Raw genomic sequence first — 115,343 nt, 5'->3', positions numbered from 1 at the left:
GCTTCATTCTTAATTAAAGGAAATAACAGTAAGAAAACACTTTTTATATTTGATGAACCAACAACAGGTCTCCATTTTCATGATATTAAGAAGCTCTTGAAATCGTTTGAGGCACTGATCAATTTAGGGAATAGTATTTTGGTTATCGAACATAATATGGATATGATCAAATCGGCAGATTGGGTGATAGATATCGGTCCTGAAGGGGGAGATAAAGGAGGGAAATTAGTTTTTGCAGGACTTCCTGAAGATTTGGTCAAATGTAAAGATTCTTATACAGGGCAATATTTACAGACTCATTTAATGAATTAATTTTACATTTATAGCCTAAACAAAATAAAAGACATGATTAAAAAAATGTTAATAATGATGTGCGTAGGGTTGAGTAGTTTGACAACCTTTGCACAGTCGCCAGAACGTCCGAAATTAGTCGTGGGTCTTATGGTTGACCAGATGCGCTGGGATTACCTGTACCGATTCGCTGAACGCTACGGGGAAGGTGGTTTCAAAAGATTGTTGAATGAGGGATTTTCATGCGAAAATACGCTGATCAATTACATTCCAACCTATACTGCTATCGGCCATAGCTCTGTTTACACAGGATCAGTACCTGCTATACATGGTATTTCAGGCAATGATTGGATTATGGAGCAAACTGGTAAACCAATGTATTGTACTCAGGATGACAATGTTGTTGGGGTAGGTACAACAGAGGCTGAAGGAAAGCAGTCTCCACGCAATTTACTTGCTTCTACGATTACAGATCAATTGAAATTGGCGACCAATTTTCAATCAAAGGTTATCGGTATTGCAATTAAAGATCGTGGCGGGATTCTACCTGCTGGTCATTTTGCTGATGCAGCCTACTGGTTTGAATCTAAGTCAGGTAATTGGATTACGAGCAATTTCTACATGGATAAATTACCAAACTGGGTAACAGATTTTAATAAGAAAAAACTTGCTGAAAAATATTTAAAACAAGATTGGAAACCATCTTATCCGTTATCGACCTATACTTCAAGTATTGCTGATGATAATATTTATGAAGGAAAATTTGCTGGAGAGGCAAGTCCAACTTTACCAAGAGCAACTTCCAAATTGATGGCTACTGAAGGGTACGAGTTGATCAAGACGACGCCTATGGGAAACACCTTGACATTAGATTTAGCTAAAGCGGCTATAGAAAATGAAAAACTTGGAAATAACCCAACGAAAAGTACCGACTTTCTTTGTGTAAGCTTATCTGCTACTGACTATGTGGGCCATCGTTATTCCCTTTCTTCTGTAGAAATTGAAGATATCTATTTAAAGCTGGATCATGAACTTGCAGATCTCTTCAACTATTTGGATAAATCAGTTGGTAAAGGTAATTACACATTCTTTTTAACAGCAGATCATGCCGCATCTTATAATTCACGTTATTTCATGGACATGAAAGGGAACGGGGGATATTTTCCAGGCAGACAGATCTTAACAGCATTGAATGATAATTTGAAAGCTAAGTTTGGTCAAGAAAAATTGGTTAAGAGTCTAATGAACTATCAAGTACATTTAGACAATGAGAAGATTGAAACTTTAAAACTAGATGAAGAAGCCATCAAAACGGATATCATCAAGTATTTGAAAAAACAGGATGGTGTTGCATTTGTTTTTGATATGTCCAAAGGTGATGTTCTTCAAGCTCCACTAGCGATCCGCGAAAAAGCAATTAACGGATATCATATGAAGCGAAGTGGTGTTATTCAGATTGTTGTTGAACCACAATGGTATGAGGGATCTCCTCGTTCTACAGGTACAACGCACGGTACATGGTCAAGCTTTGATTCACATATACCATTAGTATTTATGGGATGGGGTATCAAACATGGCGTTTCTAATAAAGCTGTAAACGTTACTGATATTGCTCCAACTTTAGCCGCGTTGTTGCATGTTATGGAGCCAAATGGCAGTATCGGTACTCCTATAGTAGAAGTGTTAGGACAGTAGTATCGCTTTTAAATGCTATATTACAGGTAAAATTTGTTAGATTTCTGCTATATAAATTTACTGATTGAAGAGAAGAGGGTGGTAAAATTGTTTTATAAGCAATGCAATAAGATTGTAAATAAAACAATTTTATCTAAGTTTGTAGATAAAATTGAATAAATAATATGCTTTCTAAAAAGACAAAATATGCCATTAAAGCCTTAATGGTTTTAGGTAGGAACTACGGTAAAGATCCCATGCAGATTGTAAAAATTGCAGAGGAAGAAAACATTCCGAAGAAATTTTTAGAACAGATATTGTTGGAAATGCGTAATGCAGGGATTTTGTATAGCAAGAAAGGTGCAGGAGGGGGTTACAGTCTAAATAAAGCACCAGAAGATGTTTATTTATCTCAGGTGATGCGATTGATCGACGGACCTATTGCCTTATTGCCATGTGTCAGTCTCAATTTCTATCGTTCATGTGATGAATGTACCACAGAGCATGCCTGTGGTATACGCGATACTTTTGTTGAGGTTCGTAATGCAATGTTACAAATACTAAACGACACGAGTGTTGCGAGTCTAATAAACAAGGAAAAACAATTAAACCTAGACACTACAGAAGATAGCTAGATAAATTAAACTTTTTACTGAAAGGGCCGAATTATTTGATTAATTCGGCCTTTTTTATTTTTAACGAAAATTTAACAAAAAGCATACGACTTTATCGTATTAAAACTATATCTTTAGTTTTTAGTATCATTATAAACCGAACCTAATGGCCAAATTCTATTGGAGCATATTATTACTATGCTCATTTATGCTGACCAATGCAACACATGCACAAACAAAAGTATCGGGAGAGATTGTAGATTCGAAGGATGGGGGGAAACTTGGTAAAGCGGCTGTTGTATTATTAAATGCGAAAGATTCCGTTCTTGTCAAGTTCGTGAGAACAAATGAAAATGGATCCTTTTCTTTTCCTAAAATTGATACAGGAACTTATCGGTTCATTGTATCCTTTCCTCAATATGTGGATGTTGTCAAGGATGTTACTGTAGGTCAAGAGCCCATTGCTTTTGGAACTATTAAATTATCAAAAGCCGCATTGCTTTTGGAAGAGGCACAAGTAACAGGAAGAATCCCTGTCGTCATGAAAGGGGATACCATTGAATATGATGCAGGAAGCTTTAAAGTCGAAAAAGATGCTAAAGTGGAAGATCTCTTAAAAGTATTGCCAGGAATGACCATGGATGCAAATGGTAAGATTACGGCAAATGGAAAAGAAGTGAAGAAAGTATTATTAGACGGAGAAGAGTTCTTTGGCGATGATCCAACACTTATTACCAAGAATATCCGTTCGGACATGGTTAGTAAGGTACAGGTGTATGAAAAAAAATCAGACTTAGCAGACCGTACAGGTGTTGATGACGGAGAACGCACGCAGACCATTGATATCAAGTTAAAAGCCGATAGTAAGAAAGGAATGTTTGGGCAAGCTACCGTGGGTGGAGGTACCGATAACTACTATGGGGGCAAAGTGATGGTCAATAAATTCAAAGGAAGCCAGAAAATAGCTGTTTACGGTATTGCGGCCAATGATGGTATGGTGGGACTTGGATTTGAAGATGGACAGAAGTATGGTGTAGGTGGATCGGGTAGCATGGAAGTTATGGATGGTGGCGGTATTATGATCTCTTCTGGTGGTGACGGCTCCGACGGTGGATTTGACGGAAGGTTTTATGGAGGTGGAGTACCCAAAGCTTTAAATTTTGGGGCCAGCTACTCAGATAAGACTGCAAATGATAAGCACAAAATTAACGTTAACTATAGAAGGAATCAACTAAACGTAAATAATACCAGTACTTATTCTGCCCAAAATAACATTCCAGAACAAGCACGTATTGATAATTCGGTAACGAGCTCGGACAACGAGACTAAGACAAATGCAGCCAACCTGAGGTATGATTATAAATTGGATTCCTTAACAGATATGACTGTGAAAATGGGGTTCAATAAGTCGCAAAGGGATAATTTTTCAGAAACATTTGCTGATCAAAAAACTTTGGAAGGGCAGGGAATTACGGAAACATATTCTAAAAATAATTCGAGAACTGATCAGGAGCAATACAATCTGGACGTTTTACTCACGAGACGTTTTAAGAAAGTAAGAAGATCATTGACTTTGGCGGTCAATACGAATTCGGATAAAAATGATGGTAATATAAATTATTTCTCAAGTACCCATTTCTTTAAAAACAATCTTACCGATACCATAGATCAGTATAAGAAAAATATGAATAGGAATACGAATTTAGGAGCTTCGATGACCTTTACAGAACCTATTTCTAAAAGGTTGACCGCTGCTCTGGGATATTCATTCCTAAATAATAAGTCGGAAACATTAAATCAATCTTTCGATAGAGATTCGTTGACAGGCGAGTATACCGTATTAGATCAGGCGATCCTGAATGATTTTGATTTTACGAGTATGAAAAATGGATTGAGTACTTCACTCAATTATAAAGATAACAAGTTAACGGTTAATCTAAGTAACCAACTGGATTTTGAAAATGTGAAGCGTGATTACAATAATTTGGAAACTGTGCTTCAGCGTGATCAAACGTCAATTCGTCCAAGCTTATCGACTAATTATCAGATTACGAAAAGTAAAAGTATTAATTTCAGGTACTCGGGAAGAACATTGCAACCGTCACTGACGCAAATCGAACCATTAAAGCAAAACTCACAACAATTGGTAACCTATCTTGACAATTTTGATTTAAAAGCTGGTTTTAGTAATAATTACAGTTTAAGTTTCAATTCCTATAAACAGCTGAAAGATCAAAGTGTTTATGCATATGTAAGTGCAACCCAGGGAATCAATAATATATCCAGCAGGGTGAGGTATTATGAAGAAGGTCGTCAAGATATTCAATATGTCAACATCGACAAGACGAACTGGCGGATATATGGGCAATCTGGATATCGATTTGTTGTACAGAAAAAATGGGGACTAAACCTAAATTTAGGAGCTAATGTGGAATACAGTAGTCAATATAGTTACTTATCATTAGGAATAGAGGAACCGCGTTTAAATCAGAATGAAACTTGGAGTTTAGCCCCTAGTATCGGATTAAGTCGTTATAAGGCAAATAAGTTGGATTTCTACTTAAATATTACTCCGGGTGTTGAAAAACTAAATTCCTCTTTACAGCCTCAATTGAGTAGAACAACTTTTACAATGAATTCTTATGGCAATGTAACTTATTACCTGCCGAAAGATTTTAAAGTAGGGCTTAACGTTAATCAAAGCTATCAGAGTTCGACTCAAACCCTGCAGTCTATTAATATCGTTAATATGAATGGTTATATTTCAAAGAAATTCTTTAAAGATAAATCGTTAGAAGCACAGATTTATGTTAACGATATCTTGAATAAGAATAGTGGTATAAACCGCTATCAGAATGGATCCTCTTTTATTCAGTCCAGTAATGAAGTGTTGCACCGTTATGGCATGTTGAAAGTGATTTATAATTTTACAACTATGAAAGGAGGAAAATAAGATGAAAAAGTATATTGTAGTAATGTTTTTATTTGTGGGTTTTATGATGCATGCGTCTGCCCAGTACGCTTTTTTTCCGAGTAGTGGAACCGTTACGTTTGAACGGAAATTTCATTTACATAATTATTTGAAACGCAATTTCTTGAATAAACCCGATCTGGATGGTTGGGATAAGATTAGTGTAGAGGCTGCCATAAAATCCGGGCCAGTAGAAATCATCACGCATCATAGTTTAAAATTCTTTGATGATGAAACCGTTTTTGAGACCGTACAGGAGGATTATCCGCCGAATTACCGTAATTACTCTTGGTACAGCCCCTTTATTACTGATTCCAAAACCTATATCAATGTTAAACAGAGCAGCTTTCTAAAGTTATTGCCTTTCGGAGATGAAGAATTATTAATGAAAGATTCATTGCCCAATGTGAAGTGGAAGTATACGGATGAGTACCGAAATATTGCAGGGTACGATTGTCGTAGGGCGAATGGTATTATTCAGGATTCAATTTATGTGGTGGCATTTTTTGCAGGGCAGATTCCCATTCCAACAGGTCCAGAACTTATTCATGGTTTACCGGGGATGATTTTGGGTGTATCCATTCCGAGCATGAACATTAATATTTTTGCAACAAAGGTTGAATTAACCAATACGCCAGTTTCCAATGTGCTGACAAAGAAAAAGAAAGTGGTAGCGGAGCCCAAGACTGCGATTGTCGCAAAACTAAAATCTTCTGTCTACGATTGGATGGACGAAAAGGAATTCAATAAAAAGCTGAAAGCGATATTATTTTAAATAAGAAAGGGAACGATAAGTTCCCTTTCTTATTTAAATATAGTTCTTTATCGAATGGTACTACCCGGTTTGATTGCCGAGGTTGGATTTACAAAGTCCAAACGGCCATCAGCATCCTCAGCCATTAAGATCATCCCTTGAGAGGTGATTCCTTTGATATCGCGAGGCTCAAGATTTACTAAAATAGATACCTGTTTGCCGATGATTTCTTCTGGAGAGAAGAATTCTGCAATTCCAGATACAACCGTACGTTGGTCAATACCAGTATCAATTTTGATTTTTAATAATTTCTTTGTTTTAGCAACTTTCTCTGCTTCTAAGATCGTACCCACACGAATATCAAGTTTCGTAAAATCTTCGAAAGCAATATTTGCTTTAGCCAGTTCAGTTTTTACATTTGCCGCTGCATTTGCAATTTTTGCCTGAGTCAATTTGTTCAATTGAAATTCAACCTGCTCGTCTGTGATTTTTTCGAATAATAGTTGTACTTCACTCAATTGGTGGCCATCATCAATTAAATCCGCTTTACCTGCATTTGTCCAATTTGTACTTGGGAAATCGAGCATTTCGAAAAGTTTTGTAGCAGTTTTCGGAAGGAAAGGCTGTGCCAATACCGCTAAGTTTGCGACTATTTGTGTGGCCACATTCAGAACAGTTTTTACACGTTCCTCATCCGTTTTGATCACTTTCCAAGGTTCTTCATCTGCTAAGTACTTATTTCCTAAACGAGCAACATTCATAAACTGTGCTAATGCCTCGCGGAAACGATATTGCTGTATAGAGCCGGTGATCGCGTCAGGGAATTTTGCTAATTCAGCAAAAACATTTTGATCTACTTCATTTAACGGAGAACCGCTAACTACTTTACCATCAAAATATTTGTGAGAAAGTACCATGACACGGTTGACAAAGTTACCAAAGATGGCAACCAGTTCATTGTTAACTCTAGCTTGGAAATCCTTCCATGTAAATTCACTATCAGATGTTTCAGGAAGAATAGAAGTCAATACATAACGTAATTCATCTTGTTTTCCTGGAAACTCTTCTAAATATTCATGTAACCAAACAGCATGATTACGAGAGGTCGATAATTTGTCTCCCTCAAGATTTAAGAATTCGTTAGCAGGTACGTTATCTGGTAAAATATATTCACCATGTGCATGTAAGATCGCGGGGAAGATGATACAGTGGAATACGATATTATCTTTTCCGATGAAATGGATTAAGCAAGAGTCATCTTCAGGATTTTCTTGTTTTTTCCAATAATCTTCCCAGTTTTTACCATGATCAATAGCCCATTGCTTGGTAGCAGAAATGTAGCCAATCGGAGCATCTAACCAAACATACAGTTTTTTACCAGCAGCCTCTTTAAGAGGAACATCTACACCCCAGTCCAAATCGCGGGTCATAGAACGAGGTTGTAAACCCGATTTCAACCAAGATTGGCACTGACCAAAAACATTTGATTTCAACACGTCTTTTTTACCTTCGATCAACCATTTCTCTAACCAAGGTTGGTATTTATCTAGTGGTAAGTACCAGTGTTTTGTTTTTCTTAATACCGGTGTTTTTCCGCTCAATGTCGATATTGGATTGATTAAGTCTGTTGGACTTAACGAAGTACCACATTTCTCACATTGATCACCATAAGCACCTTCCGACTTACAGTTAGGGCAAGTACCAACAATATAACGATCAGCTAAGAATTGATGAAAATCTTCATCATAGTATTGTTCTGAGAATTTCTCAACGAATTCACCTTTATCGTATAAATTCGTAAAGAATTCTTGAGATAATGCATGGTGGATAGGCTCGGAAGTACGGTGATAGATATCAAATGCAATACCGAACTCTTCAAAGCTCTCTTTAATTTGTGAATTGTACTTATCAATAATTTGCTGCGGTGTGATACCTTCTTTTTTTGCTCGGATGGTAATCGCCGCTCCATGTTCATCAGAACCACAGACATAGACAACGTCTTTATCATTAAGACGTAAATAGCGCACGAAAATGTCGCCAGGAATATATGCGCCGGCCAAGTGACCAATATGCAAAGGACCATTAGCATAAGGCAATGCAGATGTAATGGTGTAACGTTTTTTGGATAAATTACTCAATGCTATACAGTAAATTAGTAGTTAGCGAAATAAAAAAACACTATAAATGTTTGTTTCTTTGACAAAGATAATTCAATTTGCGGTATTAAAATAAAGATTATGACGAAAATACCTGAATTTCTTAAAGCAGGCGATAAAGTCGCAATTGTCTGTCCTGCAAGTTTTATTCGTGGAAATATAGATGCCGCCGTTAAAATTTTGGAATCATGGGGCCTGGAGGTCCTTTTGGGAAAGACTGTCACAGCCGCTTACCATCAATTTGCGGGCGATGATCATGAAAGAGCTGCCGATTTGCAATGGGCTTTGGATGATGATTCGATCAAAGCTGTTTTTGCGGCACGAGGTGGATACGGCTGCGTGAGGATTATTGATCAACTTGATTTTTCGCTTTTTCAAAAACAGCCTAAATGGCTTGTTGGGTTTAGTGATATTACTGTTTTACATAGTCATATTCAACAGCAATTTGCCATTCCTACCATACATGGGCAAATGCCAAAATCTTTTGAAGCAGGTACCAAAGCATCTTTAGATACATTGAAGGCCGCTCTCTTCGGGCAGTCGGTAGATTACAGCTATGAACAGAAAGAATTTCCAAATAGAGTAGGAGAAGCAACAGGAATACTTGTTGGAGGAAATTTAGCTATTCTACTATCCGTACTGGCATCTGAGTCAGATGTCAATTACGATGGTAAAATCTTGTTTATCGAAGATGTAGGAGAGACTTTCTACAGTGTCGACCGTATGTTATGGGCATTGAAGCGTGCCGGGAAATTTAAAAAATTGAAAGGCCTGATTGTCGGCGGTTTTTCCGGAATGAAAGATGCTGATCCTTCATTTGGACAGTCTGTCTCTGAAATTGTGATGGACAAAGTAAGGGATGCAGATTTTCCAGTAGCATTCGTTTATCCTGCCGGCCATATTGATGATAATCATGCATTAATTTTTGGGAAGAAGGTGAAATTAAAGACCACAAAAAATAAGGTTTTATTAACATATATCGATTAAATATTATGGCACTATTTCAAAATTTAGGAAAATATAAAGATTTCGGTTTATTGATCATGCGTGTTGGTTTAGGCGTGATGATGATTGTGCATGGTTTCCCTAAAATGATGGGCGGAGTAGAGACATGGGCTAAGCTTGGGGGGTCTATGGGAGTATTAGGCATTCATTTCTTACCCATTTTTTGGGGATTTATGGCAGCCGTTACCGAAGGAGTAGGAGGTTTGTTTTTATTGATCGGCCTTTGGACTAGACCTACTTTACTTTTTTTAGCGTTCACGATGATTGTTGCGGCTCTTGTTCATTTCGGAAAAGGAGATGGCATTAAAGGAGCCTCTCATGCCATTGAATTATGCTGTGTTTTTATTGGTCTATTATTTATCGGTCCGGGAAAGTATTCTGTTGATAAGAAATAAGACAGTTGAACTTATTGTAACAAGAGAAGAGGCTTAACACATCATGCGTTAAGCCTCTTCTTTTGTTCTGTGAACGTTCTATTTTAGTATGTCGAAACAATCCCCAAGTCTCCGATCGGAGTGATTACTCTAAACTTGTAGGTCGACTTGCTATTAAACGGAATAGCTCCTTTATATTCTTTTGATTTTAAAGTAGGTTCCGTGTTATCTTCACTGTAGTAAATTTTAAAACCAGGGTAGTCGGTGTTGGCTGTTAACTTTCCATCGATCAATTTTACTCCGACAGCAGGTACACGATAATGATACCCTTTATTTAATTTATCTAATTTCTTCAATTCATCATTACCTAACTTCTGCATAAATCCAGCATAGCTTTTTTGGTAAGTCTGATGATCAAAATTTTCGCCATTTTCCCAGCTTTGTTCCGGAGCCCATCCACGATCGGCAACTGCCAATAAGCGTGGAAAAATCATTTCTTCAAGACGCGTATCGTTATTTATTTTTTCAGACCAAAGTCCAGCTTTAACACCCAAGAAGTTTGCTTTGCCTTTTTCCGTTAAATGAACCTTATTTTTTGCGAAATCTTTCGGTAACTCGTTTCCTGAATTGTCTTTGAACAGGTTAATAAAATAGTTTTCCGGAGCAAACGAGTATGTTTTGTTAATATCAACCAATCCTACCCAGCTATGTCCCGGCTCAGCAAAGTTATGGTCCCAGGTCATGTCCAGATAGTTGTTATAAGCAGAAGTAAAGACAACTTTGTAACCTGCATTCGCTAGGCGGTACGCTAAATCTTCCTGTCCACCACCGATCAGGTTATTCCAGACGTTTAAGTTGATGTTATGATCGGCCAGTGCTGGATTTATATCCATTCCCTTTCCGAAATTTTTCATCCCCATTTCTTCCCAACCTGACATGATCAATCCTTTAGAGTGGCATAATTCATTAATACGGTTAATGTAATATGGCCACACATCATGCACGGATGTGATGTTCTTTTCTTTCATGAAAGCTTCGATCTTTGGAGATTTTTCCCAGACGCCGGCAGGCGTTTCATCACCACCTAGATCGATGATCTTTAAAGGTACTCCGGCTTGTTCATGCATTTTTTTCACTTCATCGATTACCTTACTTAAGAAATGGTACGAAGAAGGTAAGGCAGGATTTAAAACGTTGTCGTTCCAGTTCTGTGCAGAGTTGTATACCGATAGGTCTTCCGGATCATGTAATAAATATTCTTCCGCACCTTTAAGGTCTCCTGCTTTTTTAAGTTTATTGTAACGCGCTTCCATTGATTTTATTGCAGCACGTGCATGTCCCGGAGTTTCAATTTCTGGAATGACATCAATATGTCTTGCCGCGGCATAACGTAAAATCTCGATATAGTCCTGCGTGCTTAGATATTGTTTTTCTTTTGCTACCGCTCCAGATCCATAGGCCGGTTGTATGGCTTTTCCATCTTTAAAATTGGCAGAACGTACACTACCGACGTCAGTCAATTCAGGTAGTCCTGGAATTTCTAAACGCCAGCCCTCATCATCGATGAAGTGGAAGTGAAATTTATTCAGTTTGTACTGCGCCATTGCATCCAAAATACGAAGTACCTCAGCTTTGCTATGGAAATTACGTGCCACATCCAGCATGAGACCACGATACGGGAAACGGGGCTGATCTTTTACCTGAGCATATGGGAAATTCAATGATTTATTCGTCGTGCTCCATACTGCGGCAGGAATTAAAGATTTTAATGACTGTAAGCCGTAGAATGCACCCGTTGCGGTACTTGCTTTAATTTCGATTCCTTTGCTATCAATATTCAATGCATAAGCCTCATCTTCAAAGCCTGCAGTTTTAACGATCTTGATTTGAGCGTCTTTACTCGTGCTTTTCTGTGCCTGTATTCCTGTTTGTTCTTTTAAGAACTGTATGAATAAACCCGCTTCATTATTAAAATCATTATCGCTATTGATTGAAACGGTATTTGTCAATTTAAATGACTTTGTTTTATCAAAGCTTGCTTGCGCCGGTAGCGGAAGAATATCTTGCTGCGAACCTTTAGAAAGAAGCTCATTGCTCGCAAACTTCTGCTCTAAATAGGCTTTACGCTGTTCTGCCGTAAAGGTATTGCGCTGCGCTTCATAGTTTTTGATGTCCGCATAAGTGTCTTTACCATCATAGCTTACGTAAAGCCCGATTGGTCCATCTGTATAATTTATCAGGCCACCGAGTGTTGTAAAATTGATTTCAATGGTATCTTTGGGCTGTAGCGTTAGATTGTTTTTTGCAAATTCAATCTGGAATAAATCTCCATTACGATGTGACAATTTAAAACGTGAATCAACAGATTTTGCATCTATTCCACGGATGAAATTAAACCATAGTGACCAATCTTTAAGTGCAATTTGCTGACTGTCTGTGTTTTTAATGATTAATTTCGACGTCGGGTTTTTCTTTAAACTTATTCCTGTTGGAACTTCCCAGCGTACTGAAATCTTATTTTCAATGTTTGCAGGAGTCTGGGCAAAGAGATTTGCTGTCAACAATGCCATTGTAGTAGACAGCCAAATGGACTTTTTATACGGTTGATAACTCATGAATCTATAAGTTGTTTAGTTTGTTGTGTGATCTAAAGATACAATTTTTAGAGAAATAAATAATTTTTCATTTTTATTTTGAAATATTCAATAACCTTTCTATATTTGCACACCGAAACACAAAAAGGCCCGTTCGTCTAGGGGTTAGGACGTTAGATTTTCATTCTAGAAACAGGGGTTCGATTCCCCTACGGGCTACAAAAAAGCGACTTCAAAAGAGTCGCTTTTTTTATGCGTTTAAAGTTTTCAATTTTTATCGTTTAAGCGTTCTAAACCAATGTAATGTTTTTTTGTACCTATTTTTATTCTCTTACTTCTCTTCCTGATATAATCAACAATTAGTTTATAGTATACGATCAATTCTTCTGTAGCTTTAAATTCTTCACAACTATCTACATGAATAAATTTACTATATATATCTATTTCTGAACACTTATATTTAACAGTTGCATCTTCCGAAAATCCCCGATAAAAAAATAAATCTATATAAGGTCCTCCTTTACGTTGATTAATACCGTATTTATTGCCTTCTTTTATATATCTATTTTCAGTAACTAGCAATCTCTCAATTTGAAATGAATCACTAATTAGAAAAAAATGAATTGTTTGATATTTTAAAATTGAATCAAAATCTTCATATTTTTCAACGATTTGATAATTAGAATCTTCAAATAGTAAATCAGGAATTATTTTACCATTGATTGAAATAATAAATTCAATCAGTTTTTGAATTTCATGGTCATTAAAATAAAATTTTATATTCATTTGCCGCCAACGTTATATGTCCTATTCCAAGACGTTTATAGTCAATTTCTACATTTTTATTTCTTGCTTTTAGGTCTTCTCTCAGCCTTATATACTTTTGTTGTATTTTCTGTAATACCCTGCTTGTCAATGTGTTTACTTTTGTCTTTGTAGGCTAAGTGCTGTACTTTCTCTTAATGATCAGGTTTCCTTTATCACTATTAGGATTTGGTACCTTTTCTTCTGCGGTTCCTTGGCCAATATCAACAGTACTTGGTTTTGTGGCTTTGCTTTCTGTGAAATTCTCATAAACTGTGACTAAGCCTTCCACAAGTAGTCCGCCCCCTACAACTGCTCCGCAAATAACCTAACCTACAGGGGCACCTATGACGGTTACTGTTCCTCCTCTGGCTATTGCACCACCTAGTGCCAGGAGCCCCGCCTACTATAGTAGAAACAACTGATCGTCCGAGTACCCCTCTTAGCATCACGCCGGCAGCCCCTCTTTACTGTTTTTTAGTTGGTGGATCAATTGGCCCCTTTCCGTCTGGATCAATAAATCTGATCGGATTGTTACTCACATAATTGTAGAATGAATGACTCTTAAATTCCTTCGCCAATGGATCCACCACCTTCCTATCTCAGCATCATAGAACCTTGCACCGTAATCCTATTGAAATAAAAGTATCACATTTCTAATTTCCATTTTTCAAATTTAAAAGTCTCTTCTTCATCCCTATATATAAGGAATTTGACAACAATTTCATTTTTGGATATCCAGAACATTTCTACAGGAAATAAATCCTCATAATTAAAACTTACAACTTCCTTAATTTTATTAGAATTATCTATCGAAAATATATTGACTTTATTCTCTAAATAATCTACTTGTGAATTATTACTGTATGTAAAAAAGTAAGTGCCTTCTTGATTCAAAAACGGAAAAGATAGAAGCTCTGTTTGAATACCGTTTTTAATATTAAAGATAAACAGTTCATTTGTCTCGTATCCATCAGCTGAAAAATATAATAAAGAATTATTTAAACTTCCTAAATAACTATAGTTTCTATAATCCAAATCATCCTCTTTACCTTTGTCCTGAAATACAACATTTTTTTTATTTTCCAGAACGAATTTATATCTATCATTTATTTTCACTATAGCTGCGGACGAATCTAAAGAAAAAAGAAACTTGTGGGTTATCAAGTTTTGATAATCTTTATCACTAATTATCTCCTTATTTACCTTAATTTGTATCATCTTTTCTTTATCCAGTTTATTTATTATCTGTCCTTGACAAGAAACCTGACTGCCAAAACAAATATTCAATAATGATAGTAATACAATGTTTTTCATTGGTGATTATTTAATACTAAAATTTCGTCTATTTAACTGTTGAATATGCATATGATGCTTATGATGAAAATTTTTACCAGGCGGAGGCGCGACAAATTTTGTATTTGGCAGAGCAGGGCCATTCCCCTTTGAATTTTCTGTAAGAATTGAATTAGAATTTTTAAACCCTAAAGTATAAAGAGATGTCACAATCTTTTTGCTAAAATGTTCACTATAGTTTTTATCACCAACCCAAATTGCCTGACTTGTTCCAGGATAAATACTTCCATATCTAATATCTGCATATTCACCTAATTTCCCTCCATGTCCACTATGCTTTCCATTTTTATCTGTTAACTGAGTAGCCTGTAATCCATAATCTCCATAAGCCCTAGCCATTCCATGTAATTCAAACGCAGTAAAATGACCAGCTGCTCCTAAGACAGCAGCTGCGAAATCTTCTTGCAAATAAGTACTCTGATCTTTTTTAGCATTATCTGTTATTAGTAATAAGCTAGGGTCTACTGACGAAAGGTCAACTAACTCTACAGTATTTCCTTTTGAATCTTTGATGTCTCTTTTATTATATGTACCAAGATCTCTTGTTTTTCCATCAGCTTCATGGTAGGTATAAGTATTTGTTTTATCTTTTGTTCTTGTCACTTCGATCCTTCCATCATCATAAATTTCATAATTATCCTCCAACATCCCTGTCGGATCAGTAAACTTAATAGGATTATTGTATCCATAACGGTACGGCGACCAATCGTATGCAGCATCCGCCAGCGGATCGACCACATTCCACCTTCCTATCTCAGCATCATAGAACCTTGCACCGTAATCTTATTGGCCTTAATGATTTTTTCACAGTCTGCCGATTCTGTAGCAGCTGCAAATCGCCTTTTTCAAAGAACTTTACCTTCCCAAAGATATTAGTTTGTACAAATTGTGCAAACGGTATTTTATGGTTATTTTTTTATTGGTAATAGCAAATATAGCCTCACTAGTTTAATTTCGTAAAATTATGATGATAATGGTTAGTCTAATGATTTTCGCAGAAACTTTAAGAAATAGATGTTACACAATTGGAAAGTATAGAGAGAGCTGAAACAAATTCACGATATCTGACGTTATCCTAAAATTGGGAGAACGTTATATCCATCTTAAAAAAAACTGCATATAAATCTAATATACCAGTGACTAAGCTTATGGATTTTTAAAACTGAAACTCTAACAAGCTTTAAAGTATGCGGGTACTAAAGCGAGCGATCAAATAAATCTTGATCCCTCGCTTTATTTATCAATTTTCTATTTTTGGTTGTTCCAGTTTATTGGGAGGAGGTCAAAATGATACTAAGATTTATGATTTAATCTTTACTTATTATTATCAAGTATATTTTGAATAAATGCATCTGAAGCCAAGGCTTTTACTGTATTTTTATTTAAAATTCCCTCATGCATTTTTAATATATATTCAGAAGCTTTAAACCATTGAATAGGTATTCCATCTATTTCTTTATCTGGTAAATAAGAATATGATAAATTCAATTTTTCAATGCTGATAACAAGTTTTTTTACTTCAACGGCGTAATTTTTGAGTTGAGAAACGCTTAGACTCTCTTCGATCTTTTTTGTTAATTCAGTATTTTCAAATAATCTACTTTCGGTGAGTTTGATGACTTCAATAAAATTAGCAATTGATGAATCATCAAAACCATCCCACCAATAATCGCATAAATTTTCATTTTCAATGTGAAAGTAAGTTTTCCGTTCTTCTGTTGACATTATGAAGCCTGGACGTTCATAACTTTCTTTTGGGATGTCGCCCCAAACAGAGGACCATCTGGTTGTTTTAGAATAATAAAAATCTCCAGTAAAATCACTTTCTCTATATCTATCAATTGTTAAGCCAAGTGTCAAATAAAAGCCGTTTTCTAATTTTTTCGAGAAGAATCCCTGTGCGGCAGAAATTGATTCTTTAAAGTAGGTATAACCTAATATTTCTAAAGGAGCTTTAACTTTTGACGTCAATTTTGCTTTTGTTAATTTCATGTATTGAACTATTTCGTGATGTTATTTCATGAATTATTCTTGTTTTTCTTTTTAGGCCCGATATATTTATCGGACCCTTCTTTATAATCCGGATTAGCAGGATCATATAATATTGTTCTATGTTTGGTTTTATTGTTTTTATCAAGTAGTTCTTCGCGCTTTTTTGCAGAAGGCCTGCCCGATTCATTGTGTCATACTTATGGCAATACCGTTTTCTTGCAATATACTGATATAATTTGTGTTGCAATAGTGGATGCCTCGATCCGAATGGTGGGTCAGACTGTTCTATGGGTACATCCTATGCGCTATCGCCATCAGGAGTGCTTATATACAGGGCTTAGCTGTTGGTCGGCGGGCAAGTTTGTAGCCCAGGATCTTTCTGGAATAGGCATCTGTAATCAGGCACAGGTAGATACATTTGTTCCGGATGCGTATGTAGGTGATGTCACTCATCCCTATCTGTTCGGGATGGAGGGCCTGCCTACGTTACACAAGATCGGGCGACTTTTTGAAACGGTGGTCTTATTGGATTGTGATGGCATACCTGCGTTTGCACTTTACCAAAACGTCATTCTCATGCAACAGCCTGAAGAAAGCGTCCCTTCCCAGCACAATCATCGCGCTGCGCATTTTTTTGTCAGTATGTTGCGAAGCTTAAGGCCACCCATGCGATGGGAGTCCTTCTGTATTTCTCGTACCTGGACCAATACAAGTTCAATGCGAACGGAATATTCCTGCTCTCTGCCCATATATTTATAATAGGATTACCTTGTTCTGCCAAATAGTCCACAAAGTCTGGATACCGAAATATTCTGATAACACGATTTCATTCTCTATCTATGACATCGTTGTCATACTAATCAATTTAAATTTAAGATGCGCGTACGGGGAGTTTGATTATGTAATAAATCACATACATGGAAGTTATATGGGTGAATTATATTATTTTTGAAATTTATGCTATTAATTAGCATAGAAATTAAACTTAATTTAATGATGAATAAAAAAATTATATATGGTTTATTAGGGGCAGTTATTTTAAGCGGAAGTTTAAAATTTGGGTATGCTCAGCAAAAGAATTTTGAAACTGCTACGGTATCAACCCTTCCCTCTATATTTCCCTCACCTGTGTTTATGGAGCTTCAAGGCGAGAGCTTTCCTCTTGGACAGACCATTACTTTAGTTGCATTATCAGAGGTTAGTGAGTATACTAAGACCACAGTAGTGAAGATGCTGAACAAGGCAGGAGTGAAGAATGTGAATACAACCCAAAAGATTCCAAAGTCAATTCGAGGTACAGTAGTGGTTTTAGGGGTGAGCAAAAATGGGGACGGAACAGCACTTCTTAGCAACAACCAGGCAATTTTAGATTCTCATAAAGAAGGTTATGTAATTTCTAGTGGAAAAAAAGATCAAGGTTTTTTAATATCACTAATGGGGCATGATGCGCATGGTCTATTTCATGCCACACAAAGCTTCGCACAGTTAATCACGAGCGCTTTCTTTCCATCACTATTGATTCAAGATTACCCAGCTCAGCCTATCCGCGGTTCGGTGGAAGGGTTCTACGGGAAACCCTGGACTATGCTAGAGCGCGAGCAACATTTATTATTTTTATCCTCTGTTAAAGCCAATACCTACGTATATACGCCGAAAGATGATCCTTACGCTAGAGATAGATGGAGAGAACCTTATCCAGCGGACACATTATCAGAACTTGGCCGTATAGCAAAGATTGCAACCGATAATCATATCAACTTTGTTTATGCAATATCGCCTGGTCCAACGATTTGTTTTTCATGTAAAACAGATTTTGATCTATTAAAAGACAAAGTAAATGCGTTAAGAAGCGTGGGTGTGCGTAGTTTTTATTTGGCATTAGATGATATTGAGTATCAAAAATGGAACTGTAATCAAGACTCGATCACTTTTGGGAAATCAGGCCCCGAAGCTGCTGCAGTAGCACAATCATCATTATTAAATAAATTGCAGGACTATATCAAGGGAGTAGATCCTGAGGCGCCAAATTTAATTATGGTTCCCACCGAGTATTATGATGCTAAAGAAACCCCGTATAAAGCTGCATTACGTAAAAATTTAAATCAAGATATCGTTGTTCAATGGACAGGAACTGATGTCGTTCCGCCATCAATTTCAATAAATGATGCAAAAGCGGCTACTAAGGTGTTTGGAAAACCAACATTGCTCTGGGATAATTATCCTGTAAATGACTATGCAGAATCTAAAGGAAGGCTTCTTTTAGCACCATATGATAGAAGGGAAGCAGGGTTATCAAAACAGCTTGCCGGGATTTTGTCCAATCCAATGAATCAGGAAGCTGCTAGTAGAGTAGCAATATCGGGAGTGGCTGCTTTTGCCTGGAATGATCAGGATTACGATGCTTCTCGTACTTGGACATTTGCTGCACGTCAATTAGCTGGAAATAATCCAAAAACCACTCAGGCACTATTGCTGTTTTTCGATACCCAGCACTTAGCCCCAACATTTGGAACACACCCTTGGCAAGTGCAAGCACCTGCATTAAAATCAATTTTAGATAAGTTTAGAGATGCTTTTTCTTATGGTAATAAAGATGATCGTGCGCAGGCTATTAAAAGTCTAATAAATCATGCTCATGAATTTAGAAATGCTCCAAATATTATTCGTTCAGGAACAATTGATAAGGGTTTTGTCCGTGAAGCTGGACCGTGGTTAGATGCGATGGCAATATGGGGAGAGGCTTTAGAATCAGTTGTCTTAGGTTTGCAGGAGGTAGAAATGGGTAAAAGTAATAGTATCGGTTATTTTGATAAAGCTCAAGAACTCGCTAAAAAGGCGGCGGTTATTCCATCAACACCAGGTGCGACTCGCTTTGAAGGGCCAGTTAAAATTGCAGACGGAGTATTGGATGTATTTATTAAAGATGCACCCAAATTACTTTATATAGCAAAAGGTAGTAAGTAGATCATACTTTTTGGTCAGATTAATCTAATGAGAAGATATCTAATCTATCATTGAAAGAACAGCTAAAGGTAATTCCTTTAGCTGTTCTTTTTTGTTGTAACTTGATTTCAGACTCGATATTAAATGGGTTTTAAGATAGAAATAAGAAAGGAGCGGAAGGTCGATATTTGTAAAATCTGTAATACTTTAGTGAAGCCTTATGTTGATTAATAATCAGCAAATTAGATAGTTTGTTACTTATTTTTTGTTCACTATTTCACACATGTTCACGTTCCATGAACATGTGTGAAATAGTGAACATGTGTTTGTTTTATCTTTCTCATGGGGCATTTACCGGCCAATGGAATAACTCTTAAAAATCTTATCAGAAGCCAATTTGTGGAACATGAGGCAGCTCTACCAAGTATTCCCTGAATTTGCCACATTCTCTACGTAGCGAATCTTAGCTGGACAAATATCCGTTTGATTATGCATATCGATGAACCCAGCGAATAGGACTATTATATCAAGGATGCAACAGGTGAACAATAAGCTAATGATGACTTGACAACGAGATATGCAGTAAGTAAACTGCGATAAGAAGTAGTAGGACGAAGTGTCAAATAATGAAGAATTGACGCATTCTAGGCAAGCTGGGAAATCGTCAGTTTTATGGGGAGTGTGCAACGGAGCATGTCTTCGCGCTATGGCGTAGCGGTTTCGACGATGGAGAAAAGCATTTATACCTAGGTCGATGTGATTTAGAGCGGAGAGGAAATGTTTTGATCACCCGGGGAAATGCAACACACCGTTGACAGTGTGGTCTCGCAATATGTCAAAGAGCTTTTGGGCTTCATGAAGAGGGGAGGAGGAAGGACTAAGTGATTCACCGAGATGACGGATTAATATGGATACTCGGGAAAATGCATCGGAATGGTGGCTGTATGATTTCGCCACGTGGTGAAATGGTCAAGTGAGTCCGGAGATTCCTTTCGCCATATCGCGAAATTGACCATGTTCAATTTGATTAAAGAGTGATTTTTAGCTAAAATCTGTTGATATCACCAAATGGAATACAGCTAATTTTAATATTTATAAAAACGAAAGTTGAATCTTGGGAGATAAAAGATATTCATGGAAGTTGGAATTATTTAATTGAATAGTTTTGTATGGCGGACGCTCTATAATAAATAAACAAGTGTAAAATGGATGATTTTGCGAACTGCTTTTCAAAAGATTTTAATAGATAAGTATGTGCTATGTGATTGTATGAAAAAGCCGTTCGACGATATCGCGAACGGCTTTTGTTTTTTCTATACAGGAAGAACGTTTTATTACGTCATTATCTTTAGAATTGGAAACCAACTCCGACAGAAAATACACGATTCTTAGCGGAAGCACCTTGCAAATCTTCTACGATATTAGTCAATCCCAGATCATATCCACCGTTGATCAAGAATCCATTAGCGAATTTGAATCCTGTTAAAAAGTTAAGACCCGCTGCAAAGCTTTTTAAGCCCGCATCGCTAAAGCTGCTTGATTCACTATAGTTTCCTTGCGAAGTCTTTGCGTGGACTCCAAAACCCGCATAAGGGCCAGCTCCTAAAAATATGTTACCTGTATTTCCTGTAGGAATTGAATAAACAAAATTTACAGGTACTTCAATATACATTAGATTATCTTTCGCTTTTCCATCTGTGTATGCTTCCGAAATGGCGCCACCTTTACCTTGTAGAGAGATTCCTGGCTGTACACTCAGGTTACTTGAAACAGGTAGATCAGCATAACCCGTTACATAAAATGAGGTTGCAGCATCAGTTGTAAATGAAGTATTACCTCCAGTTGTCTTAACTTTTGCGAAATTAAGACCGGCTTTTAGCCCATAAGAGGTTTGTGCTTTTGCGCTTGCAACGAGATATAATGTTGCCGCTAATGCTAGTAATGTTCTTTTCATAAAAATATTTAAAAAAATGCAAGTCGCAAAGCTAGCTATATTTTTTAAAATTCTTGTGATTAGGAAAAAAAAGGAAAAACTTAAATTTCGAAAATTAAATCCTAAATATTTTTATACTAATTTAATTATCCCAAAAACGGATGCTTCCAAGGTGCCCGATAAGGTCTTCTTAATAATTTGGTTGCTTCAGGATCATCAATGCATATTTTTTTAATAGGATCGTAGACCAATGGTCTGTTTAATAACATGGATAGATTGGCGAGAATACAACTTGCCGTTGAGATATGTCCTTCTTCAATATCAGCAATAGGGAGATGGTCATTTTCAATCGCAGATAAAAGATTCAGCATATGTTGGCGGGTAGCAGGAGCGGTGTGCAGTTCGATTCTGGGTTCATTGAGATCTGCAGGAAATTTTTCTTTCTCATAAACAACATCCATCGCAATACGCTCTCCCTTACCAACAGGAATAAACTCATATTTCATGACACTGCCTTTTAAAGTACCTTTTTCTCCATAGATAACAAATGCCCAAGGGTATTCTGGATCTGCAGGAGTTCCCCAGGACCGCATCTGCCAAACGCAATTTAAGTCAGGATATTCAAATATAGCAGTCTGCGTATCCACAATATTGGATTTTCCGCCTTTTTGCACAAATATACCGCCTGTTGAAGTAATCTTTTCTGGCCATTTAAGTCCTAAAAGCCAACGAACAGTGTCGAACATATGCATACCCATATCGCCGGTAATACCATTACCATACTCCATGAAAGTGCGCCACCAGCCACCATGTGGTAAACCATCATAAGGACGCAATGGAGCCGGGCCTGTCCACATTTCATAATCCAGAAAGTCAGGAACAGGTTCTACTGCAGGATTTCCATTTTTACGCATATGATAATAACAGCACATCTCGACATGTGATATTTTACCAAGCAGTCCTTGATCTATGATGCTTTTTTTAGCATCTATAAGGTGGGCTGTACTTCTTCTCTGTGTACCTACCTGTACTTTTTTATTGTGTTTTCTTGCTGTGCTCAGTATAGCTTCGCCTTCAAGAACATCAATGCTAATGGGTTTTTGGAGATAAAGATGTGCCCCTGAACGTATGGTGTCGATTGCTTGTTGCGCATGCCAGTGATCGGGTGTTCCGATGAGTACCAGATCCAGTTTATGTGCGTCGAGCATTGCTCTGTAATCTTTGTAAAGTTTTGGTACTTTTCTGGATATTTGGCGTTCACTGATCAATTTTCCAGCTTCTTCCAGATGTTTGCTGTCCACATCACAGATTGCTACAACATCAATATCGCGTACCTGCATGAGTCTAAATAGATCGTTTTTACCGTACCAACCTGCTCCAATCAATCCGACCCGCATATTTTTAAGTGTACTTGCAGAGGAAACCCCTTTTGCTTGTAGAGCAGATAAAGTTAAAACAGCAGTAGCACCTTGAATAAATTTTCTACGGTTCAGGTTGAAATTAGGCATAATTTGTTGGTTTATGGTTTATTAAGAGAAAACAAAGAACTGGTCAAAATGTTTATTTTATTATTAATTTGCAATAAATTACAACATTCTCCGATCCCTAATCCGTCCATTATATGTCCGTGTAAAACCAAATATAATCTTAGTCTATATTTTAATAGATCAGTCTCTTTGTTCCCTGTGTAACATGATAAGAAGGTATAAAATTGATTACGTTTTTTAACGATCAAGAGTTTATTAATAAAAAAGGTTGAACGGGATAGAAATCACCTGTTCAACCTTTTGTTCAATCACTTTTTTACAAATAGATCCTTTAAGGCGATAGTATCGTCAATCCGGATTCAAATTATCTAGTGAGATGCACTTTTTGAAGGTATTAAAATATTAACACCAGCCTGTACAGCCATACCTCCGAATCGGCTTTCTGTTGCAAAGTTCTGGGTTATACGTGCCATTGCTCCAATTTTTTTAGGTACAATCCAGTAGGAAACAAAGCCACCAACTCCTGCTGTCTGATCTGACAAGAAACTACCTTCAGTTCCTTTATCATCTGAAACCTGTTTGGTGTAGTGACCGAATACCCCCACTTCATCGCCACGGCTGTTGAGCACATAAGAACCTCCCATATCGACAGTTAGATGGCTTCCCTCTTTGAAGTCAGTATCTTTTTGCCATTGATTGATCTCGAAGGTTGGCGCAATACTCAGATTGATTTTGGGTTGCGGTTTGTATTGTAATGCCCCTCGAATATTGTGAGACCAGTAACCATGACCACCGTTGTCTAAACTATTGTGTTCATATTTTCCGGTGGGAGCCCACACGCCGTAATTTAACGCATATTTGAATTTTCCATCTTTCCATGAGAGCCAGATCGGCTGGATATACATATCACCAAAACCGAGACTTTTATTTGTGAAATTATAACGGCCAGCCCCTGTCTGTTGCGAATAATAATCTAAAGCAATACTTGCCGTGGGGCTATTAAGGGTTGGAATGATCATCATTCCCCAGTCTGCATTTAAGATTTTACCTTTGCCGCCATAAATAGCCATTAAGATAAATGAATGGGTCTTGACATTTTGCTCGATATTAAGAGTCGTCGGATTGTTCGGTGTCGGATTGATCAGTTGATCCGATTTATTCCCCTGCTTATTATAATAGTTCATATTGGCATAGCCATACCATACCGGAATGATAAAGCCAGCATGTGGGGCAAAATAATCATTTGGATTAAAGGATGAACCATTGTAATGTCCTTGAGCAAAGCTACTGGTACTCACAAATAGCAACAGTAATAAATTGATTATTCTTTTCATTGGTATAAGTTTTCTTAATATGCGTAGCTATCGTTTAAATACTGTCTTACCTTCCTTGATTGTTTCTAAGACCTGAACAGAGCGTAATTCTTTCGGATCAATGGTCAAAGGATCTTTATTTAAAATAACAAGGTCTGCAAGTTTTCCTGCTTTTAATGAACCCTTTATATCCTCTTCTTGGTATTGATAAGCGGCATTGATGGTGATCGCTTTTAACGCATCGATAACCGGAATACGTTGATCTGCACCCAGGACCATACCTGAACGTGTTATTCTATTAACAGCAGAATACACACCTGTTATCAGATCCGGTGGCGTGACAGGAGCATCGTGGTGTATGGTAAATGTAATCCCGGCATTTTTTGCAGCATTTGCAGGACTTATAAAAGCAGCTCTTTGCGGACCGAAGACACTGTTGTAGTGCCAATCACCCCATAAATAAACATGTCCAGAGAAGTATGAAGGTATGACACCCACTTCTTTAATTTTCGCAATATGGTCAGGTCTACTATTTTGCACATGAATGAGTGTGGCACGGATTTCCGGTTTATAAATCCCTTCTTCTTTTAATTTTCCTATTACACGCAGTGCCTGATCAATAGCAGCATCTCCGTTCACATGTAGCTGGGCGGTGATGTTTTTTGAGAAAATCGTTTTTAAATCTTCATAAAGAACTTCATCCGTAAAAATTGGGAAGCCTTTATAATCTTTGTTTTGTCCTTCAGGAGGAACTAAGTAGGGTTGTGTCAACCAAGCTGTTTTACCTTGTGGAGAGCCGTCATCCGAAAATTTGAAACCTCCAAATTTGAGGTTATTTTCATATTTCATGTAATGTGGTAAAAATGATTCCCACTCCTTTTTGTTGGCTTCAAAATCAGGAAAATAAACGATATCTGCCTTTATTAGCTTCTTGGCCGCTGCTTCTCGAAGTAAGGTAAGTCCTATACCCATAGTTCGACCATCACATATCGTGGTTTGTCCATAACTAAACCATTCATCCTGCGCCGCTAAAAAATCTTTAAGGGACTGTGATAAACCATCTGTTTCGGTGGGTTTTGGTAAAAGTGAGGTTAACTTTATTAGTGCCGTGAAACTGGCATTTTCTTCCAATTTTCCATTTAGACGATGGGTTTTCGGATCGCGGCCATAATGTCCTCCCTGCGGATCTTTAGCATCTTCAGGAATCTGTAGTAACTTGAACATAGCCGTATTGATAACGCTGGCATGCCCTGAAGTGTGAATCACGATTATGGGATTTGTTGTACTTACAGCATCCAGTTCAGCACGTGTCGGATGTCTATGCTCACTAATAATCGCGTCGTCATATCCATTCCCCATCACTGGAGTAGTTGGATCCAGCTGATGTTTTTTGATATAATCTTTAAGTGTGGTCTGCAGTTCTGCAATACTGTTTACAGTACCGTAAGGAGTTGGAGAAAGGTCAACAGCCTGAGACATGCCTGCTCGCGAAGTAACATGACTATGTGCATCAATAAATCCGGGCATTAACGTTTTGTTTTCTAAGTCTACTTCAGCGGTTTTAGAACCAGCATAATTCATGGCTTCTTTCTTCGTACCTGCAAAAAGAATTTTCCCATCCTTAATAGCAAGTGCTTCCACTTGAGGATTACCGTCTTCCATCGTTAAGATGGGACCTCCGTAATAGAGGATGTCCGCATCATTCTTAGTGCTTTTACAACTTGTAATGATCAAAGCAAAAAAGATGATGTTTATATTGTATTTCTTCCACATAGCGTTAGTATTAGTAAATTAACTTTTTCTAAACCTTTATTGAATTTAATCAATAGTTTCTACTATAAACTGTTTTTTGCTTTTAAAGTTTTAAAAATTATGGCTGAAGCACAATAAAACAGCGTCGTAGTTGGAGAAGAGAAGTGGCTCTTAATTTCATGATAAAAAACTATAAAGCAAAAGGGCCTACAGATTAACTGTAAGCCCCTTAATGTCTGCTTTTTTACCTTAAGTATTCTTCTTATTTCCAACCCCCGCCAAGGTCACGATAGGTATTTGCGACAGTATTCAACTGATCTTTTTTTGTTTTAATCAGCTCTAACTTTGCTTCTAATGCATCTCTCTGGGTCATCAGTACTTCGAAATAATCAACCCGGGCAGACTTAAACAAATCATTAGAGATATCGTTTGATTTTGTTAAAGCGTCTACCTGCTGTGATTTAAGATCATAGCTTTTTTGCAGATTGCTGATCTTGGAAAGATGGTTTGAAACCTCGGCATAAGCACTTAATATCGTCTGCTGATAGTTATACATCGCTTGTAGCTGCAGTGCACTAGCCTTGCTAAATTCAGCTTTAATACCATTTTTATTGATCAAAGGCATGGCAAGTTCTCCAGCAAGCGAATATAACATAGACTCCGGCATTTTTACAAAATAAGAGGGTTTGAAGGCCTCTAAACCTAAAGTTGCAGAAATGTTAAAAGAGGGATAGAATTCTGCACGGGCAACTTTAACATCCAATTTTGCGGCCGCTAGATCCAATTCTGCTTTTCTGATATCCGCTCTATTGGCTAATAACTGGGAAGGAATACCACTATGAACCGCGGGTGATATCATCGTTAGAAAGCTGTTCTTATCCCGTGGGATTTTTTGCGCAAAGCGTCCCAATAAAAGATTAACCCTATTTTCAGTTTCCTGAATATCCTGCTTAATCTCGTACGCTAAGCTTTGCGAATTGAGCATTTCAGCTTTGAATTTCTGAACCGCAAGTTCGGTTGATCTTGCGGCCTCTTTTTGTGCTTGGATAACCTCTAATGCATTTTTTTGGAGCTTGATAGTTTCTTGTACGACGTCGAGTTGGTTATCTAAAGCAAGTAACTCGTAATAGCTGTTGGCCACTTCAGCAACTAAATTTGTCAAAACAAAGTTTTTCCCTTCCATCGTGGAGAGATAGCGGGCTATTGCGGCCTTTTTTTGATCATGCAATTTACCCCAGATGTCTATTTCCCAGTTTCCGGTAAGAGCAGCTTCATAATTCATGAGCGGATCAGGGAATTTCTTTCCGGGTGCGATATCAGTACTCGCATCCCCTGCACCCTGACTTGTATAGCGTCCAACTTTTTCGACACCGCTTCCGATTCTCGCTTCAACAGTAGGAAGTAATTGTCCCTGTTTAAACCGAACTTCGCTCTTCGCAATTTCTATCTCTTGCAAAGTGATCATAAGCTCCTGATTGTTTTTCAAAGCTGTATCAATCAGACTGCTCAGGTAATGATCTGAAAAGAAGTCACGCCATGGCGTAACAATCATGTTTGAACTGTCTTGAGATGAAGCTGTCGAGTCATTAAACGCTACAGGAAGTACCTTGTTCTCTTTTACAATTGGAATAGCGGGTACTTTACAGCTTGCGACTATAAAGCACAAAACGGCTATTCCGATCCACTTTCTTATCTTAATATTATACATTGTGATCGATTTCTTCTGATAATGGATTCTCGTCTTCGTAAGACGTTAATTTACTTTTCGACGCAATTTTTCCGAAAATATAGTATAGTCCAGGTATGATGAGTAGACCAAATACGGTTCCTATGAGCATACCGCCGGCGGCAGCACTTCCTATGGTTTTATTTCCAATAGCTCCAGGTCCTGTAGCAAATACCAGCGGAATAAGACCCGCAATAAATGCAAAGGATGTCATCAAGATCGGACGGAATCGCACCCCAGCTCCCTCGATTGCCGCAGCAAGAACCGAACTGCCGGCATTGTGCTTTTGTACCGCAAATTCAATGATCAGTACCGCATTCTTACCGAGCAAACCAATGAGCATAACCATGGCTACCTGCGCATAAATGTTGTTTTCAAGACCTAATACTTTCAGTAAAAAGTATGCGCCAAAAATACCTGCAGGTAAAGAAAGTACAACTGCAAGTGGTAAGACAAAGCTTTCGTACTGCGCTGCTAAGATCATGTAAACGAAAGTAAGACAGATCAGAAAGATATAGACCGCTTCGTTTCCGCGGGAAACTTCATCTTTTGAAATTCCTGCCCATTCGATACCGTATCCTCTTGGAAGGGATGCTTTGGCTACTTCAGTAACAGCCTTAATCGCCTCACCACTGCTATATCCAGGGGCCGCAGAACCGCTGATCTCTGAAGAGTTGTACATGTTGTGTCTTGTAATTTCGGAAAGACCATATACTTTTTCCAATGTCATAAATGCCGCATATGGAACCATCTCATCCCGATTATTTTTCACATACAGTTTCAGGATATCATCCGGCTGTGCGCGATATTGCGGCAATGCCTGTACCATGACCTTATACTGCCGATCATATTTGATAAAACTGGTTTCGTAATTACTTCCTACCAATGTGGATAGTGTACTCATCGCATTGTCGATCGTAACTCCTTTTTGTTCGGCTTTTTCGTTGTCGATATGCAACATAAACTGAGGGAAACTAGCGCTGTAAAAGGTAAATACAGATGCCAGTTCGGGGCGTTTACTCAATTCTTTTACTAGATCTTTACTTACGGTTTCCATTTTTTTGAAGTCACCAGAACCTGCTTTATCCAAAAGGCGCAATTCAAATCCACCTGCGGCACCGTATCCGGGTACTGCCGGAGGTCCAAAAAATTCAATCGTAGCTCCGGTAATATCTTTTGACTTTTCTTCGAGTTCGTGCATCACGTCCTGAACAGAGTTTTTACGGTCTTCCCAACTCTTTAAGTTGATCAGACAGGTTCCAGTATTAGCTCCGGTACCTTCAGTTAGAATTTCATAACCCGCCAGAGAAGAAATCGATTTTACACCTTCAATCCCCATACCTATTGCCTGAAGTTTTTCGGCAATTTGATTGGTACGTTCTAGAGTAGACCCCGGAGGAGTTTGAATAATGGCATAAAACATGCCTTGATCTTCATTTGGAATGAAGCCAGAAGGTAGGCTATTGTTTAAAAAGAAGATCGCAGAACAAAATGCTGCCAAGAGTACGAATGTGACCAGTCTTTTATTAACGATCTTACGAAGTAGATCTTGGTAACGATTAGCTCCTTTTGTGAAAAGATTATTGAAGCTTGTCAAGAACCTATTTAATGGCGTTTTTTTCTTTGGATGTCCATGTTCATTTTTTAGGATGATGGCGCAAAGCGCAGGTGTAAGTGTTAGCGCAACCACACCAGATAAAATAATGGCTGTGGCCATGGTAATGGAGAACTGCTTGTAAAAGATACCAACAGGTCCTGACATGAATGCTACTGGAATAAATACTGCCGCCATAACAAGTGTGATCGCTACGATAGCCCCGCTTATCTCATGCATCGCTTCTTCCGTCGCTTTGAGAGGTGACAGATTTTTTTCCTCCATCTTGGCGTGTACAGCCTCAATGACGACAATGGCATCATCGACCACAACCCCAATAGCCATGACCAGTGCAAATAGGGTAATGAGATTGAGGGTAATTCCAAACATGGACATAAAGGCAAATGTGCCGATCAAAGAAACTGGAACTGCCATGGCAGGAATAAGAGTAGACCTCCAATCTCCTAAAAAGAGAAATACCACAATACCAACGAGGACGAAGGCCTCAAGAAGGGTATGGATGACCTTTTCAATTGATGCATCCAGAAATTTGGAAACATCATAACTGATCTCGTAATCCATGCCTTTTGGAAAGCTCGTTTCTTTAATTTCTGCTAATTTGCTTTTTATGTTTTTAATAACATCACTCGCATTACTTCCATAAGACTGTTTAATAACAATAGCTGCGGAAGGTCTACCATTTAGCGTAGAATAGATATCATACATCGAGCTTCCAAATTCGACATCAGCAACATCTTTTACACGCAGTACTTCACCGCTAGGATTTGATTTCAGAATGATGTTTTCATAACCCTCTTTGGTATTGAATCGACCTGGATATTTGAGTACATATTCAAATGCTTGTGATCTCTTTCCAGAGCTTTCGCCCGTTTTACCAGGAGAAGCTTCCAAACTTTGTTCATCAAGTGCTTTTAATACTTCATCAGCAGATATTTTGTAAGCGAGCATGCGATCTGGTTTTAACCAGATACGCATGGCATATTCTCTGTTACCTAGAATGTCGGCAACTCCAACACCATCAATCCGTTTCAGCTCGGATAGGATATTGATATCACCGTAGTTGAAGAGGAAGTTTTGATCGGCTTTGGGGTCCTTACTGAATAAATTGACGTAGACGAGCATGTTAGACTCTTCACGGGTTATTTTTACACCTTCGCGAACGACTAAAGGCGGTAATTTATTGATAACAGAGGAAACCCTATTTTGTACATTGACTGCAGCGAGATTGGGATCTGTTCCCAGGTTGAAAATAACCTGAATAGAAGCCTCTCCGTCATTACCTGCATCTGAGGTAATGTATTTCATGCCGGGTACACCATTGATCGCACGCTCTAGGGGGATCAATACCGATTTTACCATCAGCTCGCCATTTGCTCCGGGATACTCCGCCGTTATGTTTACTTTAGGTGGAGAGATGGACGGAAATTGCGTGATGGGCAGTTTGAGCATCGACAATATTCCAAGAAACACAATAATCAAGGAAATGACGATGGAAAGAACTGGTCTATGAATGAATTTATTAAACATCGTTAATTTTTTAGAGGTGAATTATTGAGCGTGTATTTGCAAATGGGACATAACCTCCTGCGGCGCTACAAATTCGAATTTTATCTTATCGTCATCTTTAACCTTTTGAACGCCATCGATCAATATTTTATCTGTGGGCGCTAGTCCCGAAGAGATAACATAAAGATCAGGAAGGTCATTGCTAATGGTGATGTTTCTAGATTTAACAACTCCATTTTTGTCAATGACAAAGACATAGGTTTTATCCTGAATCTCGTAAGTAGCTTTTTGTGGGATTATCAAAGCATGTTTCAGCGGTACAAGCATTTGTACCCGCCCTGTCTCGCCGTTTCTAAGAAGTTTATCTGGATTTGGAAAGCGTGCCCTAAAAGCAATACTTCCTGTTTCATTATTAAATTCGCTCTCTATGGTTTCTACTTTTCCTTTGTATTTCAGTAACTGATTGTTTGCAAGAAGTAAATTCACTTCATTGTTGGCTCTATTTTCCGTATTCGTCTGGTAGTCGAGGTATTCAGATTCCGATACATTAAAATAAGCATACACCTGACTGTTGTCGGATAAACTGGTAAGAAGTTCACCTTCGTCGACCAAACTACCAAGCTTCAAGGGAATCCGGTTGATGGTTCCTGCGAAAGGAGCCCGAATCTCGGTTGCCGTTACATGAAGTTTTGCCAATGACATTTCTGCTTTGGCCTGATCAACTTTCGCTTGTGCCAACGCCAATTCATTTTTAGAAACGATGTTCTTATCTGCTAATGCTTTCGTATTTTCAAGTTCTATTTCTTCCGCTTTAACTTGTGCCTGCGTTTTCAGATACTCAGCTTCGTAAAATTTAGGCATTATTTTAAATAAAAGCTGACCCGCTTGTACAGTCTGGCCTTCATCGACATAAATCTGTTGTAAATATCCCTTTTCAAGACCTCGGATCTCGATATTACGGATCGATTGAATCTGGGAGACATAGTTTTTAGAGAGGGTGGTATCAATTAATATTGGATTGGTTACTTGATACTGGACGTTCTCAATCTTTTCTTCTTTTTTTTTGGAACAGCTTGTTAGGACCAATAAGGCATACAGACCTATAAGCATGCCTGTGCTAATTCTTTTCATGGATGAAATAGTTATTAATATATTGTAATAAATTGGGTAATATTCCAGGACGGAAGAGGCTCTTCAGAACACAATGCTAAACAACAGTAAAGATAGCGATTGGAAAATATACCATGCTATGATGCCTATTTAAGCTATTTTTTTAATGCTGAAGAGTGGGAGATATCACAGGCGAAGGACGCGCTGTAAAATGTATTTGTTTGTAGAAGTAAAATGCTGTGTTTTAAAAACCGATAGGAGATTCTTTAAATTTTTAAGAACAAAAATCAGTGCCAGTGCATAACTGAGCAAAGCAATGTTTTTGAAAACAGTAATCGTATGCGATTCAAAAACAAGTTCATCTTCGACATCATCTTCTGTCATTTCATATGTGCGTTCATTTAACGCTTTACTGAAGATAGAATGGATATGTGAACTTTTTATTTTTGTTTCAGGAGACTTACCTAGGAAGGAAGAAACAGACCCTGTGCTGCTATGAAAATGACTGTTGGTCAAAACAATTCCATCTCCCTGTAATAGGAATAAATTGAAGATCAGGACCAGTAAATACAGCGCTCTCATATTTGCGGTAAAAGTAGTATCAAGAACGACATGTTACACCATATTAACACTTTTTAACTGTCAGCTTTTTGTAAAAATATAATCATATGATTTCGAGATAAAGTATAATGTTGGGTTATCCGTTTAATATGCTGTGGGATTTTATTCATGATATCAAGTCAAAGATTGAATTTCAGATTCTATATTTCCGCTTTATCATCATTCTAGATCGTGGTAGCTGGATTTATAAGTGGATCACGATCATGGCTTCAAATAAGGAAGTTTCCAGTAAATGAATTTGTATCGTGTCATTCAATAATAACAGTAAATAATACAAATTTATCTAAGTTTGGTTGAAATGAAGATCGGTAAACGTTTAAAGATAGTTCTTGCTAGTGTAATTATATTAATTGTAATGGGTAATGTTTATTTAATGAGGCCTCTTTTTGGAGGAAAAATCACCGGAACACGTCTGGAACGTGTTATAAAGTCTCCGAATTTTAGGGATTCGCAGTTTCAAAATTTGGAACATACTCCATCATTGAAAGAGGGCGAGAGCTTTGTCGGAGCGATGTATGCTTTTTTATTTAAAGATCGTGCTATTCGAAGCCCTAAGATGCCACTTCCGGTTATGAAGCAGGATCTTAAAAATTTACCCGATGCTGATTTGCTTATCTGGTTTGGGCACTCTTCTTATCTCCTGAAGATTGACGGAAAGATCATTGTTGTAGATCCCGTCTTTTCGGATAATGCTTCTCCTGTTCCAGGGAGCAATAAGCCTTTCAATTTATCTTATGTTTATCAGGCTGATGATTTTCCGCCGATTGATCTTTTGTTAATTAGCCATGATCATTATGATCATCTGGACTATAAAACCATGATACAGTTACGTTCAAAAATTAAAAATGTGATCTGTGGTCTTGGTGTTGGCGCCCATTTCGAGCGATGGGGATTTGCTGAAAATAAGGTTACGGAATTGGACTGGTATGATGAGACATCTTTTGAAAAGGAGTTTAAGATAGTTGCCACACCTGCACGTCATTTTTCAGGAAGAAAGTTTAAGCGTAATACAACACTTTGGACATCATTTGTTTTACAGACAGAAAAGTATAAGCTGTTTTTAGGTGGAGACAGCGGCTATGGGAAACATTTTAAGACTATCGGCGATAAATATGGTCCTTTTGATTTAGCGATCCTGGAAAATGGTCAGTATAATGAAACATGGCGTTATATCCATTCCATGCCCGACGAACTTTTAAAGGAGGTTGTTGATCTTCAGGCTAAACATTTTCTACCAGTACATTCTGGCAAGTTTGCATTGGCACTGCACGACTGGAAGGAACCGCTTTCTCTGGTCAGTAAGTATGCGGAAGAGGCAGAAATTCCTGTGTTAACACCCAAAATGGGAGAGATTGTTTATTTGCAACAGCTAGATAAACGATATGATAAATGGTGGGAAGGGCTTAAATAAGCTTATTTCTTATTCTTTTCAGCTATCCACAAGGATAAGTATTTCGTGCTTAATAAAGAATGGTGGAGCAGCAGCTGTCCCATAAAATTCTGTTGTCGATGGGCCTGAAGCTGTGCTTTGATGAAACGGATGGTCATTAGAAAATCGTCTTCAAACCTCGTGCGTGAATAGCGATGATTAATGATGTTGATACCGTTTTGCTGTGCTTCTAACCAGATCGTTTTATTGTTATAAAGTTCGATTGCTTTTTCAACAAATAGTTGCGGTTCATTTGCGATAAACCCGTTCCATGGCAGGTCTCCCGACATTGCTTCAGCTCCAATAGTTGTTGTAACGGAGGGGGTTCCTGTTTGCATAGCATCTATAAATTTACCTTTAACACCAGCACCAAATTGAATAGGAGCTAATAGGACACGGTGTCTGGACATGGTATCTTGGGCATGGTCTGCTCTTCCATGAACAAAGAATCGTTCCTTAGGGTTGTTAAGTTGAAGTACCTTTTGACTTGGATAGGCACCGTAGATATTCAGACTTACTTTAGGAAGCTGCTTCCTGAGCAAGGGCCAAATTTCGGTTTTTAAATACTGTACGGTGTTCCAATTCGGCTCATGTATAAAGTTGCCGATAAACATAAAGTCAGCACGGTTTTCATAAGTCTTCCAGCTCGCTATACATGCTTCATCAATTTCTTCTTCCAAAAAGGGGAGGTAATAGAGGATGGATGGATTGATCGCAAACTGATTCGTCAATAATTGCATCTCAAGTTCGGAGATAATGAGCGAGATATCCGAGCGTAAGATTGCGGCAACTTCCCTTTTCGCAATATCGGAATACAATAAGGTTTGATCAAACTGTTCGCCATTTTTAGCATTGGACTGGCGGGCGTGTCTTAAGAAGTGTAAATCTTCGGTATCGAGTATTCTGACAGTATCTGGACACTCTTGTGCTACTCGCCAGCTGTATTGCTCCTCGGTCATAAAGCGATCAAAAACAACAATATGAGGTTTAAGATCTCGAACGAAATCATTGAAGCTAGCATCATTGAGTTTGATCTCCACTTCATTAATACCCATAGCGACTAGATCGGTACTATATGGAGATTTAGATGCGGCACTTGCAAAGGTGATGGTGTTATCATTTTTTTGAAAACTTTTTAGTAGCTGTACCATACGAAATCCAGCCGCAGAAGAACTTGGTTCCGGCCAGACTAAACCTATAAAAAGAATTTCTTGTTTTTCCATCGATGGAAATTTACGCAAAAAGCACAATACTCTATTCATTATATTTTCAATTGATTGTTTTTCATTTTGTAATATTATTTACAAAAAGAAACTTAGCTCAAAAGGATAATAAAAGGATGGTGTTGAATATATTTTTTCTACAATTTGATTCTTGCCGTTATCAGGCTATCTGTTGTCATATGGAGATAAATTTATCTACGTTTAAAACAATGGTCACAATTTATTTATTTAAAGAGGGTAAATACTCGTTATATTTATCATAGATAAAATAGCATACTCATATGAAGAAATCATTGCTAAGTGGTATCCAAAAGCTGTCTCCAAAAACGTACTGGAAGGAGCTATTGGCTATTTTTATTGTATTGTTGGCCTTTGTTTTTTTTAGAAGCGAACGTAAAGAAATAGCCTCCATAGGTCCCCAGCTGGCTTCAGCAGATTTTAATTGGTTAATAGTTGGGTTTGGAATCACTTTATTATATATTTTGTTACAAGGAGTGATGTATATTTTTAGTTTCCGATCTATCGGATTGAAACTGAATCTATGGGATGCGGTTGAACTCTTTTTAAAAAGGAATCTACTGAGTGTATTCCTTCCGGCCGGAGGGGTCAGTTCATTGGCCTATACCACTTCGCAGTTACGAAAGAAACAACTTAACTCGACCAAAATTCATCAATCAGGCGCCATATATGGGTATGTCGGGTTACTGACTGTTTTTATTATTGGTGTCCCTATTATTCTGTATACTGTTTTTGATCATAAAAACTTTGATAATGCCTGGATATCTTTGGTCGTACTTGGTTTGTTACTCGGTTTATCCTTTCTGTTTTTCTGGTCGATTAGAGTAAAAAATGGATTGTATAGATGGCTGGAGATTAAATTTCCGAAGCTGATCGGTAATATTCATGAGCTGTTTTCGGCACATATTCACAAAGGATATCTATGGATGACCATTCTGGTTTCTGTCGCTATTGAGTTCTGTGGTATTGCCCATGCATTTATTAGCATGTATGCGCTGCAGACACATGTTTCGTTTGAAGCTGCAGCTGTGGCCTATACCATTACAGTCGTTCTGATGATGGTTTCTCCCTTTTTGAGAGGTTTAGGTGCTGTAGAATTTACGATGTTATATATCTTTACTTCTTATGGTTATAGTAAAGAAGAAGGCTTAGGGCTGACAATTATCTATCGGTCATTTGAATTTTGGTTGCCCTTAATTTTTGGAGTTTTTTCTTTTATCTGGCGTGGAAGGCAGATCATTGCACGAATTTTACCCGCCATTGCTATTTTCTTTTTAGGGATCATCAACCTCATCTCGGTAGCAACCCCGCCATTGGTGGAACGGATGCGGCTTGAAAAATATTACCTTCCTATCGAAGCGATGCATGCATCTAAGTTGATGGTATTGGTTTTAGGACTTGGGTTGATGGTGAGTGCCGCTTATCTGATTAAGGGCTACAGATCGGCTTTTTGGATTGCTCTCATATTTTCTTTTCTATCCTTACTAGGACATATTGGTAAGGCACTAGATTATGAAGAAGCATTGGTGTCCTTGTTTATTATTGTTTTACTGGTTACGAACCAAAAGCAGTACCGGATTAAAACCAATAAAAATTGGATGCGTATCGGTTTTGCGACCTTTTTCATTGCCTTGACAGGGGTGTGTTTGTTTGGGTTTGTCTGTTTTTATGTGATTGACAAAAAGCATTTTGGCGTTGATTTTACCTGGCAGCAGTCTATATATCATACCATGCAGAGTTTTTTGTTATTTAATGACGAACTCAACCCGTTAACAACTTTTGGTCAGGAGTTTTTGAATATTACACACTTTCTGGGTCTATTTTCATGGATGTTGTTGATCTATACTTTCTTGTGTCCTAGGATTATTCATGAAGAAGATCATGAGCAGAACGTACTGGATAAGGCGAAGCGTTTACTCAAATTGTATGGAGGGTCGCCGATGGATTATTTCAAAATTGCTCCAGATAAACAATTGTATTTTTCTGAGCGGACAGATGGTTTTGTCTCTTACCGTATCAGTCAGGCTTTCGCGATTGTTTTAGATGAACCTGTATGTGCATTTGACGATAAAGATGAAGTAATTGCAGAGTTCGAACTTTATTGTACCTCTTTGGGGTTAAAGTCCGTGTATTACCGCGTTGATGAAAACAGCTTGCCTTATTTTCTGGAGCTTCGAAAACGGAAGATCATTATAGGGCAGGAGGCCTTGATGGATGTTGCATCATTTTCTTTAGAAGGTAAGAATAGAAAATCGCTTCGAAACTCTTTAAATAGCTTAGAAAAAAAAGGGTATGCGACTGTTTTGCTAACCGCCCCGCATTCGGATGCGATTGTAGCTGAACTGAAGGCTGTTTCTGATGAATGGCTTACAGTGTTCGATAAGAAAGAAATGATCTTTTCGCAAGGACAGTTTGAGGCAGCAGCAATTGCTGAACAAGATGTTATAGCGGTAAAAGATGATCAAAATAAGATTGTCGCCTTTTTGAATATTATACCAGATTTTACTGAAGGGGAGTGTACGTATGATCTTATCCGTAAAGTGGAGCATGCTCCCGGAGGATGTATGGATGCTCTAATTATAAATCTGGTTGATTATGCCCGGAAAAAAGGTGCTAAATATATTAATCTGGGAATGGTACCGATGAGTGGTATTGAATCTCCAGATAACCCTGCAGAGCAGATTATGAAATTTGCAGCCGACAAAGTGGGCTCTTTTAAACACTATCAGAGTTTGAGAGATTTTAAAGAAAAGTATGCGACGATCTGGGAAAATAAGTATTTAATTTTTGGCAATGATTTTGACCTATTACAGTTGCCTCAAGCTTTGTCTAAAGTAATGAAGCCAGATAATGAATAGGATACAGATGGTACGCAATAAATTAGGGTTATTTATCCTCTTGTTTTTGTTAAAATTAACAGTAATGGGGCAGCAGAAAGATATCCCGCTTAAGATTTGGAACAATAATGCGAATAGCCCTATTGTCCTTTATCTAAGTGGTGATGGTGGTCTTAATAGTTTTTCAACGAGTTACTGCGATCTCTTGGGGAAACAGGGATATACAGTTGGAGCTGTAAACTCGAAGAGCTTTTTTTGGGATAAGAAATCCGCAGATCAGATTGCGAAGGAACTAAGCAGCACGCTTGAAAAATTATTGGTAGGTAAAAAGAATCACCTCGTTTATTTTGTCGGATATTCCTTTGGTGCGGATGTTATTCCTTTTTTGGTTAATAAATTAACCGCAGAATGGAAGGAGCGATTGCAGGCTGTGGCACTTCTGGAACCATCAACTTCTACAGATTTGGAGATTCATGTTTCAGACCTGTTTGGGAGGAGCGAGGTTAAAAGAAGTATGGATGTTGTTGCCGAGATCAATAAAATGGTCAATGTTAGAACGGCTATTTTGCTTGGTGAAGATGGAGTGAGTTTCCCGATTAAGAATATTCGGTTAAAAAATTTAGAAACTATTTATATGAAAGGGAATCATCATTTTGATGGTCATGTGGCAGATGTCGTAAAAGCAACAGTAAAGCATTTTGCATTAAAGTAATCTGTCTAAAAAATGACTTATAAAATGGTTATGCTTATTCACTTTTTTATGTGTTGTCGCTGAAATGGATCCACAAAGATTGTTCTGCCATCTTCTTTAAAGGCATAGTAGTATTATTCAGTTAGCTTCTGAATTCATTTGTAGTAGATTGTTGAACATGTACGCTCATTTTCTTTTAGTTTGATGGCTGTACTGTCATCATGTTTTCAAAAAAGTATTTTCTAGTTTTTTCTTGTTGTAGATCAATTTTTAAGAGATAGAAAATTGATAAGTTTGTTTAATCTTAAAAAAGAATAATATGGAATTAGGAATAGGAATGTTTGGCGATTTGCATATTGATCCCAAAACAGGGCAAATACAATCTTCACAGGAAAAGTTACATCAGATTATTGAACAAATAAAATTGATGGATGAAGTTGGGCTGGATTTTTTTGGAATGGGTGAGCATCACCGTCCGGACTATGCTGTTTCAGCTCCAGAAATTATATTAGCGGCAGCCGCTTCTGTTACTAAAAATATAAAATTAGGGAGTGCAGTTTCCGTGTTAAGTTCTGCAGATCCGGTTAAACTTTTTCAAGACTTTGCGACAGTTGATGTTTTATCAAATGGACGTGCGGAGATTATGGCAGGTAGAGGATCATTTATTGAATCATTCCCTTTGTTTGGTTATAATTTAAATGATTATGGAGCATTATTTGAAGAAAAATTGGACCTATTGGTCAAATTAAATAATCAGGATACGATTAATTGGACGGGTAAATTTCGTCCTACATTAGTAAATCAACAGATCTTTCCAAGACCTGTTCAACCTAAATTACCAATTTGGGTTGCGGTAGGAGGTACAACTTCATCTGTTATTCGCGCTGGGAAATTAGGTTTACCCGTTATGTTTGCTATTATTGGAGGAACGTACGAAGCTTTTAAGCCACTGGTAGAAATGTACCAACAAGCTTATGCCGATAACGGTCATGATATGGATAATTTTCAGGTAGGTGTACATATGCATGCTCTTTTTGGGGATCATTCACAACAAGTTGCAGATGCGTACTATCCTATTTATGCAGCACAAATGAATCGCATAGGCGGCGATCGTGGATGGCCACCATACCAACGGACTCAATATGACTTTGGACGTTCATCACATGGTCATTTAATTATTGGAGATGCGGACTATGCTGTAGATAAAATCTTAAAAATACAGGAATCTTTAGGTTTGACGCGCTTTTCTGCACATATGGATGTTGGTGCACCAAATCATATTGATATGATGAAAGCAATTGAGGTTTTTGGAACAAAGATCGCTCCTCAGGTTAGAGCTGCCCTTAATAAGGGATAATAAGACCTTGGTTAAAGTAGTATTCAACATTTTTATATCGGAGAGATATGCTTAACTTTGTGTTTTAAAAATAGAGAGGACAAAATGTTAGGATTGAAATTGTTAACGGATCCGAGGTGGGCAAATATTGCAGAAGGAAATTTAGAAGAGATTCTGACTGATCATGCTTGGTGCGAGCAAAAGGCAGCTTCAAATGCTATTTCATTAATTATGTACAATTCGGAACATGAAGAATTGGTGCATGAATTGACAGCGATTGCTATTGAAGAAATGCAACATTTCCAAATGGTCATTGATATTATTAAAGAAAGAGGCTATACGTTGGGTAAAGAACGTAAAGATGATTACGTGGGGCAACTGATGAAATTCAATAAAAAGGACGGTTCCCGTAACATGGCTTTTATAGATCGTTTGTTATTTGCGGCCATGATTGAAGCTCGAAGCTGTGAACGCTTTAGAGTATTGTCTCAAAATATAAAGGATGAGGAATTAGCGAAGTTTTATCATGATCTAATGGTTTCTGAGGCGAATCACTATACAACGTTTCTTAATTTCGCACGTCAATTCTCAACGGATGTCGATGTCGATAAGCGTTGGAAAGAGTGGTTAGAATTTGAAGGAAATTTGATCCAATCGTATGGAACGAAAGAAGCCATACATGGATAATAAATAGTAATCTATTGTGCAAGAGCCCCATTTTTATTAGAAAAATGGGGCTCTACGTTTATATTAGTGCTGACCGCCGCTCTAAAATGCAGTTGTCCATCCAAATTCCGTTTAGCTGGGCAGCTTTTTGCTGCGTGCCTAATAATTTAAATCCGAATTTTTTGTGCAACAAGATACTTTTATCATTTTCAGGAAAAATAAAGGACATGATCGTCCAAATGCCCGCGTTTTCAGAAGTGTCAATAATATGTTGCATCAATACTTTGCCAATTCCTTTGCCTTGATGATCCTGATCGATATAAATACTTAATTCGGTTACACCATGATAGCCTGTTCGCTGTAGTACAGGAGATAATGCTACCCAACCGATTATAGTATTGTTCTCAATGGCAACAAAGCGCATATTTTCGAGATGATCTTTATCCCAATCTTTCCAAGAACTAGTTTTTGTCGCTAAAGTGATGTTTCCTGCAACGATTGCCTGCTGGTAAATGCGGGCAACATCGGGATAATGCTTCTGTTCTAGTTTCTGTATTTCCATCTGTAGCGTGAGCTTAAGGTATTATATTCTGATACTTCTTTTGAAGTTGATCAAAACTGATGATTCAAAACTAGGAAAAGTTTTGCATCCATTCGAGCGGGAATGTATATTTTATCTGTGATCTAAATCTCGTATGAACGCATTATAAACTTGTTTTTCATTTAGTTAAGAAGAATTTTTTTAAAAATTGGTCAAGAACGATGTTGGCTCCGTTAACATTTGTATCCCTTTGATCGCAAGTAATAATTTATAATTCAGCGAGTTCTGATTTTTATGACATTATAAAAATAAGTTTTTTATAGAAATAACCTTACCTTTGCGCTGTGACTGAGAAAAGTAAAATAATTGATATTCGTAGTCTGTCGATAGATCAGATTAAAGAGAAGCTTACTGAAATGGGTGAGCAAGGGTTCCGTGCAAAGCAAATTTACGAATGGATTTGGGCAAAATCCTGTGTGGATTTTGATTTGATGAGCAACCTAAGTAAACCTTTACGGGAAAAGCTAAAAGAGAATTTTGTTATTCGTGCTGTTAAAGTCAAACAATCACAGGTCAGTTCTGATAGAACTATCAAAAGTAGTTTTACTTTGTATGATGGAAATGTGATTGAGGGTGTATTAATCCCTGCTCCAGAACGTATGACTGCTTGTGTGAGCTCTCAAGTTGGATGTAGTTTGACCTGTAAATTTTGTGCCACGGGTTATATGGATCGTAAACGTAATCTGAATGCAGATGAAATTTATGATCAAGTTGTTTTGATCGCAAAACAAGCAGAAGAGAAATATCAGCAACCATTGACCAACATTGTTTATATGGGGATGGGTGAACCACTCTTGAACTATGCGAATATGATGAAGTCGGTAGAGCGTATTACCTCGCCAGATGGATTGAATATGGCGGCAAAACGGATCACAGTTTCTACCGCTGGTATTGCTAAAATGATTAAAAAATTAGGGGATGACGAAGTCCGATTTAATTTAGCATTGTCTTTACATGCCGCAAATGATAAGAAGCGTAATGAGATCATGCCCATCAATGAGCAAAATACATTAGAAGCATTAGCAGATGCATTGAAGTATTTTTATGCGAAGACAAAAAGCCCAATAACCTTTGAATACATCGTTTTTGATAATTTTAATGATGAGCTCGAGGATGCTAAAGAGTTGGCAAGATTTTGTAAAAATGTTCCTTGTAAGGTTAATATTATTGAATACAATCCTATTTCTTTAGCAAGTTTTGTCAATGCCGATGCCGATAAGATTGAGGTATTTGCTAATTATCTGAAAAATCAAGGTATTATAACAAATGTTCGTAGAAGCCGTGGTAAAGATATTGACGCCGCTTGTGGTCAGTTAGCAATTAAAGATAAAGAAGCTCAAGAAGCTTAATAATAAGGGATTAGACTATACCTCTTCTCAATATACTAATTGATGATAGAGACTGTGATAAATTTGTTTTATTTATAATTTTAATTGTAAATAGAACAAATTTACTTAAGTTAGTATAGGCATAATCAAAAATGAGAAACCAATTATTTCTTTATTTATCAGACTTTGTAGCCTTATTTTTCCCAAAAATTTGTGCAGGCTGTGGCCATGTTTTAGTTAGTCAAGAAAGGTATATCTGTACTTCTTGTCTATTTCATTTACCTATCACAGATTTTCATTTAGATCTTAATAATCAAGTTGCGCGCCAATTGTGGGGAAAATTTCATTTTGAACATGCCTCGGCTCTATTTCTGTTGCGGCAGGACTCGCGGGTAGAGCGGATACTTTATCAAATCAAATATGCCAATCAACCTCAACTTGCATATTTCCTTGGAAGGAAATATGGTGAGACGCTGTCTAACAGTCACACTTTTCAGGATGTTGATGTCATTGTGCCCGTTCCTTTGCATAAAAAGAAGTTGAAGAAAAGGGGGTATAATCAATCCTTTTATTTAGCAAAAGGTCTTGGTATTGCATTGTCAAAACCCGTTTTGGAACATGGATTAACGCGAGTTGGCGAAGGGACAAGTCAAACTAAAAAATCAAGATTGGAACGATACGACAACGTTCAAGATGTGTTTTTTTGCCCAGATGAAACTATTTTAGCAGATAAACATGTGCTCTTGGTAGATGATGTACTGACCACAGGAGCTACATTAACCGCCGCCGCTGAAAAACTTCTTGCGGCGGGTTGCCGGATTTCTGTTCTGACCTTAGCGAGGGCTTAGCATACTTCAGATAACTACTTCACAGTTAATTTCTAAGCAGTATCTGATCTAGAATGTTAAATATTTGATCTGTTACTTTTTACGTCTCACGTAAAAAAGCAAGTAAGCAAAACCCGACATACCAATGCCTACGCTATCTGCAAAGAGATCCCACCAATCACCAGATCTATAGGTGAATATATACAATTGCAATGCTTCAGTCAGTAAGGCGAAAAGGATACCTAAAATACTTACGACAATAACGGGAAGCCATTTTGTAGGGCGACCTTTGAACTGAACCAATACACCATTATAAATTAACGTACAAAATACGAAAAACATACCTGCGTGAACGAGCTTGTCCATCCCCGGATAGGAAGGAACTTTCTCAAAACTTTGTCCTGGCATACAACACAGTGCTATAACCACTACAGCCCAAAGCATTACCCACTTATAATCTAATAATAATCTTATCATGCACTCCTTATAATCAATTTTCGTGCTAAAATAGTGATAAATATAAGAAAAGTGAAATAATGTATTTAGACGTATATAAAAATTATTTAGCTGATTTACAGCGTTTTAATTTTATTTTTGAAATTTATATAGTACTATGTATTGCATAGTACATAATAAAACATATATCTTTGTATTGTTATGATAGCTGAAAATACACAAATACAGATGCGGAAAGGAATACTGGAATATTGTATTCTTTCTATTATTTCCCGAGGGGAAATATATGCATCGGATATCATCAGCGAACTGAAAAAAGCACAGCTCTTGGTTGTAGAGGGAACTTTATATCCTTTGTTGACTAGGCTTAAAAATAACGGTTTGCTGAGTTATATATGGAAGGAATCAACTTCTGGACCTCCACGTAAATATTATGAAATCACAGCAGAAGGAATACAGGTTCTTGAGCGATTGGATGTTACATGGAAAGAACTTGTTTTTGCAGTGGAGACATCTCTAGCGGACAGAATTAATACAATTGACAAATCAATATAACCTATAAATACCATGAACAAGACTATAATTATCAATATAAATAGTATCGTTTTTCATATAGAAGAGGACGCATATGATGTGTTGCGCAATTATATGATTGATATTAAAAAGCATTTCGGAAGTTCGGAAGACAGCAAAGAGATTTTGGAAGATATCGAAAATCGTATTGCAGAGATGTTTACAGAGAAGATTCAACTCGGAATCAAAGAAGTACTGAATATGGATGATGTCAATGCCGTCATCGCACAGATGGGAAGTGTGAGTGATTTTGAGATCAACGATACGGATCAACAGTATTCAGATCAAAAAACAAATCAGGCATACAGCACTTTTCGTACGGGTAAAAAGTTGATGCGTGATCCAGAAGATAAGGTAATCAGTGGTGTGTGTAGTGGTCTGGGACATTATTTTGGCATAGAGGCTCGATGGATTAGACTTTTATTTGTGTTATTCGTTGTAATCTTCGGTTCAGGATTTCTGGTGTATATTATCTTGTGGATTGTAATGCCAATCGCAATTACCAGAGCAGATCGTATGGAAATGCGCGGAGAGTCGCCTAATATCCAGAATTTTAAACGAAGTTTTGAAGAGGAATTGAGCGGTCTAAAAGAGAATTTTTCTGGTGCCGGCAACACATTCAATAGAGGTGTAGAAAATGCTGGAACAGCATTTGGAGAGATCATTAAAATCTTTGCAAAAGTGATCGGTCTGATCGTTGCTTTTTCAATAGGCTTAAGTTTAATATCGCTGTTAATTGCCTTGATCTTTTTTAGCTTGGGTATAGCAGGCGTAACGGACCGCGGGATTATTGAACCATTAAATTTAATCGATCCTCTGCAGGCTCCATGGGCATTAACGGCAGCATTCTTGGCTATTGCAATTCCATTTGCAGGTTTATTTTACCTCATTATTCGCTTGTTGTTTGACCGCAAGCCGATGAATAATTACTTAACGACTTCTTTATTTCTAGTATGGTTAATTTCTTTAGGTAGCATTATCTATTATGCAGGTTCGGTGGCTAAAGATTTTAGAGAAGAAAGTATGATCGTAGAAGAAAAACCTTTGGCTCCAAGATCTATCTATCGTATCAATGCCCGTGATGTGCGTGTCATCAAAATAAATGGAGATCACGGCCGTTCAAATCTAAAAATCAGAGGTACTAACTTATCCGAATATCTTCAGGATGATATCCGAATTCGATTTGAAAGGGTAGATTCAACGCAAATGCCTTATATCAAATATGAGTATTCGGCAAAAGGAGCTAATTATAATTTGGCAACTAAACGTGCGTCTGCAATCAATTATAAAGCCGTTCAGGATAGCGCAAACATTATTTTTGATAGCCACTTTAAATTAGGTGAGAAAGAATTGTATAGAGATCAAAAAGTGAATGTTACGATCTACCTTCCAGTTGGTGCAAAAGTAATGCTGAACAGGGATTTAGAGCGCAATTATGCAGATATATCTTACTGGGAATGCTATGAGCGTTATGAAAATGATGATATTAAAGAAACGGAATGGGTAATGACAAATCTGGGTTTGAAATGTGCTCTACCTGAAAAATCTGAATTTGCACCTGAAGCGGAAGATGAGACGGATGAAAATGTGGTAACTGTAGATACTGCAGTTAGCAGAAAAGATACCATTATCAGTATTTCTCCTACTGGTGTGGTGGTTGAAACAAAAGGAAAGAAAAAATAAATAATAGGTGCTTAGCACCTATTATTTTAATAAAACTCGCAAACTGTAACATTATACGATAACCGCATACTAATTATTCATTACACCTATTTTGAATATAACAACCTAAACAATACAATGAAAATGAAACTATTATTAACAATCTTATTTGCAATCAGTAGCCAACTGCTTTGGGCTGCTATTGGAATATCGGGTAAGATCGTAAATGAAAAAAATGAACCCATGGGCGCAGTTACAGCCTATCTGATCAATAGTACTAATGATATTATCTTAAAAACAGCAATTACGAAAGAAGATGGGCAATATGCTTTTGAAAATGTTGCTGCAGGATCTTATTATGTGGAAGCAAGAATGATCGGGTACAGTGTATCCCGATCTGCAGTTATTGCTTTTAATAAAACACAGCAACAGATTGCAGATTTGAAATTGAGTCCCAGTACAAATGCCTTAGCTGAGGTGACGATCGAAGGCAAGAGGCCATTAGTCGAAAATAAACAGGGGAAATTGATTTTAAATGTAGAGAATTCGCCTTTAGCTGCGGGTAATAATGGACTCGATATCGTACAGCGCGCTCCTGGAGTTAGTTTGGACAACGACAATAATCTGCAGTTAATGGGGCAGTCTGGAGTAAAGGTTACTATCGACGGCCGACAAACTTATATGACTGGAGAACAATTGACCACGCTTTTGAAAAGTACTGATGGAAATCAGATCAAATCTGTTGAAGTAATCAAATCACGTAGTGCGAGGGACGATGCAGAAGGTGCTGTGGGAACGATCAATATCGTGATGAAAAAAAATAAGATGGAGGGATTTAATGGTAATTTCTCTGCCACAGCAGGATTAGGACAGAAGTTTAGAGGTAATTCGGCCTTATCTTTAAATTACAAAAAGAATAATACAACCTATTTTGGATCTTATTCTTATAGTGATGATAAATATGTCAACAGACTAAATATAGAGCGTATCATTTCTAATGACGGCATCGAGACTTTATTTGATCAAAAATCAAATCTGCATATTAAAGATCGTACGCATACATACAAATTTGGCATAGAGCAGAAAACTTCCGATCGGAATGTGATGTCTTTACAATTTAACGGAAGCAATAATGTGGAGCTTAATGATAACGATAGTAAATCTCTCATTGGACCTTTAACGACAATTGATTCGACGTTGATCTCTATGACACAGTTCAAAGAGGGTTTTAATCGTTATTCACTTAATTTCAATAATGAGTTTAAGATCGACTCGACAGGTAAAAAATTGGTACTGGATTTAGATTGGAGTAAATTCAAAAATAGTAAAAAGGCTGATTATGATAATAGATTGTTTAATCAAAACGATCAATTGATACGTGATCCAGAACTATTGCGAAGTGAGATGCCAATAGGAATTGATATATACGTCGCAAAACTGGATTATAATCAACCGCTGAATAAAACCTCGAATATAGAAACCGGCGTGAAGTATTCAAATGTGAAATCTGATAATAATCTTCTGTTTGAAGAGCAACTGGATAATGTCTGGACAAATATCGTCAATAGATCAAATCATTTTGTTTATAAAGAGCAAATTGCCGCAGGTTACTTTGATTATGATAACCAGATTGGTAAATGGGGTATTAAGGCCGGTTTAAGAGGGGAATATACACTGTCTGATGGACACTCCATTACAGAAAATAAACAGGTTAAACGTAATTACTTTGATCTATTCCCATCAGCTAATTTGAGTTACGATGCGCATGAAAACCATATTTTCTCTTTGGGATATTCACGTAAGATCACAAGACCTAATTATCGACAACTCAATCCTTTTGATTACTTTATCGATAAGTACACTTCTGAGCGTGGTAATCCTTACTTAAATCCACAGTATGCAAATGAGTTGAATTTGAATTATACTTTATATAAGAAATATACGGTTACATTGGGTTACAATGCGCAGACCGATGCTATCGTGGAAAGTATGGGCCAAGATTCAATTAAGAAAACAACTTGGGTAACGCGTGAAAATCTAGGAAAAAATAATTCGGCATTTTTGAATTTAAGTATGCCAGTTCAGATTGCAAAGTTCTGGTCTTCCTACAACAATATCACGGCTGTATATATGAATTTTGACGGAGCTATTGCAGGAGCGGTGGTAAACAATTCAAGTTTCCTTTTTCAGGTGAATTCAATGAGTACATTTAAGCTGTCACCTTCATTGTCTGCAGAGATGAATCTACGCTACTTTTCACCTTTTACTTATAACATTTATAAATTGGAAAGTCGTTGGGATGGACAAATTGGCTTTACTAAAAACTTTAAAGACAAGAGAAGTTCGCTTAAACTCGCAGTCTCCGATGTCTTTAATACCAGTAATCAAAACCTATCAACGAATTTCTCATCTTTCAATACAAAGATCCGACAGAATCAGGACCGAAGAGTGGCACGTTTAACCTACTCTTATAAGTTTGGAAATTTGAAAAATGTGACTAAGAAAAAGAGCACGGATAATGAAGAAAAACAGCGTGCCCAATAATAGATAGTTTCAATGTTTATGTAATATGTTGACCGTAAGTATGAAAATACTTGCGGTTTTTTTTGCAATATCATCACTCAGATCATACCTGTTTACAACAGTATTCGGATAATCTCACTATTTTATCTCGCTATTAAATATAAGATGGCTTGCTGCTATTTTGAGAGAAAATTAATGAGCAGCTGTGTGCTTGATACATGGTCAATTTAAGATCTGTATGGAGTTCGTGTTCGTAGACTTATTCCAGACCGAAAAAAATACAGGAGGGATAGAATATCCCTCCTGTAAATAATATTCTAACGTTGAAGTTACGGAGTTTCCTTCGATGTTGATTCCACTGTTTGTGTTATTTATTATAATTCTACAATTTTCATTTTAGGAACTAATGCTTTCATTCCTGCCCACGCAATAAGATAAGCGACCGCACAAAATGAGAAGATAATGAAATATCCAGCTGGTTCACCTTCAAATCCCATGAATTTCAGTTGAGTTTCTTTAGCATAGTCAAAAAGAACACCTGATATTTTATTAATAATAAAGGCTCCTAAGCCTCCTGCTAATCCTCCGATACCGGTAATAGTGGCAATAGCTTTTTTCGGAAACATGTCTCCAACAGTAGAAAAGATATTTGCAGACCAGGATTGGTGTGCAGCACCAGCAATTCCAATAAAAATGACAGGAACCCAATAGGAGATATAACCTAAGGGCTGTGCAAATAAAACGATCAAAGGAATAAATGCGAAAATTAACATCGCTTTCATTCGACCTTCATACGGATTCATACCCTTTTTTTCGACAAATAGGGTCGGAAGATAACCTCCGTAGATTGAGAATAAAGTAATGATGTATAAAACAAAAATTGCTAATTGTCCTTCTGTATCAGATGATTTTATATTATAAACAGCACTTAAATAGGCGGGCATCCAAAATAGGAAAAACCACCAGACACCGTCTGTCATAAATTTTCCAAAGGCAAAAGCCCAAGTTTGTCTATGTTTAAAACACTCCAAAAAAGATACTTTTAATTTCTCATTAGATTTTTGTTCTTCGGTATGATGAGCTGAATCTTGCAGAATATAGCGTAGCTCACTTTCATTAACCTTAGGGTGCTCTTCTGGTTTTTTGTACATGAATACCCAAAATCCCATCCATACAAAACCCAAAGCACCAATAATAATAAAAGACATTTCCCATCCATAATACTTTGCAATGGTTGGAATGGTGATGGGGGCCACTAGTGCACCAATAGTCGCACCGGCATTAAATATACTGGTCGCTAATGCCCGGTCCTTTTTTGGAAAGTACTCTGCAGTTGCCTTTATGGCCGCAGGAAAGTTTCCAGCTTCACCTATTGCTAATACAAAGCGGGCAAAAATAAATAGGGTAACACTCGTACTGATTACTAAACCGACATCATTAATTGTTCCAATTACTGCTTTCGACTCCTCAAAATTTAGAAACCAGTTACCTGTTAACTGTCCCGCAGTAGCGATACCACAAAAAGCATGAATAATAGCACCAACTGACCAAATGCCGATCGCCCAAAGAAAGCCTTTTTTTGTATCCATCCAATCGACAAACCGACCTGCAAAGAGCATACTTACGGCATAAAAGATTGAGAAAAGTGCTGTTATATTACCGTAGTCATTGTTTGTCCAATGAAATTCAGGGCTTATAAAATCTTTCCATGTTAAGGATAAGACTTGTCTATCTAAATAATTTATAGTGGTGGCAAAAAATAGGAGAGCACAAACACTCCAGCGGTACTTTGTTGGTTTATTATTGTTCATATTTGGTTTACTCTATTCTTTCTATTTTGATAATAGAAATATAAGTTTGTTGTTACTGTAACTTTATGAATCTATATGATCATCTTTATGCAACTGGATCAGTGCAGTATGTGTCGAAGAATTATAATAGATATATTTTAAAGTTAATGCTTATAATATTAGGTAGAGCAAAATCAGCATCTTATTTTTACGCAAACGTTTTCAAAGATTGATTAGATTTATACCAGCATGATGTGCCTAATGTTAAAAACAGAAAGCATGATCAGCTGTTGTCTTACGGTTGCATACTATAATTGTGTCAATCCATCTGGATCATTTCGACATCCTCATTTTCACTGTTATATCTGCATGAATTATAAGGAATCAGTTGATATTCCCTTATATTTACAAAGTAGTCCCACATGTAATTATTTGTATCTCCATACTTTTGAGCATACGCATATTTATGTTGCGATAAACTGAATAGCCTACGTTGATTGGGATTAAGGATTATTTGAAATTTTTGTGCTGATTTATAGAACTCTAAATTATTATATTTGTTTGATGATTGCTACTATTGAGGTAATCAAGTAAAAGTTTTTAAGAATGGAACTGCAAGCACTGTATAACTTATTCAAACAACACCCCAGTATATCCACGGATACACGAAATATTCTACCAGATTCGATTTTTTTTGCTTTAAAGGGATCAAATTTCAATGGAAATGAATTTGCGGAGCAAGCCTTGATTTCGGGCGCCGCTTATGTCGTCATTGACGAAGAGAAATATAAAAAAAATGATCGATTTATACTTGTAGAAGATGCTTTAGAAACTCTCCAAGCGTTAGCACACGTTCATCGTAAACAATTGAATATTCCTTTTATTGGTGTAACGGGCACTAATGGTAAGACAACGACGAAAGAGTTGCTGCATGCCGTTCTGTCCAAAAAATATAAAACTTATGCTACAAAAGGAAATTTAAATAATCATATTGGTGTTCCATTGACTTTATTAGCGATAGACCATAGTATTGAAATGGCAATCATCGAAATGGGAGCTAATCATATTGGTGAAATTGATTTTTTATGCAGGATTGCCGAACCCACTCATGGTCTGATTTCAAATGTAGGTAAAGCACACTTAGAGGGATTTGGTTCCTTTGAAGGGGTAAAGAAAACAAAAGGTGAACTCTATGACTGGTTGGAAGCTAATCAAGGAACGTTATTTTTACAGGGAGATAATCCTTTTCTTAAAGAAATGGCTGAGCAACGGCATATTGATAAAGTAGTTAAATATGGTTTTTCCGAGTCAAATGCTATTATTGGAAGGCTGATTAAAGCAGATCCATTATTACAGATTGAATGGCATCTTCAACAATCTGAAGAGATATTTCATGCCGATACGCAGTTAGCAGGTTCTTATAATACGGAGAATTTTTTGGCAGCGATAGCTCTTGGACATTATTTTCATGTGCCTCTTACCCTTATCAATAACGCTATTTCAGAATATAAACCAACAAATAACCGTTCTCAGATAACAAAGACAGATCGTAATACAGTGATCTGTGATTATTATAATGCTAATGCAACGAGTATGGAAGCGGCATTAACAAATATGCGTATCATTGAGGCAACTCATAAAGTTGTTATACTGGGAGATATGTTTGAATTAGGTGAAGAATCTTCTTATGAGCATAAAAAAGTGGTGGAACTGGCGAAAACCATTTCTGGAGCGAGTTTGATCTTTGTCGGTAAAGCATTTTATGAGCATCAAGATGTAGGTGGAGAATTTTTCGAAACAACAAGTGATGCGAAAGCCGCTTTATTGAGCAATCCGATTTCGCATGCAACAATATTACTGAAAGCATCCCGTGGAATGGCTTTTGAAAAGCTGATGGATGTTTTATAGATTTTTGAAAAGATATTAGAAAATAAAAAGGAGCTGATCGGCTCCTTTTTATTTTCTAATCAATTTACTATTGAAATAATAGATCGACAATCTGTTTGGCTTCTTTTACATCATGCACACGAAGTAACTGTACACCCTTAGTCAGGAGAAGTGTATTGAGAACTGTTGTTCCGTTTAGTGCTTCTTGTGGAGTTAGACCAAGTTTTTTATAGATCATTGACTTTCGGGATATACCACCAAGTATAGGAAGCCCATAATAGTGAAGTTCATCTACCCGATATAGCAACTCGTAGTTTTGTTCAATTGTTTTTGCAAAACCATAACCTGGATCCAGTATAATATCTTTGACGCCCAATTTTCTTAATGTAGCAATCTTCTCACCAAAATATGTAGCGACATCTGTGACGATATCCTGATAGGCAGTTAATTGTTGCATATTTTCGGGAATGCCACGCATGTGCATCAAGATATAAGGCACTTGCAATTTTGCAACTGTCGGGAACATTTTTGGATCAATTGTACCTCCCGAGACGTCATTGATCATATGTACGCCGGCATGTACGCAGGCCGCAGCAACATCGGCACGGAATGTATCTATTGAAAGTATCGCGTCAGGAAATGTGTTTGAAATAGCGTGGACAGCAGGTAGTGCTCGATCTAGTTCCTCCTGTGAAGTAATTAATGTGGCTCCAGGTCGAGAGGAATATGCACCGATATCAATGATGTCGGCTCCAGCATCTAAAAGGGCCTGAGTCTTGATCAGTATTTGTTCAATATTCTTATTATTTTGCCCACCATCAAAAAAGGAGTCCGGAGTAACATTTAAAATTCCCATGATGACGGGACGGTCAAATGTCATGATGCGACCTTTTAAATTGATGGATTGCGCAGGGGTAGTTTTGATCATTTTCATCTTGTACAAATGTATCAAGCTTATTTAATAAATGCTAAAATTAAAAAGAGGTCAATTTTCGTTAATGAAAATGACCTCCTTTAATTTATTAAACGATCTATTTAACAACTAATACGCCATCAGCAACAAAAGTGATTTCGTTTGTCGTATCTTTTACTTTGGCATAACCATCTACAATCACATTTTTACCAACTAAATCAGCAGGTACAAAATAACTGTAATCAGTAAAGCGTACTGTAATAGGCTCTTTGTCACCCGTTCTTTGAAGTGTCAAGAAGCACCCTTTTTTGGTGCAGACCTGAATAACTTTTCCAGTGACTTTACCGGTGAATTTAGGTGATTTTTCTAATGATTTTTCAAGTTTGTCAACTGTAATAGCATTAGACTTATCCACTTTTTTACCATATTGTACACCAATTTCTGCAGGAGTAATTTCTTTTTGTTGAGCTTGGCCGTTCCAAGAAATACCAAAGGCTAAAGCAACAAGTAATAGTAATTTTTTCATACTGATCTTATTTTCGTAGAAATTCAAACTTCCCGCTAGGATCTAACTTCATCACACTTGATGACTTCCCGTCACTTTTAGTATGTTGTCCAAACTGAACAACATAATCCACTTGATTTTTAATCTCTTCAGAGATATCATCAAAACATTTTGGCGAATCTTCGCCACTAATATTCGCAGAGGTAGATACCAACGGTTTTCTAAAACGTTGTAAAAGCTGTTGACAAAAGTCGTGATTAACAATACGAATTCCGATTGAACCATCTTCTGCTATAACATTTGGAGCTAAGTTTTTAGCTCCAGAGTACACGATAGTTAATGGTTTCTCTGTGTATTCAATCAATTGGTAAGCTACTTCTGGAATTTCAGTAACGTAACTTGCCAATTGATTGTCATTATGTAGTAGAATAATAAGGCTTTTTTCCTTTGCTCTTCCTTTTAACTGAAAAACCTTCTCCACAGCCTCAGGATTTGTGGCATCGCAACCAATACCCCAGATCGTATCTGTTGGGTATAAAATCAAACCGCCATTTTTGAGAACTTCTAAAGCTTGATTAATATCGTTTCTATCTACAAATTGACTCATTTTTTATTTTAATTAGGAAATTATACAGCTACGTTGTGATCACGTAAAGCATCATTTAAAGATGTTTTCTTGTCTGTAGACTCTTTACGTTTACCAATGATAAGTGCACAAGGAACTTGATATTCACCAGCAGGGAATTTTTTGGTGTAAGAACCAGGGATAACAACCGAACGAGCAGGTACATAACCTTTGTATTCCACTGGCTCAGGGCCCGATACATCAATAATTTTAGTGGATGCCGTTAATACCACATTAGCACCTAAAACAGCCTCAGTTTCAACACGGATACCTTCTACAACGATTGCTCTAGAACCAACAAAAACATTGTCTTCGATAATAACCGGAGCAGCTTGTACCGGCTCTAATACACCACCAATACCTACACCGCCACTTAAGTGAACATTTTTGCCAATCTGTGCACAAGAACCCACAGTAGCCCAAGTATCGACCATAGTGCCTTCACCAACATATGCTCCGATATTGACATACGAAGGCATCAAAATTACACCTTTAGCTAGATATGCACCTAAACGAGCAGATGCTCCAGGTACAACACGAACACCAATTTCTTTGTAGTTCGTCTTTAATTTCATTTTATCGTAGTAAACGAATGGACCTGCAGAAGACTCACTCATTTCACGGATCGGGAAGTATAAGATTACAGCTTTTTTAATCCAGTCATTAACATGCCATCTCGTACCGATTGGCTCAGCGACTCTCAATTCACCAGCATCAAGTTTTAAGATCACAGTACGAATTGCTTCCGCATATTCTTTATATTCTAGAAGTTGTCTATCCTCCCAGGCATCTTCGATAAGTTTTTTTAATTGTTCAGGCATCTTTTATAATTCAAAAATTATCAGTTCTTTTTATTGAAGACAAATATGTTAAAATTTGTTCAATTTATAATGGATAATGAGCAGATTTTAAGTCAATATGACTATTTTTGTACAAATGGCAACAGAAACTGAAAAACTTCGAATCGATAAATATTTGTGGTCAATACGTCTTTTTAAAACACGTAGTCTGGCTACTGAGGCCTGTAAGGCTGGGCGGGTAAAATTGAACGGGCAGAATATTAAGCCTTCCTACGTTGTTAAAGTAGGGGATATCTATCAGGTTCAAAAAGGAATCGAACGTAAGATCGTAAAAGTTCTAGGACTTCTTGAAAGAAGAGTTGATGCGAAGACGGCCGTACAGTTTTATGAAGATCAAACTCCGGAAGAGGAGACAACCGCTTATAAATCGGCATTCCATGCTCCAATTTTAACTCGAGATCGGGGAGCTGGCAGACCCACTAAAAGAGACCGTCGTGAGATTGATGATTTGAAAGAAGATTGGTGGGAAGATGATGGACAAAGTAAATAAATACATATAAAATAGAAAAAGCTACTTAGTAGCTTTTTCTATTTTATATAAGTGACAAGATCATCGAAATCAATATCTCCGTGCGATGCATTGAAAAGACATGCTTTGCCTTTTATAATCAAGAGCTGCGGCGACTGATGTTCGATATGCCAAATGGAAGCAATCTGATTCGAAATTTCTCGGAAAGCTAATAAATCTAAATAATAAACATCGTAAGACTTATCTGTTAAATTAGCAAAGCGTTCAAAGTTTTTCTTCGCCATACCGCTAATGCCACAGGTAGTACTGTGTTTAAAAATTGCAGTGACCTGCTCACTACCCAATATTTCCTGTAGTTGGTCTAAACTATCAAGAGGAATCCAGTTAATCATATTATAATTCAGTAAATTTTGAAGCTTCTACGTGTTCGAATGTAGAAACAGTTGTAAATGTACAGCTTTTCTTTTTATTGTTTAGTGCGATAAACGAAGTTGGAAGCTTTAGGCCAGAACCTGCATCTTTATATTGATCAACCTGATAATTGACCATACTTATGGTGTTTTCAAAAGCTTTTATCTCACCCGTATTTTCATTGATGAGTAAATTTCCTTTTATAGGACCGTCATAGAAACTCCCATCATAGCTAACAAACGTGCTCAACAATTTCTCATTATTCAAAAGTTTTACTTTTATATCAGTGAAGTTTATACCTTTTAATTCTGTTATTAGCGGCAATAACAAGAGCTTTAGGTCTTCATTGACCTGTTGCTGAATGTCGCGTTGCAGAGCCGTCTCTATGGTTTTAATCTCAACAGCATTAACAAAGAGTTTAAGGGGCTGTTTGCGTTTGAAATTGAATAAATAAACCAGCTTCTCATTTTTTGTTGATTGTCCTTCAAAGCGGCATTCTCCAGTTTCTCTATTCCATAATAATGATCTGTCGGAAGAGCTGTTAAGCAGATTCGCATTATCATTCCCTGTGCAGGAGAATAAGAGAAATTTAGTATTCTGCCAGTTTTCAATTCCTCCTATGGAGGATTCCAGCTTCATTTGTATATTACTTTCTTGTGCTATTCCCAAGACAGCATTCATTTGCATGATGATGTATAAGAAAGCAATTTTTAGTATAGTCTTCATTATATAAAATATAGATCTTTATAAAAGATAAAATCGACTTCAATATCTTATACAAGACACTGAAGTCGATCAAATACTATAGTGATAACAATATTATCTTATTCTTGTTTGCATTTCGCTAGCCAAGTTTTGATCTGAATAGCTTTTGTCTGGCTCTCGTGTTTAGAGCTCTTATTTTTTTAAATTAAAAAAAAGACATATTAATACTGCGCACTAATATGTGCCATCTGAATAGCAGTGATTGCTGCTTCTTCACCTTTATTCCCATGCTTGCCACCCGCTCTGTCCAATGCTTGCTGTTGATTGTCAGTTGTCAATACCCCAAAAATAACAGGCTTGTTGTATTTTAATGCGACGTTACTGATGCCATTGGCAACCGCGTCACAGATGAAATCAAAATGACGTGTTTCTCCTTGAATCACACAGCCTAAGCAAATGATTGCATCAAATGAATCATCACGTAACAAAATATCTGCACCCGTTATTAATTCAAAACTACCCGGTACTTCGATGATTTTTATATTTTCTTCTTGTGCTCCATGCTTTTCTAGACCAGAAATTGCACCATTTAAAAGAGCCCCAGTTATTTCCGCATTCCATTGTGCAACAACAATTCCAAATTTAAAAGGATTTGCGTTTGCAACTGTAATGTGTGAAAAGTCCGATAAATTTTTAATACTACTTGCCATATGTAGAACAAACTTAGATAAATTTGCTTAGAAACACAATATAATTGCGCTCATATCAACGTAAATTTATGCATTGGTAATTGTTTCCAGGAAATGCTTTGTAGTTATTTCAATTATAATTGGAGTGACGTTATTGCAACGTATTTTAGCTGTCATAATAGCTCATATGAGAAATATATAGCATAAAAAAAGGCTGCCTTTTTGGGCAACCTTTTTTTATGTGTATTTGAGTCAATTCTACAAATGCGCTTGAACACGACCGATAAGACCATCGATCATAGCTGCTTCTTGACTTTCAGGGAAATCAGTCTTTATTTTTTTATACGTTTCTTCAGCTTGCTTGAACTCATTCTGCGCTTCGTAAACTAAACCTAATTTTTTCAAAAATAATGGAGTAGTATAAGAGTTAGCCGATTTATCAGCTGCTTCTTTGTAAAATCCAGCTGCTTTCTTATAATCTTTCAATTCTGAATGTACGTCACCTTTCAATCCAGTAACCAATGGGTCTAGAATTGGACTTCCGGTTGCCGAATAATTTTCTAAAGCTTCGATCGCTTCATTATACTTTCCTTGACGTAAATACAAGCCACCTAGGTATGCATTTGCAATGTTTGCAGATTTTGTATTTGAATATTCATCTGCAATTTCTTTAAATCCTGCAAAAGAACCGTCTCCTTCAATAGCACGATTTTGTAATGAATCTATTGCAGCATATTCTTCAGCTTTAAATATTTCGTTCGCTGCTTTCTCAGCTCTCGGTTGTAGATAAAGTTTTTGATATCCAAAATACAATATAATTAACACAAAAATACCACCGACGATAAAAGTGATGCTTTTTTGATTGTCCTGAAAAGATGAACCTTGTGAAGGTTTATTCGCTTGTCCAGCGTTATTTTGGTTTTGATTTTTAGACATTATGATTCAATGAAAAAATATAGATTGCAAAAATACAATTTTACGGTAAATATGCAAGCTTTTGTAATTATAATAAACGTTAAACTCTATTAATTAAGTCTTTCTCTGCCTCAATTTCTTTATCTATCTGTTCGTAGATTGAATTTTGGCTTTTAAATTCTGGCACAATCCTTTTCATTTCTAAAACAACATTATGCTTATTTTGCTGTTTAATACCGGTTACTAAGTTCTCAAGGTGATGATTAACCTGTTGAAAATCGTTTTCCCGAACTTTTGCAATCATAATTTTTTTATGATGCGTTGGCATTGTGTTCTCTAAATCATTCAGTAGCTCCTCGTAAAGTTTTTCTCCGGGACGTAAGCCTGTGAACTTAATTTCGATATCTTGATTTGGAATAAAACCAGAAAGTTTGATCATTTTATTCGCTAATTCGATGATTTTAACAGATTTGCCCATGTCAAAAACGAAAATCTCACCACCTTCTCCCATCGATCCAGCCTCTAATACCAATTGGCAGGCCTCTGGAATTGTCATAAAATACCTCGTTATTTCGGGATGAGTAACGGTTACGGGACCTCCTTTTTCAATTTGATCTCGAAAACGTGGTATAACAGATCCATTTGAGCCTAATACATTGCCAAAGCGCGTCGTAATAAACTTGGTTTTAGCATTGACATGCTCATTACTTTGTAAAAAGTGGTTGAAGGATTGGACATATATCTCAGCAATCCTTTTCGTTGCACCCATAATATTTGTCGGGTTTACCGCTTTGTCTGTTGACACAAACACGAATTTTTCCGCACCATATTCAACCGCAAGATTTGCGATATTTTTAGTGCCAACAACATTTGTGTGTACTGCCTCTAAAGGATGGTTCTCCATCATCGGAACATGCTTGTAAGCTGCAGCATGATAAACATAATGCGGTTTGAAAGTTTCAAACATGAGTTTCATACGGTCAATACTACGTACGTCACCAATAAATGAATGATAAACCTGTAATGGAAACTCGTCCTGTAAATCCAGCTGTAAGTTATGCAAAGGTGATTCTGCTTGATCGCACAAAATAATCATCTGTGGTTCAAATTTGCCCAACTGCCTCGCGATTTCACTTCCAATAGAACCAGCAGCACCGGTTACCAGAACACGCTTGCCTTTTAACTGATTTAAAATGTTGTCATTGCTTATCTTTATTGGAGCTCGTTCAAGGAGGTCTTCAATTTTTATTTTTTGAATCTGATTTGGATTTAACTCCCCATTCATGATTTTCTTGACAGAAGGTAAAGTCAATATGGTCACCTTCTTCTCAAGGCAGATGTCAATGATATCATTTTTAGATTCTAAGGGGATATTGTGAGAAGCAATGATGACCTCTTCAATGTTCAGATTGATAATAACCTGTCCTAATTTCTTCGGGTCAAAAATTTTAATTCCATCAATTACTTTTCCGATTTTTTGTTCATTGTCATCTAGATAACCGACAATGGCATTTTTGGAACGTGTATCGTGATCTAACGTTCTTTTAACGGCAATACCAAGGTCGCCAGCGCCGTAGATCAACGTATTGCGTCTGTCACTTCTTATATTTTTTGTATAAACAAAGAATATTTTAATAAATGTTCGGTATGTCGTGAGCAATAAGAAACAAAATAAGGCATATAAAATAATGAGTGAGCCAGGTAGAGTGTGTTGATCTCCAGTTGCGAGTAATACCGTTTTGATAACGAAGAAAACAAGTACTGCGAATACAATTGCTGTAAGAATTCGAATGGAATCAACAGCACTGGTATAGCGTATAATGCCCGTGTGCATCTTAAATAAATAAAAGGAAGTTGCTGTGACACCCATTGCATAAATCAGTCTGATCGCAAATTCAGATGTATTTATGAAAGCAAAATCAAAACTGTAATAGATGATATTTGCCAAGGTAAAGGCAAATATTGCCGTAAAGATATCTAATACAAAAATAATCCAACGTGGAACAATATTAAGTTTATTAAACATAGTTTTGTTTTAGTGCTTAGTTGGACAAATGTAACTTTTTTTCTAAACAGCTAGGCATATAAGTGCTTAATTTCTTTTGCTTAGCTTAAATAAAAGTAGTAAATTTAAAAAGTAATGCATGAAAATAAATGAGTGACTTAAGTAAATTGGCAAGTCAAGCAATGATACAGCCACAAGAGACTTTATCAGCGACTGCTTCTAGGGAAAAAAGATTGTTTATTGGTATACCCAAGGAAATTGCATTTCAGGAGAGAAGGATTTGTTTGACACCACTGTCAGTCGGTCTTTTGGTAGAAAATGGCCATGAAGTTATTATGGAAACCGGTGCCGGTTTAGGATCTAATTTTTTGGATCATCATTACAGTGAACAAGGTGCTCGTATTGTCTCATCTGCCGAGGAAGTTTATCAAGCGGATTGTATTGTGAAAATATGCGCACCCACTTTTGAGGAAGTTGGAATGATGAAGCAAAATCAGATATTGATGTCTTCACTACAGCCTTCATTATTAGAGCTACCTGTTCTGAGAGCGCTTATTCAAAAAAAAATTACTGCTTTATCTTTCGAATATCTGCGCGATGAGGGGGGCTGTTTGGCAGTAGTCCGAGCAATGGGAGAAATTGTTGGGGCTACTTCAACTTTAATCGCTTCTGAATATTTAAGTAATAGTTTTGGTGGTAAAGGCTTAATGTTGGGAGGTATTACAGGTGTTCCGCCGACAGAAATGGTCATTATAGGTGCCGGAACAGTTGGAGAATATGCGGCAAGGACTGCTATTGCACTGGGTGCACAAGTGAAAGTTTTTGATAATTCCATTTATAAATTAAGACGTCTCCAAAATAATCTAGGAAGTCGGGTATACACATCTATTATCCAACCTACAATTTTGAACAAAGCTGTGAAAACCTGCGACGTGGTCATCGGTGCTTTACGCTCAAAAAATGGGAGAACTCCTTGTGTCATTTCTGAAGAAACAGTTTCAGAAATGAAACCTAATTCTGTTATTATAGATGTAAGCATTGATCAAGGGGGATGTTTTGAAACTTCAAATATCACATCACATGATACACCGACCTTTAGAAAATATGATGTCATTCATTATTGTGTCCCTAATATTGCTTCTCGGGTGGCGAGATCTGCAACCTATGCATTAACAAATATTTTTACACCAATACTACTTGATATTGCTGAGCAGGGAGGTGTCAAAAATGTCATTTGGAAAAGTGCAGGAATTAGAAGTGCAACCTACTTATACCAGGGAATATTGACCAATAAGGATATTGCTTCAAAATTTGAAATGACAGCCAAAGATCTGGATTTAATTATAGTGACCAATTTGTAATTCATGAAACTTACTTTAATGATTATTCTTTTTTCAGTTGTTTTTCAAGCAACAGCGCAAGAAAAGTTTGCCTTATATAATGACAAGATCCCAAATTCTATCAATACAGATACGGCCAGATACAATCGAAATATTCCAGAAATATTTGTTTACAAGCCAAGTGCAGCTTTAGATAAGGGTATGGGTGTGTTGATTATTCCAGGTGGTGGCTATGCACATATTGCTATGGATCATGAAGGACACGATGTTGCAAAAGAGTTGAACAAAGCTGGTTTTACGGCTTTTGTTCTTAAATATCGATTACCTTCGCCCAATATCATGGTCGATAAGAGCATTGGACCAATACAAGATGCGCAGCGTGCCATGCAGTACATCCGCAGTGGTTTTCCTTTATTGCATAAAGTCGGAGTTATCGGTTTTTCAGCAGGAGGGCACCTTGCATCTACTTTGCTTATCAGTTCAAAACGTGGTTTCATTGCTAATCCGTCACAGTTATCTTTAGCGCCCGATTTTGCCGGATTGATTTATCCCGTTATCTCCATGACTGACGCTATTACGCACAATGGTTCTAGAATCAACCTTCTCGGAGAGAATCCATCTCCAGAGCAGATTGCCAAATTTTCATCTGAACAGCATGTGACCTCAGATCTTTGTCCTGTATTTTTTGTTCACGCAAAGGATGATAAAGCGGTTCCGATTGAAAATAGTTATGTGATGATCAAAGCACTGGATAAAGCTCATGTTAAAAATAAGCTATTGACTTATGAGGAGGGGGGACACGGTTTTGGTTTGATTAATAAGACAAGTTCAGTAGCTTGGTTAGATAGTTTTGTAGACTGGGTAAATCATTTATAACATATTATTGAAATGAAACATATTTTAGGACTTATTTTTAGTTTTTTGTTTTTAATAACCGAAGCACAAACCTCTGATGGAGGATGGAAAGTGCCTCTTAATGCAGCAAGTCCTGCATTTGCAGTTCCCAAGAAAGATGGAACTTCTATTGCCAGTTCCGATCTGAAAGGAAAAGTAGTGTTGCTTAATTTCTTCGCAACCTGGTGCCCTCCATGTCGAGAGGAATTGCCTCGCTTGCAGAAGGAAATATGGGAAAAATATAAAGATAACCCCAAATTTGAATTAATGGTACTGGCGCGTGAGCAAGATTGGAATAAAATTGATCCCTTTGTTGCCGAACACAAATATTCCCTACCATTTTATCCAGACTTGAAAAGAAATGTATTTGGTTTATTTGCAGACCAAGGTATTCCACGCAATGTCGTACTCGATGCCCAGGGCAATGTTATTTACCAGTCCCTTGGGTATGAGAAAAAAGAGTTTGATCAATTGATTGCTCTTATTGATCGTCTTTTACTTAAAGACTGATATATTGCGCGATCTTGACGGTTACAGGTTGTCCTATTTGGATTGAAACAGGAGTCGTACTGATGGCATGTAGTTGTAAGGCATGATTTGTAATTACTAATTCATAATAAAAACCTCTAAAGCGGATATCGGTTAATGTGAAATCATGCGTTGTCTCCGATGCCGTTATAGATACCCATTCTTGATGAATGATGACGGTTGTATCACTTTGTATTTGAAGCAATTTCGCATCTGTGCTACTCAGAATATTGCTTTTAGCTAATAAAAGTGCTGTGTATGGATTAGTTGGTCTTTCGTAAAGTTCCCGTGGATGGCCTTGATCCAATATCTTACCATCTTTCATTACAATAAGATCGTCGGCCAGTGCCAATACTTCTGTCGGATCATGGGAAACAAGTATGATCGTAAGGCCTGTCTCGACCACAATTTGTTTGATGTCTTGTTGCAATGTGTCTCGGAAAGAGGCATCAACCTGATTGAAGGGTTCATCCATCAATAGTACTTGTGGATCATTTACCAATGCTCTGCAGATCGCAACACGTTGTTTTTCTCCACCGCTGATGTCAGCAATTCTTTTCTTTGCAAGATGATCAATTCGCAGTCTTTTTAGGATTGCAGCAGTTTTTGTTTGTTTGGCTTCGATATTTGTATTTGGCAATTGGGAAGCGACATTATCCCAAACATTGGCAAATGTGTTTAAGTCATCAAAACCCTGGGAAACCAGCTTCATGTCTTGATGCCCTGGGATTAGTTTATCTTTTCTTGTTGGAACTAACCAGCCTTTGTAACGAACTTCACCGGTTAATGGCTCTAATAGACCATAGATGAGACGAAGTAATGTGCTTTTCCCACTGCCGGATTCTCCGATAATAGCCGTGATTTTACCTTCTTGGATTCCTATATTTGCTTGCTGTACGGCTAAACTTTCCGAATTTTCTGAAAATGAAAAACTAAGATTTTCAAGATGGATGTAAGGAAGTCCAAGGACCTCTTTATCAAAGGGAACATACTGACAAGAAGATTGTGACATATTTTGCGAAATAAAAAAAGCCGAATGTTATAATTCGGCTTAAAATTAAGCATTTTAATATTATTCTACCCTAAAAACCTAGCGTCAGGCCAAAAGTAAAATTATTTAAACCCTGTTGATCAGGACTATTTTCGAACATATCATTGAAATAATATTTGACAAAAACGCCCATTGAATCATATCCAAGCCGGGCAAAGGCACCATACTGGAAGCTGGCCAAATTGTAATTATCTTTAAATTTTTGGCTGCCTTGTTCATTACTTTTTAAACGTTGACTACCTTTTATTAAAATTCCGGTCATTGCGCCGACAGCAAGTTTCGCACGCTCACCATTTTTAAACCTTTTACTTCTGAACTCAAATGTTAACGGAACACGTAGGTAGGTTGATGTAAATACATTCTTCTTGTAAGTGATGTCATCCGGGTAGGAATAGTCCAAAGGTGTAGCGTCCTGATCCAGCAAAACATTATGTTTCAACCTCAGATAGTTCCATTCAAAACCTGTCGATATATACGTTTTGAATCGATCATTGAACCTAAGACCAAATTGAGCAATATCGAAACCAAAGTTTGAAGCTTTTTTATATTCTAAAAATTCGTTATTCTCATTTAATGTAAAGCTACCATCATTAATTAACCTTGAAAATCCCCAATCTATGCGAGAAAAAGTGATGCCACCAAATATTTTTGGATATTTTGAAACAGCAGGTGTGTTTTTGTCATCAATTTTATCACTGTCTTCTTTGCCTAAAATGCTTGTTGAAATATTAATTTTTTTAGTGCTGTCCTGTTGTGCATATGCTTTTACTAGAAGGCAGGATGTTAGGATACCGATGATTGCGAACGATAGAAAATATTTTTTCATATGGAAAGAGTTTATTTAGGTTTTACTTTTTTCTTTTTTTATTTTTAACGAGACTATTAAGTAGATCAATCTGTAATGTTCCCTCGTCATCATTGCTGAACTGAACTTCTGAACCATTCCCTTGATTGATGGTTTTGCTCAAAATGTTGAGCACCTTAGTAACAACATTCTGCTTGCTTTCGCTGATTGAAGCCATCATACTTTCTTCTTCGTCCGGGTTTTCAATAATGGGTTTGATCGGGATGTATTCCATTGCATGTGCTATTTGTGCTTGTGAATCCACAACTACTAGCATCGGTTGTTCTGCTGTTATTTTTAGTTTTTTAAGCGCTACCGCTTCATTGATCTGTGCAATTTTCGGTGGCATTGATTTTATTTGATAATCAGTTTGCGTATCCTGAGTTTTTTCGGGTACAGTTTTGACGGCAAATCGGACAGGCTCTTCTTTAGTTTCTATCAAATCTTCTACTGGCTCCTTTTGTTCTTTTTGGGTAGCTGTATCTTTTTTCCGATTAACAATGTTTGTGGTTTCCACGGTGCTTGCTGACTGCTTCATGACCAATAGACTAAAAATCCCAATACAAATGAGGGTCGCGGCGATGCTAACAAGCGGTTTTAACCACTTTATTTTTTTCTTGATTGGTACAATTTTCTGTTCATTAAGATCCGCTTCTATTTTATTCCAGATATCAGCGCTAGGCTGTATATCAAGTTTGTCAATATGATCGCGGAATAATTTGTCGATTTCTTCATTTTTCATAACGTAAATGCCTCAATTTTTAATAATCTTGTTTTCAGCCACTGCCTTGCTCTTGATAACTGTGATTTTGAATTTCCCTCACTTATGTTGAGCATTTCGGCAATTTCTTTGTGTGTATAGCCTTCTACAGCATAGAGATTAAAGACTGTACGGTAACCAATGGGTAATTGATGAACGATTGACATTAAATCTTTGTAATGTATCTGATCGGTAGCGTTGTTATTCGGAATTTCATGAATAATGTCGTTATCGAGAGACTCTACATAAGCAATTTTGTTTTTTCGCTGTATTTCAATAGCTGTATTGACCATAATTCTTCGTATCCAGCCTTCGAGAGACCCATTTTCTGAAAACAGGTGTCCTTTAGTGAAGACTTTTACAAATCCGATTTGCAGTATATCCTCCGCTTCTAAGCTGTCTTTTGCATAGCGTAAGCAAACAACAAACATTTTTTTTGAAAAAAATTGATATAGATGGTACTGAGCTTTTCTATCTCCAGTGAGACATTTTTTCCATGTTGAATCTATACTTACGTTTTCCAAAATTTAATCAGTTTATATTAGGAAGACGTAAGATATTTAGGAAAGGTTGCATGGGGCGCAACTATTTTATAATTATTTTTCGACTTGTAGGTGATGTAATCTCAATTTCAATTGTTTTTGCATCATCAGGCAGTAAGTTTGGGATTTTATTCGGCCATTCGATAAAACAATAATTTCCAGAATAAAAATAATCCTCATAGCCAAAGTCATAGGCCTCTTCTTCTTCTTTTATTCTGTAAAAGTCGAAATGAAAAATTGTGCCCTGTGGTGCGCTATATTCATTTACAATTGAAAATGTGGGACTTGAGGTGTTGTCTTGTACTTGTAATGCTTTGCAAAGTGCTTTTATAAAGGTTGTTTTTCCCGCACCCATATGACCGTAAAAGAGAAATACACGATCATCAGGAAAAGACTTTAAAAGTAGTTCTGCAGCATGATCTAATTCTGAAAGTTGATTGACTTCGATTATCATGCTGCAAAATTACTTATTTGGAAGTATAAGTAGCGAAAGGAATAATCATTTCTTCCAATGAAATACCCCCATGCTGAAAAGTTTCATTAAAATAATTGACAAATTGATTGTAATTGTTTGGGTATACAAAGTATGAATCCTCTTTTGCAAAGACAAAGCAGGAGCTCATGTGCAACTTTGGTAATTGAGCGTCATGTGGATTCTTAATTAAGAACACGTCCTTGTCAATAAAATTTAAATTCTTACCCTGTTTATAGCGTAAATTGGTATTTGTATTACGGTCACCAACAATCTTGCTCGGTTTTTTTACTTTAATTGTTCCATGATCTGTTGTGATGATCACTCGAACATTACGCTGGGACAGCCATTTCAAGGCTTCAAATAAGGGCGAGTGTTCAAACCATGAAAGGGTTAAAGAACGGTAAGCCGCTTCATTGTTTGCCAATTCGCGAATCATAGCCATATCTGTTCTTGCATGCGAAAGCATATCGACAAAGTTGTAGACTAATATATTCAGATTGTTCTGGATTAAATTGCTCAGATTGTCCACGACATCTTTCCCCTGATCTAAGGTTAAGACCTTTGTATAGGAGTGTTTTATAGGCTTCCGGTAAACACGGTTGATCTGGTCTTCTAAAAATTTGTCTTCATATAAATTTTTACCACCTTCATCTTCATCGTTCTGCCACATTTTTGGAAATCGCTTTTCCATTTCTAAAGGCGTCAGTCCACTGAAAATCGCATTTCGGGCATATTGAGTCGCGGTCGGTAAAATACTGTAGTAAGTATCTTCTTCCTCTAGTCTAAAATAATCGGTGATTACTTCGTTGATCACTTTCCATTGATCGTAACGCAAATTGTCAATTAAAAAGAAAAATGTAGGTTTATCTTCCGTTAATTGCGGAAATACCTTTTTCTTAAATAATTGATGCGAAAGTATTGGAGCTTGATCTGGAGCTTTCATCCAATTCAAGTAATTCTTTTCGATAAATTTGCAGAATTGAACATTTGCTTCCGATTTTTGCATTGTCAAGATTTCATGCATGCCCGCATCTTCAAGTTTCTCGAGCGAAAGCTCCCAATAGATCAGCTTTTTATATGCCTCGGACCATTGTTGATAATTCAGATCATCATTTAATACCATACCAAGGTTTCTAAAGTCCTGTTGATATGCCATCGATGTTTTCTCGTTAACAAGTCTCTTGTTTTCCGTCAGTTTTTTGATAGTCAGGAGAATTTGCTTCGGGTTAACGGGTTTTATAAGATAATCGTCAATTTTAGAGCCTATGGCATCCTCCATGACATGTTCTTCTTCATTTTTTGTGACCAGTACAGTAGGTACGGTAGGATTAATGGATTTTAAGATTGCTAATGTCTCTAAACCTGTTAAACCCGGCATATTTTCATCTAAAAATACTAGGTCGAAAACACCTTCTTTAAAAGCATCCACCGCATCATTTCCATTATTTACTGTTTTGACTTTATAGCCTCTTTCTTCTAATAAGAGTATATGAGGTTTTAAAAAATCAATTTCATCATCAGCCCAAAGTATATGTGTTTTTTGCATATTGTAATATTTGCTATAATCAAAATCGATTAAATTCCAATTGTTTTAGTGTTTAGGTAGCTGGAGTAATAATCACTTTTTTTTGATATTTTCATTTAAACTATACGAACTTAAATAAAAAAGGAGCTTTACCTATTATTTTTAACACTTGTTAACCACTTAAACTAATTATATTTGTATTTATAATTTAACTCCTAGGACAGGAAAATAAACTGGCTCATCTTTAACTCATTTGATGAACAATTAAAGTTAGCTATTGTTTTGGCGCTATATGTTAGAAGAAATGCATTCATAAATTGAATAAGAAAAAAATATTAAATGATCCTGTCTATGGATTTGTTTCCATTCCATCGGGATTGATTTTTGAGCTTATACAGCATCCTTATCTGCAACGACTTCGCTATATTAAGCAAGTCAGTATGACACATTTGGTGTATCCTGGAGCGCTGCATACCCGCTTTCAACATGCGATAGGAGCTATGCACTTGATGTCGTTGGCGATTGATACGCTAAAAGGTAAAGGTATCGATATCAGTGAGGAAGAGAAAGAGGCGGCACTTGCGGCTATTTTGCTGCATGATATTGGCCATGGCCCCTTTTCTCATTCTTTAGAACATACGATTATAGATGGGGTTTCGCATGAATTACTATCTTCTCTTTTAATGGACCGTATCAATAATGAGTTCGGAGGAAAGCTTGATCTGGCCATTACTATTTTTAATAATAAATATCACCGAAAATTTTTCCATCAGTTAGTTTCCAGTCAATTGGATGCTGACAGAATGGATTATCTAAATAGAGACAGCTTTTTCACAGGAGTATCAGAAGGCGTTATTTCATATGATCGAATTATAGCTATGTTAGCTGTGGTTGATGATCAGATCGTTATTGAAGAAAAAGGAATTTACTCGGTTGAAAAGTTTTTAATAGCGCGTCGATTAATGTACTGGCAGGTATATCTCCATAAAACCGTAGTGGGCGCAGAACAGTTATTAATCAAAATACTGCAAAGGGCAAAGCAATTAGCAAGTAGTGGCAACACATTGTTCGCGACACCAGCATTTAACTGGTTTTTGACTCAAAAAATTGATAAGAACAATTTTTTAGAAGATGCTTTACACTTAGACTGGTTTACACTTTTGGATGATACTGATATTATGTCTGGTATTAAGACATGGGCCCATCATGAAGATTCTATTTTGCGTATGATGTGTCAGAAATTGATGAGCCGTGAATTGTATCGGACCATTATGAGTAATATGCCTTTCTCAAAAGAATTGATGGATGAGGTTTATCGTCGCGTTAAAGAATATTTTCAGGTAAGTGATGACGAATTGCAATATTACGTTTTCACCCAGGAAATTCAGAACAGTGCTTATGATAGCCACAATGACCCGATTAAGATATTGATGAAGACAGGTGAGATTAGCGATATTGCTGAAGCATCAGATTTGTCGAATTTAGAGGCGTTAGCAAAAAAAGTGCAGAAGTTTGTACTGTGTTATCCCAAAGAGCTTGGATATATAGCAATTCCAGCTAAAAAATAATTAAAATATAATAAAAAAACATAGCTTTGTAGCATGCAATTTACTGCTCAACAAATAGCATCCTTATTAAATGGATCGATAGAGGGGAATCCTGATGTAGAAGTTTCAAATTTAGCGAAAATAGAAGAAGCTTCTTTAGGGGATCTTTCATTTCTATCGAACCCTAAATATGAGCAATTTTTATATGAGACTAATGCCTCTATTGTAATTGTTAATGAAGATCAACAATTATTATCAGCCCCCAAATCAACTTTAACGTTGATCCGCGTAAAAAATGCTTATACGGCATTTTCTACATTATTGAACATCTATAATGAAGTTCGCCTGGATAGAAAAGGCAGAGAAGAACCGTCATATATACATGATACTACTACCATCGGTGAGGATGGTTATATCGGAGCTTTTGTCTATATTGGCAAAGGTGGAAAAATCGGTAAAAATGTTAAAATTTACCCGCAGGTTTATATTGGTGATAATGTGATTATCGGTGACAATACGACCTTATTTCCTGGCGTTAAGATATACCAAGATTGTGTGCTGGGAAATAATGTTACTGTGCATTCTGGAACTGTAATTGGTTCTGATGGTTTTGGATTTGCTCCGCAGGATGATGGTACCTATGCTAAGGTTCCTCAAATTGGTAACGTGATTATTGAAGACGATATCGAAATTGGTGCCAATACGGTTATTGACCGTGCTACAATGGGATCTACAATATTACATAAAGGTGTTAAACTGGACAACTTGATTCAAATAGCCCATAATGTAGAATTAGGAAAGAATACTGTAATTGCCGCTCAAACGGGTGTTTCTGGAAGTAGTAAGATCGGTGAAAACGTAATTTTGGGTGGCCAGGTTGGTATTGTAGGCCATATTACTGTTGCTGACAAAAGCCAGGTACAGGCTCAAGCCGGAATCAATAGATCGATTACCGAAGCGAATAAAAAGTGGGCGGGGAGCCCTGTATTGGGTTTTCAATCCAATATGAGATCGCAAGTCATTTATGCGAAATTACCTGATCTTGAAAAACGTGTCAGGGAGTTGGAGCGATTATTAAAGGAAAATTTGAAATCTTAAAAGAACCTTTTGGTCGTTTTTGATTAAATATATGTTAGAAATGAATGTAAAACAAAGAACCATCAAGCAAGATGTGGTCATATCTGGAGTCGGTTTACATACAGGTAAAACTGTATCTATGACAATAAAGCAAGCTCCTGAAAATCATTGGTATAAGTTTAAAAGAATTGATTTAGAAGGTCAGCCAGAAATACTGGTTGATGCTGATAATGTCACAGATACATCGAGAGGTACAACGATTTCTCAAAATGGGGCAAGTGTGAGTACTATTGAACACTTAATGGCTGCTCTGGTAGGTTTACAGATTGATAACGTATTAATTGAAATTGATGGACCCGAAGTACCTATTTTAGATGGTAGTTCAGCCATATTTATTGATAAATTTGAGGAAGCTGGTTTCGAAGAGTTAGAAGCTGATCGTGATTATTTTGAAATTCAGCATGCCATACATTATATAGAATCTGAACGTAAGGTAGAAATCATGGCAATGCCATTAGATGGTTACCGTTTAACGTGTATGATTGATTTTAATTCGCCTGTATTAGGAAGTCAGCATGCTGCTATTAATACCATTGAAGATTTTTCAAAAGAAATATCTTCGTCAAGAACTTTCTGTTTTTTACATGAATTAGAAATGTTGGTTGATAATGGTTTGATCAAAGGTGGCGATTTAAGCAATGCGATCGTAATCGTTGATAAAGAAACATCTCCTGAGGAATTGAAGAAATTATCACATTTGTTCAACCGTGATGATGTTACTGTTGCAAAAGAAGGTATCTTGAGCAATATTCAGCTTCGTCATCAGAATGAGCCCGCTCGTCATAAGTTATTAGATATGGTGGGTGACCTCGCTTTAGTTGGTCGACCATTGAAAGGACATGTTATGGCAGCAAGACCTGGTCACGCCGCTAACGTTGCTTTTGCAAAGAAAATCAAAGAGCAAATCCGCAAGGATAAAAATACAAAAAAGATTAAGGTGTACGATCCAAATATGACTCCTGTATATGATACAGTGCAGATTATGAAGATTTTACCTCACCGTCAACCGATGTTAATGGTTGATAAAATATTAGAATTAACAGAAAATCATGTAGTTGGCCTGAAAAATGTTACAATGAATGAAGACTTGTTCATGGGGCATTTTCCTGGGGCGCCAATTTTCCCTGGGGTATTGCAAATTGAAGCGATGGCACAGACAGGTGGTATTCTAGTATTGAATACTGTTCCTGACCCGGAGAACTGGTTGACGTTATTTTTAAAAATTGAAAACGCACGATTTAAAGTGCAGGTAAGTCCAGGTGACACGATTATTTTTAGATGCGATTTGACGGAACCTATCCGCAGAGGCATTGCTAAAATGAAAGGTGTAGCTATGGTAGGTGAAAAAGTTGTTTGCGAAGCTGAGTTAATGGCTCAGATTGTGAAAGTAAAATAATAGTAGAGATGATACAGCCGTTAGCTTATATACATCCAGAAGCAAAGATTGCTCAAAATGTTGTTGTAGAACCATTTGCTACTATCCATAGGGATGTAGTTATTGGGGAGGGAACGTGGATCGGTTCCAATGTGACAATTATGGATGGGGCACGTATTGGTAAAAATTGTAAAATTTATCCAGGAGCAGTTATTTCAGGTGAACCTCAAGATTTGAAGTTCGACGGTGAAATTACAACTGCTGAGATTGGGGATAATACTACTATTCGCGAATGCGTTACTATCAATAGAGGAACAAAAGATAAATTTAAAACAGTAATTGGAAAAAATTGCCTTATTCAGGCATATAGTCATATTGCACACGATTGTACAATCGGTGATTACTGCATATTTTCAAATAGCAGTACACTAGCGGGACATATTACCGTAGGAGATTATGTAGTTTTGGCAGGTATGGTAGCAGTTCATCAATTCTGTACCATTGGATCGCATGCTTTCGTGACAGGTGGTACATTAGTAAGAAAAGATGTACCTCCGTTTATCAAAGCGGCACGTGAGCCTATTTCTTATGCAGGTATAAATTCTGTTGGATTAAGGAGAAGAGGCTTCTCAGAAGAGCAGATTGCTGAAATTCAAAATATTTATCGTGTTCTATTTGTTCAAAATAGAAATTTAACAAAAGCGGCGGCGATCATTGAGGCTGAATTTCAGGCAACTGAAATTCGTGACGAGATATTAGGTTTTATCCGCAACTCTAATCGAGGTGTTATTAAAGGATTTAATCAAAGGGCTGTCTAATTTTAGATCATTTGAAAATTATTTTAACAGATGTCGGTCGGCGTTATAATCGGGAATGGATTTTTAAACACATTACATATGAGTTTGAATCCGGAAAGTCATACGCCATACTTGGACCTAATGGTTCAGGAAAGTCCACTTTGTTAAAAGTGCTTTCGGGAAGTTTAGCGCCTTCTGCTGGAAGTATTTATTATGAAATGAATGATAAAGCAGTGGATGTTGAGTCTGTTTTTCAATATCTTTCGCTCGCTACGCCCTATGTAGAATTAATAGAAGAATTTACGTTACGAGAGCAAATACAATTTCATTTTAAATTTAAGAATTATCTAAGCGGATATAGTGAACCTGAGGTTGTACACTTATTAGGTCTGGAAAATGCAATAGACAAAGAACTGAAATTTTTTTCATCAGGAATGAAGCAACGTGTCAAATTGGCTTTAGCTTGTTGCAGTGATTCTGCTTTCGTGTTATTGGATGAACCAACTAGTAATTTGGATACCGCAGGTGAAGGATGGTACTTAGAATTGGTTGATAAAACAAAGCGTGCAGATCGATTGTTTATCATTTGCTCCAACCAAGAGAAGGAATATAATTTTTGTGACCAGACCCTGTCTATTTCAGATTATAAAAGTTGATAATTATTAGATTTTTATTAAAAGATTAGATTTTGTAGTTTTGTGACTCAGAAAATAATTATAAAAGTTTAAATCATGGCAAAAGCATCAGACGTTAAGTCAGGAAATGTTTTAAGATTCAACGGTGAGTTAGTCGCTGTTGAGGAATTTATACATCGTACACCAGGTAATTTACGTGCTTTCTATCAAGCGAGAATGCGTAATGTGAAAACTGGTAAATTAGTAGAATACCGTTTTCGAGTTGACGAAAGTGTTGAGATTGCTCGTGTTGAAACAAACGATTATCAATATTTATATGAGGAGGGAGACTTTTTCGTTGTAATGGACAATACCACTTACGAACAGTTTAATATCCCTAAGTTCTTGTTTGGAACTTCGGCACGATTCTTGAAAGAGGGTATGAACGTAATTGTAGCATTTGAAAGTGATGAAGCAATTATGGCGCATGCTCCTAAAAGTGTTGAATTAGAAATAACATACACAGAGCCTGCAGTAAAGGGAGATACTTCAACAAATGCATTAAAAAATGCAACAGTGGAAACTGGAGTTGAAATTAAAGTACCTCTTTTTATTAATCAAGGAGATAAAGTAAGAATTGATACGCAAACAGGTGATTACATCGAGCGTGTTAAATAATATTAAGATTTAGGTTTAGGTTGATTATTCGGTCTTGTTAGCACCCAGCTGCAAGGCCGTTTTTTTTTCTATTATGATGACCAAAAATGAACTCAGGACATATTATCGGCATTTAAGATCGCAATTAGCTCCGTCTGAAGAGATTGATCTAAATTTGGGTCTGTTAGAAAATTTAAAGCGTTTGGAATGGCAAAACGTGAAATTTTGTCATGTCTTTTTGCCAATACTGAAATTTCATGAACCTAATACGCTGCTACTCATTTCATATTTGCAGGAAAAGTTTCCGGAGATTCAAATTGTTATCTCCAAATCGAATTTACAGTCTAATGTGATGAGTCATTATCTTTATGATGATAAGTTGGCATTAGCTCATAATCAATGGGGCATACTCGAACCGGTAGAAGGAGTTTATGTTGACGAAAAGAGTATTGACATGGTGCTGGTTCCCTTATTAATTTCAGATAAGGCTGGGAATCGGATTGGATATGGAAAAGGTTATTACGATCGCTTTTTATCTTCATGCAGACCTGATGTTAAAAAGGTCGGTCTTTCATTTTTTGAACCTATAGCGATAATCGAGGACATCGATCCGCACGATATTCCTTTGGATGTCTGTGTGACACCAAAAACAATATATTATTATTAAAATAAAAGCGGGAACTATAAGTTCCCGCTTTTATTTTAATATAAAATTCGAAATTTTATGGTATTCTGAACTTTTTTAAGTTGTTTGATTAAATCCCGGTCATATTCACCTTTGATATCCGTGACAGCATAGCCTATATCAGCCTTAGTCATCAGAAATTGAGAAATGATATTGATATCATTTTGAGCATAGACTAGATTAATCTGAGCCATGATACCAGGTACATTTTTATGGATATGAAGTAAACGTGTAACATCTTTTACTTTAGGAAGCAATAGATTTGGAAAATTGCGACTCATGTAGGTATCTCCATTATTAATGAAGTCGGCCATTCTTCTCGGAATAAATTCGGCGTTTCTCTTTTTGTCTTTTTTGTCATCAAAAACAACAATGCCTTTTGCATTGCAAATATCTTTGTTAAGATGATTTTTTGCATCACCTAAAACGCCAATCGTTTTGAGCTTATCGGCACGGGATAATTGATCTTCAGAAACAGAGATATCTTTTCCAAGTAAAAGCATGCCGACGTCTTTTGTATACTTTTCTTCAAAAGTGTCTTTTGTGCGCACAGAAAATCCATCTCTTTTTAATATATGAGAAGCAATTTCAGGAACCTCTCCGACGATCAGACAAAGAATCCGATTTTTAGGGTAGGAAATAGCGCGGGGTAAATTATTGACATATAGAAATTCATCAAAACTAGGTGTAATAAAATCTGCTTTTTCAGTGACAGTTTTTCTGGAAATATTTTCAGTAAATGCAAAGAATTTCTCAATAAGCCCGGATTCTTTTAATTGAAAATCAGAATACCCATCACCGATGCCGTAAATAGTACCATCTATTTTTAATTCCTGTAGTAATTTTACTTTACCGCCTTCATCCGATAAAGGATTTGATTCGTCAAATCCGATGATATTATCATGCTCATCAAATATAAAGGTGTTCGCGTAGATATTTTCCTTTTTGATATTATAAGGAATAACAACTGGCGTAATGAACTCTTTAAATCCTCCAGATACAATCCAAGCGGTGTCCGAATTTTTTTTAAAAAACTCTCTATTTCTTGAGAATGAAGTAGAGACTTTCTTTTTCAGGTGTGTAATAAGTTTGTCGAGATGACTTTTATTTGCTTGTAGTAATTGGACACGACCAGCTAATGCTTCACGAAATGAAAGTTTACCCTCCATTGCAAGATTGGTGTAGCGTTCAATTTCAAGATATATCTTTTCCCTGTCAGGATGATGTTCTAGCGAAATTTTTGCTAATTCGTCCAAAGCCTCTACTTGCGTAAAGGTACTGTCAAAATCAATGATGTAATAATTTTTCACGGTTTAGTTTGAGTTTAGGATTAGATTATTTATTGTCAATTATAGCGTACAGCTATCTCTTTTAAGGTCGTTTCTAAAGGTTTATATTCAAAAGCTAATGCTTGTTGTAATTTTGCATCTGTATAGGCTAGCTTCTCGCTAGAAGCCCTAGCGCTATCTTTTGTAAGGGTCGATTTTTCCTTTTTTATCGATGCAACTGCAGTCGCTAGCGTAGCTGCGATCATCAGTACAGCAGGAGGGACTGCTATTTTAGGAGCTGCTTTACCCATCAAGGCACTTGCCTTCTCCAGTAATTCTTTATTGCTGAGGTTCACATTGTTGATAATAAAACGCTCTCCTGAAATATTTTTTTGTGCCATTAGATTGCGCATAATGGAAGCCACATCTTCAACATCAACCACACCAACAGTACCTGTTGGGTAATATTTTAATCCTTTATTGATTAATGAAAATATTGCACCGGAACCTTTTGCACCAGAGGAAGCTCCAATGATAACAGATGGATTTACGATAACAGCATTTAAACCTTCCGCAATACCTCTCCAAACTTCCATTTCACTTTCATATTTTGAAATTGCGTAGTTGGATAACGAAGACTCATATTCCCAATAGTCTTTTTCACTAACAGGAGCTTGATTTTTACTGGATCCTAATGCAGCAACAGAACTGACATGAACAAGTCTGGCCTGATGTGCTAGACAAAGGTTGACAACATAAGCGGTCCCTTCAACATTTACTTTTTTCATGTTCGCCGCATCTTGTTTTTGGTAAGATACGACAGCGGCACAGTGGTACACCTCAGTGATATTTTGGAATGCTTCTTCAAGATCAAAGTAGTTACAAATATCAGCGTCAATCCATTGGATTAAAGACGATGATAATAGCTGTTCTGGAATTATCGAGTTTGAGCGTTTCGTAGCTATCACATCAATTCCTAAATCGATCAATTGCTTGATCAATGTAGCCCCTAAAAATCCGGTTCCTCCTGTTATTAATATCACATGTTAAAGATAACGTTAAAAATAATGTTTTCAAAAGTAAGTTAATAAATGGATATTTGTCTAAGGCAAGGTTTTAATTTTTGATTACCGTCAACACAAATTCATCATATGTCATTATCCGTTTTTTTTAGTCCGATTGTTACCCAAAAGCTATTTCCTGAAGAAGGATTTTTTCGTTCGCAACTTGGCAATGTTGTTCGTTTTTATGACAATCAATTTCCGACTTGGGATAAAGACGATAAGCCACAATTGGCTATAATTGGCGTAGAAGAAGATCGTGCTGCTGTTAATAATCAGGGCTGTGCAAAATCTCCTGATGCGATAAGAAAACATTTGTATCAGCTTTACCAAGGGGATTATGCAATCAACGCTGTTGATCTCGGTAATATTAAAGAGGGGGCAACGATAAAAGATACTTACGCAGCACTTAGAGCAGTTGTGGAAGAATTATTAGCCGATGATATCGTTCCCATAATAATTGGTGGTGGTCAGGATCTGACCTATGCACAATACTTAGGCTATCAAAATCTGGGGCAAAAGGTGGAAGTGGCCGTAATAGATGGTCGATTTGATCTGAACCAGGAAAGTGGTGAACAGGTTGCACTGGATTCAAGATCATATTTGAACCATATTATTCTGCACGAACCCGATTACTTATTTAATTTAAATAATATTGCATATCAGACCTATTTGGTAAGTAAAGAATCGCTGAATATGTACGATAAGTTATTCTTCAACGCTACTAGGCTCGGGGCAATAGCCGGTCGAATGGATCAATCTGAACCGCTGGTGCGAGCCGCTGATATGGTTAGTTTTGATATTGGAGCTATCCGTGCTTCTGAAGCTTCGGGCAATGCGAATGCAATGCCAAATGGTTTATTTGGCGATGAAGCCTGCCAGATTGCACGTTACGCAGGGATGTCAGATAAATGTTCTTCAATCGGGTTCTATGAATATAACCCATCTTATGATCCCATGCAGCAAACAGCCATGTTGGTATCCCAGATGATCTGGTGCTTTATAGATGGCTTTTATAACCGTAAGCAGGATACCCCTTTATTACCAAAATCGTCTTATATTATCTATAGAACGACCCTGGAAAATGAGGAACATGAATTGGTATTTGTTAAAAGTAAAAAATCAGATCGCTGGTGGATGCAAGTTCCATATTTTGGGTCACGTTCTGTTAATGAAAGGTATCATCTAGTTCCTTGTCGATATGAGGACTATCAGATGGCTGTTACAGGTGAAATGCCTGACCTTTGGTGGCGAACTCATCAAAAGTTACAGTAGTTTTAATGGTCTGAAAAGACCATTTTTTATTTAGTTAAGTGAATTTATGGAAACAGTGTATATTATTATCGTTATCATTTTATTAGTTGTTCTAATTGTAATTTCTTTGAAAAAGAAGGATTCACATCAAGATGATAATCAGTGGAGACAGGAGAAGGAATTAATGGCAATAGAACTGGCAAAAGTGCAGCAGCGGGAACAGAGTTTATTGCAAGAGCGGGCGATGTTGCGTGATGAACTGGAAAAAGAACGGGAGCATGTACTGATCGTTGAACGTTCTTTAGAGAGCACGCGTTCTTTTTATGAGGCGCAGCAAGATAAGTTTCAGGAGCAGAAAGTGGAGATTGCTGCTATTAAAAGCCAATTTAATACCGAGTTTCAGGTCATTGCCAATAAAATTTTAGAAGAAAAGACACTTCGATTTACAGAAACCAATTCGAAGTCCATTGGATTGATCTTAGATCCTTTAAAAGAAAAAATCAAACTTTTTGAAGAGAAAGTGGATAAAACTTATTCGCAGGAAGCCGCAGAAAGAAACTCTTTGAAAGGTGTGGTGCAACAGCTGATGGAGCAAAGTTTGCGGATTAAGGATGAAGCGACCAACTTGACGCGAGCTCTTAAAGGTGACGCAAAGAAACAGGGAAATTGGGGCGAGGTAATCTTAGAACGTGTTCTGGAACGCTCGGGGCTTGTGAAGGATCGTGAATTTAGATTGCAGGCATCATTTACAGATATTGATGGAAGACGAATGCAACCCGATGCCATTATTGATTTGCCCGAAAATAAACATCTGATTGTCGATTCGAAAGTTTCTTTGATAGCTTACGAGCGTTGGGTAAATGCAGAAGATGATATCGATCGTGCTGTTTTTGCAAGACAGCATATTTTATCTGTGGAAAATCATGTCAAAGACCTTTCTGCAAAAAATTATCATGAATTGTATGGTATTGAATCTCCAGATTTTGTCTTACTCTTTATGCCGATAGAATCTGCTTTGAGTATGTCGGTTTCCGAAAAACCAGATCTTTTTAGTGATGCATGGGATAGAAAGGTCGTAATTGTAAGCCCATCTACGCTTTTAGCAACCTTACGTACCATAGCTAGTATCTGGAAACAAGAAAGACAGACACGTAATGTTATTGAAATTGCCAAGGAAGCCGGAGCACTTTATGACAAATTCCACGGATTTTTAACAGATATGGATCAAGTACAGGCACAATTGCAAAAAGCATTGAAAAGCCATGAAGATGCTTCTAAAAAACTATCTTTCGGCGCTGGTAATGTGATTAAGCGCGTGGAGAATCTGAAGAAATTAGGTGCTAAGGCAAATAAGCAAATTGATTCCAAATATTTGGATGAAGAAATAGAAGAAGAGGATTAAACCTCTTCTTCTATTTCTTCGTTCATTTTCTTAAGCCTTTTATTGATCGATATATCGATAGAAGCATCCTTCAAATGGTCTATAGCAGCTTTCTCCGTAACGGTATAAGCATCCGATTCATATTCATCGATTATGCGTTGATTGTAGATCGCCTTATCATAAGCATCTTTTCCTGAAAGAAGCTTAACGAATACCGGTAAACACTCAAGGAAAATAAAAAGTAATCCGATGAAAGTAACCGCATTTGCAGTTGCTTCATCCACTTGTCCGTTAGCTTTAAACTTAAGGTTTCCAAGGGCTGAATTTCGGTCAGCAAATCCAGCCAGATTAACAGCACTATCCAAACTGGCATTTGAAAGCCCTTTTTGATTTAATATACCTTCCGCTTTTTGTTTGTCAAGTATTAAGCGCTCTTTAGCTATAATTGAGCTACGTAAACTGTCAAGATATACTGTTGATTTTTCTAATTCAAGTTCTTTTCGTTTTGCATATGGTCCGTATCCTACTACACCAGATGTTTCGGTTGTTTTATTACCGAAGATTTCAAAGTTGAGCTTTTGTCGATCGGCTTTGATTCTTGCATCAAGGGAATCTCTTTCTGTGGTAAGTGATTTAAGTTGAGTGAGATCAAACGTATATTTTTTGTTAAAAATAATATTTAGACTGTCTATCTTAGCTCGTTCATTGGCAATATAGGTTGTCTTTAAATTTTCTCTTATTTCTTTGTCGAAAATTTTAAGCTCTAAAGGTCTTGAAATAACGATACCAATTAATATGGCAAGTAATATCCGTGGTAAAGCCTGTAAGAATTGAAAGCCACCTGTTTTCGATTTATTAATACTCAATACAATATAACGGTCCATATTGAAGATCATTAGACCCCATATGATACCAAATACAATTGCTAAAAGCCAATCCAGATAGGTTCCACTAAAAACAAAATACATAGCATAGCCACCAGAAAGGGAGGCAAAAAGACCCGTGAAGAAAATGGTAGCACCAATAGCCACATACTTATTATGTTCTTGCGGATATTTTTTTAATGTCTCTTCATGTACACCTGCGCAGTACAAGAAAAAATGATTGATATTATTCATTAATGAAGATTTATGCTATGAGACAACAAAATTATAAAATAGTTTCAGTACTTTTCTGGTTATTACAATATTGTGATAAATATACAATACTTATTTTGATCTTTCTAAAAAGTATTACTTACACAAATATTTGTAACTTTGCCCAAATTATTGCGAGAATAAAAAGATATATAATGAAGAAAAAACGACTTTTGCCATTTTTTTTAATTGTGGCAACTGCCTTTGTTGGTTGCGAGGAAAAGAAACAAATGACAGATAATCCGCTATTATTAGCATATGATACTCCATTTAATGTTCCTCCATTTGATAAAATCAAAGACGAACATTTCAAACCAGCTTATGAAGAAGCTATTAAAGTTCATAATTTAGAAATTGATACAATTGTAAATAATACAGAAGAACCTACTTTTGAGAATACAATTTTAGCAATAGAAAATGCAGGAAGTTTACTAGGTAACGTTTCGCGTGTATTTGATAATTTAAGCAAGGCTAATACAAATGATAGTATTAATGCATTAGATAAAGAAATGGCTCCTATATTAACGGGTCATTACGATGAGATCTCAATGAATAGCAAATTATTCAATCGTATTAAAACAGTTTGGGATAAGAAATCATCATTGGGATTGGATGCTGAGGATCTTAAACTATTAGAGGATACTTATAAGAATTTTGTGCGTTCAGGGGCAAATTTAAAAGATGGTGATAAAACTAAATTAAAAAAAATCAATTCCGAATTAGCAGGGTTAACTGTTGATTTTGGACAGAATGTATTGGCCGAAACTAACGCATTTGAATTGATTATTGATAGTGCAAACCAATTAGATGGTTTACCAGAATCATTGAAATCTGCGGCCGCGGAAGAAGCAAAAGCTAAAGGAAAAGATGGGAAATGGTTATTTACTTTGCAGAATCCTTCTGTTATGCCATTCTTGCAATATGCTAAAAACAGAGATTTAAGAAAGCAAATTTGGGAAGCATATCAAATGCGTGGTAATAACGATAACGCAAATGATAATAAGGAAGTCCTTAGAAAAATAGCTAACCTACGTTTAGAAAAAGCTAAGTTACTAGGATATCCGTCATACGCAGCTTATGTATTGGAAGAGTCAATGGCCAAAAATCCTACTAATGTATATGCATTATTAAACAAACTATGGACACCTGCTCTTAATAAAGCAAAAGGCGAAGCGACTGATATTAATAAAGAAATTAAAGCTGAAGGTGGAAATTTTGAAGTAGCGCCTTATGACTGGAGTTACTATACTGAAATTATCCGTAAGAATAGATTTGCATTAAACGAGGATGAAATCAAACCGTACTTTAGTTTACCGACTGTAAGAGAAGGCGCATTTGCTGTCGCTAATAAATTATATGGATTAACTTTTGTTGCTTTAAATAATGTGCCAGTATACCATAAGGATGTTGAGGTGTATGAAGTTAAGGACAAAGATGGCTCTCACTTAGGATTATTATATGCCGATTTCTTTCCTCGCGCTTCGAAAAGTAGCGGTGCTTGGATGACATCTTACCGTAATCAAAGTAAGAAAGAGGGAAAACGTAATGCACCTGTAATCTCGATCGTTTGTAATTTCACAAAACCTGTTGGTGAGCAACCGGCATTATTAACTTTTGATGAAGCGAGTACTTTGTTTCATGAATTTGGACATGCCTTACATGGTTTATTATCAAATGTAAAATATAAAAGCTTAGCCGGAACGTCCGTTTCTAGAGATTTTGTAGAGCTTCCATCTCAGATTATGGAAAACTGGGCAGCAGACGCCGCGGTATTGAAAGAATATGCTAAGCATTATAAAACTAAAGAAGCAATTCCAGATTCTTTAATTGCTAAAATGGAGAAAGCAGGTACGTTTAATCAAGGCTTTGCAACTGTTGAATACCTTGCAGCTTCTTTGTTAGATATGAATTATCATGCTGCGACTACTCCTATAAAAGGTGATATCAATGCCTTTGAAAAGGAATCAATGAAAAAAATAGGTTTGATTGATGCTATTATTCCGCGTTATAGAAGTACTTATTTTAAACATATTTTTGAAGGAGGATATTCTGCAGGATATTATGCGTATATCTGGTCGGAAGTATTGGATTCGGATGCTTTTGCAGCTTTTAAAGAAAAGTCATTGTATGATCAGCCAACAGCAGATTCATTCCGTCGTAATATCTTAGAAAAAGGTGGTACAGGAGATCCTGCTCAGATGTACAAAACATTCAGAGGAGCGGATCCAGATCCGAAATATTTGTTAATTAAGCGTGGCTTGAATTAAACACAAAAAAAAACAAAAAAAAGGAGCAAAATTATTTTTGCTCCTTTTTTTTGTTTTTTTATTCGTCAGATTCGGAATTAATCTTTACATTTGATTATTATTTATAATTAGTCTAAATACATACAAGGTGTCATGTTTTAAATAAAGCGAATCATATGTGTCAATCAGTCGTTCTCAGCCATAAAGGCAAATCTCATATCAGTTATTGCACGAAGTGTAAAACATTTTATATCTGGCAAGACTCTTTCCTATTAAGTTTAGGTTATCTTCAGTTTGAGTCCTTTGTTTCCGCAACGATGAGAAGTAATGTGAAAGGGAACTATTTTAGCTTTCCTGATGGTGATATGCGCGTATTGATTGATACACCTTGTCCAGAAATTGTTTTTGTTTTTAATGAAACCGAATGGAATGATTTTTCGGATGCACTGTCAGAATCCACTTACATGAGCGAAATATATCAGATGATGTCCAGCTAAAGATAAAAAGTCCTGTAGGCCTTTTCCACTTTCTTCTTCTATTCTTTTAAAAGGCTTTACAGGCACTATTAAAGTCCGATGTTCATTTATATACGAATCAAATAAATAATATTCGGACTTCTCTCGAACCCAATACATAAAAAATTGGTAAATAAAAAAAGGGTTGTTTTCAAACAACCCTTTTTTTATTACAGAAATGCATAGACTTATTCGCCGATAGCATAATATTTAAATCCTAGATCTTCCAGGTACTTTCTGTTTAACAGTTTTCTGCCATCAAATATAAAAGCGGGTCGTTTCATTTGGTGTTTTATGGTGTACCAGTCATAGTTTTTAAACTCATCCCATTCCGTTAACACAGCAATAGCATGGGCGTCTTGGCATGCCTGAATGGGATCATTTACGACCTTTACAAGTGCTCTATTTTCTTCAGGACTTCTTGTATTTAAATAATCGAGATCAGCGTAGATACGTTCGGCTGTGACTTTAGGGTCGTATATCGTGATTTCAGCTTGTTCACTTAATAAGTAATCAGCAACGTAAATAGCTGCAGATTCTCTAGTGTCATTTGTATCCTTTTTAAAAGCCCATCCCAAGAATGTAATTTTCTTTCCTGATACTGTATTGTACAAAGTTTGGATGATATTATCTGCAAAGCGCTGTTTTTGGTGATCATTCATGATGATGACCTGATCCCAATAATCTGCGACTTCATTCAGACCATAACTTCTTGCAATATACACAAGGTTTAAAATATCCTTTTGAAAACAGGAACCGCCAAACCCAACAGATGCCTTTAAAAATTTTGAACCAATACGGGTATCCATGCCAATTGCTTTAGAAACTTCATCCACATTGGCACCTGTTTTTTCGCAGAGTTCAGAGATCGAATTTATCGATGAAACGCGTTGTGCCAAAAAGGCATTTGCCGTCAATTTAGATAATTCCGAAGACCATAAGTTAGTCGTCAAAATGTTAGTGTCAGGAACCCAATTTTGGTAAATTTTTACGAGCGTATCAATTGCTTCTTGATTTTCTCCACCAATTAACACGCGGTCCGGGGCTAATAAGTCTTGAATAGCAGTACCTTCGGCTAAAAATTCTGGATTGGATAGGATATGAAAATTAACACCATTGCCTGTATGGTCGAGAATACTTTTTAATGCTGCTGCAGTACGCACAGGTAAAGTAGATTTTTCGACAATAATCTTATCTGTTTTTGCAACAGAAGCAATTTGTCTCGCACATAATTCAATGTATTTGAGATCAGCAGCCATCCCTTTTCCTTTGCCGTAGTTTTTGGTAGGGGTATTGACAGAAATAAAAATCATATCTGCTTCATCTATAGCTTTATCAACATCAGTAGAGAAAAATAGATTACGACCCCTTGCCTCAGCGACAATCGCTGTCAGCCCTGGTTCGTAGACCGGAAGGTTATCCAAATTTTCGTCATTCCAGGCCGCAATACGTTCGACATTGACATCAACAATGGTGATTTGGATATGAGGACATTGTTGGGCAACAACAGACATCGTCGGTCCGCCTACATATCCAGCACCGATACAACAGATTTTTTTGATATTAAATGACATAGCTTTCTATTTCAGCATTCTTATGGTATTGCAAAAATAGTAAAATATTTAGTTTGGATAGCAGAAATGCCGATGAATTTGATGTTGTAATTGCTTATATATTTATTAAATTTACTGATTATAAAAGGATACGAAATTGATCAAGCAAGAGATAATAGATAAGGTGTTGGATGCTGCTCGAATAGAGGAGGTTGTAGGTGATTTTGTAGACTTAAAAAAGAGGGGTACATCGCTTATTGGTAACTGTCCTTTTCATCATGAGAAGACGCCATCTTTTCACGTTTCTGTTTCCAAAGGAATCTATAAATGTTTTGGATGCGGGGTTGGAGGAGATTCGTTGAAGTTCGTGATGGAACTAGAGAAATTTTCTTATCCTGAAGGCATAAAATACCTCGCTAATAAATACAGTATAGAGGTTGAAGAGGTTGAACGCTCGCCAGCACAGTTAGCGGCTCAAGATAAGAGAGAAAGTTTATATGTGTTGAGCGCATGGGCCAGTAAATTTTTCAAAGATGAAATGTGGACCACGGAGATGGGGCAGGTTATTGGCCTGCACTACTTTAAGGAACGTGGCTATCGGGAAGATATCATCAAAAAATTTGAATTGGGCTATTCCCCCGATAATTGGACTGCACTTGTTGATGCAGCGACCAAAGCGGGTTTTCATCCCGACTATCTGAAGGAAATTGGGCTTGCGATCGAGCGCGATGATAAAAGCTTATACGATCGTTTCCGCGGACGTGTTATGTTTCCTATCCATAATTTGACTGGAAGAGTAATCGGTTTCGGAGGAAGGACATTAAAGACAGATAAGAAAGTTCCCAAATATGTAAACTCACCAGAGAGTGATATCTACCATAAGTCAGATGTGCTTTATGGACTCAATTTTGCGAAAAAAGCAATTATGGAGGAGGATAACTGCTATTTGGTAGAAGGATATGCAGATGTAATATCTACCCATCAAGCAGGTGTAGAAAATGTGGTATCTTCATCAGGTACATCATTGACGACAGCACAGATTCGACTTATTGCGCGCTTCACAAAAAATGTAACAATTCTTTATGATGGAGATGAAGCTGGGATTAAAGCTTCTCTTCGGGGAACGGATATGTTGCTGGAGGAAGGTTTGAACGTTAAGATTTTGCTTTTCCCAGATGGTAATGATCCCGATTCGTATGTAAAGACTTATGGTTCTTCCGTATTTAAGTCCTATATCAAAGAGAATCAACAAGATTTTATTTTTTATAAAACTAGAATTTTACTTCGCGATACCAATAATGATCCGATAAAAAGGGCAGAGGTGATCCGTGATGTCGTTGAGAGTATCGCATTGATTCCGGATGAAATTAAAGTTTCAGTTTTTATACGGGAGTGCAGTAATTTATTGGATATTGAAGAGCGAATCTTACTTTCAGAATTAAATAAGATCCGAATTTCAAAATCTAAGAAAGCAGATAAGGATTTCAGTAAGAAGAGTACTCCGGTTATGGGGGCAGGGGCTCCACCAATGGATGGACCTCCTGCAGATTTTTTCATGACCGATGAAGAAAGAGGTGGTGCCGCGCCGCTGGCACCAGAGACATCTGCGCAGCAGATTACTTCAGAAATACTTCAAGAACGTGAAATTATACGGATTCTTATCAATTATGGCGACTATCTGGCGACCTGGGAAGGGGACGGAGATATACCAGTAGCAGGGGTTTTACTAAGTAATATCGCTGATGTCAATTTTGAGGACAAGGCCGCAGCTTTTATCTTAAATGTTTATCGTGAGGCGGTTGAAAAATTTGAAATACCGGAGGCTAAGCAGTTTTACTCTAATCAAGACGCTGCTGTTGCTGAGCTTGCTATTAACTGTGTTGCGTCCAAGTACAATCTGAGTGAAAACTGGAATGATGATAAACGTAAAATCTATGTAACTCAAGAATATGAGCATTTAAAAGTGCTTGTTATCACTTCGATTTACCGCATCAAAAAACGTAAAATAACCCGTGAAATGGTCAAGATCCGTGAAGAGCTAAAGACGGAAAAGGATGACGCGAATGTCGAAGTTTTAATTTTCAAATATCAAAAACTTAAAGATGCCGAGAAGATGTTAGGAGGATTACTCGGAAATACCGTAGTCAAGTAAAGTATGGCCAAGCATCTTGAATTCGGCAAATTAGGAGAGTCTTATGCGGAAAAATTTCTGCAGGATTTAGGGTGTGAAATTTTGTTAAGAAATTGGCGATATAAGAATTTAGAAGTAGATTTGATAGTCAGAGATGCCGGTATTTTAGTTTTTGTTGAGGTAAAAACTCGTCGTAAGCTTGATTACGGAGAACCGTTTGAGTTTGTTGACTGGCAGAAGAAACGAAAATTGACAAGAGCTGCAGATGTATATTTGAAAAAATATGATGTGACTGGAGAAATTCGCTTTGACATTATATCAGTTCTCATCACAGATAAAGATAACATACAATTAGAACACATCAAAGATGCGTTTTGGAATGAATAAAAGTAGATTTAATATGAAAAAAACAACCTATATCCTCTTAGGTTTAGTACTTGGTTTAAGTGCCTGTAAAACGAAGAAGTCAGGTAAACTGGAGTTTGCTAAACCCGATGCTAGCCAATCAATTCAGCTAGGTGATCCAATTCAATTTCAGCTCAAATTTAATTCACCTGATCTGGACTCGGTTGTATATTATATCGATGATAAGATGGTTGCTTCTGGAAAAGATACTTCTGCAGTGCAGGTAGACAGTAAGAACTTAGCCTTGGGTACACGCAATATTTCTGCAAAGGTATATCAAGGAACAAGTATTGATAGTGCAAACGCATACATCACTATTGTACCACCAGCTCCAAAAGAATATGGGTTCGAAATTGTCAATAAATTTCCACATGATACGACAGCATTTACCCAAGGGTTACAATATGAAAATGGGTTTTTGTATGAGTCAACAGGTAGTGGCGGAGGTACACTTACCTCCTTGAGACGCGTTGACTTAAAAACGGGTAAAGTGCTACAGAAAAAAGAGTTTGATTCAGAAAAATATTTTGGTGAAGGAATGACCATCATGGGAGATAAAATCGTGATGTTGACATGGAAAAATATGGAAGGTTTTGTTCTTAATAAATCAAGTTTTGAACTGGAGAAAACTTTTCCTTATAAGGATAGTAAAGAAGGTTGGGGCTTAACCTACGATGGCAAAAGATTAATTAAGTCTGATGGATCCAATAAATTATATTTTTTAGATCCGAATACACAGCAAGAAATGAGTTCTGTTGATGTTTATGACGAAAATGGTCAGGTGAATTTTCTAAATGAACTGGAGTATATTGATGGTAAAGTGTATGCGAATGTATATGAAAAGGATATTATTGCTATTATAAATCCTGAAACTGGAATCGTAGAAGGTCGAATTAATTTAGTTGGGATCTATCAGCATGCACAATACGATAATGAGTTGAATGGTATCGCCTATGATCAAGCAGGTAAAAGATTGTTTGTCACTGGAAAACTTTGGAATACTTTATTTGAAATCAAGATGATCGCCCGTTAAGCTACCTACCTTGTCACATTAAAAAATATCTATTTTCAATCAGTAGCTTTGATGCGATGAAGATTGAAAAAAAGAGCATAAATAGATTTTATGCTCTTTTTTTTTATCTTAAGTTTTGGACGCATTACCTCCCTTAGATAGACATATAGATTTGCTGGGAATCTTATGAGAGACACCTTTGAATCTTGTTAGATTTTAGTAGGAATATTTAATAGCCTAAAGGCAGGGTTTGTAGAGGATTTATAGAGCTTTACCTCTATGAACCCTCTACAAACCCCCTATTATCACACTATAAAAACTTAAGGAAATTATAAGATGATCCTTATTAGATAGTAAGTTGTTTCAACTGCCATGAAGGGAGGTCATTTGTTTACGATTTACCAAATACAGGTGGTAGGAAATGTATTTGTTGCTATAGGGTCATTGCCTTTTCTAACAGGACTTTGATCGTTTGAATTAATAGCTAGGGATAATAAGTCATAGCTATTGAATTAATTCATTTTGCAAAATATTTTTCTTTTATCAAGCAGATCTCGATGGTAAAGGAGAAATTTATGATTGTATGCCAATCGGTGATGCTCAAGTAACAATGGATCGCTATGGATATTTTTAATAAGATCCATAGCGATCCATTTTTTTATTAAGGGCGTAACGTATTTGGCTTAATATAAAACTGCATTTTATCACTTAGGGGTTCAAATTCTTCTTTTTGAGCCTCTTCCACACGGTCTGGGTAAAGTATTCCATATAAATGATCTACTTCATGCTGAAAAATAACGGCAGTAAACCCCTCAATATTTTCCTCCTTTATTTTGCCTTCTTTACTAATATATTGTAAGCGGATGGTATTACTGCGAAGTACCTCTTCCCGACGATCAGGTATTGATAAGCATCCTTCAACTCCCTTTCTGATGAATTTTGATCGCCAAATAATTTTAGGGTTAATGTAACTTTCAAAAGGTTCACCTACTTTATCAAATCGTTGTACAACAATTAAGTTTTTATTTATTCCTATTTGCGGGGCCGCGATGCCAACGCCAGCATGCTCTGGATCTTGAACTGTGCTAAACATTCTTTTTTCTAAGATTGCGATCGATGGGTCATCAAATTTAAGGTCAACAGAAGTGGTCGTTAATACAGTCAGATCTTTCTCATTTGTAATTTGTAGCACACGTAATTTTTCTGTTTCTGTACCATTATTGATGATCTTAAGATCATCTGCGCTAAAATTTTGTCCTGCCTGAATATCTACTGGTCTTTCGTTTTTTTGTTTATGAAAAGCTTTTTCTCCTGCCATAATCTTTGTCTCTAAAATGTTTTCTTGAGGTGGTACAGGGCAGCGATAGCCATTGCTGTACGCACAGTAAGGGTTGTAAGCGGTATTAAAATCTATAGTTGCTTTGCCATTTATGATGTCCTCCGTTGATAAATCAATATAACGTCCACCACTATAGCTTTCCTGACCGTTTGTTAAATCTAAAAAGGGTAGAAAGAGGTGGTTTTTGTATTGTGGATTTTGAAATAGCGCCGCACTTTGATAAACTGTCAGTTGATAGGGTTTATTGTTTAAAGTGAAATTTAAAATAGCATAACGTTTATAGGGGTTGCTAGTTCCATCGTAAGTGGGCATTTTGAACGTTTCTTCTCCTATTAATAAGGTAACGTCCGCCGTCACTTGGTATGCTTTATCTACTGGGAAATAATCTAAAAACTGTACCTGGTCTGCCGGTAAAGGACCGAATTTTGACTTGGAGAGACTCAAAGCTTTTTCTTGGCGATCTTTTAGAATAAGCGCCTGGTAATCTTGAGCATTTGCTTTTATACTTACAGTAATTAAGAAAAGCCCAATTAATATGGTGTATTTCATTCATTTTAATTTAAAGTCTAGCAAATTTATAGATTTTTTTTGATCAATAGGGAATCTATTTTACAGAAACAGAATCGTATTTTTGTCAAAATATTTAAGATAGGCATCGTTATGAGATTAATGGCTTTTGATTATGGAACAAAAAGGATCGGTATTGCAGTGACAGATCCGATGCAAATAATTGCAACAGCATTAACGACGGTGCATCCGGATAAAATTTGGGAGTTCTTAGAAGATTATTTTAAAACAGAGCAGGTGGAGACGTTTGTATTGGGCAAGCCTTTGCAAATGGACGGGACGGATTCGGAGTCTGCGATTCATATTTTAGGATTTGCAAGACGGTTAAAGAAAACATACCCTTTGATCCCTATTATTGAAATAGACGAACGGTTTACGTCAAAAATGGCCGCTGCTGTTATCGCTCAAAGCGGTAAGAAAAAAAATAAAAGACAAGAAAAGGGTATTGTGGATACCATATCAGCAACCTTGATCTTGCAGACATATATGGAAACTAAAGCATTTTAATATGGCATTAAAAGATATTCTATTCTTTGTAGAAGATATTGATTTTAAATTAAAGGAAAAGGCAAAAATTCGTCAGTGGATTGTGGATACAATCAAGGCTGAAGGATTTAAGCGTGTTGGTGAACTAAGCTTTATCTTATGTTCAGATGCTTATTTATTGGAAATTAATAAGCAGTATTTGAATCATGATACTTATACAGATGTTGTTACTTTTGACTCCTCGGAAGATGATGATGTGATTGCTGGTGATATATTTATCAGTGTTGAGCGTATTACAGAAAATGCTGCTAAATTTAAAGTTGATAGTAGAGATGAGTTACAGCGCGTGATTATGCATGGCGTATTACATTTATGTGGATACCATGATAAAAAACCCGAAGATAAAACGTTGATGACGGCTAAAGAGAATGAGTATCTTGGGAAACGAGATTTTTAGATATAAAAAAGGCTTGCAATAATACTATTGCAAGCCTTTTTTATATGATTTGATTAAGACTAAAATCTCTCGAATTGAGAAAAGAAAAATGCACCTTCGATTTGAGCGTTTTCATCTGAATCAGAACCATGAACCGCATTAGCATCGATAGATTTTGCATATTTGTTACGGATGGTACCTTCTGCAGCTTCAGCAGGGTTAGTAGCACCGATTAAAGTACGGAAATCTTCAATTGCATTTTCTTTCTCCAAGATAACAGCAACAATAGGACCTGAAGTCATAAAGTTTACTAATTCTCCGTAGAAAGGACGCGCGCTGTGTACTGCGTAAAAAGCACCCGCTGTTTCTGTAGTCAATTGAATATATTTCATTGCTACGATTTTGAAACCACCAGCAATAATATCATTCAAAATAGCGCCGATGTGACCATTTGCTACTGCATCTGGTTTGATCATCGTAAAAGTTCTGTTAGTTGCCATTAATGTTATTTTTTTTGCAAAAGTAATGATTTCCACCAATAACTGAAAGATAAGCATATTATATTATCATTACGACTATTTTTATGTAACTTTTTCTTTGATAAAAAGTATTTTCTTTGCGTGTCTAGAAATGATTAACTTTGTACTATTATGGCATTAAATCTAACAGTTGATATTGATAAGGATTCCGGTTTTTGCTTTGGTGTAGTCTATGCAATAGACATGGCTGAGGAAATTCTTGAGGAAGATGGTTATTTGTACTGTCTAGGCGATATTGTACATAATGATGAAGAAGTTGCTCGACTAAAAGCAAAGGGTTTGCGGATCATTGCTCATGATGTTCTTCCCACTTTACAACATGAAAAAGTCCTTATCCGTGCACATGGTGAAGCTCCAGAAACTTATAAGATCGCTCTAGAGAATAATATTACGCTAATTGATGCATCGTGCCCCGTTGTTCTTAAGTTGCAAAATAGAATTAAAACTTCTTTTGATCAGGATGAGAAGATCCTCATCTTTGGGAAGCATGGCCATGCTGAGGTTGTTGGTTTGCAGGGACAAACTAATGATGAAGCTTTAGTTTTTCAGGATATTGCTGAGCTGGATGATGCCGACTTGCCAGCATCCTTTACACTTTATAGCCAAACGACGAAGAGTGTAGATAAGTTTTATCAGATCAAAGATGAGTTGATTAAGAGAGGCTATGAAGTAAAAGCAAACGATACAATTTGTCGCCAAGTTTCTAATCGTTACGAAGATCTGGTACACTTCGCCAAGATGTATGACAAAATTGTTTTTGTTTCGGGTAAAAAATCTTCCAATGGTAAAGTTCTTTTTGAAGTTTGCTTAAAAGAAAATCCTGATACTTATTTTGTTTCAGAAGTTGGAGAGATTGATGTAACAGTTTTCAAAGAAGGCGATCGTGTGGGTATTTGTGGAGCGACCTCAACACCTATGTGGCTGATGAAAGAAGTCAAAGCTTACTTAGAAGCAATATAACCTCACAATTACGCGTCATAAATATTTCATATTGTCGTAGATAGCAATATCTACGATCTAATTTTCATACTTTTGTTTCAAATGAGTAAGAAAGCTACCAAAGGAATTTTATTAGTTCAACTGGGGACTCCGGATAGTCCTGCCACATCAGATGTAAGAAAATATTTAACAGAATTTTTAATGGACGGAAGGGTAATTGATATTCCATATATCAATAGAACACTTTTAGTTAGGGGAATCATAGCTCCTACGCGCGCTCCGAAGTCTGCTAAAATTTATGAAACAATCTGGGATAAGGAAACAGGTTCTCCTTTGATGCATTACAGCATTATACAGCGTGATCTCTTGCAGAAGTCTTTAGGGGAGGATTATCATGTCGAATTGGCCATGCGTTACCAGAATCCTTCTATTGAAAATGCTTTGAAAAATATGGAGGGAATGCTTCTGGATTCGATTCGTGTTATTCCTTTATTTCCGCAATATGCATCTGCGACCAGTGGATCTGTTATTGACCGCGTGATGGAACTGATTCGTAAATGGAATTATTTACCGAATATGAGTTTTGTAAGTAGTTATTGTCAAGAGCCACTCATGATTGAAACCTTTGCAGATCATGCAAGACAGCATGATATTGCTCATTTTGACCATATTGTATTTAGTTATCACGGGCTTCCTGTACGTCAATTGGGGAAAGTTGATCCAACCAGGCAGTTAAGTTGTCCGGAAGATGGTTGTGATTCGTGTAAAAATACGGTCAATTCTTTTTGTTATCTGTCACAATGTCATGCAACTACAAGAGCAATTGCGCAAGAATTAGGTCTTGAAAAGGAACAATATAGCATCTGTTTTCAATCGAGATTAGGCAAAGAACCTTGGATTCAACCTTATACGTCAAGTTTATTAGAGGACTTGGCACAAAAAGGCAAGAAGAAATTATTGGTATTTAGTCCAGCATTTGTTGCCGATTGTATTGAAACAATAGATGAAATTGGCGTGGAATATGCTAATGAGTTTAAGCATTTGGGAGGTGAAGAGGTTCAATTGGTTGAAAGTCTAAACGGTGATCCTAAGTGGATTGAAGCATTGAAGCGCTTGGCTTTGAATGCTTAATACTAACTTAAAAATACGATGTTAATAGTAAATGTAATTGTACTTCTTCTATTGGACTTTTATATCTTTTTTGCATTAAAGGCAACAAAGATCAAGTTTGCAAAGACTAAAACTTTTGGGATTCTTTGGTGGGGTTATTCAATTTTGCTTTCTCTAGGAGTTATCATATCCTTTAAATTTAATATTCCACTACTAGTTCGTTCAGTTTTTTTAGTTGCTTTTTTTCTCACAGCAGCTTCTAAATTCTTCTTTTTCTTTGTTCTCATTCTGGATGATTTGAGGAGAGGAGGACTTTGGCTAACGAGACTGTTGACCCCGAAAAAAACGATCAAACAAGCGGTCAATGTGTTGGAAATGCCAATCGCTGAAGAGCCAGTTAAAGGGATCACAAGGTCAGATTTCTTAACAAAGGCGGGGATTTTGGTTGGTGCGTCGCCATTGGTGCCTTTAAGCTGGGGAATTATTTCGGGAGCGTATGATTATCGTGTGCGTCGTCAAAAGTTATACTTGCCAAATTTGCCAGCAGCTTTTCACGGGATGAAGATTGGACAAATTTCTGATGTGCATTCGGGTTCTTTTTATAATAGAAAAGCCGTAAATGGTGGAGTTGACTTATTACTGAATGAAAAACCAGACGCTATTTTTTTTACTGGTGATTTAGTTAATAATGTCGCTTCAGAAATGCGCGATTATCAAGATATATTTTCAAGGGTAAAGGCTGATTTAGGTGTATTCTCAAGTTTAGGAAATCATGATTATGGTGATTATTATTTTGGGAAAGATGATTCAGCGGCCAAAAGAAAAAATCTTCAGGACTTGATTGAGACACATAAAGTAATGGGCTGGGATCTTTTGAATGATGAGAATCGGATTTTGAAAGTTAACAATGAAGAATTGGCTATTGTTGGTGTACAGAACTGGGGTACCGGCCGATTCCCTAAGCACGGCGATTTGCAAAAAGCTTTGTTGGGTACAGAAGAACAGTCTGTTAAATTACTTCTTTCCCACGATCCTTCGCACTGGCGGGCTCAGGTGCTAGATACAGATATCGACGTCATGTTCGCGGGGCACACACACGGTATGCAGTTTGGTGTTCGGCTTAAGAATGTTCAATGGAGTCCTGCAAAGTATGTGTATAAAGAATGGGCCGGGTTATATAAAGAAAAAAACAATAAGCAACTTTATGTAAATGTGGGCTATGGATTCTTAGGTTACCCGGGTCGAGTAGGAATATTGCCTGAGATCACCATTTTTGAACTTATAAAAGGGAATGATCCGAAAGCACGCGTATAATTAAAGAATAACATTTATAAGGGATGTGGTAGTTAAATATGCTTCTCCTACATGTTAGCTGATGACAATAAAAAAATAAGCACTCAATCGAGTGCTTATTTTTTTTATTGTCATTGTCATTTTCTTTAACAGTCTAATTACTATCTTTAACGATCAAAAATTATGAAATAAAAATTAGACCATGCAACAAACATTCGAAATTAATTCGGATCCTCATACCCGGTTGAATATACTTACTGGTGAACGTGTGCTCGTTTCTCCACATCGAAGTAAAAGGCCATGGCAAGGACAAGTCGAAGATGACAATCAAGAACAACGACCATCATACGACCCGAAGTGTTATTTGTGTCCGACGAACGAACGGGCTGATGGAGATGTTAATCCCGATTATAAAGAGAGTTTTGTATTTGTAAATGATTTTTCTGCACTCTTGAAGGATACGCCTACGGCAGATATCAATGAAGATGAGCTTTTTATTGCGGAATCTGAAAAAGGTATTTGTAAAGTTATCGCCTTTTCTCCACGACATGATCTGACACTTCCAGAAATGTCAGTTCCGGCAATCAAAGCGGTAGTAGATGTTTGGCAAAAGGAGTTTGCTGCTTTGGCTGAACATGAGTGGATAAAGTATATTCAAATATTTGAAAATAAGGGTGCTATAATGGGGTGTAGCAACCCGCATCCACATGGTCAGATATGGTCACAAAATCATGTTCCTGTGGAACTTCAGAAGGAGTCGAAAAATCAAAAGACATATTTTGACAATCATGGTGTTACCATGCTAAGTGCATATGTTCAAGCAGAATTGAGAAAAAATGAACGTATTATAGAAGAGAATGACAGTTTTGTTGCGTTAGTTCCATTTTGGGCATCATGGCCGTATGAGACGATGATCGTAAGTAAAAGACCTGTACAGAATATATTAGCTTTCACAGATCAGGAGAAAGAACAGCTGGCCTCAATTTTGAAATTGTTGACAACACGCTACGACAACTTATTTAATACATCATTTCCTTATTCTGCGGGTATGCATCAAGCTCCGGTGAATAGTGGAGACTTTCCGGAATGGCACTGGCATATGCATTTTTACCCACCATTGTTACGTTCTGCTACCGTTAAGAAATTTATGGTAGGTTATGAAATGCTGGCAAATCCACAGCGTGATATTACGCCTGAATTTGCAGCTCAACAATTAAGAAACTGCTCAACGACTCATTATAAAAACGTTTAATTTATGATTACTAAAGAATCTATACAGAATAAATTTACATCCATTTTTCAAGCTGAGCCTATTATTGTACGGTCCCCAGGTAGAATTAATATCATAGGAGAGCATACCGATTATAATGACGGGTTTGTGCTGCCAGCGGCTATCGATAAAGCGGTATATATTGCTGTATCTAAAAGAGATGATGAGTTGATCTCTTTATATGCCGAAGATTACAAGGCCGTCTACGAGATCAGTTTAAATGCTATTGCACCAACAGATTTACATTGGCCCAACTATATCTTGGGGGTTGTTGATCAAATCCAGAAAAGGGGTTTATTGGTTGGTGGATTTAATCTTTATATCGATGGTGATGTTCCCTTAGGAGCAGGTCTATCTTCTTCTGCCTCTGTAGAATGTGCTACGACTTTAGCTTTAAGTGAGCTTTTTGAGTTAAATATTCCACGTTTGGAGATTCCAAAAATTGGACAATTGGCCGAGCATACTTATGCAGGAGTAAAATGCGGTATTATGGATCAGTTTGCTTCAACGTTTGGTAAAAAGGATCAGGTATTAAAGCTCGATTGCCGTTCTTTAGAATATGAATATGTTCCTCTGATATTGGATGGTTATACAATCATTTTGCTGAATACAAATGTAAAACATGCATTAGGAGATACTGCGTATAACAAGCGTGTGGAACAATGCAAGCAAGCTATTGATTGGGTTAAGGAAAAATATCCTGAGGTTGTCAATATGCGTGATGTGTCGGTTTCGATGTTGGATGAAATGGTGAAAGATAGAGATGCTGAAGTATATACAAAAACACGTTTTGTCGTTGAAGAAAGCGAACGCGTGCATGAGGCATGTGAGCATCTGAAAGCTGGTAATTTAAAAGCATTAGGACAAAATCTATTGGAGTCACATCATGGTTTGAGTCAAGAATATGAAGTGAGCTGTGCTGAGTCAGATTATTTGGTGGATTTTATCAGACAGTTTCCTGAGGTGCTGGGGGCAAGACAAATGGGGGGTGGTTTTGGTGGCTGCACGATTAATCTTGTGAAAAATGATTTTGTTGTCGCACTTATCGAGAAGATCTCACCAGAATATTTCGCGAAATTTGGTAAGGAATTGACCGTAATACAGGTGAAAACAGATGATGGTACATCTGTTTTGTAATCAATAATCTAAAAAAAGGTTTCTATCATTAAATAGAAACCTTTTTAAATCGTGTACTCATATGACAAATGCTATTATACCATTTCTTTTAAAAGCTTTAAAGCATAACTAATACTATTCACATTACTTAAAGCCAGCCTAAGCTGTTTTTTGATTTCTTTTAAATTACTAATCTCTGGGTGCTGCTGAACAAAAGCAAGTACTCTTCCAAATTGATCCGATTCGAAATAAGTTGATTTTGGGTTGTTAACGAAATATCCTTTTAAGGTGTTTTTCTTGTAGGATATTTTTTCAAATCCAATCTGCTTTCCAAACCATTGTAGGCGCAAAGTATTAAACAATTCAAAGACTTCATGTGGTATCGGACCGAATCGGTCTTCTAATGATACTGCAAAATCTGTCAGTTGGTCTTCATTTTCGAGTTTCGATATTTCCGTATATAGGTTATATCGCTCACTGATATTGGTTACATATTCATCAGGTATCAATACTTCCATATCGGTGTCGATCTGCGTAAAGGAGACATATTTGTGGTCTTTATCATCGGCAAAGACATTTGAGAATTCGTCTTCTTTTAATTCCTGAATTGCTTCATCAAGAATTTTATGATACATCTCAAAACCAATTTCGGCAATAAACCCAGATTGTTCTCCACCTAATAAATTTCCTGAGCCACGAATATCAAGATCGCGCATAGCGACATTAAATCCTGCCCCTAATTCTGAAAACTCTTCGATTGCTGATAATCGTTTATAAGCCTCTGGCGTAAGTGTCGATAATGGAGGGCTTAGCAGGTAACAGAATGATTTTTTATTTGAGCGACCTACACGTCCACGCATCTGATGAAGATCGCTTAGACCAAACATATGCGCATGGTTAATGATGATGGTATTGGCATTGGGAATATCCAATCCGGCTTCGATAATGGTTGTGGCAACCAATACATCAAAATCGTGATTGATAAACTTAAGCATAACATCTTCGAGATCATCACCTTCAAGCTGTCCATGCGCGATACCTACCCGTGCATTAGGGACTAATTTTTGAATCATAGCACCTAGTTGCTTAAGATCGGCAACACGGTTGTGAATAAAGAACACTTGTCCACCGCGTTCCAGTTCAAAGGATACTGCTTCCTGTATCAGTGTTTCATTGAATACATGCAATTCTGTTTGAACAGGTTGACGATTGGGGGGGGGCGTGTTGATTAAACTCAAATCTCGCGCCCCCATCAGCGAAAAGTGTAATGTACGGGGTATAGGGGTTGCGGTTAATGTCAGTGAATCGACATTGGCACGTAATAGTTTTAATTTTTCTTTAACGGAGACTCCAAATTTTTGTTCTTCATCAATGATCATCAGGCCCAGATCTTTAAATTTAACATCCTTACTTACTAGGCGATGAGTACCGATGATAATATCAATTTTCCCCTCAGCTAATTTTGCCAATGTTTCTTTAATTTGTTTTGCTGTTTTAAATCTATTGATATAGTCTATGGTACACGGTAGATCTTTGAGGCGTTCAGTAAAAGTTCGGTAATGCTGATGTGCAAGAATCGTTGTTGGTACAAGTACTGCAACCTGCTTGCTGTCTGCAACAGCTTTAAATGCTGCTCGTATAGCAATTTCCGTTTTTCCAAAACCAACATCACCACATACTAGACGGTCCATCGGATGTGGCGATTCCATATCACGTTTTACATCTGCAGTAGCTTTTTCTTGATCTGGTGTGTCTTCATAAATAAAAGAAGCTTCCAGTTCATTCTGTAAATAAGAATCTGGACTAAAGGCCGTACCGGTCTGTGCTTTACGTTTCGCATAGAGCATGATCAAGTCTCGGGCAATGTCCTTGACTTTTTTCTTTGTGGTTTTCTTTAGCTTGTCCCATACATCTGTTCCCAGTTTATTCATTTTTGGAATAGAACCTTCTTTTCCTGAATACTTGGAAATCCGATTTAAGGAGTTGATGTTTACGTACAGAAGGTCATTGTCAGCATAACTCAATCGGATCATTTCCTGAGATTTGCCATTGACTTCCACTTTCTCAAGTCCAGCATACTTTCCGACACCATGGTCGATATGGGTAATATAATCACCTGGTTTAAGATCTCGCAGATCTTTTAACGTGATGGCCTGACTTTTTTCATAACCTTTTTTTCGCTTGTACTTATAATATCGATCAAAAATTTGATGATCTGTATAGCAGGCTAATTTGACATCATCGTCCCTAAATCCTTCTCTGAATCCTTTATGGACAGGAATAAAGGTAACTGTTTTGTCGAGATCTTCTAAGATTTTATATATCCGCTCTATTTGTTTAGGCGAATCTGAGAAGATTAAATTTTCGATTTTATTTTTCTCATTCTCTTTGAAATTATGGATCAACAGATTGAAATCTTTATTGAATGAGGGTTGTGGGTGGATATCAAATTTGATTGTCGTTTCGGCTTTATAGAAGAATTGTTTTCCGAATTCGACGATTGGGAAATCGAAAAGGAGTGCATTGAAATTTTTTTCGTCAGAAAATCCATAAGCGGGATTTATCCACTCTGAATTGTCTTTCTTTTCTTTTTCTGATAAAGCATTCCAAAACTCGGTTGCTTTTTTATTTCCATCTTTTATCGTATCCAATGTGAACTGAACATCTTTTATCCAAACAACTGCATCTTTGTCAATATACTCCAAAAGGGAAATATTTTGTGCACTTAAGAATTTAGCCTGCACATTGGGGACGATGGTTACTTTATGAATTTTTGATACAGACAGTTGGGATTCAATCTCAAATGTTCGAATGCTCTCAATGTCATCTCCAAAAAATTCTATTCGGTAGGGAAGATCATTAGAAAAAGAGAATATATCGACAATTCCCCCTCGAATGGCGTACTGTCCAGGCTCGTAAACAAAATCTACACGGTCGAAATCGTATTCAAATAGAAACTCATTGATAAAGTCTATACTTAATTTGGTGTTTTCGGTTATTTCTAACGTGTTTTTCTCCAGATCACTTCTATTAATTACCTTTTCAGCAATTGCTTCGGGGTATGTAACAACCATTTTTGGTAATTCGGAAGTATGATTTAGTACATTTAATGTTTCTGCGCGTTGTAAAACATGTGTTGCATCAAGTTGTGTAAAATCAAAAGGTTTACGGTAGGAGGCGGGAAAAAATAATACCTGTTTATCCAGAAGGCTTTCCAGATCACTTAAGAAATAAGATGCATCTTCATGTGTTGGAAGGATAAAGAGGTAGGGGCGTTCTTGTAGGGTATAACTCGCTACTGCAACAACGGCATCAGATGAACCGATAAGGCCTCTTAAATGGACTTTTGGATTTTTAGCTTGTATCGCTTTTGTCAAAGTTTGTGTCAACTCACTTTGACCGTATTTTTCTATAATTTCTTTAATTCCCACGCGTTCACTAATTTGGAATATTGCGAATTTAGTTAAAATGATGGGTTGTTACAAAATAAGCTTTTGCTATCTGCTATAAATAACCAAAAAAATTAGTAAGGTCTCATTGTCATTGGTACTGGACGGTGTTGTAAAACTGTATTATAAGTTTGTATTTACATTTAATACTTTTATATAGTCTTTTAATGCTGTAGCATTTGCTGCATCAAGTATTTCTTGGAAATGCTCTCTATAGTCAAACTGATGGTCCTCATGAATTTTTTCATATTTTGACACAGCATGTTTTATTCTGCCAGCTATATATTTTTGAAGTTTATGTGCGGCAGATTGGTAAGATGAACCAAATAACGATGGGTACATCATGATGGCTCTTTCTAAAATGTAAATACGAAATTCTACTTCACTCAATTTATCTTTTGTGATTTTTTCGTGCTCGTTAACCATGCCGCTGGCTTGTTTTACCAATTTGCTTAATCCTACGAAATTGCTCATACTTGGCGTATTGTACACTTGTGATTCACCTATGTCAAAAAGTTTCTGTAGCTGTTTTCTCAGATGTTCAATGCGTTGTTCTAAGTCAGATTCATCTTCTAAAAGCTGAAAATGTAGTTGTTTGATGAGCATTTTATCTTTACTAATCAATCGGAGTAATAACTTGTCTTTTTCCTTTAAGGGAAGGTTAAGTACAGCTTTTTTTAATTCGGGATCTTGATGAATTGACATGATTTAAAGATAGGTGAAAATTAATGATTTTTAAAATTAGTAACGACGATGTATGCCCTACCTTAAAAAGCGGTTGGCTAATTGTTCATCCTGATGTTACTATAAAATCAAAATTTTAATAACATTATTTTAATAGACCTTCTTGACGTACTACATCTAAAATTATTTATATTTGTAGATAAATACCTACATCCTAATAATCTTCCATTGATTTGAAACTGCTAAATATATTTTTCTGTACGTTAGTTTTTGCGAATACGGCTTTTGCGGATTCTATTAAGCTTGAGGATTTGTTTTCCAGTAAGAGTCGGATTGAATATTTAATCAAACAAGAGAGGGATTTTGGGACTGATACTATTGCTTTAAAAAATTTTTTAAAGCCTATCATTTCTTATTCGAAGATATATGATGATGAGTCCTTGCTCATTGCATACGATAATATGCTTGCAAGAGGATTTGCCAATGTTTATGATTCGGCCAATGCTAGAAGCACAAATCTGTATTTAACTGCGATAAAAAAAGCAAAAAATAGCAAAGATAAAGAACTTGAATTTTGGACAAAAGTCAATTATGGGTTTTATCTGTATGATTTGCATAATTATACGGATGCATTTCCAGTTTTCTTAGGTCTACGCGACTTACTGCCTCAGATATCTCTGAAAAAACTTCCTAATCCTGATATTTCCCTACGTAATATGGCTTATTTTTTTGGTAGTATCGGTGATGCTGAGGCTAATATGGAATATCTAAATCTTGCCCGTAAACATGCAGCACCTCAATCAAGAGAAATGGGAAGTATCCTTGATGCATTAGGTACGGCATATCTGAAATTGGCAGATACTGTAACAGCATTTCGTTATTTTAAAGAAGTGGAGTCACTGTCTAAATTTAATGGTGACGAAGTTCGATTGGGTAAGGCACTTGGTAATCAGGCACTCATTTATCGGGGGAAAGGGGATTTCGGAAAAGCAGTTGATTTATTATTGGAAGACCTTGTTTATTCTGAACGCAATAGTAGTAATCAGAATACCATGTACGCTTATATCTTATTGGCTCGAATATATGTCGATCAGGGTAAATTAGACCTCGCTGAGAACGCGATCAAGCGAGCGAGTAATTACGCTACTCAAAAAGTGTATCTGAAAAAATCTGAAAAGGAGATTACGGAAGTTAGATTACAAATTGCTGTAAAGCGACAGGATGACCATAGCGAACTTTTAGCCAGGAGGAGACTGATTCAGATTAATGATAGTTTACAGCTGTGGAATAGTGATGAGAAACTGCAACAATTAAAATGGCTGGCGGATAAACAGAAATATATTCATAGAATAGAACTGGGCAAAGAACAATTCGAGAAAGAATTGTTTAAAAAGAGAGCGTACAGTATTGTTGTTGTATTATTATTGGCGTTATCGATAAGTTTGTATTTTCTTTTTAACAGAAAACTGAAGGTGCGTAGAATTATCTATGAGAGGCGTGTATTAGGCCTGCAGATGGAAAAGTATTTGTCTGACCAAAAGCTAATGGAAGCAAATAATAATTTATCTTCTTTTACTATATATCTAAAAGAGAAGAATGAGTATATCGCTAATTTGAAAGATGAAATAGAAACTGTAAAACAAACTTCGTTTTCTGTTATTGAGAATGAAAGGGGGCAACTACAAGCATTGTTGGAATCCCATTTAATGACTGAAGATAAATGGAGTTTATTTAAGGAAGCTTTTGTGAAGGAGTATCCGCTTTTTTACAATGATATCCTTAGAAAATTTCCAGAATTGACTGAATCAAATCTGAGATTCATATTTTTAGGTAAGTTAGGCTTAAAAAATAACGAGATATCTAATTTATTGGGCGTGACTGAGGATGCTGTGAAGAAAGCTAAACAGAGATTGAAGAAGAAAATAGGGGAAGACCGTTACACCGTATTGTCTTCGAATTTAAAATCGTAGCGCTGTCATAGGTGATCTCCACTTTCAAAGTCAAATATCTGTTTATGGATAAAAAATAAAAGGAGTTAACACTAAACGTTAACTCCTTTTATTTTTTTAATCGATTGGATTTTCCTGCAGGTATTTCTCCCACTTCCAAGCGCTATCCATCATTTCGAAGATGCCTAATTGTGCTTTCCAATTTAACTCATTGGTTGATTTTGTTACATCGCCATATACCTTGACGATATCGCCTTCACGACGTGGTCCTACGACATAGTTTAGTTTTTGGCCTGAAGCTTCTTCAAAAGCTTTTATAGCTTCTAAAACAGAATATCCATTTCCTGTGCCTACATTAAATACATCGTACTTTCCTTTAGGATTTCCTTTTTCCAATAATTTGATTGCTGCAACGTGTGCTTTTGCTAAATCTACAACATGGATAAAGTCACGTACACAGAAACCGTCCTTTGTATCGAAGTCATTTCCAAAAACAGTCAATTTATCGCGTTTTCCTATAGCTGTTTGGGTAATGAATGGAAGAAGATTTTGAGGAACTCCTAATGGTAATTCGCCAATTAATGCTGACTCATGTGCTCCTACAGGATTGAAATAACGTAATGCAATAATATTAAAATTGTCATATGCATTTGCAGTTTCTTCTAATATTTCTTCTGCAATCTGTTTGGTGTTACCATATGGAGAAGTTGCTTTTTTTACTGGGGCAGCTTCGTCAACAGGTAAGTAATCAGGTTCTCCATAAACTGTACAACTGGAAGAGAAGACAAAGTTTATCGGCTTTTCACGATAAGCTTCTAAAAGATTGATTAGGGAGAAGAAGTTGTTGTGATAATATTTTAATGGATTCTGAACGGACTCACCTACTGCTTTAGATGCTGCAAAATGAATGATACCGTTGATATCTGGATTGTTTTTAACAAATTCTAAAACTTTGGTGTCATCACATAGATCAAACTGATGAAACTCAGGCTTTATACCGATGATTTTTTCAATTTGATCTAACATTTTGATGCTAGAATTAGATAAGTTGTCAACGATAACCGGTGTATAGCCTGCATTATGTAATTCAACAACTGTATGCGAACCAATATATCCTGTTCCGCCTGTTACAAGTATTTTGCTCATTGTTTATAGTTATAATATGTAAAGTCTTTGTGATCTAAATGCTCAGTTGATACCTATCGATAATATGTCATCGTTTTTTTAATCTTACCGCTTCGGTTATTAAAATTCGTTTCCCAGCCTTATTTTCTACTTATTTCCAACAATTAGAAAAGGGTTTAATATCTTTGACGAATATAAGTATTATTTTACGAACATGCGTCTTCTTTATTCTTTAGGAATCCATCTTTATGGGCTTTTATTACGCTTAATAGCGCCTTTTCATCCGAAAGCAAAGCTTTGGGTAGAGGGGCGTAGGGACTGGTATGCACGCATGAATCAAACGGTTGAAACGGGTCAAAATCACATCTGGTTTCATTTTGCTTCTTTGGGTGAATTTGAGCAGGGAAGGGCTGTTTTGGAAGGGATAAAAAAAGATTTCCCCTTAAAAAAAATTGTTATTACTTTTTATTCTCCCTCGGGATATGAAGTTCGTAAAAATACAAATTTAGCAGATTACGTTTTTTATTTACCTGAGGATACAGCAAAAAATGCAAAACTGTTTATTGATTTAATTAATCCTGAGTTTGTAGTTTTTACAAAATATGAGTATTGGTATCATTATTTTTCTGAGCTGAAAAATAGACAGATATCATTATTGATGATTTCTGCCATTTTCAGGCCTGATCAAATTTTCTTCCAGCCTTATGGCGGTTTTTTTCGAGAGATATTGAGTGCTGTGACTTATTTTTTCATGCAGAATGAAGAAAGTGTTCATTTATTGAAAGAGCATGGATTTAGAAATGTTGGGTTAACAGGGGATACGCGATTTGATCGTGTGGTTGAATTGCCTAAGCAGAGAAAACAGATCGATGAGGTTACGCAATTTGTCGCAGAATATCCAGTTTTGGTTGCGGGTAGTACTTGGCAAGAAGATGAGCAGTTATTAAAAGATTTAATGTTGAAATTTCCGAAGTGGAAGCTGATATTGGCTCCACATGAAATTCATGATACTCATATAAGAGCAATTTTAGCGTTATTTCCTGATGCTTTACAATTCTCTAAATATGTTTCGTATGCTGATGAAAGAGTAGCACATGCTCAAGTGCTGATTATCGATAATATTGGCATGTTGTCGTCGCTATATGGTTATGGAAAGATGAGTTATATCGGCGGAGGCTTTGGAATTGGTATTCATAATACATTAGAGGCTGCTACTTATGGTATTCCCGTTATATTTGGTCCTAAATATCATAAATTTCAAGAGGCTAAGGATCTGATTGAGCAAGGCGCTGGGTTTTCAATTCAAAATCGGGAAGAACTGTATAAAGTGTTTACATGTCTGCAGGATAGTGTAAAAAGAGAATATTCCGGGAAACAAGCAAAATGTTTTGTGCAGCAGCATGCTGGTGCTACTGCAATTATTATGAAATATCTTTATTCTTCTAAATTATTGAAGTAAGGTGTTTATGAGAAATATGATCGAACTTTGATCATACAAGTTTGATCATTTAGTCTACAATAAACAGTTCTGACATAATGTGATCGGCCATGAGTTTTCCTGTATCTGTAAGGGTCAGCTGATTTTCAACTTGAGTTAACTGCTTGTTGTAGATGAACTCTTCAGCATTGTTCAATAATTGTTTTTTAACCTCTGATCCGAATTTATCTTCCACTATTGTAAGATTAATACCCCACATCGTCCTTAGTGAGGTCATCGTATATTCATTGATACGGTCTAAGGCTGATAATTCTTCAGTTTCCAAAGGAAGTACTCCTTGGTAGATATCGTGTATATATTTGGCATTATTCGCGATATTCCATGAACGTGATGTACCATTAAATGAATGTGCAGATGGACCTATGCCTAAATAATGCTTTCCTTTCCAATAGTTCGTATTATGCTTTGCATACATCCCATTTTTAGCAAAATTAGAAATTTCATATTGTTCAAACCCTGCAGTTGTTAATCGATCAATCAGCATCAACATTTGATCCGCTGCTTGATCGCTATCTATTGCGGCTGCTTTTCCTGTTTTGATCATATGATCGAGCGCTGTTTTCTTTTCTACAGTCATCGAGTAGGATGAGATATGCGGAATCTGAAAATCCAGTAGCTTTTGCATATTCATTTTCCACTTTTCATCGGTTAATAATGGAAAGCCATAGATCAGGTCGCAGGTTATATTTTCGAATCCAGCATCTTGAACCCGCATAATACAGGATTCGGATTCTTCTTGATTGTGTGCCCGGTTCATCCATCTTAGATCTTCTTCAAAAAAGGATTGAATGCCGATACTAAAACGATTGATTTCTGTTTGCCGCAGTTTCGCTACTTTTTCTCGCTTAAGATCGTCGGGATTAGCTTCTAAGGTAATCTCAACATTGGTGTCAATTTCGAAATGCTGCGATACTTTGTCAATCAGTCTGGAGATATCTTCCGCTTCTAGTATAGAGGGGGTGCCACCGCCAAAGTAAATGGACTGAATATTTTTGTCTTCCAGATAATCAGCTCTAAGTTCCACTTCCTTGTATAGCATGCTGAGCATTTCGTCTTTATATTTCAGTGACGTGCTGAAGTGAAAGTCACAGTAATGACAGGCTTGCTTACAGAATGGAATGTGAAAGTAGATCATGGGTACGTTTTATATGAAGGCAAAGGTAAAGGAAAATCCATATTTAAATGGATTTATTCTATTTCTTTGGTATACTGTTGCATGTTTTTATGAACTCTTCTTTTGATCCGATCGCGTAGATTACGGGGAGCAATAACCTCTATATTCTCGCCAAAGCCCAATATTTCTCGTTCCAGTTCAAAGTTTAAAACGACATCAAGACGAATCATGATACTACCATCATTATTTTTATAGATGATCTGTTGAGAGCTGTGTAATGGTTTGGTCTCTACATAAGGAGCATTGAAACTGTCAATTTTTAAAATTACTTTTTGGCCTCGGTCTTTGTGGCTTTTTGTTACGCCGATTGTATCGGCAAAGTAACGATCGAAATCAATTCCATCATAGGCTATGAAACCATTTTTTGCCATTTCATCAATATCTACAATACGATCAAGGGCAAGGTTGAGTAATAATTTTCCTTTTTTTGGTTTACAGATTAAAAACCACCTATTTCGGTATTCTTTTAAAAGGTATGGGTAATAAACATCTTGCGTTGGTGCAAGCGACTTAAATGATTTGTAGGTGATAAGTAAAGGTATTTCTTCGAGGATGGCATGATGTAAGGTACTGATCCAGTTCAAACCTTTCAGTAGTTTATTACTTTCCATTTGCACGACAGGTTTTTGAATTCCTACGGATTTAATGAGTGTATTTTCTAAACGTAAGATCATATCACTCATCTCGTCAAAATAAGAAAATCCATTAAGATGCTTGAGTAAATCCACGGCTTCTTTCATCTTCTTCATATCTAAGGAGGTGATGGGTGAATTACTGATGCTATATTTTGGATCACTATAGCTGTAAAATTTCCGATCTGTCACAATGATTGGAGCATTATATCCTAACTTATTGCTACGCATAAGCTGTATGTCTCCTTGAATCGTTCTTTTACTTATCCCATTATGGATACCTTCCAGTTCGTAAAGGGCATTGGATACTTTTTCAATGAGATCTTCTAACGTCCATTTGCGATGACGTTGACATAAACAACTGTCTATGGTTTTGTAGCGTATTAATGCAAGTTTATTGGTGGACATCTTCTTTTTGATGAAATTTTACAAAGTTAAATGTACAAAATTCATTTTTACTGCGCAATGTATTTGCGCATGAAGTTTTTTGTTAAGATTTTTTTTATATATATTCAAATTTATAAATTTGATTTTCAGTTATATATGTATTTTTTGTATTGTTTTTTAAAAGTATTTTTTGCTACGCAGTAAGGTTGCGTGATTAGGTGTGCACATTTGTAATGTCGATCAAGACAAATAGTTCTTTGAGAAATTAAGCGAATAGCTTTTAAGATATATACCTGAAAAGGTGTATGACATAGTGGATTATTTTAAAGTCCTCGTCTCCTGTTTCTGTATAGCAGGGTAGTATTATTTCAGTTGAAAATAATATGCTGACTTAAAAAACTACTATTGTCTCATGTTGGGGTCGTAGGTTCGAATCCTACCTCCGTCTCGAACGGAGTAACTCAGGGGGTAGAGTACAACAAAAAGGTGGGTTCGAATCCCACGCACATCTCAAAAGTGTGTCCATCGGTTGGAGGAACGAAAGTTCCATGTTCAAGTTTAAACTTTCTTTAAAAAAGTTTCCACTTAATAAGCGCTTCGTCTCTCGTTTGGTTTTCTCTTTTTGTGAAAAGGGCAGACAATTGAATGGGGTCTTTGTAGTATAAAATAGGTTCTAAAGGCAACAATAGGGTTGAGGATAGTGGAATACTTAAAAGTAATACAGGAATGGGCTGTATTTTATTTAGGGATAAGCTGTCATCATTTTATTTTTCTTTTAGCCCACTTTTATATTCCGGTCATATTCAATAAACAGGAATCGAAGCGTTTATAAATAATTGGATGATCTTTTTGATCGCGAGAAAATGTTAGAACAATAGTATATTCTGATAAAACACAGTGTTTTGTGTTGGGGAAGAGTATAATAAAAAATAAAATTAGAAATGAAAAGAGTAAGTATAGATATCAATCAATTGGGATTAGTTGTTAAAAAAAATCGTTATATCCGCGTAGTGCCTGCTGGAAAATACTGGCTAGGTTTTGGTGAAAAACTGGAATTATATGATTTGTCGAAGCCTTTTCCAGGTAGCTTGGATGTCGATGTATTGATGCAGCTTGCAGGTTTTTCGGAGCATGTGGAATTGGTGGAAGTTTCCGATAATGAGATCTGTCTGGTTTTTGTTAACAACAACTATAAGCAGGTACTAGCAGCGGGCAGGCATGTTTTCTGGAAGGGTTTATTAACCTATCATTTTCAAAAGGAGGATATTACTGATATAGAAATAGGAACGACAGTACATAAGCAACTGTTGGAGAAGCAGACGCTGGCTTACTACGTACGGCAGTTTAAGTTGGAGCCTTCGGAAAAAGGTTTACTATTTCTTAATGGAGCATTTTCAAAGATATTGGAAGCGGGTACATATTACTGGTGGAAAAATGCGACATCCATCAGTATTTCAAAAGTAGATATACGATTGACGACTATGGATATTGCTGGTCAAGAGATTTTGACTAAAGACAAGGCGCAGATTAGGATTAATTTTTCGATACAGTACCAAGTTGTGGATGTACTGAAAGCAATGCTTGAAAACAAAGATTTTGAGAAGCAGTTGTATATGTTGATGCAATTGGCATTACGTTCTTATATAGGTCGAATGACTTTGGATGAACTGATGGACAATAAATCTGCAATCAACGCACATGTGCTAGAGGAGACTGCTTCACAGGTTGAATTGCTGGGTGTCAAGGTATTTCATGCCGGTGTTAAAGATATCATCTTGCCAGGAGATATCCGAGAGATAATGAATCAGGTACTGGTCGCGGAAAAAAAAGCTCAAGCCAATATCATCACGCGGCGTGAAGAAACTGCTTCTACAAGAAGCTTGTTGAATACAGCGAAATTAATGGAAGATAACGCGATGTTGTTTAAATTGAAAGAGATGGAATATGTGGAGAAGATTGCAGAAAAAATAAACAATATTTCGGTTTCGGGTAATGGTCAGATTGTGGATCAGCTGAAGCAGCTGTTTGTGAAATGATAGAGTTATCGTTTTATTTTAGCGTAAAACGGAGGTATAAATAAAGAGGCGCAGGGGACAGCGGTAAAGAGGTGCTGTTCCTTGCTTAAGAGAAATGAATAACCGATGTGAAAGATTGTCAATCTGTAAGCAATGGTTTCAGTACAATGGATTTGAGTAAGATCATGATGGAAAATAAAAGAATAAATGGCAATGACTTAATTGCTTTAGGCTATGAAGAGAATTTTGCTTTAGGTGAAGCATTGAAAATTAATAAAAAGAGATTAGGGTTTACCCGTGAAGAGATGTTGTTGAAGTTTGCAGAAGTATTGGCCACTCCGGATAGCTATTTGGAGGATGGGCTATTCAAGTCGCTAGCGTCAGCACTTTTAAATGTTGATGAAGTAGCTAAAGCTACGATTTCTTTAAAGGAGGGGAAACAACAATACACTATTTATGGTGAGTCACAGATTGAAGAGGGGGCATTGCGCCAGATGGATCTAGCGATGAAGCTTCCTGTTGCAGTTGCAGGAGCATTAATGCCCGATGCGCATCAAGGATATGGTTTGCCAATTGGTGGGGTATTGGCTACTCATCATGCTGTCATTCCTTATGGTGTGGGTGTTGATATCGGTTGTCGAATGGCATTGTCAATTTTTGATGTACCCGAAGAGCATCTTTATCTGCATCATGATTTATATAAGAAAGTGATTATGGATAATACCAAATTTGGTGCTGGACATGGTTATTTAAAACATGAACGTGTTGACCACGCTGTATTAGCGAATAAAGCTTTTGAAGCGAATGATTTTATTCGTCAATTAAAGGATAAGGCTTGGACGCAGTTAGGCTCTTCTGGTGGGGGAAATCACTTTGTTGAATTTGGGGTCATGGAGTTTAAAGAAACAGATTGTACACTTGGTATTGAGAAAGGTCGATATGTGGCTTTATTGACGCACTCGGGATCTAGGGGATTGGGCGCAACTATTGCCGATCATTATACTAAATTGGCTAAAAAGCTTTGTTCTTTACCTTATGAAGCTCAGAATTTGGCTTATATGAGTTTAGATACTGCGGAAGGGCAAGAGTATTGGTTAGCGATGAATCTTGCTGGTGATTATGCTTCGGCTTGCCACGAGGTAATACATGAGAAAATCGGTAGGGCATTAGGTGCAGAGCGATTGGCGATGATCGAAAATCATCATAATTTTGCATGGAAGGAGTTACACCAAGGCGAGGAGGTGATTGTGCATCGGAAGGGAGCAACTCCTGCCGCGAAAGGGGTGCTGGGTATTATTCCTGGATCGATGGCAACTCCAGGTTTCTTAGTACGAGGGAAAGGAAAAGAGGAGGCAATTCATTCGGCTTCTCATGGTGCTGGACGTTTGATGAGTCGTACGAAAGCTATAAAAACCATAGCCCGTAAAGATCTAAAATCCATGTTGTCGGATAATGGTATCACTTTAATCGGTGCCGGATTGGATGAAGCACCAATGGCTTATAAAAATATTCACGAGGTGATGGCTGCGCAAGAAGATCTGGTAGATATTATCGCGAGTTTCTCTCCGAAGATTGTGCGCATGGCTGATGATGGAAGTCGGGAAGATTAACATAAAAATAAGAGGCCGGTTTATTAACCGGCCTCTTATTTTTATGTTATTTCTTTTCCCAGATATTGTCGTTGGATTCAATATCTGCTAAGCGTAGCGATGGATCAATGATTACTTTTGCTGGTTTTTTTGTTAAATTGATCTCATAGGATGGCTGTGTCCAGTTCCAGTCTTCCAATGTTGTTCTTTTAATACCTTCGTATATCTTGAAGTTTTCCGATGGCTTTTCGCCTCTCATTTCACGTAATGGGATATAGAAAAGTTCTTTTGTGCCATCTTCATAGGTTACTGATAGATCAATAGGCATTGCAAAGTCGGATTTGTTCTGTAAGATAATTTCTTTATCGGTAACCGTTTTGATTGCATAATCAATCTTACGAGTTGTGTTTATAAAGAGGTTGAAGTACCATTTCAGATTGATTCCTGATATATTTTCTGCAATTCTTTTAAAATCATTCGGTGTTGGATGTTTGAATTTCCATTGTTTATAGAATTCTAAAAATGTTTTGTCCAAGTTATCTTTACCGATAATATAACCCAACTGTACTGCTAGTACCTGACCTTTGTTGTAAGCTTCATTACTGTATGCATAGTTGGTGTTGTAATAATCGGCAAGTAGGCTTGCAGGTTCTTCTTTTCCTGATAAAGCTAGTTTGTAATATGCACGATAAGCTTCTATTGATGGGTTAGCTTCAATGGCTCCACGTTTTTCAAATAGATTTTGCATGGCAAGTTCTTCTACATAAGAAGTGAAACCTTCGTCAAACCATTCGTCTACGGTTTCATTAATGCCAAATAAGTGCTGGTACCACGAGTGGGCTGCTTCGTGGAAGATGACACCAACTAGGCTTTTTAAATTACGGCCACCTGTAACCAACGTTGCAGTTCCATATTCCATTCCTCCATCTCCTCCTTGGATAATGGTATAATTTGGCCAAGGGTAAGCTCCAAATGTCTTAGAATTGAAATCAAAAAACTCTGTTGCTAATCCAAGTGCTGTTTTCCAATTTGTTTTGACAGAATCGCTTTCTGGAATATATACTGTATAAACATGCACTCCTTGGTTGCTCTTCGCGGAGTCAACAACAAATTTTGGATCTGCAGCCCAAACAAAGTCATGGATGTTTTTAGCAACATAGTGCCATTGGACTTTATTATCTTTTGCTTTAATCCTTGGTTTTCCAACATAGCCTTTTACTTCTGTAGGGTTTTGTAAAACACCGGATGCGCCTAGAATATAATTTTTGTTGATATTGATGGTGATATCAAAGTCTCCAAATGGGGCGATAAATTCGCGTCCAATATACTCATCTAAGTGCCATCCAAATTCATCAAAATGTGCCATTTTAGGATACCATTGCGCCATGGATAAGGCGACTCCTTCTTTAGAATTGCGTCCCGATCTTCTGATTTGTTCAGGGATTTGGGCTTCCCAGTTCATCTCAAATGTTGCGGTTTCGCCGTCTTCAATTTCATTAGGAAGGGTCACTTCTAAAATGGTACCATCAACTTTGAAATTGGTGTTGTTACCATTCATCGTTAATGATTTTATTTTTTGATAACCAATTTGTTTTGCTGTTAATGTAGCAATACGGCTCTGGTATTTGGGTTTATCTTTTGTTCCAAGATTGGTGGTCATTCTTTTGTCTGGATCGGCAATGTTTGCCAGTCTGTTGTCCATCATTGATCCTGGTTGAAAGGCGTTGAAATACAGGTGGAAATACACTTTTTTGAGTGATTGTCCTGAATTATTACTGTATTTCAATTGCATATTTCCGTCATATTGATATGTCTTCTCATTCACATCAATGTTCATTTTATAATCTACGGTCTGTTGCCAATAGCCTTTTCGTTGTGCTGTTGCTGTCTGAAAGACGAACAATCCTACGATTAATGTGTAGAGGTATTTCAAATTCATGGTCCAAATTTACAAAAATGATTAGGAATTTGTGGAACTTAAAGAAGTGCTGTTTTGTAATATTTGTTTGATAAAGGGTTGTTTTTACATCTTTCAATTGTTAATTTAGATATATATCTAATCAAATTTATATGGAGGAAACCTATTATAAATCTTCAGGAAAAGCTCCGATTGGGGGAGTCCTATTTGCTATTGTTGCTGGATTATGTGCTTCTGTTATTTTAGCTATTGTTTATATTGCTTTGCAATGGTTTATACCACTTGTGTATTTCAATTTTTTAATCACATTTGGATTAGCATATGGTTTATTTTATGTCATTGATGTTCTTCTAAAGATAGGAAAAGTTAGGAACAGGATGATTGCACTTTTGCTTACTTTGATCTGTACTTTGGTTGCCTGTTATGCGCAATGGTGCTTATTTGTTTCTTTGATGTTTAATGCGGAAGGTACAATGGGAGGTGATATATGGGTGAAGTCTTCCTTTAATTTGGATGGTTTTTTATACTTTCTATTTCACCCAACGGATACCTTTAGCGGG

94 protein-coding genes, 1 tRNA gene and 1 pseudogene (2 of these 96 running past the window's edge) are annotated in these 115,343 nt (G+C 36.8%); 50 read left to right on the top strand and 46 right to left on the bottom strand.

Annotation, left to right across the window (positions count from 1 at the left end):
• The 5 genes from uvrA to FHR29_RS19640 form a co-directional block, all read left to right on the top strand.
• On the top strand, window positions 1-312 hold the end of the coding sequence (gene uvrA / locus FHR29_RS19660; RefSeq protein WP_183916413.1) for an excinuclease ABC subunit UvrA. 2,490 nt of this gene lie to the left of the window's left edge; 312 of the gene's 2,802 nt are visible here — the last part of the coding sequence; its start codon lies beyond the left edge, outside the window; its stop codon occupies window positions 310-312.
• A 33-nt stretch (window positions 313-345) separates the two neighbouring features.
• Window positions 346-1,986: an alkaline phosphatase PafA gene (gene pafA / locus FHR29_RS19655; protein ID WP_183916411.1), complete on the top strand. Its 1,641-nt coding sequence runs from the start codon at window positions 346-348 to the stop codon at window positions 1,984-1,986.
• Window positions 1,987-2,150: 164 nt separating this feature from the next.
• The gene (locus FHR29_RS19650) at window positions 2,151-2,600 is read left to right on the top strand and encodes an Rrf2 family transcriptional regulator (protein WP_021190852.1); all 450 of its coding nucleotides are present in this window, start codon (window positions 2,151-2,153) and stop codon (window positions 2,598-2,600) included.
• 145 nt (window positions 2,601-2,745) lie between these two features.
• Complete coding sequence (locus FHR29_RS19645) at window positions 2,746-5,532, top strand: outer membrane beta-barrel protein (protein WP_183916409.1); 2,787 nt, start codon at window positions 2,746-2,748, stop codon at window positions 5,530-5,532.
• 1 nt (window position 5,533) lies between these two features.
• Window positions 5,534-6,325 (top strand): GLPGLI family protein, encoded by a 792-nt coding sequence (locus tag FHR29_RS19640; protein WP_183916406.1) that lies wholly within the window; start codon window positions 5,534-5,536, stop codon window positions 6,323-6,325.
• Between the two features lie 47 nt (window positions 6,326-6,372).
• Here the strand turns inward: FHR29_RS19640 and metG are convergent, their stop codons facing one another.
• A complete protein-coding gene (gene metG, locus FHR29_RS19635) occupies window positions 6,373-8,442 on the bottom strand; it encodes a methionine--tRNA ligase (RefSeq protein WP_183916404.1) in 2,070 nt (689 codons plus the stop codon).
• A 99-nt stretch (window positions 8,443-8,541) separates the two neighbouring features.
• Here metG and FHR29_RS19630 point away from each other — a divergent pair, with 99 nt between their 5' ends.
• Window positions 8,542-9,447 carry an LD-carboxypeptidase gene (locus tag FHR29_RS19630; protein WP_183916402.1) on the top strand — a complete coding sequence of 302 codons (906 nt, stop codon included), beginning with the start codon at window positions 8,542-8,544 and terminating at the stop codon, window positions 9,445-9,447.
• 5 nt (window positions 9,448-9,452) lie between these two features.
• Window positions 9,453-9,860 (top strand): DoxX family protein, encoded by a 408-nt coding sequence (locus FHR29_RS19625; protein ID WP_183916400.1) that lies wholly within the window; start codon window positions 9,453-9,455, stop codon window positions 9,858-9,860.
• 83 nt (window positions 9,861-9,943) lie between these two features.
• Here the strand turns inward: FHR29_RS19625 and FHR29_RS19620 are convergent, their stop codons facing one another.
• A complete protein-coding gene (locus tag FHR29_RS19620; protein ID WP_183916398.1) occupies window positions 9,944-12,454 on the bottom strand; it encodes a family 20 glycosylhydrolase in 2,511 nt (836 codons plus the stop codon).
• A gap of 126 nt (window positions 12,455-12,580) precedes the next feature.
• Between FHR29_RS19620 and FHR29_RS19615 the strand changes: the two genes are divergently transcribed.
• Window positions 12,581-12,652: transfer RNA gene (locus tag FHR29_RS19615), tRNA-Glu, on the top strand.
• 48 nt (window positions 12,653-12,700) lie between these two features.
• Here the strand turns inward: FHR29_RS19615 and FHR29_RS19610 are convergent.
• The 5 genes and pseudogenes from FHR29_RS19610 to FHR29_RS19590 all read right to left on the bottom strand — a co-directional run bounded on the left by FHR29_RS19610 (window position 12,701) and on the right by FHR29_RS19590 (window position 16,585).
• Complete coding sequence (locus FHR29_RS19610; protein WP_183916396.1) at window positions 12,701-13,219, bottom strand: hypothetical protein; 519 nt, start codon at window positions 13,217-13,219, stop codon at window positions 12,701-12,703.
• A gap of 154 nt (window positions 13,220-13,373) precedes the next feature.
• Window positions 13,374-13,529, bottom strand: a complete 156-nt coding sequence (locus FHR29_RS19605; RefSeq protein ID WP_183916394.1) for a hypothetical protein — start codon at window positions 13,527-13,529, stop codon at window positions 13,374-13,376.
• A gap of 356 nt (window positions 13,530-13,885) precedes the next feature.
• On the bottom strand, window positions 13,886-14,554 hold the full coding sequence (locus FHR29_RS19600; protein WP_183916392.1) for a hypothetical protein: 669 nt from the start codon (window positions 14,552-14,554) through the stop codon (window positions 13,886-13,888).
• Window positions 14,555-14,560: 6 nt separating this feature from the next.
• A pseudogene (locus tag FHR29_RS19595) lies at window positions 14,561-15,361 on the bottom strand (RHS repeat-associated core domain-containing protein); the annotation flags it as partial.
• Window positions 15,362-15,907: 546 nt separating this feature from the next.
• On the bottom strand, window positions 15,908-16,585 hold the full coding sequence (locus tag FHR29_RS19590; RefSeq protein WP_183916390.1) for a hypothetical protein: 678 nt from the start codon (window positions 16,583-16,585) through the stop codon (window positions 15,908-15,910).
• A gap of 993 nt (window positions 16,586-17,578) precedes the next feature.
• Here FHR29_RS19590 and FHR29_RS19585 point away from each other — a divergent pair.
• A complete protein-coding gene (locus tag FHR29_RS19585; RefSeq protein ID WP_183916388.1) occupies window positions 17,579-19,549 on the top strand; it encodes a beta-N-acetylglucosaminidase domain-containing protein in 1,971 nt (656 codons plus the stop codon).
• Window positions 19,550-20,876: 1,327 nt separating this feature from the next.
• Here the strand turns inward: FHR29_RS19585 and FHR29_RS19580 are convergent.
• The 8 genes from FHR29_RS19580 to FHR29_RS19545 all read right to left on the bottom strand — a co-directional run bounded on the left by FHR29_RS19580 (window position 20,877) and on the right by FHR29_RS19545 (window position 32,552).
• Window positions 20,877-21,482: a porin family protein gene (locus FHR29_RS19580; RefSeq protein WP_183916386.1), complete on the bottom strand. Its 606-nt coding sequence runs from the start codon at window positions 21,480-21,482 to the stop codon at window positions 20,877-20,879.
• Between the two features lie 125 nt (window positions 21,483-21,607).
• Window positions 21,608-22,969: a Gfo/Idh/MocA family protein gene (locus FHR29_RS19575; RefSeq protein ID WP_183916384.1), complete on the bottom strand. Its 1,362-nt coding sequence runs from the start codon at window positions 22,967-22,969 to the stop codon at window positions 21,608-21,610.
• 347 nt (window positions 22,970-23,316) lie between these two features.
• Window positions 23,317-24,282 carry a transporter gene (locus FHR29_RS19570; RefSeq protein ID WP_183916382.1) on the bottom strand — a complete coding sequence of 322 codons (966 nt, stop codon included), beginning with the start codon at window positions 24,280-24,282 and terminating at the stop codon, window positions 23,317-23,319.
• Between the two features lie 27 nt (window positions 24,283-24,309).
• Window positions 24,310-26,034 (bottom strand): amidohydrolase, encoded by a 1,725-nt coding sequence (locus FHR29_RS19565; RefSeq protein ID WP_183916380.1) that lies wholly within the window; start codon window positions 26,032-26,034, stop codon window positions 24,310-24,312.
• 241 nt (window positions 26,035-26,275) lie between these two features.
• The gene (locus tag FHR29_RS19560; RefSeq protein WP_183916378.1) at window positions 26,276-27,721 is read right to left on the bottom strand and encodes a TolC family protein; all 1,446 of its coding nucleotides are present in this window, start codon (window positions 27,719-27,721) and stop codon (window positions 26,276-26,278) included.
• Complete coding sequence (locus tag FHR29_RS19555; RefSeq protein ID WP_183916376.1) at window positions 27,714-30,881, bottom strand: efflux RND transporter permease subunit; 3,168 nt, start codon at window positions 30,879-30,881, stop codon at window positions 27,714-27,716. Before FHR29_RS19555 ends, FHR29_RS19560 begins: the two co-directional genes overlap by 8 nt.
• Before the next feature lie 21 nt (window positions 30,882-30,902).
• Window positions 30,903-31,991, bottom strand: coding sequence for an efflux RND transporter periplasmic adaptor subunit (locus FHR29_RS19550; RefSeq protein WP_183916374.1), 1,089 nt, complete (start codon window positions 31,989-31,991; stop codon window positions 30,903-30,905).
• 165 nt (window positions 31,992-32,156) lie between these two features.
• Window positions 32,157-32,552 (bottom strand): hypothetical protein, encoded by a 396-nt coding sequence (locus tag FHR29_RS19545; protein ID WP_168127929.1) that lies wholly within the window; start codon window positions 32,550-32,552, stop codon window positions 32,157-32,159.
• A 337-nt stretch (window positions 32,553-32,889) separates the two neighbouring features.
• Here FHR29_RS19545 and FHR29_RS19540 point away from each other — a divergent pair, with 337 nt between their 5' ends.
• Window positions 32,890-34,002 (top strand): MBL fold metallo-hydrolase, encoded by a 1,113-nt coding sequence (locus FHR29_RS19540; protein WP_221197867.1) that lies wholly within the window; start codon window positions 32,890-32,892, stop codon window positions 34,000-34,002.
• A gap of 2 nt (window positions 34,003-34,004) precedes the next feature.
• Here FHR29_RS19540 and FHR29_RS19535 read toward each other — a convergent pair whose 3' ends face one another.
• Window positions 34,005-35,243 (bottom strand): glycosyltransferase, encoded by a 1,239-nt coding sequence (locus FHR29_RS19535; RefSeq protein WP_183916372.1) that lies wholly within the window; start codon window positions 35,241-35,243, stop codon window positions 34,005-34,007.
• A 281-nt stretch (window positions 35,244-35,524) separates the two neighbouring features.
• Between FHR29_RS19535 and FHR29_RS19530 the strand changes: the two genes are divergently transcribed.
• The 4 genes from FHR29_RS19530 (at window position 35,525) to FHR29_RS19515 (ending at window position 40,812) form a co-directional block, all read left to right on the top strand.
• Window positions 35,525-38,119, top strand: coding sequence for a phosphatidylglycerol lysyltransferase domain-containing protein (locus FHR29_RS19530; protein WP_183916370.1), 2,595 nt, complete (start codon window positions 35,525-35,527; stop codon window positions 38,117-38,119).
• Window positions 38,112-38,810 (top strand): AcvB/VirJ family lysyl-phosphatidylglycerol hydrolase, encoded by a 699-nt coding sequence (locus tag FHR29_RS19525; protein WP_183916368.1) that lies wholly within the window; start codon window positions 38,112-38,114, stop codon window positions 38,808-38,810. The genes FHR29_RS19530 and FHR29_RS19525 overlap by 8 nt, the downstream gene beginning before the upstream one ends.
• Before the next feature lie 298 nt (window positions 38,811-39,108).
• A complete protein-coding gene (locus FHR29_RS19520; RefSeq protein ID WP_183916366.1) occupies window positions 39,109-40,146 on the top strand; it encodes an LLM class flavin-dependent oxidoreductase in 1,038 nt (345 codons plus the stop codon).
• Between the two features lie 84 nt (window positions 40,147-40,230).
• Window positions 40,231-40,812, top strand: a complete 582-nt coding sequence (locus FHR29_RS19515) for a tRNA-(ms[2]io[6]A)-hydroxylase (RefSeq protein WP_021189384.1) — start codon at window positions 40,231-40,233, stop codon at window positions 40,810-40,812.
• A 58-nt stretch (window positions 40,813-40,870) separates the two neighbouring features.
• On the opposite strand, the gene FHR29_RS19510 is transcribed toward FHR29_RS19515, so the two are convergent.
• On the bottom strand, window positions 40,871-41,353 hold the full coding sequence (locus FHR29_RS19510; protein ID WP_183916365.1) for a GNAT family N-acetyltransferase: 483 nt from the start codon (window positions 41,351-41,353) through the stop codon (window positions 40,871-40,873).
• Between the two features lie 323 nt (window positions 41,354-41,676).
• On the opposite strand from FHR29_RS19510, the gene rlmN reads away from it, so the two are divergent.
• Both rlmN and FHR29_RS19500 read left to right on the top strand, forming a co-directional pair.
• On the top strand, window positions 41,677-42,741 hold the full coding sequence (gene rlmN, locus FHR29_RS19505) for a 23S rRNA (adenine(2503)-C(2))-methyltransferase RlmN (RefSeq protein ID WP_021189386.1): 1,065 nt from the start codon (window positions 41,677-41,679) through the stop codon (window positions 42,739-42,741).
• Window positions 42,742-42,872: 131 nt separating this feature from the next.
• Entirely contained in the window at window positions 42,873-43,568 is a 696-nt protein-coding gene (locus tag FHR29_RS19500; protein WP_183916363.1) for a ComF family protein, read from the top strand.
• 72 nt (window positions 43,569-43,640) lie between these two features.
• Here FHR29_RS19500 and FHR29_RS19495 read toward each other — a convergent pair whose 3' ends face one another.
• Complete coding sequence (locus tag FHR29_RS19495) at window positions 43,641-44,024, bottom strand: VanZ family protein (protein ID WP_132771640.1); 384 nt, start codon at window positions 44,022-44,024, stop codon at window positions 43,641-43,643.
• A gap of 180 nt (window positions 44,025-44,204) precedes the next feature.
• Here FHR29_RS19495 and FHR29_RS19490 point away from each other — a divergent pair, with 180 nt between their 5' ends.
• The 3 genes from FHR29_RS19490 (at window position 44,205) to FHR29_RS19480 (ending at window position 48,782) form a co-directional block, all read left to right on the top strand.
• On the top strand, window positions 44,205-44,558 hold the full coding sequence (locus tag FHR29_RS19490) for a PadR family transcriptional regulator (RefSeq protein ID WP_132771639.1): 354 nt from the start codon (window positions 44,205-44,207) through the stop codon (window positions 44,556-44,558).
• A 12-nt stretch (window positions 44,559-44,570) separates the two neighbouring features.
• Window positions 44,571-46,259 carry a PspC domain-containing protein gene (locus tag FHR29_RS19485; protein WP_183916361.1) on the top strand — a complete coding sequence of 563 codons (1,689 nt, stop codon included), beginning with the start codon at window positions 44,571-44,573 and terminating at the stop codon, window positions 46,257-46,259.
• A gap of 123 nt (window positions 46,260-46,382) precedes the next feature.
• Window positions 46,383-48,782, top strand: coding sequence for a TonB-dependent receptor family protein (locus FHR29_RS19480; RefSeq protein WP_260292236.1), 2,400 nt, complete (start codon window positions 46,383-46,385; stop codon window positions 48,780-48,782).
• A 353-nt stretch (window positions 48,783-49,135) separates the two neighbouring features.
• On the opposite strand, the gene FHR29_RS19475 is transcribed toward FHR29_RS19480, so the two are convergent.
• Window positions 49,136-50,572 carry an MFS transporter gene (locus FHR29_RS19475; protein ID WP_132771636.1) on the bottom strand — a complete coding sequence of 479 codons (1,437 nt, stop codon included), beginning with the start codon at window positions 50,570-50,572 and terminating at the stop codon, window positions 49,136-49,138.
• Window positions 50,573-51,157: 585 nt separating this feature from the next.
• On the opposite strand from FHR29_RS19475, the gene murF reads away from it, so the two are divergent.
• Window positions 51,158-52,459, top strand: a complete 1,302-nt coding sequence (gene murF / locus FHR29_RS19470; RefSeq protein ID WP_183916357.1) for a UDP-N-acetylmuramoyl-tripeptide--D-alanyl-D-alanine ligase — start codon at window positions 51,158-51,160, stop codon at window positions 52,457-52,459.
• Window positions 52,460-52,526: 67 nt separating this feature from the next.
• Here the strand turns inward: murF and folP are convergent, their stop codons facing one another.
• The 4 genes from folP to FHR29_RS19450 all read right to left on the bottom strand — a co-directional run bounded on the left by folP (window position 52,527) and on the right by FHR29_RS19450 (window position 55,302).
• Window positions 52,527-53,372: a dihydropteroate synthase gene (gene folP, locus FHR29_RS19465; protein ID WP_183916355.1), complete on the bottom strand. Its 846-nt coding sequence runs from the start codon at window positions 53,370-53,372 to the stop codon at window positions 52,527-52,529.
• A 97-nt stretch (window positions 53,373-53,469) separates the two neighbouring features.
• Entirely contained in the window at window positions 53,470-53,877 is a 408-nt protein-coding gene (locus FHR29_RS19460; protein ID WP_132771633.1) for a DUF4920 domain-containing protein, read from the bottom strand.
• 7 nt (window positions 53,878-53,884) lie between these two features.
• On the bottom strand, window positions 53,885-54,463 hold the full coding sequence (locus FHR29_RS19455) for an L-threonylcarbamoyladenylate synthase (RefSeq protein WP_132771632.1): 579 nt from the start codon (window positions 54,461-54,463) through the stop codon (window positions 53,885-53,887).
• 20 nt (window positions 54,464-54,483) lie between these two features.
• Window positions 54,484-55,302: a 2,3,4,5-tetrahydropyridine-2,6-dicarboxylate N-succinyltransferase gene (locus FHR29_RS19450; RefSeq protein ID WP_132771631.1), complete on the bottom strand. Its 819-nt coding sequence runs from the start codon at window positions 55,300-55,302 to the stop codon at window positions 54,484-54,486.
• 115 nt (window positions 55,303-55,417) lie between these two features.
• Here FHR29_RS19450 and FHR29_RS19445 point away from each other — a divergent pair, with 115 nt between their 5' ends.
• Window positions 55,418-55,831, top strand: coding sequence for an RNA-binding S4 domain-containing protein (locus FHR29_RS19445; RefSeq protein WP_021191880.1), 414 nt, complete (start codon window positions 55,418-55,420; stop codon window positions 55,829-55,831).
• Between the two features lie 38 nt (window positions 55,832-55,869).
• On the opposite strand, the gene ytxJ is transcribed toward FHR29_RS19445, so the two are convergent.
• From ytxJ to FHR29_RS19420, 5 genes are all read right to left on the bottom strand, one after another.
• The gene (ytxJ, locus tag FHR29_RS19440; RefSeq protein ID WP_132843474.1) at window positions 55,870-56,202 is read right to left on the bottom strand and encodes a bacillithiol system redox-active protein YtxJ; all 333 of its coding nucleotides are present in this window, start codon (window positions 56,200-56,202) and stop codon (window positions 55,870-55,872) included.
• 1 nt (window position 56,203) lies between these two features.
• A complete protein-coding gene (locus FHR29_RS19435) occupies window positions 56,204-56,947 on the bottom strand; it encodes a hypothetical protein (protein WP_183916353.1) in 744 nt (247 codons plus the stop codon).
• Window positions 56,948-57,147: 200 nt separating this feature from the next.
• On the bottom strand, window positions 57,148-57,636 hold the full coding sequence (gene ribH / locus FHR29_RS19430) for a 6,7-dimethyl-8-ribityllumazine synthase (protein WP_021191877.1): 489 nt from the start codon (window positions 57,634-57,636) through the stop codon (window positions 57,148-57,150).
• Between the two features lie 237 nt (window positions 57,637-57,873).
• Entirely contained in the window at window positions 57,874-58,551 is a 678-nt protein-coding gene (locus FHR29_RS19425) for a tetratricopeptide repeat protein (protein WP_132843478.1), read from the bottom strand.
• A 79-nt stretch (window positions 58,552-58,630) separates the two neighbouring features.
• Entirely contained in the window at window positions 58,631-60,556 is a 1,926-nt protein-coding gene (locus tag FHR29_RS19420) for a nucleoside-diphosphate sugar epimerase/dehydratase (protein WP_132771627.1), read from the bottom strand.
• 128 nt (window positions 60,557-60,684) lie between these two features.
• Between FHR29_RS19420 and FHR29_RS19415 the strand changes: the two genes are divergently transcribed.
• From FHR29_RS19415 to FHR29_RS19405, 3 genes are read left to right on the top strand one after another with little or no spacing between them, the layout of a single operon-like run.
• A complete protein-coding gene (locus tag FHR29_RS19415; RefSeq protein WP_021191874.1) occupies window positions 60,685-61,896 on the top strand; it encodes an alanine dehydrogenase in 1,212 nt (403 codons plus the stop codon).
• A gap of 3 nt (window positions 61,897-61,899) precedes the next feature.
• Window positions 61,900-62,751 (top strand): alpha/beta hydrolase, encoded by an 852-nt coding sequence (locus FHR29_RS19410; RefSeq protein WP_132843483.1) that lies wholly within the window; start codon window positions 61,900-61,902, stop codon window positions 62,749-62,751.
• A 12-nt stretch (window positions 62,752-62,763) separates the two neighbouring features.
• On the top strand, window positions 62,764-63,279 hold the full coding sequence (locus FHR29_RS19405; RefSeq protein WP_183916351.1) for a TlpA disulfide reductase family protein: 516 nt from the start codon (window positions 62,764-62,766) through the stop codon (window positions 63,277-63,279).
• Here the strand turns inward: FHR29_RS19405 and FHR29_RS19400 are convergent.
• From FHR29_RS19400 to FHR29_RS19375, 6 genes are all read right to left on the bottom strand, one after another.
• A complete protein-coding gene (locus FHR29_RS19400) occupies window positions 63,269-64,309 on the bottom strand; it encodes an ABC transporter ATP-binding protein (protein ID WP_183916349.1) in 1,041 nt (346 codons plus the stop codon). The two genes, FHR29_RS19405 and FHR29_RS19400, sit on opposite strands and share 11 nt — an antisense overlap.
• A gap of 70 nt (window positions 64,310-64,379) precedes the next feature.
• Window positions 64,380-65,174, bottom strand: coding sequence for an outer membrane beta-barrel protein (locus tag FHR29_RS19395; protein WP_021191871.1), 795 nt, complete (start codon window positions 65,172-65,174; stop codon window positions 64,380-64,382).
• Window positions 65,175-65,196: 22 nt separating this feature from the next.
• Window positions 65,197-65,934: a hypothetical protein gene (locus FHR29_RS19390; RefSeq protein ID WP_183916347.1), complete on the bottom strand. Its 738-nt coding sequence runs from the start codon at window positions 65,932-65,934 to the stop codon at window positions 65,197-65,199.
• Complete coding sequence (locus tag FHR29_RS19385; protein WP_232789365.1) at window positions 65,931-66,383, bottom strand: RNA polymerase sigma factor; 453 nt, start codon at window positions 66,381-66,383, stop codon at window positions 65,931-65,933. The genes FHR29_RS19390 and FHR29_RS19385 overlap by 4 nt, the downstream gene beginning before the upstream one ends.
• Before the next feature lie 154 nt (window positions 66,384-66,537).
• Window positions 66,538-66,948 carry a tRNA (adenosine(37)-N6)-threonylcarbamoyltransferase complex ATPase subunit type 1 TsaE gene (gene tsaE / locus FHR29_RS19380; protein WP_132843491.1) on the bottom strand — a complete coding sequence of 137 codons (411 nt, stop codon included), beginning with the start codon at window positions 66,946-66,948 and terminating at the stop codon, window positions 66,538-66,540.
• Between the two features lie 13 nt (window positions 66,949-66,961).
• Window positions 66,962-68,515, bottom strand: a complete 1,554-nt coding sequence (locus FHR29_RS19375) for a bifunctional response regulator/alkaline phosphatase family protein (RefSeq protein ID WP_168127921.1) — start codon at window positions 68,513-68,515, stop codon at window positions 66,962-66,964.
• A 296-nt stretch (window positions 68,516-68,811) separates the two neighbouring features.
• On the opposite strand from FHR29_RS19375, the gene FHR29_RS19370 reads away from it, so the two are divergent.
• The 7 genes from FHR29_RS19370 to FHR29_RS19340 all read left to right on the top strand — a co-directional run bounded on the left by FHR29_RS19370 (window position 68,812) and on the right by FHR29_RS19340 (window position 75,288).
• Complete coding sequence (locus tag FHR29_RS19370; protein ID WP_183916343.1) at window positions 68,812-70,062, top strand: HD domain-containing protein; 1,251 nt, start codon at window positions 68,812-68,814, stop codon at window positions 70,060-70,062.
• 33 nt (window positions 70,063-70,095) lie between these two features.
• Window positions 70,096-71,139 (top strand): UDP-3-O-(3-hydroxymyristoyl)glucosamine N-acyltransferase, encoded by a 1,044-nt coding sequence (gene lpxD, locus FHR29_RS19365; protein ID WP_021191866.1) that lies wholly within the window; start codon window positions 70,096-70,098, stop codon window positions 71,137-71,139.
• A gap of 40 nt (window positions 71,140-71,179) precedes the next feature.
• On the top strand, window positions 71,180-72,574 hold the full coding sequence (locus FHR29_RS19360; protein WP_183916341.1) for a bifunctional UDP-3-O-[3-hydroxymyristoyl] N-acetylglucosamine deacetylase/3-hydroxyacyl-ACP dehydratase: 1,395 nt from the start codon (window positions 71,180-71,182) through the stop codon (window positions 72,572-72,574).
• Between the two features lie 8 nt (window positions 72,575-72,582).
• On the top strand, window positions 72,583-73,371 hold the full coding sequence (lpxA, locus tag FHR29_RS19355; RefSeq protein ID WP_021191865.1) for an acyl-ACP--UDP-N-acetylglucosamine O-acyltransferase: 789 nt from the start codon (window positions 72,583-72,585) through the stop codon (window positions 73,369-73,371).
• A gap of 11 nt (window positions 73,372-73,382) precedes the next feature.
• Window positions 73,383-74,006 (top strand): ATP-binding cassette domain-containing protein, encoded by a 624-nt coding sequence (locus FHR29_RS19350; protein ID WP_132771620.1) that lies wholly within the window; start codon window positions 73,383-73,385, stop codon window positions 74,004-74,006.
• 75 nt (window positions 74,007-74,081) lie between these two features.
• Window positions 74,082-74,642 carry an elongation factor P gene (gene efp / locus FHR29_RS19345; protein WP_021191864.1) on the top strand — a complete coding sequence of 187 codons (561 nt, stop codon included), beginning with the start codon at window positions 74,082-74,084 and terminating at the stop codon, window positions 74,640-74,642.
• Window positions 74,643-74,715: 73 nt separating this feature from the next.
• Complete coding sequence (locus FHR29_RS19340) at window positions 74,716-75,288, top strand: 5-formyltetrahydrofolate cyclo-ligase (protein WP_260292231.1); 573 nt, start codon at window positions 74,716-74,718, stop codon at window positions 75,286-75,288.
• Window positions 75,289-75,323: 35 nt separating this feature from the next.
• Here FHR29_RS19340 and FHR29_RS19335 read toward each other — a convergent pair whose 3' ends face one another.
• Together FHR29_RS19335 and FHR29_RS19330 are read right to left on the bottom strand one after the other, a co-directional pair.
• Window positions 75,324-76,616 carry an HAD-IB family phosphatase gene (locus FHR29_RS19335; RefSeq protein ID WP_021191862.1) on the bottom strand — a complete coding sequence of 431 codons (1,293 nt, stop codon included), beginning with the start codon at window positions 76,614-76,616 and terminating at the stop codon, window positions 75,324-75,326.
• Window positions 76,617-76,651: 35 nt separating this feature from the next.
• The gene (locus FHR29_RS19330; RefSeq protein WP_183916338.1) at window positions 76,652-77,617 is read right to left on the bottom strand and encodes an NAD-dependent epimerase/dehydratase family protein; all 966 of its coding nucleotides are present in this window, start codon (window positions 77,615-77,617) and stop codon (window positions 76,652-76,654) included.
• 108 nt (window positions 77,618-77,725) lie between these two features.
• Here FHR29_RS19330 and FHR29_RS19325 point away from each other — a divergent pair, with 108 nt between their 5' ends.
• Together FHR29_RS19325 and rmuC are read left to right on the top strand one after the other, a co-directional pair.
• Window positions 77,726-78,910, top strand: a complete 1,185-nt coding sequence (locus FHR29_RS19325) for a formimidoylglutamase (protein WP_183916337.1) — start codon at window positions 77,726-77,728, stop codon at window positions 78,908-78,910.
• A 46-nt stretch (window positions 78,911-78,956) separates the two neighbouring features.
• Complete coding sequence (rmuC, locus tag FHR29_RS19320) at window positions 78,957-80,291, top strand: DNA recombination protein RmuC (protein ID WP_021191859.1); 1,335 nt, start codon at window positions 78,957-78,959, stop codon at window positions 80,289-80,291.
• Here the strand turns inward: rmuC and FHR29_RS19315 are convergent.
• Window positions 80,288-81,388 (bottom strand): DUF4407 domain-containing protein, encoded by a 1,101-nt coding sequence (locus FHR29_RS19315; protein WP_183916335.1) that lies wholly within the window; start codon window positions 81,386-81,388, stop codon window positions 80,288-80,290. The two genes, rmuC and FHR29_RS19315, sit on opposite strands and share 4 nt — an antisense overlap.
• A gap of 173 nt (window positions 81,389-81,561) precedes the next feature.
• Between FHR29_RS19315 and FHR29_RS19310 the strand changes: the two genes are divergently transcribed.
• Together FHR29_RS19310 and FHR29_RS19305 are read left to right on the top strand one after the other, a co-directional pair.
• Window positions 81,562-83,673: a M3 family metallopeptidase gene (locus tag FHR29_RS19310; protein WP_183916333.1), complete on the top strand. Its 2,112-nt coding sequence runs from the start codon at window positions 81,562-81,564 to the stop codon at window positions 83,671-83,673.
• 155 nt (window positions 83,674-83,828) lie between these two features.
• Window positions 83,829-84,149, top strand: coding sequence for a hypothetical protein (locus FHR29_RS19305; RefSeq protein WP_031286983.1), 321 nt, complete (start codon window positions 83,829-83,831; stop codon window positions 84,147-84,149).
• Between the two features lie 206 nt (window positions 84,150-84,355).
• On the opposite strand, the gene FHR29_RS19300 is transcribed toward FHR29_RS19305, so the two are convergent.
• On the bottom strand, window positions 84,356-85,741 hold the full coding sequence (locus FHR29_RS19300) for a nucleotide sugar dehydrogenase (protein WP_183916331.1): 1,386 nt from the start codon (window positions 85,739-85,741) through the stop codon (window positions 84,356-84,358).
• Window positions 85,742-85,877: 136 nt separating this feature from the next.
• Here FHR29_RS19300 and dnaG point away from each other — a divergent pair, with 136 nt between their 5' ends.
• From dnaG to FHR29_RS19285, 3 genes are read left to right on the top strand one after another with little or no spacing between them, the layout of a single operon-like run.
• Window positions 85,878-87,872 (top strand): DNA primase, encoded by a 1,995-nt coding sequence (gene dnaG / locus FHR29_RS19295; protein ID WP_183916329.1) that lies wholly within the window; start codon window positions 85,878-85,880, stop codon window positions 87,870-87,872.
• Window positions 87,873-87,875: 3 nt separating this feature from the next.
• On the top strand, window positions 87,876-88,238 hold the full coding sequence (locus tag FHR29_RS19290) for a YraN family protein (RefSeq protein ID WP_132771615.1): 363 nt from the start codon (window positions 87,876-87,878) through the stop codon (window positions 88,236-88,238).
• Window positions 88,239-88,251: 13 nt separating this feature from the next.
• The gene (locus tag FHR29_RS19285; protein ID WP_183916328.1) at window positions 88,252-89,289 is read left to right on the top strand and encodes a glutaminyl-peptide cyclotransferase; all 1,038 of its coding nucleotides are present in this window, start codon (window positions 88,252-88,254) and stop codon (window positions 89,287-89,289) included.
• Window positions 89,290-89,929: 640 nt separating this feature from the next.
• On the opposite strand, the gene def is transcribed toward FHR29_RS19285, so the two are convergent.
• Window positions 89,930-91,156, bottom strand: a complete 1,227-nt coding sequence (gene def / locus FHR29_RS19280; protein ID WP_165902449.1) for a peptide deformylase — start codon at window positions 91,154-91,156, stop codon at window positions 89,930-89,932.
• A gap of 111 nt (window positions 91,157-91,267) precedes the next feature.
• Here def and ruvX point away from each other — a divergent pair, with 111 nt between their 5' ends.
• Window positions 91,268-91,681, top strand: a complete 414-nt coding sequence (gene ruvX, locus FHR29_RS19275; protein WP_132771612.1) for a Holliday junction resolvase RuvX — start codon at window positions 91,268-91,270, stop codon at window positions 91,679-91,681.
• Window position 91,682: 1 nt separating this feature from the next.
• A complete protein-coding gene (ybeY, locus tag FHR29_RS19270) occupies window positions 91,683-92,117 on the top strand; it encodes an rRNA maturation RNase YbeY (protein ID WP_021187988.1) in 435 nt (144 codons plus the stop codon).
• 59 nt (window positions 92,118-92,176) lie between these two features.
• On the opposite strand, the gene FHR29_RS19265 is transcribed toward ybeY, so the two are convergent.
• Window positions 92,177-92,596: a nucleoside-diphosphate kinase gene (locus tag FHR29_RS19265; RefSeq protein ID WP_132771610.1), complete on the bottom strand. Its 420-nt coding sequence runs from the start codon at window positions 92,594-92,596 to the stop codon at window positions 92,177-92,179.
• A 150-nt stretch (window positions 92,597-92,746) separates the two neighbouring features.
• Here FHR29_RS19265 and FHR29_RS19260 point away from each other — a divergent pair, with 150 nt between their 5' ends.
• The 5 genes from FHR29_RS19260 (at window position 92,747) to galK (ending at window position 98,384) form a co-directional block, all read left to right on the top strand.
• Window positions 92,747-93,595 (top strand): 4-hydroxy-3-methylbut-2-enyl diphosphate reductase, encoded by an 849-nt coding sequence (locus FHR29_RS19260; protein ID WP_168127916.1) that lies wholly within the window; start codon window positions 92,747-92,749, stop codon window positions 93,593-93,595.
• Window positions 93,596-93,676: 81 nt separating this feature from the next.
• Complete coding sequence (hemH, locus tag FHR29_RS19255; RefSeq protein ID WP_021187991.1) at window positions 93,677-94,705, top strand: ferrochelatase; 1,029 nt, start codon at window positions 93,677-93,679, stop codon at window positions 94,703-94,705.
• A gap of 18 nt (window positions 94,706-94,723) precedes the next feature.
• Window positions 94,724-95,998: a metallophosphoesterase gene (locus FHR29_RS19250; protein WP_183916326.1), complete on the top strand. Its 1,275-nt coding sequence runs from the start codon at window positions 94,724-94,726 to the stop codon at window positions 95,996-95,998.
• A gap of 181 nt (window positions 95,999-96,179) precedes the next feature.
• Window positions 96,180-97,229: a UDP-glucose--hexose-1-phosphate uridylyltransferase gene (locus tag FHR29_RS19245; protein WP_183916324.1), complete on the top strand. Its 1,050-nt coding sequence runs from the start codon at window positions 96,180-96,182 to the stop codon at window positions 97,227-97,229.
• A 3-nt stretch (window positions 97,230-97,232) separates the two neighbouring features.
• Window positions 97,233-98,384: a galactokinase gene (gene galK / locus FHR29_RS19240; protein WP_221197866.1), complete on the top strand. Its 1,152-nt coding sequence runs from the start codon at window positions 97,233-97,235 to the stop codon at window positions 98,382-98,384.
• Window positions 98,385-98,458: 74 nt separating this feature from the next.
• Here galK and mfd read toward each other — a convergent pair whose 3' ends face one another.
• Both mfd and FHR29_RS19230 read right to left on the bottom strand, forming a co-directional pair.
• Window positions 98,459-101,794 carry a transcription-repair coupling factor gene (mfd, locus tag FHR29_RS19235; RefSeq protein WP_183916322.1) on the bottom strand — a complete coding sequence of 1,112 codons (3,336 nt, stop codon included), beginning with the start codon at window positions 101,792-101,794 and terminating at the stop codon, window positions 98,459-98,461.
• Window positions 101,795-101,935: 141 nt separating this feature from the next.
• Window positions 101,936-102,517 (bottom strand): hypothetical protein, encoded by a 582-nt coding sequence (locus FHR29_RS19230; RefSeq protein ID WP_021187994.1) that lies wholly within the window; start codon window positions 102,515-102,517, stop codon window positions 101,936-101,938.
• Window positions 102,518-102,729: 212 nt separating this feature from the next.
• On the opposite strand from FHR29_RS19230, the gene FHR29_RS19225 reads away from it, so the two are divergent.
• Window positions 102,730-104,466 carry a hypothetical protein gene (locus FHR29_RS19225; protein ID WP_183916320.1) on the top strand — a complete coding sequence of 579 codons (1,737 nt, stop codon included), beginning with the start codon at window positions 102,730-102,732 and terminating at the stop codon, window positions 104,464-104,466.
• Between the two features lie 96 nt (window positions 104,467-104,562).
• Here the strand turns inward: FHR29_RS19225 and galE are convergent, their stop codons facing one another.
• The gene (gene galE, locus FHR29_RS19220; protein WP_021187996.1) at window positions 104,563-105,591 is read right to left on the bottom strand and encodes a UDP-glucose 4-epimerase GalE; all 1,029 of its coding nucleotides are present in this window, start codon (window positions 105,589-105,591) and stop codon (window positions 104,563-104,565) included.
• A 193-nt stretch (window positions 105,592-105,784) separates the two neighbouring features.
• On the opposite strand from galE, the gene FHR29_RS19215 reads away from it, so the two are divergent.
• Window positions 105,785-107,029 carry a 3-deoxy-D-manno-octulosonic acid transferase gene (locus FHR29_RS19215; protein ID WP_132771602.1) on the top strand — a complete coding sequence of 415 codons (1,245 nt, stop codon included), beginning with the start codon at window positions 105,785-105,787 and terminating at the stop codon, window positions 107,027-107,029.
• A 49-nt stretch (window positions 107,030-107,078) separates the two neighbouring features.
• Here FHR29_RS19215 and hemW read toward each other — a convergent pair whose 3' ends face one another.
• Both hemW and FHR29_RS19205 read right to left on the bottom strand, forming a co-directional pair.
• Window positions 107,079-108,203 carry a radical SAM family heme chaperone HemW gene (hemW, locus tag FHR29_RS19210; RefSeq protein WP_183916319.1) on the bottom strand — a complete coding sequence of 375 codons (1,125 nt, stop codon included), beginning with the start codon at window positions 108,201-108,203 and terminating at the stop codon, window positions 107,079-107,081.
• 53 nt (window positions 108,204-108,256) lie between these two features.
• Complete coding sequence (locus tag FHR29_RS19205; RefSeq protein ID WP_183916317.1) at window positions 108,257-109,282, bottom strand: YafY family protein; 1,026 nt, start codon at window positions 109,280-109,282, stop codon at window positions 108,257-108,259.
• A gap of 920 nt (window positions 109,283-110,202) precedes the next feature.
• Between FHR29_RS19205 and FHR29_RS19200 the strand changes: the two genes are divergently transcribed.
• Window positions 110,203-111,297, top strand: a complete 1,095-nt coding sequence (locus FHR29_RS19200) for a slipin family protein (RefSeq protein ID WP_021187999.1) — start codon at window positions 110,203-110,205, stop codon at window positions 111,295-111,297.
• Window positions 111,298-111,464: 167 nt separating this feature from the next.
• Window positions 111,465-112,886, top strand: a complete 1,422-nt coding sequence (locus tag FHR29_RS19195) for an RtcB family protein (RefSeq protein WP_221197894.1) — start codon at window positions 111,465-111,467, stop codon at window positions 112,884-112,886.
• A 46-nt stretch (window positions 112,887-112,932) separates the two neighbouring features.
• Here FHR29_RS19195 and FHR29_RS19190 read toward each other — a convergent pair whose 3' ends face one another.
• Window positions 112,933-114,804 (bottom strand): M1 family metallopeptidase, encoded by a 1,872-nt coding sequence (locus tag FHR29_RS19190; protein ID WP_183916315.1) that lies wholly within the window; start codon window positions 114,802-114,804, stop codon window positions 112,933-112,935.
• Window positions 114,805-114,935: 131 nt separating this feature from the next.
• Here FHR29_RS19190 and FHR29_RS19185 point away from each other — a divergent pair, with 131 nt between their 5' ends.
• Window positions 114,936-115,343: the 5' portion of a hypothetical protein gene (locus FHR29_RS19185; protein WP_183916313.1), read on the top strand. The gene runs 453 nt beyond the window's last position; 408 of the gene's 861 nt are visible here — the first part of the coding sequence; the start codon lies at window positions 114,936-114,938; its stop codon lies off the right edge, out of view.

This window comes from Sphingobacterium sp. JUb56, from assembly GCF_014191365.1.
Lineage (GTDB): Bacteria > Bacteroidota > Bacteroidia > Sphingobacteriales > Sphingobacteriaceae > Sphingobacterium > Sphingobacterium anhuiense.
This window is presented reverse-complemented; position numbering and strand designations above follow the sequence as displayed.

Bases quoted from the DNA above. Each gene is read 5' to 3' on its own strand.
- FHR29_RS19480 (WP_260292236.1), top strand. From the start codon at position 46,383: ATGAAACTATTATTAACAATCTTATTTGCAATCAGTAGCCAACTGCTT.
- FHR29_RS19200 (WP_021187999.1), top strand. From the start codon at position 110,203: ATGAAAAGAGTAAGTATAGATATCAATCAATTGGGATTAGTTGTTAAA.
- FHR29_RS19325 (WP_183916337.1), top strand. From the start codon at position 77,726: ATGTCATTATCCGTTTTTTTTAGTCCGATTGTTACCCAAAAGCTATTT.
- FHR29_RS19385 (WP_232789365.1), bottom strand. From the start codon at position 66,383: ATGTTTGTTGTTTGCTTACGCTATGCAAAAGACAGCTTAGAAGCGGAG.
- FHR29_RS19545 (WP_168127929.1), bottom strand. From the start codon at position 32,552: ATGAGAGCGCTGTATTTACTGGTCCTGATCTTCAATTTATTCCTATTA.
- FHR29_RS19650 (WP_021190852.1), top strand. From the start codon at position 2,151: ATGCTTTCTAAAAAGACAAAATATGCCATTAAAGCCTTAATGGTTTTA.
- FHR29_RS19500 (WP_183916363.1), top strand. From the start codon at position 42,873: ATGAGAAACCAATTATTTCTTTATTTATCAGACTTTGTAGCCTTATTT.
- FHR29_RS19195 (WP_221197894.1), top strand. From the start codon at position 111,465: ATGGAAAATAAAAGAATAAATGGCAATGACTTAATTGCTTTAGGCTAT.
- hemW (WP_183916319.1), bottom strand. From the start codon at position 108,203: ATGATCTACTTTCACATTCCATTCTGTAAGCAAGCCTGTCATTACTGT.
- FHR29_RS19230 (WP_021187994.1), bottom strand. From the start codon at position 102,517: ATGTCAATTCATCAAGATCCCGAATTAAAAAAAGCTGTACTTAACCTT.
- FHR29_RS19555 (WP_183916376.1), bottom strand. From the start codon at position 30,881: ATGTTTAATAAATTCATTCATAGACCAGTTCTTTCCATCGTCATTTCC.
- galE (WP_021187996.1), bottom strand. From the start codon at position 105,591: ATGAGCAAAATACTTGTAACAGGCGGAACAGGATATATTGGTTCGCAT.
- FHR29_RS19490 (WP_132771639.1), top strand. From the start codon at position 44,205: ATGATAGCTGAAAATACACAAATACAGATGCGGAAAGGAATACTGGAA.
- FHR29_RS19495 (WP_132771640.1), bottom strand. From the start codon at position 44,024: ATGATAAGATTATTATTAGATTATAAGTGGGTAATGCTTTGGGCTGTA.
- FHR29_RS19300 (WP_183916331.1), bottom strand. From the start codon at position 85,741: ATGTCATTTAATATCAAAAAAATCTGTTGTATCGGTGCTGGATATGTA.
- FHR29_RS19285 (WP_183916328.1), top strand. From the start codon at position 88,252: ATGAAAAAAACAACCTATATCCTCTTAGGTTTAGTACTTGGTTTAAGT.
- FHR29_RS19360 (WP_183916341.1), top strand. From the start codon at position 71,180: ATGAATGTAAAACAAAGAACCATCAAGCAAGATGTGGTCATATCTGGA.
- FHR29_RS19520 (WP_183916366.1), top strand. From the start codon at position 39,109: ATGGAATTAGGAATAGGAATGTTTGGCGATTTGCATATTGATCCCAAA.
- FHR29_RS19535 (WP_183916372.1), bottom strand. From the start codon at position 35,243: ATGGAAAAACAAGAAATTCTTTTTATAGGTTTAGTCTGGCCGGAACCA.
- FHR29_RS19260 (WP_168127916.1), top strand. From the start codon at position 92,747: ATGGCATTAAATCTAACAGTTGATATTGATAAGGATTCCGGTTTTTGC.
- FHR29_RS19205 (WP_183916317.1), bottom strand. From the start codon at position 109,282: ATGTCCACCAATAAACTTGCATTAATACGCTACAAAACCATAGACAGT.
- FHR29_RS19400 (WP_183916349.1), bottom strand. From the start codon at position 64,309: ATGTCACAATCTTCTTGTCAGTATGTTCCCTTTGATAAAGAGGTCCTT.
- FHR29_RS19585 (WP_183916388.1), top strand. From the start codon at position 17,579: ATGATGAATAAAAAAATTATATATGGTTTATTAGGGGCAGTTATTTTA.
- ribH (WP_021191877.1), bottom strand. From the start codon at position 57,636: ATGGCAAGTAGTATTAAAAATTTATCGGACTTTTCACACATTACAGTT.
- lpxD (WP_021191866.1), top strand. From the start codon at position 70,096: ATGCAATTTACTGCTCAACAAATAGCATCCTTATTAAATGGATCGATA.
- FHR29_RS19390 (WP_183916347.1), bottom strand. From the start codon at position 65,934: ATGAAAAATGAAGAAATCGACAAATTATTCCGCGATCATATTGACAAA.
- FHR29_RS19565 (WP_183916380.1), bottom strand. From the start codon at position 26,034: ATGTGGAAGAAATACAATATAAACATCATCTTTTTTGCTTTGATCATT.
- FHR29_RS19510 (WP_183916365.1), bottom strand. From the start codon at position 41,353: ATGGAAATACAGAAACTAGAACAGAAGCATTATCCCGATGTTGCCCGC.
- FHR29_RS19290 (WP_132771615.1), top strand. From the start codon at position 87,876: ATGGCCAAGCATCTTGAATTCGGCAAATTAGGAGAGTCTTATGCGGAA.
- ruvX (WP_132771612.1), top strand. From the start codon at position 91,268: ATGAGATTAATGGCTTTTGATTATGGAACAAAAAGGATCGGTATTGCA.
- FHR29_RS19310 (WP_183916333.1), top strand. From the start codon at position 81,562: ATGAAGAAAAAACGACTTTTGCCATTTTTTTTAATTGTGGCAACTGCC.
- FHR29_RS19625 (WP_183916400.1), top strand. From the start codon at position 9,453: ATGGCACTATTTCAAAATTTAGGAAAATATAAAGATTTCGGTTTATTG.
- FHR29_RS19395 (WP_021191871.1), bottom strand. From the start codon at position 65,174: ATGAAAAAATATTTTCTATCGTTCGCAATCATCGGTATCCTAACATCC.
- FHR29_RS19405 (WP_183916351.1), top strand. From the start codon at position 62,764: ATGAAACATATTTTAGGACTTATTTTTAGTTTTTTGTTTTTAATAACC.
- FHR29_RS19580 (WP_183916386.1), bottom strand. From the start codon at position 21,482: ATGAAAAGAACATTACTAGCATTAGCGGCAACATTATATCTCGTTGCA.
- FHR29_RS19455 (WP_132771632.1), bottom strand. From the start codon at position 54,463: ATGAGTCAATTTGTAGATAGAAACGATATTAATCAAGCTTTAGAAGTT.
- FHR29_RS19630 (WP_183916402.1), top strand. From the start codon at position 8,542: ATGACGAAAATACCTGAATTTCTTAAAGCAGGCGATAAAGTCGCAATT.
- FHR29_RS19410 (WP_132843483.1), top strand. From the start codon at position 61,900: ATGAAACTTACTTTAATGATTATTCTTTTTTCAGTTGTTTTTCAAGCA.
- FHR29_RS19420 (WP_132771627.1), bottom strand. From the start codon at position 60,556: ATGTTTAATAAACTTAATATTGTTCCACGTTGGATTATTTTTGTATTA.
- folP (WP_183916355.1), bottom strand. From the start codon at position 53,372: ATGAAAATGATCAAAACTACCCCTGCGCAATCCATCAATTTAAAAGGT.
- FHR29_RS19610 (WP_183916396.1), bottom strand. From the start codon at position 13,219: ATGAATATAAAATTTTATTTTAATGACCATGAAATTCAAAAACTGATT.
- FHR29_RS19445 (WP_021191880.1), top strand. From the start codon at position 55,418: ATGGCAACAGAAACTGAAAAACTTCGAATCGATAAATATTTGTGGTCA.
- FHR29_RS19450 (WP_132771631.1), bottom strand. From the start codon at position 55,302: ATGCCTGAACAATTAAAAAAACTTATCGAAGATGCCTGGGAGGATAGA.
- FHR29_RS19375 (WP_168127921.1), bottom strand. From the start codon at position 68,515: ATGCAAAAAACACATATACTTTGGGCTGATGATGAAATTGATTTTTTA.
- FHR29_RS19540 (WP_221197867.1), top strand. From the start codon at position 32,890: ATGAAGATCGGTAAACGTTTAAAGATAGTTCTTGCTAGTGTAATTATA.
- FHR29_RS19245 (WP_183916324.1), top strand. From the start codon at position 96,180: ATGCAACAAACATTCGAAATTAATTCGGATCCTCATACCCGGTTGAAT.
- FHR29_RS19215 (WP_132771602.1), top strand. From the start codon at position 105,785: ATGCGTCTTCTTTATTCTTTAGGAATCCATCTTTATGGGCTTTTATTA.
- galK (WP_221197866.1), top strand. From the start codon at position 97,233: ATGATTACTAAAGAATCTATACAGAATAAATTTACATCCATTTTTCAA.
- FHR29_RS19315 (WP_183916335.1), bottom strand. From the start codon at position 81,388: ATGAATAATATCAATCATTTTTTCTTGTACTGCGCAGGTGTACATGAA.
- FHR29_RS19560 (WP_183916378.1), bottom strand. From the start codon at position 27,721: ATGTATAATATTAAGATAAGAAAGTGGATCGGAATAGCCGTTTTGTGC.
- FHR29_RS19640 (WP_183916406.1), top strand. From the start codon at position 5,534: ATGAAAAAGTATATTGTAGTAATGTTTTTATTTGTGGGTTTTATGATG.
- FHR29_RS19620 (WP_183916398.1), bottom strand. From the start codon at position 12,454: ATGAGTTATCAACCGTATAAAAAGTCCATTTGGCTGTCTACTACAATG.
- efp (WP_021191864.1), top strand. From the start codon at position 74,082: ATGGCAAAAGCATCAGACGTTAAGTCAGGAAATGTTTTAAGATTCAAC.
- FHR29_RS19305 (WP_031286983.1), top strand. From the start codon at position 83,829: ATGTGTCAATCAGTCGTTCTCAGCCATAAAGGCAAATCTCATATCAGT.
- FHR29_RS19590 (WP_183916390.1), bottom strand. From the start codon at position 16,585: ATGAAATTAACAAAAGCAAAATTGACGTCAAAAGTTAAAGCTCCTTTA.
- FHR29_RS19475 (WP_132771636.1), bottom strand. From the start codon at position 50,572: ATGAACAATAATAAACCAACAAAGTACCGCTGGAGTGTTTGTGCTCTC.
- FHR29_RS19265 (WP_132771610.1), bottom strand. From the start codon at position 92,596: ATGGCAACTAACAGAACTTTTACGATGATCAAACCAGATGCAGTAGCA.
- FHR29_RS19570 (WP_183916382.1), bottom strand. From the start codon at position 24,282: ATGAAAAGAATAATCAATTTATTACTGTTGCTATTTGTGAGTACCAGT.
- FHR29_RS19575 (WP_183916384.1), bottom strand. From the start codon at position 22,969: ATGCCTAATTTCAACCTGAACCGTAGAAAATTTATTCAAGGTGCTACT.
- FHR29_RS19340 (WP_260292231.1), top strand. From the start codon at position 74,716: ATGATGACCAAAAATGAACTCAGGACATATTATCGGCATTTAAGATCG.
- FHR29_RS19415 (WP_021191874.1), top strand. From the start codon at position 60,685: ATGAGTGACTTAAGTAAATTGGCAAGTCAAGCAATGATACAGCCACAA.
- FHR29_RS19530 (WP_183916370.1), top strand. From the start codon at position 35,525: ATGAAGAAATCATTGCTAAGTGGTATCCAAAAGCTGTCTCCAAAAACG.
- def (WP_165902449.1), bottom strand. From the start codon at position 91,156: ATGAAATACACCATATTAATTGGGCTTTTCTTAATTACTGTAAGTATA.
- rmuC (WP_021191859.1), top strand. From the start codon at position 78,957: ATGGAAACAGTGTATATTATTATCGTTATCATTTTATTAGTTGTTCTA.
- hemH (WP_021187991.1), top strand. From the start codon at position 93,677: ATGAGTAAGAAAGCTACCAAAGGAATTTTATTAGTTCAACTGGGGACT.
- FHR29_RS19515 (WP_021189384.1), top strand. From the start codon at position 40,231: ATGTTAGGATTGAAATTGTTAACGGATCCGAGGTGGGCAAATATTGCA.
- lpxA (WP_021191865.1), top strand. From the start codon at position 72,583: ATGATACAGCCGTTAGCTTATATACATCCAGAAGCAAAGATTGCTCAA.
- FHR29_RS19550 (WP_183916374.1), bottom strand. From the start codon at position 31,991: ATGAAAAGAATTAGCACAGGCATGCTTATAGGTCTGTATGCCTTATTG.
- FHR29_RS19485 (WP_183916361.1), top strand. From the start codon at position 44,571: ATGAACAAGACTATAATTATCAATATAAATAGTATCGTTTTTCATATA.
- FHR29_RS19645 (WP_183916409.1), top strand. From the start codon at position 2,746: ATGGCCAAATTCTATTGGAGCATATTATTACTATGCTCATTTATGCTG.
- FHR29_RS19600 (WP_183916392.1), bottom strand. From the start codon at position 14,554: ATGAAAAACATTGTATTACTATCATTATTGAATATTTGTTTTGGCAGT.
- FHR29_RS19460 (WP_132771633.1), bottom strand. From the start codon at position 53,877: ATGAAAAAATTACTATTACTTGTTGCTTTAGCCTTTGGTATTTCTTGG.
- FHR29_RS19250 (WP_183916326.1), top strand. From the start codon at position 94,724: ATGTTAATAGTAAATGTAATTGTACTTCTTCTATTGGACTTTTATATC.
- ytxJ (WP_132843474.1), bottom strand. From the start codon at position 56,202: ATGATTAACTGGATTCCTCTTGATAGTTTAGACCAACTACAGGAAATA.
- ybeY (WP_021187988.1), top strand. From the start codon at position 91,683: ATGGCATTAAAAGATATTCTATTCTTTGTAGAAGATATTGATTTTAAA.
- FHR29_RS19435 (WP_183916353.1), bottom strand. From the start codon at position 56,947: ATGAAGACTATACTAAAAATTGCTTTCTTATACATCATCATGCAAATG.
- FHR29_RS19525 (WP_183916368.1), top strand. From the start codon at position 38,112: ATGAATAGGATACAGATGGTACGCAATAAATTAGGGTTATTTATCCTC.
- FHR29_RS19425 (WP_132843478.1), bottom strand. From the start codon at position 58,551: ATGTCTAAAAATCAAAACCAAAATAACGCTGGACAAGCGAATAAACCT.
- murF (WP_183916357.1), top strand. From the start codon at position 51,158: ATGGAACTGCAAGCACTGTATAACTTATTCAAACAACACCCCAGTATA.
- pafA (WP_183916411.1), top strand. From the start codon at position 346: ATGATTAAAAAAATGTTAATAATGATGTGCGTAGGGTTGAGTAGTTTG.
- FHR29_RS19190 (WP_183916315.1), bottom strand. From the start codon at position 114,804: ATGAATTTGAAATACCTCTACACATTAATCGTAGGATTGTTCGTCTTT.
- tsaE (WP_132843491.1), bottom strand. From the start codon at position 66,948: ATGATAATCGAAGTCAATCAACTTTCAGAATTAGATCATGCTGCAGAA.